127 protein-coding genes, 5 pseudogenes and 1 other annotated feature are annotated in these 114,583 nt (G+C 35.3%); of the genes and pseudogenes, 97 read left to right on the forward strand and 35 right to left on the reverse strand.

The features are described from left to right. Nucleotides 1–259: 259 nt before the first annotated feature. Nucleotides 260–745, forward strand: a pseudogene (locus tag ACQKNC_RS05920) (transposase); the annotation flags it as partial. Between the two features lie 169 nt (nt 746–914). On the opposite strand, the gene ACQKNC_RS05925 reads toward ACQKNC_RS05920, so the two are convergent. Further along, on the reverse strand, nt 915–1,673 hold the full coding sequence (locus ACQKNC_RS05925; RefSeq protein ID WP_427423937.1) for a class I SAM-dependent methyltransferase: 759 nt from the start codon (nt 1,671–1,673) through the stop codon (nt 915–917). A 434-nt stretch (nt 1,674–2,107) separates the two neighbouring features. Between ACQKNC_RS05925 and ACQKNC_RS05930 the strand changes: the two genes are divergently transcribed. From ACQKNC_RS05930 to ACQKNC_RS05995, 14 genes and pseudogenes are all read left to right on the forward strand, one after another. Continuing rightward, complete coding sequence (locus ACQKNC_RS05930; RefSeq protein ID WP_427423938.1) at nt 2,108–2,605, forward strand: LURP-one-related/scramblase family protein; 498 nt, start codon at nt 2,108–2,110, stop codon at nt 2,603–2,605. Between the two features lie 997 nt (nt 2,606–3,602). Next, entirely contained in the window at nt 3,603–4,091 is a 489-nt protein-coding gene (locus ACQKNC_RS05935) for a nitrous oxide reductase accessory protein NosL (protein WP_427423939.1), read from the forward strand. A 42-nt stretch (nt 4,092–4,133) separates the two neighbouring features. After that, nucleotides 4,134–5,540, forward strand: coding sequence for a nitrous oxide reductase accessory protein NosL (locus tag ACQKNC_RS05940; protein WP_427423940.1), 1,407 nt, complete (start codon nt 4,134–4,136; stop codon nt 5,538–5,540). Between the two features lie 104 nt (nt 5,541–5,644). Then, the gene (locus tag ACQKNC_RS05945; protein WP_427423941.1) at nt 5,645–6,295 is read left to right on the forward strand and encodes a peroxiredoxin family protein; all 651 of its coding nucleotides are present in this window, start codon (nt 5,645–5,647) and stop codon (nt 6,293–6,295) included. A 285-nt stretch (nt 6,296–6,580) separates the two neighbouring features. Then, nucleotides 6,581–7,819: an S-layer homology domain-containing protein gene (locus ACQKNC_RS05950; protein WP_427423942.1), complete on the forward strand. Its 1,239-nt coding sequence runs from the start codon at nt 6,581–6,583 to the stop codon at nt 7,817–7,819. A gap of 446 nt (nt 7,820–8,265) precedes the next feature. After that, complete coding sequence (locus tag ACQKNC_RS05955) at nt 8,266–10,425, forward strand: alkaline phosphatase PhoX (RefSeq protein WP_427423943.1); 2,160 nt, start codon at nt 8,266–8,268, stop codon at nt 10,423–10,425. Between the two features lie 200 nt (nt 10,426–10,625). After that, nucleotides 10,626–11,855, forward strand: a complete 1,230-nt coding sequence (locus tag ACQKNC_RS05960; RefSeq protein ID WP_427423944.1) for a hypothetical protein — start codon at nt 10,626–10,628, stop codon at nt 11,853–11,855. A 355-nt stretch (nt 11,856–12,210) separates the two neighbouring features. Continuing rightward, nucleotides 12,211–12,844, forward strand: a pseudogene (gene ytaF, locus ACQKNC_RS05965) (sporulation membrane protein YtaF). 216 nt (nt 12,845–13,060) lie between these two features. Beyond that, nucleotides 13,061–13,717 carry a DUF1232 domain-containing protein gene (locus ACQKNC_RS05970; protein WP_427423945.1) on the forward strand — a complete coding sequence of 219 codons (657 nt, stop codon included), beginning with the start codon at nt 13,061–13,063 and terminating at the stop codon, nt 13,715–13,717. Between the two features lie 232 nt (nt 13,718–13,949). Then, nucleotides 13,950–14,723 carry an LCP family protein gene (locus ACQKNC_RS05975; protein ID WP_427424327.1) on the forward strand — a complete coding sequence of 258 codons (774 nt, stop codon included), beginning with the start codon at nt 13,950–13,952 and terminating at the stop codon, nt 14,721–14,723. Nucleotides 14,724–15,486: 763 nt separating this feature from the next. Next, entirely contained in the window at nt 15,487–16,455 is a 969-nt protein-coding gene (locus ACQKNC_RS05980) for a 2-keto-3-deoxygluconate permease (RefSeq protein ID WP_427423946.1), read from the forward strand. Nucleotides 16,456–16,638: 183 nt separating this feature from the next. Beyond that, the gene (locus ACQKNC_RS05985) at nt 16,639–18,348 is read left to right on the forward strand and encodes an NAD-dependent malic enzyme (protein WP_427423947.1); all 1,710 of its coding nucleotides are present in this window, start codon (nt 16,639–16,641) and stop codon (nt 18,346–18,348) included. Between the two features lie 339 nt (nt 18,349–18,687). Then, nucleotides 18,688–20,289 (forward strand): DcuS/MalK family sensor histidine kinase, encoded by a 1,602-nt coding sequence (dcuS, locus tag ACQKNC_RS05990; protein WP_427423948.1) that lies wholly within the window; start codon nt 18,688–18,690, stop codon nt 20,287–20,289. After that, nucleotides 20,286–20,993, forward strand: coding sequence for a response regulator (locus ACQKNC_RS05995; protein WP_427423949.1), 708 nt, complete (start codon nt 20,286–20,288; stop codon nt 20,991–20,993). Before dcuS ends, ACQKNC_RS05995 begins: the two co-directional genes overlap by 4 nt. Before the next feature lie 95 nt (nt 20,994–21,088). Here the strand turns inward: ACQKNC_RS05995 and nhaC are convergent, their stop codons facing one another. Both nhaC and ACQKNC_RS06005 read right to left on the reverse strand, forming a co-directional pair. Then, the gene (gene nhaC, locus ACQKNC_RS06000) at nt 21,089–22,471 is read right to left on the reverse strand and encodes a Na+/H+ antiporter NhaC (RefSeq protein ID WP_427423950.1); all 1,383 of its coding nucleotides are present in this window, start codon (nt 22,469–22,471) and stop codon (nt 21,089–21,091) included. A gap of 408 nt (nt 22,472–22,879) precedes the next feature. Continuing rightward, complete coding sequence (locus tag ACQKNC_RS06005) at nt 22,880–23,146, reverse strand: sulfite exporter TauE/SafE family protein (protein WP_427424328.1); 267 nt, start codon at nt 23,144–23,146, stop codon at nt 22,880–22,882. A gap of 551 nt (nt 23,147–23,697) precedes the next feature. Here ACQKNC_RS06005 and ACQKNC_RS06010 point away from each other — a divergent pair. From ACQKNC_RS06010 to ACQKNC_RS06035, 6 genes are all read left to right on the forward strand, one after another. After that, nucleotides 23,698–24,318: a DUF47 domain-containing protein gene (locus ACQKNC_RS06010; protein ID WP_427423951.1), complete on the forward strand. Its 621-nt coding sequence runs from the start codon at nt 23,698–23,700 to the stop codon at nt 24,316–24,318. Nucleotides 24,319–24,333: 15 nt separating this feature from the next. Further along, nucleotides 24,334–25,350, forward strand: a complete 1,017-nt coding sequence (locus ACQKNC_RS06015; protein ID WP_427423952.1) for an inorganic phosphate transporter — start codon at nt 24,334–24,336, stop codon at nt 25,348–25,350. 327 nt (nt 25,351–25,677) lie between these two features. After that, nucleotides 25,678–26,376, forward strand: a complete 699-nt coding sequence (locus tag ACQKNC_RS06020; RefSeq protein ID WP_427423953.1) for a response regulator transcription factor — start codon at nt 25,678–25,680, stop codon at nt 26,374–26,376. Next, entirely contained in the window at nt 26,373–27,818 is a 1,446-nt protein-coding gene (locus ACQKNC_RS06025) for a HAMP domain-containing sensor histidine kinase (protein ID WP_427423954.1), read from the forward strand. The genes ACQKNC_RS06020 and ACQKNC_RS06025 overlap by 4 nt, the downstream gene beginning before the upstream one ends. Before the next feature lie 2 nt (nt 27,819–27,820). Next, on the forward strand, nt 27,821–28,888 hold the full coding sequence (locus ACQKNC_RS06030) for a LolA family protein (protein WP_427423955.1): 1,068 nt from the start codon (nt 27,821–27,823) through the stop codon (nt 28,886–28,888). A gap of 10 nt (nt 28,889–28,898) precedes the next feature. After that, nucleotides 28,899–29,120 (forward strand): hypothetical protein, encoded by a 222-nt coding sequence (locus ACQKNC_RS06035; protein WP_427423956.1) that lies wholly within the window; start codon nt 28,899–28,901, stop codon nt 29,118–29,120. A gap of 141 nt (nt 29,121–29,261) precedes the next feature. On the opposite strand, the gene fabF is transcribed toward ACQKNC_RS06035, so the two are convergent. Next, a complete protein-coding gene (gene fabF / locus ACQKNC_RS06040) occupies nt 29,262–30,497 on the reverse strand; it encodes a beta-ketoacyl-ACP synthase II (protein WP_427423957.1) in 1,236 nt (411 codons plus the stop codon). 122 nt (nt 30,498–30,619) lie between these two features. Between fabF and ACQKNC_RS06045 the strand changes: the two genes are divergently transcribed. Both ACQKNC_RS06045 and ACQKNC_RS06050 read left to right on the forward strand, forming a co-directional pair. Next, nucleotides 30,620–31,471, forward strand: coding sequence for a helix-turn-helix transcriptional regulator (locus ACQKNC_RS06045; protein ID WP_427423958.1), 852 nt, complete (start codon nt 30,620–30,622; stop codon nt 31,469–31,471). A gap of 98 nt (nt 31,472–31,569) precedes the next feature. Next, a complete protein-coding gene (locus ACQKNC_RS06050) occupies nt 31,570–32,517 on the forward strand; it encodes an MBL fold metallo-hydrolase (RefSeq protein WP_427423959.1) in 948 nt (315 codons plus the stop codon). Between the two features lie 26 nt (nt 32,518–32,543). On the opposite strand, the gene ACQKNC_RS06055 is transcribed toward ACQKNC_RS06050, so the two are convergent. From ACQKNC_RS06055 to ACQKNC_RS06070, 4 genes are all read right to left on the reverse strand, one after another. Then, a complete protein-coding gene (locus ACQKNC_RS06055) occupies nt 32,544–32,873 on the reverse strand; it encodes a YrdB family protein (RefSeq protein WP_427423960.1) in 330 nt (109 codons plus the stop codon). Nucleotide 32,874: 1 nt separating this feature from the next. After that, nucleotides 32,875–33,162 carry a hypothetical protein gene (locus ACQKNC_RS06060; RefSeq protein ID WP_427423961.1) on the reverse strand — a complete coding sequence of 96 codons (288 nt, stop codon included), beginning with the start codon at nt 33,160–33,162 and terminating at the stop codon, nt 32,875–32,877. A 117-nt stretch (nt 33,163–33,279) separates the two neighbouring features. After that, nucleotides 33,280–33,633 carry a DUF4260 domain-containing protein gene (locus ACQKNC_RS06065; protein ID WP_427423962.1) on the reverse strand — a complete coding sequence of 118 codons (354 nt, stop codon included), beginning with the start codon at nt 33,631–33,633 and terminating at the stop codon, nt 33,280–33,282. Continuing rightward, a complete protein-coding gene (locus ACQKNC_RS06070; protein WP_427423963.1) occupies nt 33,620–34,060 on the reverse strand; it encodes a MerR family transcriptional regulator in 441 nt (146 codons plus the stop codon). The genes ACQKNC_RS06065 and ACQKNC_RS06070 overlap by 14 nt, the downstream gene beginning before the upstream one ends. A 125-nt stretch (nt 34,061–34,185) precedes the next feature. On the opposite strand from ACQKNC_RS06070, the gene ACQKNC_RS06075 reads away from it, so the two are divergent. The 7 genes from ACQKNC_RS06075 (at nt 34,186) to ACQKNC_RS06105 (ending at nt 41,344) form a co-directional block, all read left to right on the forward strand. Beyond that, nucleotides 34,186–34,692 carry a sigma-70 family RNA polymerase sigma factor gene (locus ACQKNC_RS06075; protein WP_427423964.1) on the forward strand — a complete coding sequence of 169 codons (507 nt, stop codon included), beginning with the start codon at nt 34,186–34,188 and terminating at the stop codon, nt 34,690–34,692. Next, complete coding sequence (locus ACQKNC_RS06080; RefSeq protein WP_427423965.1) at nt 34,685–35,893, forward strand: hypothetical protein; 1,209 nt, start codon at nt 34,685–34,687, stop codon at nt 35,891–35,893. Before ACQKNC_RS06075 ends, ACQKNC_RS06080 begins: the two co-directional genes overlap by 8 nt. 347 nt (nt 35,894–36,240) lie before the next feature. Then, nucleotides 36,241–37,689 carry a tetratricopeptide repeat-containing diguanylate cyclase gene (locus ACQKNC_RS06085; protein WP_427423966.1) on the forward strand — a complete coding sequence of 483 codons (1,449 nt, stop codon included), beginning with the start codon at nt 36,241–36,243 and terminating at the stop codon, nt 37,687–37,689. A gap of 197 nt (nt 37,690–37,886) precedes the next feature. Next, nucleotides 37,887–38,402 carry a sigma-70 family RNA polymerase sigma factor gene (locus ACQKNC_RS06090; protein WP_049666144.1) on the forward strand — a complete coding sequence of 172 codons (516 nt, stop codon included), beginning with the start codon at nt 37,887–37,889 and terminating at the stop codon, nt 38,400–38,402. Next, nucleotides 38,389–39,051, forward strand: coding sequence for a TIGR04104 family putative zinc finger protein (locus tag ACQKNC_RS06095; RefSeq protein ID WP_427423967.1), 663 nt, complete (start codon nt 38,389–38,391; stop codon nt 39,049–39,051). Before ACQKNC_RS06090 ends, ACQKNC_RS06095 begins: the two co-directional genes overlap by 14 nt. Nucleotides 39,052–39,198: 147 nt before the next feature. Continuing rightward, on the forward strand, nt 39,199–39,756 hold the full coding sequence (locus tag ACQKNC_RS06100) for a biotin transporter BioY (protein WP_427423968.1): 558 nt from the start codon (nt 39,199–39,201) through the stop codon (nt 39,754–39,756). A 13-nt stretch (nt 39,757–39,769) separates the two neighbouring features. Then, entirely contained in the window at nt 39,770–41,344 is a 1,575-nt protein-coding gene (locus ACQKNC_RS06105; RefSeq protein ID WP_427423969.1) for an amidohydrolase, read from the forward strand. Nucleotides 41,345–41,982: 638 nt separating this feature from the next. Here the strand turns inward: ACQKNC_RS06105 and ACQKNC_RS06110 are convergent. Further along, nucleotides 41,983–42,201, reverse strand: a complete 219-nt coding sequence (locus ACQKNC_RS06110) for a hypothetical protein (protein WP_427423970.1) — start codon at nt 42,199–42,201, stop codon at nt 41,983–41,985. 257 nt (nt 42,202–42,458) lie between these two features. Between ACQKNC_RS06110 and ACQKNC_RS06115 the strand changes: the two genes are divergently transcribed. From ACQKNC_RS06115 to ACQKNC_RS06215, 21 genes are all read left to right on the forward strand, one after another. Further along, the gene (locus ACQKNC_RS06115; RefSeq protein WP_427423971.1) at nt 42,459–44,231 is read left to right on the forward strand and encodes a glycerophosphoryl diester phosphodiesterase membrane domain-containing protein; all 1,773 of its coding nucleotides are present in this window, start codon (nt 42,459–42,461) and stop codon (nt 44,229–44,231) included. Nucleotides 44,232–44,641: 410 nt separating this feature from the next. After that, nucleotides 44,642–45,574 (forward strand): stalk domain-containing protein, encoded by a 933-nt coding sequence (locus ACQKNC_RS06120; protein ID WP_427423972.1) that lies wholly within the window; start codon nt 44,642–44,644, stop codon nt 45,572–45,574. A gap of 313 nt (nt 45,575–45,887) precedes the next feature. Continuing rightward, entirely contained in the window at nt 45,888–46,679 is a 792-nt protein-coding gene (locus ACQKNC_RS06125) for a DeoR/GlpR family DNA-binding transcription regulator (protein WP_427423973.1), read from the forward strand. A gap of 13 nt (nt 46,680–46,692) precedes the next feature. Further along, entirely contained in the window at nt 46,693–47,958 is a 1,266-nt protein-coding gene (locus ACQKNC_RS06130; protein WP_427423974.1) for an aspartate aminotransferase family protein, read from the forward strand. 28 nt (nt 47,959–47,986) lie between these two features. Next, the gene (locus tag ACQKNC_RS06135) at nt 47,987–49,000 is read left to right on the forward strand and encodes a phosphotransferase enzyme family protein (RefSeq protein ID WP_427423975.1); all 1,014 of its coding nucleotides are present in this window, start codon (nt 47,987–47,989) and stop codon (nt 48,998–49,000) included. Between the two features lie 32 nt (nt 49,001–49,032). Then, nucleotides 49,033–50,439, forward strand: a complete 1,407-nt coding sequence (gene eat, locus ACQKNC_RS06140; protein ID WP_427423976.1) for an ethanolamine permease — start codon at nt 49,033–49,035, stop codon at nt 50,437–50,439. Between the two features lie 21 nt (nt 50,440–50,460). Continuing rightward, nucleotides 50,461–51,204: an HAD family hydrolase gene (locus tag ACQKNC_RS06145; RefSeq protein ID WP_427423977.1), complete on the forward strand. Its 744-nt coding sequence runs from the start codon at nt 50,461–50,463 to the stop codon at nt 51,202–51,204. Nucleotides 51,205–51,208: 4 nt separating this feature from the next. Further along, the gene (locus ACQKNC_RS06150) at nt 51,209–51,499 is read left to right on the forward strand and encodes a hypothetical protein (RefSeq protein ID WP_427423978.1); all 291 of its coding nucleotides are present in this window, start codon (nt 51,209–51,211) and stop codon (nt 51,497–51,499) included. A 15-nt stretch (nt 51,500–51,514) separates the two neighbouring features. Continuing rightward, complete coding sequence (locus ACQKNC_RS06155) at nt 51,515–53,002, forward strand: aldehyde dehydrogenase family protein (RefSeq protein ID WP_427423979.1); 1,488 nt, start codon at nt 51,515–51,517, stop codon at nt 53,000–53,002. Nucleotides 53,003–53,014: 12 nt separating this feature from the next. After that, the gene (locus ACQKNC_RS06160) at nt 53,015–53,296 is read left to right on the forward strand and encodes a BMC domain-containing protein (protein ID WP_427423980.1); all 282 of its coding nucleotides are present in this window, start codon (nt 53,015–53,017) and stop codon (nt 53,294–53,296) included. A 13-nt stretch (nt 53,297–53,309) separates the two neighbouring features. Continuing rightward, on the forward strand, nt 53,310–53,516 hold the full coding sequence (locus ACQKNC_RS06165; protein ID WP_427424329.1) for a PduL/EutD family phosphate acyltransferase: 207 nt from the start codon (nt 53,310–53,312) through the stop codon (nt 53,514–53,516). 32 nt (nt 53,517–53,548) lie between these two features. After that, nucleotides 53,549–54,172, forward strand: a complete 624-nt coding sequence (locus tag ACQKNC_RS06170; RefSeq protein ID WP_427423981.1) for a hypothetical protein — start codon at nt 53,549–53,551, stop codon at nt 54,170–54,172. Nucleotides 54,173–54,187: 15 nt separating this feature from the next. Beyond that, on the forward strand, nt 54,188–54,475 hold the full coding sequence (locus ACQKNC_RS06175) for a BMC domain-containing protein (RefSeq protein ID WP_427423982.1): 288 nt from the start codon (nt 54,188–54,190) through the stop codon (nt 54,473–54,475). 34 nt (nt 54,476–54,509) lie between these two features. Continuing rightward, complete coding sequence (fabG, locus tag ACQKNC_RS06180) at nt 54,510–55,280, forward strand: 3-oxoacyl-ACP reductase FabG (protein WP_427423983.1); 771 nt, start codon at nt 54,510–54,512, stop codon at nt 55,278–55,280. 20 nt (nt 55,281–55,300) lie between these two features. Further along, nucleotides 55,301–55,579: a BMC domain-containing protein gene (locus tag ACQKNC_RS06185; RefSeq protein WP_423491804.1), complete on the forward strand. Its 279-nt coding sequence runs from the start codon at nt 55,301–55,303 to the stop codon at nt 55,577–55,579. 15 nt (nt 55,580–55,594) lie between these two features. Then, nucleotides 55,595–56,440 (forward strand): phosphate propanoyltransferase, encoded by an 846-nt coding sequence (gene pduL, locus ACQKNC_RS06190; RefSeq protein WP_427423984.1) that lies wholly within the window; start codon nt 55,595–55,597, stop codon nt 56,438–56,440. Nucleotides 56,441–56,446: 6 nt separating this feature from the next. Next, nucleotides 56,447–56,716, forward strand: a complete 270-nt coding sequence (locus ACQKNC_RS06195; RefSeq protein WP_427423985.1) for a EutN/CcmL family microcompartment protein — start codon at nt 56,447–56,449, stop codon at nt 56,714–56,716. A 10-nt stretch (nt 56,717–56,726) separates the two neighbouring features. After that, nucleotides 56,727–57,104: a BMC domain-containing protein gene (locus tag ACQKNC_RS06200; protein ID WP_427423986.1), complete on the forward strand. Its 378-nt coding sequence runs from the start codon at nt 56,727–56,729 to the stop codon at nt 57,102–57,104. A 53-nt stretch (nt 57,105–57,157) separates the two neighbouring features. Further along, nucleotides 57,158–58,114, forward strand: coding sequence for a malate dehydrogenase (gene mdh, locus ACQKNC_RS06205; protein WP_427423987.1), 957 nt, complete (start codon nt 57,158–57,160; stop codon nt 58,112–58,114). A gap of 162 nt (nt 58,115–58,276) precedes the next feature. Next, nucleotides 58,277–58,807: a cysteine hydrolase family protein gene (locus ACQKNC_RS06210; protein ID WP_427423988.1), complete on the forward strand. Its 531-nt coding sequence runs from the start codon at nt 58,277–58,279 to the stop codon at nt 58,805–58,807. Nucleotides 58,808–58,826: 19 nt separating this feature from the next. After that, nucleotides 58,827–59,372, forward strand: a complete 546-nt coding sequence (locus ACQKNC_RS06215; protein ID WP_427423989.1) for an N-acetyltransferase family protein — start codon at nt 58,827–58,829, stop codon at nt 59,370–59,372. A 385-nt stretch (nt 59,373–59,757) separates the two neighbouring features. Here the strand turns inward: ACQKNC_RS06215 and ACQKNC_RS06220 are convergent, their stop codons facing one another. Beyond that, a complete protein-coding gene (locus ACQKNC_RS06220) occupies nt 59,758–60,966 on the reverse strand; it encodes an MFS transporter (protein WP_427423990.1) in 1,209 nt (402 codons plus the stop codon). 112 nt (nt 60,967–61,078) lie between these two features. Between ACQKNC_RS06220 and ACQKNC_RS06225 the strand changes: the two genes are divergently transcribed. The 4 genes and pseudogenes from ACQKNC_RS06225 to ACQKNC_RS06240 all read left to right on the forward strand — a co-directional run. Then, the gene (locus ACQKNC_RS06225) at nt 61,079–62,470 is read left to right on the forward strand and encodes a PLP-dependent aminotransferase family protein (RefSeq protein ID WP_427423991.1); all 1,392 of its coding nucleotides are present in this window, start codon (nt 61,079–61,081) and stop codon (nt 62,468–62,470) included. Nucleotides 62,471–62,928: 458 nt separating this feature from the next. After that, entirely contained in the window at nt 62,929–64,137 is a 1,209-nt protein-coding gene (locus tag ACQKNC_RS06230) for an MFS transporter (RefSeq protein WP_427423992.1), read from the forward strand. 261 nt (nt 64,138–64,398) lie between these two features. Beyond that, nucleotides 64,399–65,040 (forward strand): hypothetical protein, encoded by a 642-nt coding sequence (locus ACQKNC_RS06235; RefSeq protein WP_427423993.1) that lies wholly within the window; start codon nt 64,399–64,401, stop codon nt 65,038–65,040. A 79-nt stretch (nt 65,041–65,119) separates the two neighbouring features. Next, nucleotides 65,120–65,380, forward strand: a pseudogene (locus tag ACQKNC_RS06240) (DUF6262 family protein); the annotation flags it as partial. 201 nt (nt 65,381–65,581) lie between these two features. Here the strand turns inward: ACQKNC_RS06240 and ACQKNC_RS06245 are convergent. The 3 genes from ACQKNC_RS06245 to ACQKNC_RS06255 all read right to left on the reverse strand — a co-directional run bounded on the left by ACQKNC_RS06245 (nt 65,582) and on the right by ACQKNC_RS06255 (nt 66,957). After that, a complete protein-coding gene (locus ACQKNC_RS06245; RefSeq protein WP_427423994.1) occupies nt 65,582–65,959 on the reverse strand; it encodes an enoyl-CoA hydratase in 378 nt (125 codons plus the stop codon). 283 nt (nt 65,960–66,242) lie between these two features. Next, nucleotides 66,243–66,461 carry a helix-turn-helix transcriptional regulator gene (locus tag ACQKNC_RS06250; protein WP_347792200.1) on the reverse strand — a complete coding sequence of 73 codons (219 nt, stop codon included), beginning with the start codon at nt 66,459–66,461 and terminating at the stop codon, nt 66,243–66,245. Nucleotides 66,462–66,471: 10 nt separating this feature from the next. Next, on the reverse strand, nt 66,472–66,957 hold the full coding sequence (locus ACQKNC_RS06255; RefSeq protein WP_427423995.1) for a DUF2975 domain-containing protein: 486 nt from the start codon (nt 66,955–66,957) through the stop codon (nt 66,472–66,474). A 180-nt stretch (nt 66,958–67,137) separates the two neighbouring features. Here ACQKNC_RS06255 and ACQKNC_RS06260 point away from each other — a divergent pair. Further along, a pseudogene (locus ACQKNC_RS06260) lies at nt 67,138–67,453 on the forward strand (tyrosine-type recombinase/integrase); the annotation flags it as partial. 14 nt (nt 67,454–67,467) lie between these two features. On the opposite strand, the gene ACQKNC_RS06265 reads toward ACQKNC_RS06260, so the two are convergent. Continuing rightward, nucleotides 67,468–67,875, reverse strand: coding sequence for a GNAT family acetyltransferase (locus tag ACQKNC_RS06265; protein WP_427423996.1), 408 nt, complete (start codon nt 67,873–67,875; stop codon nt 67,468–67,470). 599 nt (nt 67,876–68,474) lie between these two features. On the opposite strand from ACQKNC_RS06265, the gene ACQKNC_RS06270 reads away from it, so the two are divergent. The 4 genes from ACQKNC_RS06270 to ACQKNC_RS06285 all read left to right on the forward strand — a co-directional run bounded on the left by ACQKNC_RS06270 (nt 68,475) and on the right by ACQKNC_RS06285 (nt 70,228). Continuing rightward, complete coding sequence (locus tag ACQKNC_RS06270; protein ID WP_427423997.1) at nt 68,475–68,615, forward strand: hypothetical protein; 141 nt, start codon at nt 68,475–68,477, stop codon at nt 68,613–68,615. 81 nt (nt 68,616–68,696) lie between these two features. Continuing rightward, nucleotides 68,697–69,290 carry a signal peptidase I gene (gene lepB / locus ACQKNC_RS06275; protein ID WP_427423998.1) on the forward strand — a complete coding sequence of 198 codons (594 nt, stop codon included), beginning with the start codon at nt 68,697–68,699 and terminating at the stop codon, nt 69,288–69,290. Between the two features lie 226 nt (nt 69,291–69,516). Next, nucleotides 69,517–70,068, forward strand: a complete 552-nt coding sequence (locus ACQKNC_RS06280; RefSeq protein WP_427424330.1) for a DUF6773 family protein — start codon at nt 69,517–69,519, stop codon at nt 70,066–70,068. Then, on the forward strand, nt 70,034–70,228 hold the full coding sequence (locus tag ACQKNC_RS06285; protein ID WP_053482180.1) for a helix-turn-helix transcriptional regulator: 195 nt from the start codon (nt 70,034–70,036) through the stop codon (nt 70,226–70,228). The genes ACQKNC_RS06280 and ACQKNC_RS06285 overlap by 35 nt, the downstream gene beginning before the upstream one ends. Before the next feature lie 206 nt (nt 70,229–70,434). Here the strand turns inward: ACQKNC_RS06285 and ACQKNC_RS06290 are convergent, their stop codons facing one another. After that, nucleotides 70,435–71,028, reverse strand: a complete 594-nt coding sequence (locus tag ACQKNC_RS06290; RefSeq protein ID WP_427423999.1) for a YdeI/OmpD-associated family protein — start codon at nt 71,026–71,028, stop codon at nt 70,435–70,437. 323 nt (nt 71,029–71,351) lie between these two features. On the opposite strand from ACQKNC_RS06290, the gene ACQKNC_RS06295 reads away from it, so the two are divergent. From ACQKNC_RS06295 to ACQKNC_RS06305, 3 genes are all read left to right on the forward strand, one after another. Continuing rightward, entirely contained in the window at nt 71,352–72,089 is a 738-nt protein-coding gene (locus tag ACQKNC_RS06295) for a hypothetical protein (RefSeq protein ID WP_427424000.1), read from the forward strand. A gap of 290 nt (nt 72,090–72,379) precedes the next feature. Further along, nucleotides 72,380–73,123, forward strand: coding sequence for a hypothetical protein (locus ACQKNC_RS06300; RefSeq protein ID WP_427424001.1), 744 nt, complete (start codon nt 72,380–72,382; stop codon nt 73,121–73,123). A 222-nt stretch (nt 73,124–73,345) separates the two neighbouring features. Next, entirely contained in the window at nt 73,346–73,783 is a 438-nt protein-coding gene (locus ACQKNC_RS06305) for a GNAT family N-acetyltransferase (RefSeq protein WP_427424002.1), read from the forward strand. Nucleotides 73,784–73,912: 129 nt separating this feature from the next. On the opposite strand, the gene ACQKNC_RS06310 is transcribed toward ACQKNC_RS06305, so the two are convergent. Then, nucleotides 73,913–75,133 (reverse strand): MFS transporter, encoded by a 1,221-nt coding sequence (locus ACQKNC_RS06310; protein ID WP_427424003.1) that lies wholly within the window; start codon nt 75,131–75,133, stop codon nt 73,913–73,915. Next, entirely contained in the window at nt 75,130–76,173 is a 1,044-nt protein-coding gene (locus ACQKNC_RS06315) for an ArsR/SmtB family transcription factor (RefSeq protein WP_427424004.1), read from the reverse strand. The genes ACQKNC_RS06310 and ACQKNC_RS06315 overlap by 4 nt, the downstream gene beginning before the upstream one ends. An 883-nt stretch (nt 76,174–77,056) precedes the next feature. Here ACQKNC_RS06315 and ACQKNC_RS06320 point away from each other — a divergent pair. Then, nucleotides 77,057–77,326 carry a hypothetical protein gene (locus ACQKNC_RS06320; RefSeq protein ID WP_427424005.1) on the forward strand — a complete coding sequence of 90 codons (270 nt, stop codon included), beginning with the start codon at nt 77,057–77,059 and terminating at the stop codon, nt 77,324–77,326. A gap of 137 nt (nt 77,327–77,463) precedes the next feature. Here ACQKNC_RS06320 and ACQKNC_RS06325 read toward each other — a convergent pair whose 3' ends face one another. The 3 genes from ACQKNC_RS06325 to ACQKNC_RS06335 all read right to left on the reverse strand — a co-directional run bounded on the left by ACQKNC_RS06325 (nt 77,464) and on the right by ACQKNC_RS06335 (nt 80,339). Further along, the gene (locus tag ACQKNC_RS06325) at nt 77,464–77,712 is read right to left on the reverse strand and encodes a hypothetical protein (protein ID WP_427424006.1); all 249 of its coding nucleotides are present in this window, start codon (nt 77,710–77,712) and stop codon (nt 77,464–77,466) included. Nucleotides 77,713–78,289: 577 nt separating this feature from the next. Further along, a complete protein-coding gene (gene fumC / locus ACQKNC_RS06330) occupies nt 78,290–79,681 on the reverse strand; it encodes a class II fumarate hydratase (protein WP_427424007.1) in 1,392 nt (463 codons plus the stop codon). 442 nt (nt 79,682–80,123) lie between these two features. Beyond that, a complete protein-coding gene (locus ACQKNC_RS06335; RefSeq protein ID WP_427424008.1) occupies nt 80,124–80,339 on the reverse strand; it encodes a hypothetical protein in 216 nt (71 codons plus the stop codon). Nucleotides 80,340–80,558: 219 nt separating this feature from the next. Next, nucleotides 80,559–80,758, forward strand: a binding site (T-box leader). Between the two features lie 142 nt (nt 80,759–80,900). Here ACQKNC_RS06335 and ACQKNC_RS06340 point away from each other — a divergent pair. The 4 genes from ACQKNC_RS06340 to ACQKNC_RS06355 all read left to right on the forward strand — a co-directional run bounded on the left by ACQKNC_RS06340 (nt 80,901) and on the right by ACQKNC_RS06355 (nt 84,420). Then, a complete protein-coding gene (locus ACQKNC_RS06340; protein WP_427424009.1) occupies nt 80,901–81,812 on the forward strand; it encodes an EamA family transporter in 912 nt (303 codons plus the stop codon). 38 nt (nt 81,813–81,850) lie between these two features. Continuing rightward, nucleotides 81,851–82,588, forward strand: a complete 738-nt coding sequence (locus tag ACQKNC_RS06345; RefSeq protein WP_427424010.1) for an AAA family ATPase — start codon at nt 81,851–81,853, stop codon at nt 82,586–82,588. Beyond that, on the forward strand, nt 82,585–83,808 hold the full coding sequence (locus tag ACQKNC_RS06350) for a GNAT family N-acetyltransferase (protein ID WP_427424011.1): 1,224 nt from the start codon (nt 82,585–82,587) through the stop codon (nt 83,806–83,808). Before ACQKNC_RS06345 ends, ACQKNC_RS06350 begins: the two co-directional genes overlap by 4 nt. A 213-nt stretch (nt 83,809–84,021) precedes the next feature. Further along, the gene (locus ACQKNC_RS06355; RefSeq protein WP_427424012.1) at nt 84,022–84,420 is read left to right on the forward strand and encodes a DUF5412 domain-containing protein; all 399 of its coding nucleotides are present in this window, start codon (nt 84,022–84,024) and stop codon (nt 84,418–84,420) included. Nucleotides 84,421–84,445: 25 nt separating this feature from the next. Here ACQKNC_RS06355 and ACQKNC_RS06360 read toward each other — a convergent pair whose 3' ends face one another. After that, complete coding sequence (locus ACQKNC_RS06360) at nt 84,446–85,834, reverse strand: PLP-dependent aminotransferase family protein (protein ID WP_427424013.1); 1,389 nt, start codon at nt 85,832–85,834, stop codon at nt 84,446–84,448. Nucleotides 85,835–85,946: 112 nt separating this feature from the next. Between ACQKNC_RS06360 and ACQKNC_RS06365 the strand changes: the two genes are divergently transcribed. From ACQKNC_RS06365 to ACQKNC_RS06385, 5 genes are all read left to right on the forward strand, one after another. Beyond that, the gene (locus ACQKNC_RS06365) at nt 85,947–86,387 is read left to right on the forward strand and encodes a GNAT family N-acetyltransferase (RefSeq protein ID WP_427424014.1); all 441 of its coding nucleotides are present in this window, start codon (nt 85,947–85,949) and stop codon (nt 86,385–86,387) included. Continuing rightward, nucleotides 86,353–86,832: a GNAT family N-acetyltransferase gene (locus ACQKNC_RS06370; RefSeq protein ID WP_427424015.1), complete on the forward strand. Its 480-nt coding sequence runs from the start codon at nt 86,353–86,355 to the stop codon at nt 86,830–86,832. Before ACQKNC_RS06365 ends, ACQKNC_RS06370 begins: the two co-directional genes overlap by 35 nt. A 55-nt stretch (nt 86,833–86,887) precedes the next feature. Next, on the forward strand, nt 86,888–87,289 hold the full coding sequence (locus ACQKNC_RS06375) for a hypothetical protein (protein ID WP_427424016.1): 402 nt from the start codon (nt 86,888–86,890) through the stop codon (nt 87,287–87,289). Between the two features lie 323 nt (nt 87,290–87,612). Beyond that, nucleotides 87,613–88,221 (forward strand): CPBP family intramembrane glutamic endopeptidase, encoded by a 609-nt coding sequence (locus ACQKNC_RS06380; protein ID WP_427424017.1) that lies wholly within the window; start codon nt 87,613–87,615, stop codon nt 88,219–88,221. Nucleotides 88,222–88,493: 272 nt separating this feature from the next. After that, complete coding sequence (locus ACQKNC_RS06385) at nt 88,494–88,679, forward strand: hypothetical protein (RefSeq protein WP_427424018.1); 186 nt, start codon at nt 88,494–88,496, stop codon at nt 88,677–88,679. Nucleotides 88,680–89,681: 1,002 nt separating this feature from the next. On the opposite strand, the gene ACQKNC_RS06390 is transcribed toward ACQKNC_RS06385, so the two are convergent. Further along, on the reverse strand, nt 89,682–91,214 hold the full coding sequence (locus ACQKNC_RS06390) for an MDR family MFS transporter (RefSeq protein ID WP_427424019.1): 1,533 nt from the start codon (nt 91,212–91,214) through the stop codon (nt 89,682–89,684). 439 nt (nt 91,215–91,653) lie between these two features. Here ACQKNC_RS06390 and ACQKNC_RS06395 point away from each other — a divergent pair, with 439 nt between their 5' ends. Then, complete coding sequence (locus ACQKNC_RS06395) at nt 91,654–91,824, forward strand: hypothetical protein (protein WP_427424020.1); 171 nt, start codon at nt 91,654–91,656, stop codon at nt 91,822–91,824. Between the two features lie 188 nt (nt 91,825–92,012). Here ACQKNC_RS06395 and ACQKNC_RS06400 read toward each other — a convergent pair whose 3' ends face one another. Together ACQKNC_RS06400 and ACQKNC_RS06405 are read right to left on the reverse strand one after the other, a co-directional pair. Beyond that, a complete protein-coding gene (locus ACQKNC_RS06400; RefSeq protein WP_427424021.1) occupies nt 92,013–92,732 on the reverse strand; it encodes a metallophosphoesterase family protein in 720 nt (239 codons plus the stop codon). Nucleotides 92,733–92,942: 210 nt separating this feature from the next. After that, nucleotides 92,943–93,437 (reverse strand): DUF1648 domain-containing protein, encoded by a 495-nt coding sequence (locus ACQKNC_RS06405; RefSeq protein ID WP_427424022.1) that lies wholly within the window; start codon nt 93,435–93,437, stop codon nt 92,943–92,945. An 82-nt stretch (nt 93,438–93,519) separates the two neighbouring features. On the opposite strand from ACQKNC_RS06405, the gene ACQKNC_RS06410 reads away from it, so the two are divergent. Together ACQKNC_RS06410 and ACQKNC_RS06415 are read left to right on the forward strand one after the other, a co-directional pair. Continuing rightward, nucleotides 93,520–94,260, forward strand: coding sequence for a sulfite exporter TauE/SafE family protein (locus ACQKNC_RS06410; protein WP_427424023.1), 741 nt, complete (start codon nt 93,520–93,522; stop codon nt 94,258–94,260). A 205-nt stretch (nt 94,261–94,465) separates the two neighbouring features. Next, nucleotides 94,466–95,401 carry a PD-(D/E)XK nuclease family protein gene (locus ACQKNC_RS06415; protein ID WP_427424024.1) on the forward strand — a complete coding sequence of 312 codons (936 nt, stop codon included), beginning with the start codon at nt 94,466–94,468 and terminating at the stop codon, nt 95,399–95,401. Between the two features lie 36 nt (nt 95,402–95,437). On the opposite strand, the gene ACQKNC_RS06420 is transcribed toward ACQKNC_RS06415, so the two are convergent. After that, nucleotides 95,438–95,665: a tyrosine-type recombinase/integrase gene (locus tag ACQKNC_RS06420; RefSeq protein ID WP_427424331.1), complete on the reverse strand. Its 228-nt coding sequence runs from the start codon at nt 95,663–95,665 to the stop codon at nt 95,438–95,440. Between the two features lie 312 nt (nt 95,666–95,977). Further along, complete coding sequence (locus ACQKNC_RS06425; protein ID WP_427424025.1) at nt 95,978–96,289, reverse strand: hypothetical protein; 312 nt, start codon at nt 96,287–96,289, stop codon at nt 95,978–95,980. A gap of 259 nt (nt 96,290–96,548) precedes the next feature. Here ACQKNC_RS06425 and ACQKNC_RS06430 point away from each other — a divergent pair, with 259 nt between their 5' ends. The 5 genes from ACQKNC_RS06430 (at nt 96,549) to ACQKNC_RS06450 (ending at nt 98,790) form a co-directional block, all read left to right on the forward strand. Further along, nucleotides 96,549–96,878, forward strand: a complete 330-nt coding sequence (locus ACQKNC_RS06430) for a P27 family phage terminase small subunit (protein ID WP_427424026.1) — start codon at nt 96,549–96,551, stop codon at nt 96,876–96,878. Nucleotides 96,879–97,169: 291 nt separating this feature from the next. Beyond that, entirely contained in the window at nt 97,170–97,397 is a 228-nt protein-coding gene (locus tag ACQKNC_RS06435; protein ID WP_427424027.1) for a hypothetical protein, read from the forward strand. A 263-nt stretch (nt 97,398–97,660) separates the two neighbouring features. Continuing rightward, complete coding sequence (locus ACQKNC_RS06440; RefSeq protein WP_427424028.1) at nt 97,661–97,804, forward strand: hypothetical protein; 144 nt, start codon at nt 97,661–97,663, stop codon at nt 97,802–97,804. Nucleotides 97,805–98,167: 363 nt separating this feature from the next. Beyond that, a complete protein-coding gene (locus tag ACQKNC_RS06445) occupies nt 98,168–98,479 on the forward strand; it encodes a YfzA family protein (protein ID WP_427424029.1) in 312 nt (103 codons plus the stop codon). Between the two features lie 29 nt (nt 98,480–98,508). Next, entirely contained in the window at nt 98,509–98,790 is a 282-nt protein-coding gene (locus ACQKNC_RS06450) for a hypothetical protein (protein ID WP_427424030.1), read from the forward strand. 259 nt (nt 98,791–99,049) lie between these two features. On the opposite strand, the gene ACQKNC_RS06455 is transcribed toward ACQKNC_RS06450, so the two are convergent. The 4 genes from ACQKNC_RS06455 to ACQKNC_RS06470 all read right to left on the reverse strand — a co-directional run bounded on the left by ACQKNC_RS06455 (nt 99,050) and on the right by ACQKNC_RS06470 (nt 102,789). Next, entirely contained in the window at nt 99,050–99,295 is a 246-nt protein-coding gene (locus ACQKNC_RS06455; RefSeq protein WP_049666066.1) for a YkuS family protein, read from the reverse strand. Nucleotides 99,296–99,498: 203 nt separating this feature from the next. After that, entirely contained in the window at nt 99,499–99,813 is a 315-nt protein-coding gene (locus ACQKNC_RS06460) for a hypothetical protein (RefSeq protein WP_427424031.1), read from the reverse strand. A 370-nt stretch (nt 99,814–100,183) separates the two neighbouring features. Beyond that, nucleotides 100,184–101,332, reverse strand: a complete 1,149-nt coding sequence (locus ACQKNC_RS06465; RefSeq protein WP_427424032.1) for a hypothetical protein — start codon at nt 101,330–101,332, stop codon at nt 100,184–100,186. Between the two features lie 299 nt (nt 101,333–101,631). Further along, on the reverse strand, nt 101,632–102,789 hold the full coding sequence (locus ACQKNC_RS06470; protein ID WP_427424033.1) for a hypothetical protein: 1,158 nt from the start codon (nt 102,787–102,789) through the stop codon (nt 101,632–101,634). A 241-nt stretch (nt 102,790–103,030) separates the two neighbouring features. On the opposite strand from ACQKNC_RS06470, the gene ACQKNC_RS06475 reads away from it, so the two are divergent. The 4 genes and pseudogenes from ACQKNC_RS06475 to ACQKNC_RS06490 all read left to right on the forward strand — a co-directional run bounded on the left by ACQKNC_RS06475 (nt 103,031) and on the right by ACQKNC_RS06490 (nt 105,304). After that, a complete protein-coding gene (locus tag ACQKNC_RS06475; RefSeq protein ID WP_427424034.1) occupies nt 103,031–103,216 on the forward strand; it encodes a transmembrane Fragile-X-F protein in 186 nt (61 codons plus the stop codon). 34 nt (nt 103,217–103,250) lie between these two features. Further along, nucleotides 103,251–103,915, forward strand: a pseudogene (locus ACQKNC_RS06480) (HAD family hydrolase). Between the two features lie 438 nt (nt 103,916–104,353). Next, nucleotides 104,354–104,566, forward strand: coding sequence for a hypothetical protein (locus ACQKNC_RS06485; RefSeq protein WP_427424035.1), 213 nt, complete (start codon nt 104,354–104,356; stop codon nt 104,564–104,566). Between the two features lie 42 nt (nt 104,567–104,608). Then, nucleotides 104,609–105,304: a potassium channel family protein gene (locus ACQKNC_RS06490; RefSeq protein ID WP_427424036.1), complete on the forward strand. Its 696-nt coding sequence runs from the start codon at nt 104,609–104,611 to the stop codon at nt 105,302–105,304. Between the two features lie 193 nt (nt 105,305–105,497). On the opposite strand, the gene ACQKNC_RS06495 is transcribed toward ACQKNC_RS06490, so the two are convergent. Further along, nucleotides 105,498–106,073 (reverse strand): TIGR00730 family Rossman fold protein, encoded by a 576-nt coding sequence (locus ACQKNC_RS06495; RefSeq protein WP_427424037.1) that lies wholly within the window; start codon nt 106,071–106,073, stop codon nt 105,498–105,500. Between the two features lie 143 nt (nt 106,074–106,216). On the opposite strand from ACQKNC_RS06495, the gene ACQKNC_RS06500 reads away from it, so the two are divergent. From ACQKNC_RS06500 to ACQKNC_RS06515, 4 genes are all read left to right on the forward strand, one after another. After that, entirely contained in the window at nt 106,217–106,534 is a 318-nt protein-coding gene (locus tag ACQKNC_RS06500) for a MazG nucleotide pyrophosphohydrolase domain-containing protein (RefSeq protein WP_427424038.1), read from the forward strand. Between the two features lie 25 nt (nt 106,535–106,559). Next, entirely contained in the window at nt 106,560–106,766 is a 207-nt protein-coding gene (locus tag ACQKNC_RS06505) for a hypothetical protein (protein ID WP_427424039.1), read from the forward strand. A gap of 6 nt (nt 106,767–106,772) precedes the next feature. Further along, nucleotides 106,773–107,003 carry a GNAT family N-acetyltransferase gene (locus ACQKNC_RS06510; protein WP_427424332.1) on the forward strand — a complete coding sequence of 77 codons (231 nt, stop codon included), beginning with the start codon at nt 106,773–106,775 and terminating at the stop codon, nt 107,001–107,003. Nucleotides 107,004–107,214: 211 nt separating this feature from the next. Then, nucleotides 107,215–107,721 (forward strand): hypothetical protein, encoded by a 507-nt coding sequence (locus ACQKNC_RS06515; protein ID WP_427424040.1) that lies wholly within the window; start codon nt 107,215–107,217, stop codon nt 107,719–107,721. A gap of 78 nt (nt 107,722–107,799) precedes the next feature. On the opposite strand, the gene ACQKNC_RS06520 is transcribed toward ACQKNC_RS06515, so the two are convergent. After that, nucleotides 107,800–108,048 carry a hypothetical protein gene (locus tag ACQKNC_RS06520; RefSeq protein WP_427424041.1) on the reverse strand — a complete coding sequence of 83 codons (249 nt, stop codon included), beginning with the start codon at nt 108,046–108,048 and terminating at the stop codon, nt 107,800–107,802. A gap of 245 nt (nt 108,049–108,293) precedes the next feature. On the opposite strand from ACQKNC_RS06520, the gene ACQKNC_RS06525 reads away from it, so the two are divergent. The 6 genes from ACQKNC_RS06525 to ACQKNC_RS06550 all read left to right on the forward strand — a co-directional run bounded on the left by ACQKNC_RS06525 (nt 108,294) and on the right by ACQKNC_RS06550 (nt 111,356). Next, entirely contained in the window at nt 108,294–109,160 is an 867-nt protein-coding gene (locus ACQKNC_RS06525) for a GNAT family N-acetyltransferase (protein WP_427424042.1), read from the forward strand. A 107-nt stretch (nt 109,161–109,267) separates the two neighbouring features. Further along, a complete protein-coding gene (locus ACQKNC_RS06530; RefSeq protein ID WP_427424043.1) occupies nt 109,268–109,798 on the forward strand; it encodes a GNAT family N-acetyltransferase in 531 nt (176 codons plus the stop codon). 160 nt (nt 109,799–109,958) lie between these two features. After that, nucleotides 109,959–110,174, forward strand: coding sequence for a hypothetical protein (locus ACQKNC_RS06535; RefSeq protein ID WP_427424044.1), 216 nt, complete (start codon nt 109,959–109,961; stop codon nt 110,172–110,174). Between the two features lie 352 nt (nt 110,175–110,526). After that, nucleotides 110,527–110,913 (forward strand): hypothetical protein, encoded by a 387-nt coding sequence (locus tag ACQKNC_RS06540; protein WP_427424045.1) that lies wholly within the window; start codon nt 110,527–110,529, stop codon nt 110,911–110,913. Between the two features lie 12 nt (nt 110,914–110,925). Further along, nucleotides 110,926–111,129, forward strand: a complete 204-nt coding sequence (locus ACQKNC_RS06545) for a helix-turn-helix transcriptional regulator (protein ID WP_427424046.1) — start codon at nt 110,926–110,928, stop codon at nt 111,127–111,129. 14 nt (nt 111,130–111,143) lie between these two features. Continuing rightward, complete coding sequence (locus ACQKNC_RS06550; protein WP_427424047.1) at nt 111,144–111,356, forward strand: hypothetical protein; 213 nt, start codon at nt 111,144–111,146, stop codon at nt 111,354–111,356. Between the two features lie 87 nt (nt 111,357–111,443). Here ACQKNC_RS06550 and ACQKNC_RS06555 read toward each other — a convergent pair whose 3' ends face one another. Next, on the reverse strand, nt 111,444–111,812 hold the full coding sequence (locus ACQKNC_RS06555) for a hypothetical protein (protein WP_427424048.1): 369 nt from the start codon (nt 111,810–111,812) through the stop codon (nt 111,444–111,446). A gap of 631 nt (nt 111,813–112,443) precedes the next feature. Beyond that, on the reverse strand, nt 112,444–112,959 hold the full coding sequence (locus tag ACQKNC_RS06560) for a hypothetical protein (protein WP_427424049.1): 516 nt from the start codon (nt 112,957–112,959) through the stop codon (nt 112,444–112,446). A 23-nt stretch (nt 112,960–112,982) separates the two neighbouring features. Here ACQKNC_RS06560 and ACQKNC_RS06565 point away from each other — a divergent pair, with 23 nt between their 5' ends. Beyond that, a complete protein-coding gene (locus tag ACQKNC_RS06565) occupies nt 112,983–113,126 on the forward strand; it encodes a TetR-like C-terminal domain-containing protein (protein ID WP_427424050.1) in 144 nt (47 codons plus the stop codon). A 177-nt stretch (nt 113,127–113,303) separates the two neighbouring features. Beyond that, nucleotides 113,304–114,080, forward strand: a complete 777-nt coding sequence (locus ACQKNC_RS06570; protein ID WP_427424051.1) for a class I SAM-dependent methyltransferase — start codon at nt 113,304–113,306, stop codon at nt 114,078–114,080. Between the two features lie 74 nt (nt 114,081–114,154). Here the strand turns inward: ACQKNC_RS06570 and ACQKNC_RS06575 are convergent, their stop codons facing one another. Further along, complete coding sequence (locus ACQKNC_RS06575; RefSeq protein ID WP_427424052.1) at nt 114,155–114,553, reverse strand: glucosamine 6-phosphate synthetase; 399 nt, start codon at nt 114,551–114,553, stop codon at nt 114,155–114,157. Between the last annotated feature and the right edge of the window lie 30 nt (nt 114,554–114,583).

Consider the following 114,583-nt stretch of genomic DNA (forward strand, 5'->3'; position numbering starts at 1 on the left):
TTTCATTTGGCACTGTGACTCTACTGTTGTTTTCCGAAGCATTCCGCTCGCTTTCCGCGGGCGAGCGCCGAGCCTCCTCCTACGCTTCGCTTCGTTCGGGGTCTCGTCTGTCTCGCTTTCCCGCAGGAGTCGAGCGGTGCTTCTCCAAACAACGCAATGTATCATACTATTATTTTAGTCATGCTTTCCTTTATAATATAAGAATTAATGTGCAGGTGGTGCCCCCGATGATTTTAAATCAAGAAACCTTTAATTCGCACTTGTGGCAAAGTTGAATCCTATTCTTACACAAGGACCACGAAAAGAAGAAGACAAGTTTGAGTTTAATAAAGATGCCGGAATGTTTATTTGTAAGGCTGGTCATCTCGCGACAAGAAAAGCACGTACGGGTAAAAAAGGAACGAGTAAGAGTCAAAGTCAGACATATTATTTTGATATTGAAAAATACAAAGTATGTCCAATAAGAGAGGGCTGTTATAAAGAAGGCGCAAAAAGTAAAACGTATTCTGTCACAATTAAGTCGGATACACATGCCGAACAAGAGGCATTTCAAAATACGGAAGCATTTAAGCAATTAGCCTTAAATCGCTACAAAGTAGAAGCGAAGAATAGTGAATTAAAAAACGGACACGGGTACGATACGGCATCGACTGCGGGTCTATTTGGCATGGGAATTCAAGGTGCTACAACGATATTCGCTGTCAATTTGAAACAGATATTAAAGCTACTAAACAAAAATGAATAAGGAATAGAGACGGAAATAAGGCACTTCCTGTTCAAAAATGAACAAGAAGTGCCTTATTTTTATCTGAAAAAGGTTCGCTATTATAAAAGCGTAAGTTTTTCAGTGCCCTCCATATTTTCCAAGCGTTATTTATATGCCACGTTATTTGATTTCATGTGTAATATGACTGTTATTTTTTTATAGCAACAAAGCGTAATCGGCAATAATCAGCAACCCATTGATGATCCTGATAAAGCTTTGGCTTTAATAGTTCTTCACATTTTGCATAAATTTGTTCTTTTTCAGATTCAGATAAATGCTGGAGCATATTATTACTGAACATTACTAGCCAATTACGTAGCCCAGCATCGCCTTCAAGTGGTGTTGGGCGCTCATATAGCGTAATCATTTCAACTGTAAAACCTGCATCTTCTAATTTCGACTGATATTCTTCTAAAGTTGGAAAATACCACGGGAAATATTCCTCTATATAAGATAGTTTTAATTCATCCATGCTTTTTTGAAGAGCCCAAACAATAGAAGCGATATTACCATGTCCGCCCATTTCAGCGACGAAACGACCACCTTGATTAAGTGCGCTATAAATGTTTTTTATGACTTCATCTTGTTGTTTCATCCAATGTAGGGCAGCATTTGAAAAGACTGCATCGAATTGATTTGTCATGTGAAGTGCTGTTGCATCCATTGTTTGAAATGTAATGTCTGGGTATTTTTGCTGTGCAGCGATAATCATGTCATGGGAGGCATCTATCCCTTGAACATTAGCACCAAGAGCTGTAATTTCATGGGCTAAATCACCTGTACCACATCCGACATCTAAAATTCCTTCATTTTTCTGTGGTGCAAGCAAATCCACTAAACTTCCTCCAAATTTTGAAACAAAGTCATGCTTTTGATCATATAAATTGGCATTCCATATTGTTGTCATTGTCCCTCATCTCCTTTGTTTGAGCATAGCAGAGGGTTTAATGGAACAGAAATGCGTAAAATGATTAGTTTTGATTCCATATTGGAATATAGGGAAGGGCGTCAGTTTAGCATTAGCTTCGATGAACCGTATCATAAGTAAGTGCGTTTTCTCTGTAAAAAAACAATAAGCCTATTTAAGATATAGCAGTCTTGAATAGGCTTTATTTCCATTGTTACAAGTAAGAGAGTTATTTATATGGTGAATAGACTAGGAATGTATTCAAATTTCTTTTGTTGAAGGTTTTTTGACATAATATGGTGAATATAATAAAGAAAATATTTTTTTCTACTAGGCAAATTTCATTAAGTATTATACATATAAAACCCACTTCTGTAATTATTATCTATGATAAAAACGGTTTTAGTAATATCCTATTAATAAGGAGGCGTAGTATGAAGCAACTTTTTATAAAGCAGAAGGTATTCAGTTTAAGTGGAAAATTTACGGTAAAGGATCAGCAGGAGAAGGATGTTTATTACGTAGAGGGCAGTTTTATGCAAATTCCAAAAACGTTCTCAATTATGAATGCAGCAAGAGATGAGGTCGCGCTTATTACGAAAAAGGTGTTCAGCTTTTTACCGAAGTTTTTTGTTGAAGTAAACGGTCAAGAGGTGTTAACGATTAAGAAGGAGTTTTCTTTCTTTAAAGCACGCTATACAATTGATTCGGCAGGCATTGAGGTAAAAGGTAACTGGTGGGATATGGATTTTCAAATCTTACAGCATGGCGAAGTCGTCGGTAAAGTGAACAAGGAGTGGTTCACTTGGGGCGATAGCTACAAGGTACAAATATTGAATGAAGAGATGGAAGCTATCATTATAGCGCTCGTTGTCGCAATTGATTGTGTAAAGGCTGACCACGCTGCTGCTTCCTCAGCAGCGGCGACTTAACGTAGGGACGTACTATATAAAATGCTTAGAGGTTTTCTTTAGAAATTAAAATTTTGGAATAATATTAAAAAAGTGGGGAAATCTCAAAAGAATTCCCTGCTTTTTTTTAATGGAATTCTTATGTGAAGACCTCAAAGTATAAATAGATAAACTATAATAGGCTAAATCGATTAATATTTGGTCTGTTTTTTTGTTTATACTCACTACTTTTGTAAAAAAGAGCAATTTAAGAAGGTATAAAACAAGAGGAGAGCCTTGGATAACAATTGTTATTCAAGGTTTTTTTATAAGAAATGGAGAGTTATGATGAAGAAAAAGCTAATATTAAGTGATATGATAAAATTCTAACCTGCACCAAAAAAGGCAAAAGATAATGTTCAGGAAAATATATTTATCGGTTTGATAGCTCTCAATAAAGAAGAAATTGTTATTTCTCTAAAGAAAATTTATACATACTACCACGTATAACTACACCATAAGTATGTGATGTTTTAATGATGATGATCGTAAAATGGAGAGCCTTCAATCGAATAAATAATGAGTTCCGAAAATTATAGTCCCCACAAATAACTTGTGTCTTTTCTTTTACAAGTTGTTCCCGTGCATATTCGAGTAACCAACGTTCACCATTGTTTAAGTAGGTTTATATTTTCGTATTGAATTCCATTTGAAATATATTTGGTTCCTTTTCTGATGAAAATTTTTAAAAAGGGTAATTTTAAAACAAATTTAATAAACTGATAACGCAAAGCGAAAACTCCTAACGTATTTGTCCCTACAACAATTACGATAAGTGAGTTTTCGCTTTTATACTATAGCAAACTGTAAAATTGTTGAATTTCTATAATGCCGACCCTAAATTACGATAATGTGCCATATTTAATAATTTATCATGAAGAATTCTATTTTGATGAAATTTTTCTATTATTTCACATTTTCTTTCATCTTATTTCACATTTATTCTGTATTATTGGAAATTGAAAGGGGATTGTAAACATTGAAAAAACTATTCGCATTAGGAATTATATTGTTAAGTATCATCTCTGTAGGTTTTTTAGACAATAAGCACAAAATGAGTGCTGAGGCAGCTAAGTCTAGTTTAGAACAAGATGTACCTGATAAAACAAATTGCGCATTTTGTAACATGGTTGTTTACCAAAAAAAAGATAAAATGGGCGTTTTTGCGGCGCAGGCAATTAAAAAGAAAGGGAAAGTGGTTTATTACGATGACATTGGTTGTCTTTTATACGATGAAGAAAAAAATAAAGAAAAAAATAAAAAGTATGTTCGTGATTACAAAACATTGAAGTGGGTTCAAGCTGAAAAGGCAACTTATGTTAAAACATCACTAGCTTCACCAATGGACGATGGCTATATATATTTTGATAAAGAAGCTGATGCGAAGAAATATATAGCCAAACATTCAGGTACAAAGATTGTCCCGTTTAAAACTGTTCGAAAAGAGAGTATTGAGAAATATCAATAAGTATATTTAAAAACACAATAAATTTAGGAAGGAAAATATAGAATGAGAAAATATTTAAGATTTGGATTGCTTGTATGTGTAATTTTAGTAGCATTTTTAAGTGGTAATCAAAATTCGACTGCATTTGCAGGAACTACAGATGTCCAAGCTATTAAAAAAGGAGAAGTAGTTTATTATAAGAATGTACTTTCATTGTTATATGATGAATTAAATGAAGGAGCTACACTAACAAAAAAAGTTCAGGATTATAATACAAAAAAGTGGGTTGCGTTAGATTCGGTAACAATTGTTAAAACTAATACTTCAAAAAATATTTATTTCTCAAAAGAAGCAGATGCAGATCAATATATTAACGCTTCTAAAACAAAGAAAAATGTAACATTAAAAAAGGTTGAACTAAATACAATTAAAACTAGTGCCAAGGAAAAATATGATAAAGAAGCACCAAGTATTGTATTAAATGTGAGCACAACAAAGCCAACGAAAACAGATGTTACAGTGAATGTAGATGTTACAGATAACGAGGAAGTGACCTTGATAAAATGGGCAATTGGTACAAAGCCAGCAAATAAATTTTCAAATGTAGGCACAACATTGACAGATAACTCATTTACAGTAAGTAAAAATGGAACATATACAGTTTATGCTTTAGACAATGATGGTAATAAAAGAACAAAATCAATCACAATATCAAATATCGATACAACAACACCAGTAATAACACTTTCAATACCTGAAAGTGATGTAACAGCAGTAAGTAAAAAAATACAAGTTTCAACTACTGATGATACTGGGATTCAAGATCAAAAATGGGCATATGGAAATAAAGATGTAGAATACTTCGTTGATAAGGGTTCAAGAATAGCACCATTACAAAATGCGAATCAAAAGGATAAAATTATCGCACTAAAAAATGGCGTTTATACAGTGTATGCTGAAGATAAAATGGGAAATAAAGCAGTAAAAACAATTACAATCGATGGAATTTCTGAATTTACAGAAGTAACACAAACGGGTGTACATTGTGAAGTATGTCGTATGGATCTTCATAACACTGACCCGAATAAAGTGTATTCTGCCAAAGCGATTGACCAAGAAGGTACTACACATTATTTTTGTAGAATTGGATGTATGTATCATCAAGAAAATGCAAATGGTATAGCATTTACTAATAAATATGTTCGTGATTATAGTGCAACTGCACCACGCTCAAATAACTGGATTGCAGTTGAAAATGCAGTAACTGTAAAATTTAATAAGAGTGAAACAGCCAAAGGAATCATGGGTTGGAATCTTTTCCACTTCACAGATTTATCAAGTGCAGCAAACTACCTAGGTGTGGGCAAAGAAAATGTAGTAGCTGAAAAATTAGAAAATATCATTGAATATACGAAAACGAATAATAAGGGAATGAATTATCAATACGAGGTTGATAAAGTAGCGCAGTAATTTTAAATAACAAAAATTTAAATACCATTTGCGACGGATAGAAAAGCGAAAACTCATGTATCGTATTTGTTGTTGAGACAAATCACGTTAGGAGTTTTCGCTTTGTGTCATTAGTTGAAACAATCTGTTTTATCATTTATTCCTTATTAATTTACAAAATTGGAGGTATTACATTCGTGGTTAAGAATCTGATTTCCATTATTATTATCATGGGTTTAATAACGATAGTTGCAATAAATGTTCTTGGTAATGAGAAAGAAACTGTGAAAACAGCTGAAACAGCTAAAAAAACCGAATCAGCATCTACTAATGAAAAAGAGGATACTACATATCAAGTAGAGTATGTAGCACCCGATTTTGAGTTGAAAACGTTAAAAGGTGAAACAGTACGTTTATCGGATTATGTAGGAAAAAAGGTAATTTTAAATTTTTGGGCAACATGGTGTCCACCTTGTAAAGAAGAAGTGCCGCATATGCAAAAGATTTATGAAGAGTATAAAAATCAAGGTATTGAAATTTTAGCGGTTAACGTAACAAATAAGGATAAAGGGGAAGAAGCGGTTGCTCAATTTGTGAAAGAACATGGACTAACTTTTGAAGTATTGTTAGATGAAGAAGGGTTTGTAGCTAGTAAATATCAAGTATTTACGCTGCCAACGACCTATATGATTGATACCAAAGGCAACATGATTGACATCATCGAAGGTCCAATGAATGAGGCATTGCTGAAAGAATTAATTAACAAGGCTGAATAATAAAAATTATAAAGGACAAAATAACTTTTTGAATATAAACATAACTAAAATCCAAAATTAAGATATATACATAAGTAGAGTATTGATATTGTGAAAAAATGTAATAAGTGCAATATACAGGATTCTCAAGTTCAACTTATATTGTCGTGAAGCACGTGTAGATAAAGTGATTGTTAACTTTCTTCACACGTGTTTTTTATTTCCGTAATATAATACACCAAATATTGTATTAAATTAGGTCGTTTGGTATAATACTAAATATCTAAAAGAGTTTCTGGAGGGTTTATGCTGAACATAAAAGTTAAGCTATGTTTATCACTGTTTTTATGTTTCCTTGTACTAAGCGTGATGCCATTGAAAGATGTACACGCTTTTGAATGGGAAGACGGGAAAATTGTTTTGGAAAAAGGAGAGGTAAAGCTAACGCTGCAACCTGGTGAAAGTGTATACATACCTATCATCTATCATTTCATAGTAGATGGTGATCACACATCCATTTGGAAAAACTTGAAGACTGGAAAAGAAACAGTCGATCAAGGAAGTTCTGAATATGCAAACTGGGACGGTGAAGTGTCAAGTACGCTAGCGGTAACGATTAAAAACACATCATCGAAATCTATACTTATTCAAGGGAATTTAGGGAACTATCAATTAACAACAAAAAAAAGTTCGTTTTCAGATGTAACGACAGATCACTATGCGTATGAAGCTATTGAGTGGGCAAAAGATAAAAAAATTATCGGAGGCTACGAAAATGGGAGATTTGGTCCGAATGATAACGTAACAGAAGCACAATTTACGAAAATGATTGTAAGTTATTTTGGATTAGAAAACACAACGAAACAATTGCCCAAATATACGGCGAACACATCATGGTCAGATGATTTTTACAATCGTTTAGCTACTTATTCGGTGCCGATGAATGGTTATTTTGATGATTCAATCCGAAATACAGCTGTAAAACGTGGTGTCGTAGCGCAAGCATTAGCGTATTTATCGGAAGGCATGTCTATGTATAGTTTAAATAATTCCGTTAATTTTTTACTTGAGTCAGGTATATCAACAGGACAAGGCACTGTAGATATGAAAGATGTATTAAGCATGTTCGGTTATAAAAATAACTTAACACGTGCGCAGATCGTTACGTTTTTATATCGTATGGAAAACAAAAAATATAATCGATTAAGCACTGATGTTAAAAACGTTTATAGTCAATCAGCTTCTCTTTCAATCACAGAAGTAGCAAACACAGGAAAAGATCGAATTGATGCTAGGTTACGACTTGGCAAAAATGGTGTGGAAAAAGCGGGCAATCCCCAAGGCGTGACAGTAGAGCAAGCAGAAAAAATCCTTCGCGAAGCACTTTCATTATCACCTACTTTAAGAGTGGTGCATGACCGGACAGAAGGACCAGATTACATTTTCCAAGTGTACGAGTATAATGGTACTCATAATGCTACACTAGGTTGGTATGGAGTGAATATGCAAACTGGAAAATGGTATGATTGGTTAATGGCACAATGATTAAATTAATTTGTACTAATTTTTTCTAACGATGAAAAGGCAGCTCATGTTATCGCTAGTAACAATGAAATTGTTTGAGAAATATTGTTGTTTGGTTAAAAGAGGGACTAACGAATAATAGTAATTTAGTTTGCAATCAAAACATCACTTAGATTAATAGCGGTGAACAGTATCACAAGAAAATGTGGTTTTTAAACAGAGAAAGCACCATTCCATTACGTGTGGATGGTGCTGTTTTTGGTAAAAGATATTATAAATTTGAACGATAATCAGCTTCAATCTAGCTTTTTAATTCATTATCTTGCCTTTCTCTTCATGAAATGTTAAAAAAAGAGCCCCTAGTAACTTCAAATGTTAATAAATTATAAAAATGAAATCAACAGTAAATTAACATTCATATAGTTTAATAGAATTGTACAAAAGAAATTTACTAGGGGGATTATTAGATGATTAATAACAAACTTGTGAAAAAAGGTGCTACCTTAGCACTTGCTCTAGCTATTGCAGTTCCTGCATTATCACCTTCTGCAGTGAAGGCTCAGGAAAATATAACAATCGAATCTGTTAAATTTAATGGGATGAAAGCACCGTCTACTATTGAAGAAATGGTAAAAACGTATACAACCGCAACAGTTGATGTGAAATATAGCAATGGAAAAGTAAAAACATTTCCGTTGTCCTACAACTACCTATTTAAATCGGAAGATAAGGTAGCAACTGTTAAAGGGGAAAAAATCCCTGCAGGTACACCAATTGATGTAAATGGAAATCCAATTAAGGATCCAAGCAGCACAGACGGAAAATACTTTGTTTCCGATTCTCCGGATTCAAACAGCTTAATGCTGCCTATTAATGGAAAACTTTATATGGTTACACATTATGAATATCAAACCATTGATGCTGCTGGTAAATCAGCATACGGTTTAGTTCCTGCATCTATGTCTTTAACTGAGTTGGAACAGGACAATAAAACAGGTGAATTGAAACCTGTAAAAGTAGAAAAAATTGATTTTTCAGCAGTAAATGGACTTTGGATTCCATGTAATGGATCATTATCTCCTTGGAATACACATTTAGGTTCTGAAGAGTACGAACCAGATGCACGACTTTTCTTAGATCCAACTTCGAAAGTAAGAAGTCAAGTTGAAACATTCTCTCAATTCTATTTTGGAGATAAAGCAAAGGCTAATCCTTATTTCTATGGGTACACTCCTGAAATTACAATAGAAAAGAACGGGAAAACATCAGTTGTAAAGCATTATGGTACAGGACGCTTCTCCCATGAGTTAGCGAAAGTCATGCCTGATAACAAAACAGTTTTTTACGGTGATGATGGCGGTAATACAGGAATGTTTATGTATGTGGCTGATCAAGCAAAAGATTTATCATCAGGTACATTATATGCAGCCAAATTTAAACAAATTGGTACTGAAAACGGTGGTTCAGGAGATTTACAATGGATTAATTTAGGACATGCAACCGATAAAGAAGTGAAAGCTATTATAGATAGCGGCATTACATTTAATGATATTTTTGAAACTTCTGATGCGCCTAAAGAAGGTTTTACAGCTATTAAAACATACTCAAATGAAGGAAAAGTTGAGTATTTGAAACTTAAACCTGGCAAAGAAAAAGCAGCAGCCTTCCTAGAAACTCGCCGTTACGCTGCCATGCTTGGTGCAACTACAGAATTTAACAAAATGGAAGGTGTAGCACTAAACGAAAAGGATAAAAAAGTATATATCGCAATTTCCGATCAAAGTAAGGCTATGGAAAAAGATTCAACAGGAAAAGACCCAGCAGACCATATTCAATTACCAAAAATTAAAGCTGGTGTAACTTATCAATTAGATTTGCAAGATGGTCAAAAGGATAGCGAAGGAAAGTCTATTAATAGCTCTTATGTAGCACGATCAATGTCTGGATTAGTTGTTGGTGAAGATTTAAAAGAAGCTGATTCATTTGGAAACACTGCAAATGTAGATAAAGTAGCAAATCCAGATAACTTAAGTTACTCTGAATCAATGAGAACACTCTTTATTGGTGAAGATAGTGGAGCTCACACAAATAACTACGTTTGGGCATATAATGTGGATACGAAAAAATTAGATCGTGTCTTATCTGTTCCAGCAGGAGCGGAAGCAACTGGATTATTTGCTGCTGATGACCGCAATGGATTCCCATACATTTTCAATAATTTCCAGCATCCTGGTGATGAATTAGAGGCTAAGTCAATTACAGCTGTTAATAAAGATGAATTACTTAAAGCTGTTGACAAACAAATTGGTATTAATAAAACTGGTGGTATTGGTTATATCTCTGGTCTGCCTTCTTTAACAAACATGCCAGATTTCACTGCAACTAATGCTCCTAAAGTAGATAAAGTAACAGCAAAATCTAAATCAGTTAAAGGTACAACTGAAGAAGATGCTACTGTACAAGTTTATAACGGGAAAACATTATTAGGGGAAGCAAAAGCAAATTCAAAAGGGAAATTCACTGTGAAGATTAAAGCCCAAAAAGCAGGCACAAGCCTAACTGTTGTGGCTAAAGACAAAGCTGGAAACGAAATTGAACCAACAGTCATAATAGTTGCTTCTAAATAACAAACACTTACATTTATTGTGTATGTAAAAAATGAAAAGGGCTGTCATAAAAGTGACTTTTGTGACAGCCCTTTTTCTCATTCCATAAATCAGATAAAACTGTATTGATAAAACAAAAGAAGGAAATATGTTTATTTAGTAGAAGTTGTTCATATCAATACGTTTTACATAGAAAAATATAGTTAGAAGGAATGAAAATAATGATTCTTACTGAATATGTGATTGAAAGAGAATTTGTTAATAAATTTATTCAATTCACTTTTGATAATCCACTTGTAATTAATGGGATAGAGAGGAGACTTTTTTTATGGGGGCATGAGATTTTGCTTCCAGATGGAAAAGGTAATTATAATTCAGGAATTCTTGATTTAATAGGTACGGATGAAAGAGGAGAAGTATGGTTAATAGAGGCAAAGCTAAACAGCAACAAAGAATGGAATTCGAACATTTGGGAAAATCAGCTAGGATTATATGCAAAGTCATTACGAAAGAGGTCGGAGCAAGAAATAGTTTTAGGGGCTAGGAGATATATAGTAAAGGAAAGTGCAGGAACATTATTCCCGCCATTTATTCTTGATGGTACCAATAGTCTGTCAGAGGCATTTTGTCAATGGGCTTCATCTTTAACAAAGGATAAGAAGGAAGGACTTACACTGTATGAAACAACTATGAGGAAAATAATGGATGGTGAAATTATACAGTGTGTATTATCGAATGAACCAAGTCAGGGAATTTGGGAGAATCGACATAAAGGTGACTCTACTGCAAGAGCCTATATAACTTTTCAAAAAATGATTGCAGATGTAGTGTTGGAACAGAATAAAGTAGTATCAACAAGTTTTGAAGAGGGACATTGGAGCCATGGAACATGGATTTCCTTTATTCAGAAGAAAAATGAAGTAAAGCCTACTCCAGATAAAATCCCTCTACTACTTGCTGATGGTGTCATCCCCACATATGAACGGATACTTTCATTTATATTGGAGATTGGATGGAATGGGAAATATGTTGCAAACCAAAAAGCATTTCGATTTGATTTACAAACGGTCTATGAAGTGCCTTTACGGATTCATATTGGCTGGATCGATGCAGATGGACAGCAGGATATTCAATATAGAACACCTTATCAATTTGGTTTGAAATTTAATATTGATTTTCGGCATTTTAAAAGACATGTAGATACGGAGATTTGGGAAACAGGTTATAAGCTTGCCAAAGAACTTGCGGAAAAGGGACGTTACAATATTAGAGGAGGAGAATTTTCAATTTTTGATCCATATTGGACTGCTGAGAAAGTAAAAGATTTAAGATGGGATGGGGAAATGTATAGGTTTATCTCACAAAGAAACAGAGATTATATTGGGCTAGAGGAAGAGCAGCATGATCTGAATGGGGTTTTTCTATTTTTGAGAAAAGTAATCAAACATTGAAATAGGGCGAAGCTTATCACACTATTAAAAGTAGTACAAACCAAGACCATGGTTTGTGCTACTTTTTTTATAGTAGAAGTGAAGTTAACTGGAAGGGCTACCCCTCCCAGCTACACAAATTCTATTCTCCTCATAAAAATTATCTGTAATCACTTGACTGGAGGTAAGAAAGTACCCAGTCGGAACGGGAAACAACCAGCGTTACGATTATAAGGCAATTTTTTTCTAAGTTTATGTTTATTAATTCACACACTATTACCAAAATATTGTTGTTTTTTTGTCAACATTTTTCAGATAAATAGGCAACATTTGTCAACATAAATAATAAGATATAAAAAATAAGGGGTGTGGTTGAGTGAATTGGTTAATGATTATTGCTTTTACTTTTTCATCCAGTATCGAAAATTTTGGGTGTAGGACTTTCTTATGGGATTCGGAAGATAAATGTTAGATTTGATAAAAATATATTAATCTCGATCATTTGTTTTCTAATGAGTATGGGAGGCATTTCATTTGGTGTTTGGCTCTCTAAAATTCTTCCAGGTATGCTTCCTGTGATTATTGGAGCGTTATTATTATTTATCATCGGAATTCGGATTATTCTTTTGGCTAAACCGCGGAAACAAGAGACCCTAATAGTGGATAGTAACAATGAAATGCAGTCCAATAATGTTCAAGATATTTTAAGAAATCCTGAGGAAGCACATTTCAATAAGTCTGGAGAAATTGGATGGGGAGAAGCTGTACTTCTCGGCATAGCCTTATCGGCGAATGCACTTACGAATGGGGTAGGTGCAGGTTTACTCGGTCTTTCACCGTTTGTCATCTCGTTAACTGCTGCAATTGGGAGTTTTATTACTGTTTGGTTAGGGGTTAAGTTAGGAAGTAAAGTAGCGGATGTTCGAATCGGTTCATTCACTTTAGGGCAATTTGGAACAATAATTAGTGGAGTAATTTTATTAATAGTCGCTGTTGCAGCTTTCTTTTAACTTCTTTCTGACCTCTATAGGTGGTGAGATGAATGCGGGTTTTAAGTTATTTTTTAGTGTGTGACCAGCATCGTGATGACCTTAAGCCTCCGGACGATTAGGCTGTTGACAAAATGTCAATGGATTAATATACTTTGTGAGAATGATAATTTCATTATTTCATTTTAGACAACGGCGTTAAGTCACGTTAGTCACTGTAAGAAGGGAGAATCGAAATTGGCTGAACAGCGAAACAGTAATACTCTTGGTTTATTGCTGAGACGGTTATTGAAAGAACGTTCATTATCTATGCGGAAGTTTAGTGAACAAACTGGAATCGATACAGCTACGATCTCACGGATAATAAATGATAAGAGAAAAGCGACACCACAACATTTAGAAAAATTTGCTGACTGTCTTGAAGTTCCTTTTATCAATCTTTTTGAAGCAGCAGGATATCCAATTGAACAGAGACAAGAAGAGTCAGAAACAGATTCCGATATCCATACTTCTGTTGACGCAATACAAGCTTTTCTTAAGTCTTCAAATGTTTATGATGATGAATTTTCGGTGGCAAATGTTGAACAGAAATTAGAAAGCTATGGACTCTATGCGCAAACAGAAGAAGGTAAAAATTCGATACTTAAGGATTTTGATGAAAAAATTAAGAGTGTAGGAAGCATAGGCCCGTTTATAAGCAAATTAAAAGAGTTGTATGAGAAATTCGCATCTGAGAAAGGGACACTTTTTGAACTAACCTTAATCGGAAGTACATTATTATATTTTATTATCCCAGTAGATGTTATACCGGATTATCTATTTCCTATTGGTTATTTAGACGATGCAATAGCTGTACAACTTACTACAAAGACATTACTAAAAAAAATAACTTAGACTTAAGTGATAGGTGGATATATTTATGAGAAGAAGCAAAAAGAGCCGTAAATGGCTAAGAAATTTGTTCTTAGCATTCGCATTAGTACTCGTAGCGGGGATTATTTATTCGGTTTATCAATACAATAGTGGATTGGCTATGGCTGAAGATAATCATTTAAAAGATAACGAAAAGGCGTATGACCCATTTGAAGGTGCGGATGTACAATTTGGTCAGATTAATGTGCTATTAATGGGAAGCGATGCTAGAGACGAGGATGGTAGATCGGATACTTTAATGATTGCACATTATGATCAAACGACCAATGATGTAAAATTGATTTCTATTATGAGGGATTCGTATGTCGACATCCCAGGTCACGGAATGAATAAAATAAATGCTGCATTTGCTTTGGGAGGTCCCGAACTTGTAAGGAAAACAATTAAGCAAAATTTTGATATTGATGTTAATTACTACGCTCTCGTGGATTTTAAAGGATTCCCTAAAATTGTTGATCTTTTAGCACCGGATGGGATTGAGGTTGATATTCCATATGAAATGTCCCATGGAATTGGTATGACATTACATCCAGGAAAACAAGTTTTACATGGTAACGAGTTATTAGGATATGTACGATTCCGTCACGATCGTTTAAGTGATTTTGGGCGAGTAGAACGTCAGCAAGAGGTTTTGGGTAAGGTTAAAGAGCAAATCGGTGTTTCAAGCTTAATGAATATACCAAAAATACTTGGCGTTGCTGATTCCTACATCGATACAAATGTTGATAATAAAACAATCCTTACAATTGCAAAAGGAATAGTAAATGGAAAATCTAAAGGTATGGACACTTTACGAATTCCTGTTGCAGGTTCTTTTGAAGACAAACGTGAAAATGTAGGGGACGTCTTGGATATTGACTTTGATAAGAACAAACAGGCATTAGAAGAGTTTTTATCATCAAAGGACCATAAAAAAAATGCTAAGACAGATGACGTTTCATCCCAGGGAACGAAGGTATCAAACTAAATAAGGGCAAAAAATTAGAGTATGTTTTGAACAATTATTTCAAAATATACTCTTTTATTATTTTATGGGTTCCTTTTCGAGAAAAGTGCAACATCATTCCAATCTTATATTGGAGATATTTATATATGTACTTTTAGTTCGTGAAAATTCTCATATTAATGCTAAATCACTTTTGCTACATCAAACATCTAAAATTCTTTCATTTTTTTGTGCAAGCAACTCTACTAAACTTCCTCCAATTTCGAACCTAAGTCATGTTTTTGGTCATATAGAAAGGAAGACGGCAATTTTCCAATCTTAAATACTAAACATAATTTGACAATTCTCCTTACACAATTATAGGGGAATTGTCTTTTTTGGTATCGAAAAGACACTTTTAAAATTCCAGATACAAAGAAATCTGTTTAACACATCTATTAACTCTTCCAACAATAAAAAGCTAAGGTTCTGGGGGGGATTTGAACCGGGGATGTTCAATTGTCAATTATAAAAAATGCAGTGGTTCTTACCTTGATTACGGGATGTGCCATTTTGCTATTTCGATGATTAATGATAATGGCTGCTTACTTTTTTTATTTACAAAAAGGATTATTTAACTTTCATAAACTATGAAAACGGTTTCCACCCGAATATGATAGACAGGTACAAAACAAAGGGAGATTAAAAAATAGTACAACATGCAAGAAAGTTGGAACCGCTTTCTGCAATTAATGGAGCAATTAATAAAATAATGGATTCGTTCGTGATTATAGGAGGGGTAAAAATGCAAATTCCAATTAAGAAAACGCTTGATAAAATTCCAGGTGGAATGATGGTTGTCCCACTTTTTTTAGGAGTATTAACGAACACATTTTTTCCGGAAATTTTAAAAATAGGAAGTTTTACAACTGCATTATTCAGTAAAGAAGCATCATCAACTATTTTGGCATGTTTTATGTTTTTAATTGGTTCACAAATTAATTTCAAATTAGCACCAAAGGCAATAAAAAAAGGTGCAATATTAATAACAGGAAAATTTATAGTGGGTGCAGGAATAGGTATAACTGTAGCAATGATTTTTGGGCCTGCCGGAATACTAGGATTATCACCATTAGCCATCCTTGCAGCGTTATTAAATGCTAATGGTGGATTATATGCATCTCTTGCTTCATCGTATGGTGACGAAACTGATGTAGGCGCATATGCTGTATTTTCTTTAAAAGATGGTCCATTTTTCACATTAGTTGCATTAGGTGCATCCGGTCTTGCTACAATTCCTTTTCAAACACTTATAGGAGTATTAATTCCAATAGTAATAGGAATGATTTTAGGGAATATTGATCCTGATATGAGAAAGTTCCTTGGAAGCAGTAAATTATTATTAATCCCATTCTTCTCATTCCCATTAGGTGCAGGGATGGATCTTTCGACTATTATAAAAGCGGGAGGTCCTGGCATACTACTAGGATTAATAGCTGCATTCACTGGAATTGGAGCTTACCTACTTTTGAAGTTATTTAAAGAAAATCCTATAGTTGGACTAGCAACAGGATCAACTGCAGGAAATGCTGTAGCTACACCGGCTGTTGTTGCAGCAGCAGATCCAACCTTTGCTCACATAGCACCAGCAGCTACCGCACAAGTTGCAGCAGCATGTGTAATATCTGCAATACTCTGTCCGATTATTGTTAATTATGTATATAAAAGATCCGAAAAGAAAAAAGCTAAAGAATCAATTGCAAGGGCAACCTGACAATAAAGTAAAAATCTACGGTTATCCCGGCCATTAAAATGAAACAAAGATAAAGCAGTCAGCGGTTTCACTGTCTGCTTTGTTTAGTTACAACAAAGGGTCATTAAGTTAAAAAAACTAATGGGATAAGAAAAATTTTATTAGCATGGTTGCTCTATTTTAAAATAGAAGGAAGGAAACACCATGAATATACCTAATAATGTCATTATAACTACAATAAAAGGAAAAGAAGTTCTCTCTAATCCTTTTTTGAATAAAGGAACAGCTTTTACGAAAGAAGAAAGAGAAGACCTTGGACTTGAAGGTCTGTTACCGCCACAAGTACTAACCCTTGATGAGCAGGTTAATAGGGTCTATGAACAATATTCGATGCGGACGACGAATCTGTTCAAAAACGGGCTGCTTTTTGATTTATATAACCGCAATGTTGTCTTGTTTTACCGTCTTTTGAAAGAACACCTGGCAGAAATGCTCCCTATCATCTACACTCCTACTGTCGGTGATGCAATCCAGTCATACTCTCAAAGCTACAATCGACCAGGTGGCTTATATCTTTCCATTGATGATCCTGAGGGCATTGAAAAGGCATTTTTTAACCTAGGAAAGCAAAAAAATGGTATTGACTTAATCGTCGTTACCGACTCTGAAAGCATTCTTGGTATTGGAGATCAAGGGATAGGTGGTATTAATATTGCGATTGGTAAACTTGCCGTGTACACGGCTGCAGCTGGTATTGATCCAAGCCGTGTTCTGCCAATCGTGATGGATGTTGGCACGAACAATCAGGCTTTGATTGAAGATCCTATGTATATCGGAAACAAAATCGCGCGTGTCCGCGGTCATCGTTATGATCAATTCATTGATTTATTCGTTCAGACTGCAAGAAAGTACTTTCCAGAGGTACTCATACACTGGGAGGACCTTGGCAACGTCAATGCACGAAAAATCTTGGACAAATATGGTGACAAAATCCTTACCTTCAACGATGACATCCAGGGGACAGGTGCTGTTACTCTTGCTGCTATTATGTCTTCTTTGAAAGTAACAGGAGAATTCATGAAGGACCAGCGCATTGTTGTCTTTGGACCAGGAGCCGCCGGCATTGGTATCGCAGACCAAATGGTAGATGCTATGGTTCTAGAAGGGTCTACCAGAGAAGAAGCATGTGATCGTTTCTGGGCTGTAGACGATCGGGGACTAGTAACAGATGAAACACCAGATGTTCTTTACTTCCAGGAGCCTTATACAAGAAAGATGGATGAAGTTAAGGACTGGGATAAGAATGAAGAAGGGATCATTTCATTAACGGAAGTAGTGCAAAGGGTGAAGCCAACCATCCTGATTGGTACTTCAGGACAAGCCGGCGCGTTCACTGAGGAAATTGTTAAAGAAATGGCCAAGCACGTTGAGCGTCCCATCATCTTGCCTATGTCCAACCCTACGGCACTGACTGAAGCAGTGCCAGAAAACCTAATTAAGTGGTCCGATGGCAAGGCTCTAATTGCAACCGGTAGCCCGTTTGCCAATGTAGAATACAAAGGTGTCTCCTATGAAATAGGGCAGTCAAATAACGCATTTGTATTCCCAGGACTAGGCCTGGGAGCTATTGCTGCAAAAGCTGAAGTGATCTCAAAAGGAATGTTTGCAGCTGCTGCTTCTGCGGTTGCAAGAATGTCAGACACAAGTAAACCTGGAGCATCCCTGCTGCCATCTATTGAAAAGCTTCATGAAGTCTCAAAATACGTTGCCATTGAAGTAGCCCGTGCTGCAATACACGAAGGAATTGCAAGAATAGATATTCAAGATGTTGAAAAAGCAATTGAAGATTCTATGTGGAAACCTGAGTATAAAGAAATTAAGAGTGTAGGTATTTGGACAAAGATTAATTCCTAATCATATTAAATAGTTAAATAAAATGCCTGTACTCCTGGTATTAATCGAACTTTCGGTATTCCAGGTAGTGACAGGCATTTTTGTAATAAACTAGATTAAAGGGGAAAGCTAAAAACAGGTAGTCCTGCATGATAAAACAGAGCCTAAATATTGAATAAAAAATAAAGATGGAGCAATATTTTTACGTTGACTCCATCTTTATTTCTTTACCATACCTTGCTTACTCCATTCATGGCGGGTGCAATTTAGAAACTGCAAAGTTCTTTCTTCACGGTCTCTATGAATGTAATAGATAAAACTTATTCATACTGTAATTAAGTAGATAACCTGGAGGAGATTATGAAAAAGGGCAGATTTAGTTTACAAGTTATCATTATTATTTTTGTATGCCTTGTCGTCGCTTTGTCACTCGGTATAACCGATTTGCTAATTAGTAAGAGAATTACCTCCAGTGTGGAAGAGACACAGAAAGAAAAGGCACTCAATATTGCAAAGATGGTTTCCGTTAGCCCGCAAGTGATTGGGTCTCTTGAGGGAGAAACAAATCCGAAAGAAGTACAAGCTTTTGCCAATCAAATAAAAGATTTAACGCATGTTAACTTCGTTGTCGTCATGGATATGAAAGGAATCCGACTTTCCCACCCGGATCCAGGTGAAGTGGGAAGGAAGTTCAGGGGAGGAGATGAAGGGCCAGTCCTTCAAGGGAAAGAGTATATATCCATCTCAAAGGGTATTCTCAGCCCCTCCATGCGGGCATTTACCCCAATAAAGAATACACAGGGAAAACAAGTCGGCGCAGTTGCTGTAGGGATTTCTTTGGAAAACGTAACGGAGGCTGTACATAAAGGTCGGATGGGCATGGTGATTGGGACATTAATCGGAATACTTATCGGGGTAACTGGTGCAGTGGGTTTAGCCAGGGTTATCAAAAAAATCCTGTTGGGACTCGAGCCGTTCGCTATTGCCAGGCTGCTTGAAGAGCGGAGTTCCATGCTCCAGTCTGTCCGTGAGGGCATTATAGCCATTGACCAAGAAGGAAAAATTACCCTTGTAAACAGGGCAGCCCGAAAGCTTTTTAAAAAAGCCGGTCTAGAAGGGAATCCAATGGGACTCAAAATAGAAGATTATTTACCTAGTAGCCGTTTAACCCATATTTTGAAGTCTGGAGGAACTGAGTTTGACCAGGAACAGGATCTGCATGGGGTTACTATTTTAGTAAACAGGGTACCGGTAGTAGTGGATAATCAACCTGTTGGAGCAATCGCTACATTCCGTGATAAAACAGAAGTTCAGTTATTGGCCGAACAGCTCACAGGTGTACGCAATTATGCTGATGCCCTACGTGCCCATGCCCATGAATTTATGAATAAGCTGCATGTCATTCTTGGACTTGTCCGTACTGAGCAATATAATACACTTGCGAACTATGTGAGTGAAACGGTTAACCACCGGGAAACGGAAATAGGTTTTGTAACCGAGAATGTCCAAGATCCAGTTCTAGCCGGATTTTTGATTGGCAAGCAAAGCTTTGCAAGAGAATCAGGTGCATCACTATCATTTGATTGCTCCAATAAGCTTCCCAAGCCTGTGAACCAAGAAATCACCAATGACCTGATAACGATTATTGGAAATCTCGTCAATAATGCAATGGAAGCGATAGCGGATAGTCCTATCAAAAAAGTTGACTTAAAACTCGATTACGCAGAGGATATTTTAACAATCGAGGTTAAGGATACAGGGATGGGAATGACGAAAGCAATGCAAAATAAAATATTAGATAAAGGCTTCTCCACAAAAGGTGATAACCGTGGGCTCGGGCTATATCTTTTAGCTCAGGCTATTGAAAGACTAGAAGGGGACCTTATCATTTCTTCCAAGCCGGGAAAGGGAACAAATTTTGCGGTATATATACCTTATAAAGCAGAGGATGAAGAGGCATGATCAATGTAATGATTGTCGAAGACGACCCTATGGTGGCGGAAATCAATAAACGATACCTTTCAAAGATTGGTGGCTTCCGTATGGCTGCAATAGCCAATTCAGTCGATGAGGCTATCCGTTTGCTCGGAAAGGAGGAAATACAGCTTATACTTCTGGATATTTTTATGCCGGGTAGGCATGGCCTAGAGCTATTGGCGTATCTCCGGCAAAATGAACTTGAAATCGATGTAATCATTATTTCAGCTGCATCGGATCTGGAACGAATCAGGAAGGCAATAAGGTACGGCGTTGTCGATTATTTAATAAAGCCTTTTAAATTTGAAAGGTTCAACGCTGCTCTTGTCAGTTATCAGCAAAAGACCCGGCTTACAGGTAAACTGGAAGCGGTCAGCCAGCAGGAGCTCGATAATTATTTTTTGCACAGGGATGAGACTGCAATAGTTGAAGAGCTCCCAAAAGGGTTGACTAAAGATACTTTAAAGCAAGTCTGGGAAGCGGTTCAGGAATTGAAAGAAGGGCCGTTTTCCACCGAAGAAGTGGCAAATGTTGTGGGCATTTCAAGGGTCTCTGCGAGAAAGTATCTGAACTTCTTAAAGGATTTAGGAATCCTTGATGTCAAGGTTATATATGGGACCATCGGAAGGCCTGTTTACCAACATGAATATAACCAAATTAAAGAGTACTTAATAAAAACCTTTCTGTGAAAATAAGGGAAACGCTTTATGAATTTAAAGGCATAAATATGGTGGGAGAAAGAAAAAAGTAGCTGATGAATTCATCAGCTACCAATCTTATTATCTTATTTTTCAAGTTTCGTTAATGTTTTACCGCTCCAACCAAAGATGATCGTCAAAATTGGTCCGAGTAGACAGAAGAAAGTAAATGGTAGGTAAGTTGTTGTTGGTATATCTAGTACACTAGCAATGAACATACCACAAACACTCCATGGAACAAGAGGATTGACTACAGTTCCTGCGTCCTCCATAACACGGGATAAATTTTTAGGGGCAAGTCCTACCTTCTCAAATTGTGCTTTAAATGCTTCACCAGTTAGTAGGATTGATAAATATTGCTCACCAATTAATGTGTTGACACCAATTCCTGTAATGGCAGCTCCCGTAATAACAGAGCCAGCACTTTTAAAGAAGCCTTCCACCTTCGCTAAAATACTTTGTATAATGCCGAGCGTAAATAATAGACCACCCATTGTTAATGCTAAGAGGACTAAGGCAATTGTAAATAGCATACTATTCATACCACCACGAGACAGTAGTGCATCCACATCTTTATATCCCGTAGTAGATTTATAGCCTTCAAAAAGGATTTTAAAGACATTCGATAGTGCAATCGGTTCTTGTATGTAGGCAAGCCCAACGCCAATAATTGAGACTACTGCAAGTGTGATAAGTGCAGGTGCTTTATAAAAAGTCATAATAACGAGCACAACAATTGGCAATAATGTATACCAATGAATAAGCCCAGTTGACAGTAATCCCTCTTTAAATTGCTCAACTGTTTCAAACGAAGTATTTCCACCTGTTGGCGATAAAATTGCATAAAGGACGAATGAGATCACGAAAGCTGGAATCGTTGTCCAACCCATATTTTTAATATGCTCGAAAAGATCGACACCAACCGTACCAGATGCAAGATTTGTTGTATCCGATAGCGGAGACATTTTATCACCAAAGAAAGCTCCTGAAACGATTGCACCGGCTGTTATCGCTAAAGAGATGTCCATTGCACCGGCAATTCCCATAAAGGCAACGCCAACTGTTGCTACAGTAGTTAAAGAACTACCAACTGAAACACCAACGATACTACAAATCAAAAATACGATTGCAAAGAAAAAGTTTGGTGAAACTGTTAAAAAACCGTAGTAGATGAGCGTTGGAATTGTGCCACCCATAATCCAGCTTGAAATTAAAATACCTATAAAGAAGAAGATAAAAACTGCCCCAAGTCCAGCACTTGCACCAGCAATCATTCCAGATTCAAGCTCACGGAAAGGAACTTTTTTAAGTAATCCATAAGCAAGTAAAAGTGAAATGACAAGAAAAATAGGTATATGGGGTGTTGCTTGTAAATACCCAATACTGTATGCCATCGTGGCAATTATTACTATTATTATAAAGCTTGCCTCAATAAATCGAGGGTTACTCTTTGCTTCAATTCGGAACATGCTAATCCTCCTAATAATTACTTCTTCGCTTCAATGCGGTGAAGCCCAAAAGTATTATAGCACGCAAATAAATTTTGTCAATTGACTGATAAATAACGTCAATGAAATCGGTAGTATTTTTCCTTGGTGATTTTTTAAACTGGACCTTAATGAATACTGAAATAATCCCATGCATTTTTAACAATTAATGTACAAGTCATTATGAAAATAATACGCATCATTTTTGTCCCACGTTTCAGCGCAAATTTTGAACCCATTATTGCACCGAAAATCATGACAACCCCATTGGTAGTTCGTATAAAAAATTAACTTTTCCTAATAGTAAAAACATAGCAAGCACCGCTAAGTTCGATGCGAAAATTAAAAACTTTTGCATTACCGCAGCATGTAAGAAATCATTTCCCATCATTAATAAAATGAAAATAAAAAAGAACCAGTGCCAGGTCCGAAGAAACCATCATAAAAGCCAACAGTAGCAAAAGCGCCAATAAAGGCTATTTTCTTAACAGTACTTAATGTTCGCTCTTCAGGTCGCTGTCCCCAATTTTTCTCGAAAACCGTATAAGTGGTAACGAGGACGAGCATAACAAGCATTAGAGGTTTTAATATAGCTGGTGATACGAGATGTACGGCGTATGCTCCAATGAACGAACCAATAAAAATAAAAGGTATTATTTTCTTTTATATCAACCTTGCCCGCTCGTAAAAAAATTAACATGCTAGTCCCATTGCTAATTGTATTGGCTAGTTTGTTTGTGGCAATAGCTGTACTTGGGGGTAAACCAACAGCCATAAGTGCAGGTATATAGTATATCGATGTTCATATGTATGATATTCACAATCTTCTTTAACGCATAATGTGTTAGTTACACTTAGTACTGCGAATTGTAATAAATGACAATGGAGTATTCCTCTTTTAATGTAAATATCGTTTACAATTCCTTAACATTTATAACGATCAAAAAACAGAAGAGAAAAAAGTTTTTTCAAGTATTTTTATAAAAATCAAAGAAAAAACGGTAATATTTAAAGAAAAATCGATAATTTTTGTTATCGAGTTTCCAACGTTTTCAACTTGGAAATGCACCTTAAAATAATTGTGGCAAATTTTATATTACATTTTTGTAAATTCAACTCGTTTATGTTTAAAAATCTGTAGATTTATGTGAAATTTTTGTTATGATGATTGCAGAAATCGACAATATTTATTCAACAGGAGGAACACTATGTTCAACTCAAACAAGCAAGATCCATTTTTCAAAGCATTATTAAACATTTCTAAAAATGTCAAAGAAGGAATTTACTATGCACATAATGCACGTATTCAAGATATAGATGCTCTAAAAGAAATCGCAGGCACAATGAAGCAATATGAAACAAGTGGAGATAAATTGATTCACGAGCTTATCGTCATGCTAAATAAATCATTCATGACACCTATTGAGCGTGAGGATATTTTATCACTTGCAAATAAATTAGATGATGTCATTGATGGTATGGAAGGCTGTATTGCTCATTTTGACATGTATAATTTAACAGAGGTTACAGAGCCAATGCGCCAATTCTTAACATTTATTGCAAAAAGCACAGACGAAATGGTCCAAGCAATGGAGCTATTAAATAGTAAAAAGCTTGTTGAAATGCGTAAACATGCTATTCAAATTAAGGACTATGAGCGTGAATGCGATGAAATTTTCCGCTCGTCTATGAAGCAATTATTTATTCAAGAAAAAGATCCAATGCGTATCATCGTGTTCAAGAGTATATACGAACAATTTGAAGATATTGCAGATAGCTGCCAAACAGTAGCAAACACAATTGAAACAATAATTATGCGTAACGCGTAAGATGGAGTGTACGAAATGGATACGATTTTACTAATAACAATATTAATCGTTATATTCGCACTTGTGTTCGATTTTATTAACGGTTTCCATGATACAGCCAACGCAATAGCAACTTCTGTATCAACAAGAGCTTTGAAGCCTCGAACAGCAGTATATTTGGCTGCGGGTATGAACTTCATCGGAGCTATTACATTTGTTGGGGTAGCGAAAGCATTGACAAAGGATATAGTTGACCCATACAGCTTGAATGCTTTTAATGGTGATACTACAGGATCTGTCGTTATTTTAGCGGCATTATTTTCAGCGATCACATGGAATTTAGTAACGTGGTACTTTGGAATTCCGTCTAGTTCATCGCATACATTAATTGGTTCTGTGGCAGGGGCTGCAATTGCAGCGGCAGGCTTTGATGCTTTGAACTACAGCGGCTTTATAAAAATCCTTCAAGCGCTTATTTTCTCACCATTACTTGCGTTTGCAGCTGGTTTCTTAATGATGTCTTTATTTAAAGTACTATTTAAGGATATGAATTTATATCGAACAAATAAAGGCTTCCGGACGATGCAAATAGGTACTGCAGCCTTGCAATCATTCACTCACGGTACAAACGATGCACAAAAAGCGATGGGGATTATTACGCTAGCTTTAATTGCAGGAGGTTTACATCACACAGACGATATTCCTTTCTGGGTTCGTTTTGCAGCAGCATGTGCGATGGGTCTTGGTACTTCTGTAGGTGGTTATAAAATCATCAAAACAGTTGGCGGCAAGATTATGAAAATTCGTCCAGTAAATGGTGTAGCAGCAGACCTTGCTTCTGCATCCATCATCTTCGGTGCGACATTAATTCACCTACCGGTATCTACAACACATGTTATTTCTTCATCCATCATGGGTGTAGGAACAGCACATCGTGTAAAAGGTGTTAAATGGGGTATGGCACGAAAAATTGTAACGACATGGGTTATCACTATGCCAATTTCCGCAGTCATGGCTGCAACTATATACTATATATTAAATTTATTTTTCTAACATAATGGGAGGAATGCACAACTTGCGTGCATTCTTTTTTTTATTTTGATTAATCATATAGGATCGGCGGAAAGGCAGGGTAGAACGACGGAAGGAAAAGGCAAAGCGACGGAAGGGCCGGACAGAACGACGGATAGGAAAGGCGAAGCGACGGAAGGGCCGAGTAGAACGACGGAAGGAAAAGGATAAGCGACGGAAAGTTCGCCCCGCTCGACGGATAAAAAACGAGAAGTGACGGATAGCTAGATCTATGGTAATTATAAAGAAAGTGTAAAGTTCAGAAAAAACGTCTTTTTACATAGTAAGGTTAGTACAGGAGGAAAACATATGAAAGAAAAGCTATTACTGATTGAGGATGATACGGCGATTGGACGAATTGTGAAGGATACGCTTGAGCAAGAGGGTTACCAAATTACTTGGGCAACAACAGGTCTTGAGGGGCTAGCTGATTTTCAAGCAGATACGTTCGATTTAGTGATAGTCGATTGGATGTTACCAGAGATGGATGGTCTTACTGTTTGCCAAAATATTCGTTGGGAAAGTGATGTACCTATTATAATGATGAGTGCGCGTAAGGAAGAGGCAGATAAGGTTGAGGGCTTGCAGGGCGCTGATGATTATATAGCGAAACCATTTAGCTTAGAGGAGTTAAAGGCACGTATAGCCTCACACTTACGTCGCTGGAAACGTTATACCAAAAAAGAAGTCACTGAAGATGTAACATCCTTTGCACACAGCTTACAAATTAATTGGCAAAAGGAAACAGCGCGCCTTGATGATAAAGAGCTTACCTTAACACAGAAGGAATTTGCTCTGTTAAAACTGCTTGCGAAAAATCCAAGCCAAACCTTTTCAAAAGAAGAGCTATATCAGCATATTTGGCAACAAGCGAGTGTTGATGAAACACATACAGTTACAGTACATATAAAGGCGCTACGAGAAAAGCTAAAAGACCCAGTTAAAACTCCATATTATATACAGACGGTATGGGGCAAGGGCTACCGCTTTATTGGTGAACCGCTATGAGAATTAAAACATGGCTACTCATCACTTTTTTCATCGTGATGGTTTTACCGATAACAGGTGCTTATGGCCTTTATGTGTGGATTAATGCCTATTATCAAGATAAAAACTTTGCTGAGTATTTCGAGAAATGGACAGAGCTAAATCAGGTAAAATCTGTTCTCGAAAGTCCTGTACATTATAAAAAAAATGCGGATACAAAAGAGATTGAAGCATTAACGAATGATCAGCTCGCAATTACACTTTACTCGAAATCAGGCTTACTTTTGTATTCCTCAATTCCGTTGAGATTGGAATATGAATCTAGAGATAGTGTTTTTAAAGGTTTATATGAATTAAAGCAAAACTACAATGCCTTTACTTATAAAGAACCTGTTTATCAGGATGGGGATTTGCTTGGGGTTTATAAAATTCAATTAGTTAGGACGGATTGGATAAAAGGCGTAGAAAGTCGTTCTTTGCTTGTAATAGCTAGCTCTATACTATTATTTCTCCTAATTTATTTTGCAGCTATGATGCTGCTTAACCGTAAATTAAATCGACCGTTACATGAACTGATGCGACAAATGCGTGCTTTTGCAAAAGGAGAGCATGTGGAATCGAATTTAGTGGCAAGAAAAGATGAAATTGGTGAACTTGCTCAAACCTTTCTTGCTATGCAGGATGAAATTGAAACAGCGCGTGCGCACTTAAAAGTGGAACAACAGCAAAAGGAGCTAATGATTGCAAGTATTTCCCATGATTTAAAAACACCTCTTACAGCAATACAAGCGTATGCTGAGTCTTTACAAGGCAAGTCGTTGTCGGAAGAACTTCAAGACGAGTACCGACAGATTATTTTAACAAAGTCTGAAACGATGAAGCATATGTTAGAGGATCTACTCATGTACACTTTACTGCAATCTACAAGTTATAATTTAGAACTTGTAGCAGTAGATGGAGCTGAGTATTTTGAAATGGCACTGTCTGATTATGATCAGCTTTGCGCGGATCAAGGATTTATGCTTGAAGTTACTTGCGACATAGAAGGGATGTATGCTGTTCATCCGAAGCAGCTTCAACGGGTGATTGACAATTTAATGAGTAATGCTTGGCGCTATGGAGCAGAAGGTACAACGATAGGTTTAGCAGCCTTAAATACTGGGAAGTGTCCTACAGGGTTCTTTGATTTTGTAAAGCCTGCACTGACAAAACAAGAAGGTATGTATATTATTGTGCAAAATAGCGGTCAGGGTATAAATAAAGAAGATATCGACAAGTTATTCGAGCCCATGTATCAAGCAGATACAGCACGAACAAAGGCTGGGGAGCGAGGCACTGGACTAGGATTAAATATTGCAAAACAAATCATAGAAAAGCATGGTGGGACAGTAGAACTTGTATCGAGAGAAGGCAATGGAACAGCTGTACTTTGCTGGTTGCCACCATTTAAAGGAGAGATTTAATAATGAATTGGAAAAAATCATTACGTGCAGCAGGCTTAGTTACCGCACTAACATTTAGCTTAGTAGGTTGTAATACGGAGGGATCATATTCACCACAGGAAATTATTGATCATGCATTACAGGAAACGAAAGAACCACTTACTTATTACGGTGAATACACAATGGATATGGGCGAGGCTGGTGGAAAAGCTCAAGTCAAAGAGTGGTCTAAAGATGGTAAACGACGTATTGAGACAATATCTGAAAATGGTGAGCATAACATAGCAGTCAACAATGGCTCACAGATTATTATGTATGATGTTGTGAAAAACACTGTTCATAAAATAGATATTAGCAAAGATGGGTTAGATGACTTCCCATCGCAAAGAGATCAGTTAGAAATACTATTTAACACAGTGAAAGATACACATGATGTGAAAATTGCTGGAGAGGAGAAGATTGCTGGAAGAGATACGTATAAAATTGTAGCGAAAGCTAAAAAAAATGATACTTTAATTGGTGATATAGAAGTATGGGTTGATAAAAAAACATGGGTAACATTAAAAACAATAACGAATAGCGCTGGAAATAAAATGACAACAGAGTATACGAAACTGGATGACAGTGCAAAAATTGATGATGCACAATTCACAATTGATATTCCAAAGGATGCAAAAGTGGAAGAAATAAGTGTACCTGAATCTGAGTCAGTAAAACTGGATACAGTGAAAGAACAGCTAGGCGAATTTTTAATGGTGCCAGAAGAAAATGGGCTTACTTTGGATGGTATTTCATTAGATAAAGGGATTGAAGACCGTTCAGAATACACATTTAATTATTCAAAGAATGGTCAGCAAAATATTTCAGTAACTGTTTTTAAAGCAAATAGTAATGCTAATAAGGTAGAGCCTGTTTTTGGTGAAAAAGAAATGGACATCCGAGGTCAAAAAGGTAGTGTAATGGATGAGAATAAATTCCGTAGTATTAGCTGGCAGGAAAACGGCTATCAATATAGCATTTTTATTGGAAATTCTGAGTTAACAATCGAAGACCTTGTAACATACGCAAAACAAATGACCATCGTTAAGTGAGGTGAATTGTATGAATAGAAATGAATTTATAAAATGTCTAGCGTTGTTTTTATTTAGCACAGTTTTTTTATACGGTGTAGGTGAAACATATGGCGTTCCATGGCTGCAATTTCATTTCTTAGGACAATACAATGATGGGGGTTTTTATTTCAGTTTTAGCTCTTTAACCCCTATACTTGGTGGCTTACTAATTGTTATGTTATATGAAAAGATGATTAAGCGACTTATTTAATATGATGAGAAAATCCACTCTGAAAAAAGAGTGGATTTTTTTGTCTTGATCATATTGTAACTAAAATTTGCTTTTGCAGAGGTTTATAATAAAATCATTTTCTACTTGTTTAAAAAACTGTAGATTTGCGAGAAAGTTTATTCACTCGTATTTCCTTATAACAATAGCCGCATTATGACCTCCGAAACCGAATGAGTTAGACAGACCCGTATTTATTTTCACTTGGCGAGCAATAGATGGTACATAATCGAGATCACATAATGGATCAGGATTTTCTAAGTTAATTGTTGGAGGAATTATCCCTTCCTTTAAACTTAGTGCTAAAGCAATTGCTTCAACACCGCCTGCTGCCCCTAACATATGACCGAGCATAGATTTATTAGCTGTTACAGGAATCTGATAAGCTTGTTTACCAAACAGCTGCTTAATAGCCATCGTTTCGGAGATGTCTCCCACTTTTGTACTTGTTGCATGGGCACTAATTACATCAATTTCTTCAGGCGATAAATTTGCATTTTTTAAAGCTGATCTCATTGCAAGATAAGCCCCTTTACCTTCTGGATGTGTAGCTACGATATGGTGTGCGTCTGAACTTGCACCATATCCAATGACTTCTGCATAAATCTTTGCCTCTCTACGTAAAGCATGGGATAAAGATTCTAAGATTAAAATTCCAGCTCCTTCTGACATGACAAATCCATCTCGATTTTCATCAAATGGACGACTGGCTTTAGTGGGATCATCGTTTCTTGTTGATAATGCTGTAGCATTACCAAAGCTTGCTATAGATAAGTCTGTTATAGCTGCCTCTGTTCCACCTGCGAACATAACGTCAACTTCTCCAGAACGAATTAGTCTAAAGGCTTCACCAATAGCTGTATTTCCAATTGCACAAGCAGAAACAGGCGACAAAGAAGGTCCCATTGCGTTCCACTTTATACTAATTTGTGCTGCAGCAGCATTAGAAATCATAGCAGGTACTAGGGTCGGGCTAACTCTTCTAGGACCCTTCTGTCTTAGCGCATCAATATTTTCAATCAAGGTTTCAAGTCCCCCTATACCTGAACCTACATATACGCCTAACCGTTCTACATCTATATAATCGAGGTCTAACTTAGAATCTATCCAAGCTTGTTCAGCTGCAGCCAAAGCAAATTGTGAAAAACGATCCAAACGTTTAGCTTCGCTCCTTCCTAAAACTTCATCTGCATCAAATTCTTGGACGATACCTGCAATTTTTGTCTTATGATTAGTAACATCAAATGTATCAATAGTGGATATACCAGATTCTCCATTAATCAAATTGTTCCAAAATGTTTGGATGTTGTTTCCTAAAGGAGACACTATCCCCATACCGGTAATCACAACTCTTTCCATTTTGCATCCCTCCAAATATATAATTTACTTGTATTTTACATCTGTTTTATCCTATTACAAGTGATTGTTTATCCTGGTATAATTACTAATAGGTTAAATGGATAAGATGAGGAGTTTTAAAAATGAATGATAAAACTAGGCTTGAAGCTTTGTCGACATTCTTAAAAGCTAAGCGTGCCCAAATTAAGCCAGAGTCTGTTGGTTTGCCTGCTGGAAATCGGAGAAGGACACCTGGATTACGAAGAGAAGAGGTTGCACAATTAGCAGGTGTAAGTACCACTTGGTATACATGGCTAGAGCAAGGAAGAGATATTAAAGTTTCTTCAATCGTACTAGATTGTATTTCTACAGCTCTACAATTAAATAATGATGAAAGAGACTACTTGTATGACCTGGCATTAGAGACAAAATCAGAAATTACAAACCAAAAAAAGAATCAATCCGAGCTTAGCCCTTCTTTAAAGCGAATACTAACTGAATTAACATATTGTCCTACTATCATTACAGATCGACATTGCCATATAGTGGGCTGGAATCCTGCAGCTGCTCATGTTTTTTTAGATTTTGAACAACTACCGGATGATCAAAGAAATTTGATTCGTTTAGTGTTCACCAGAAAAGAATTTAAAGCATTGGCCGTCAATTGGGAACATTTTGCGAAAGGTTTTCTTGCTATTTTCCGTACCTATTATGGACACTATTTAGGCGATGAATGGTACAACCAATTTATTAAAGAAATGAGTCATTCACATTCAGAATTTCAGGATTTATGGCAAGAAAGTCAAGTAAGTAAGGCTCCAGAAATGATAATTGAATTCAGACATGCTAAAGCAGGCAAAATGTTGTTTAATTTAACTTCTCTTCAGGTTCAAGGTGATATGGATTTACGGTGCAGTATCTATACACCAGTAGAGGAAACGGATACAGAAAATAAATTAAAGCGATTAATGAAAAGGATTTCGGTTAAAGATTAGCCTTGATAATAAAATAACCAACTTTATTTTCGTGAAACATTGATTTATCTTCAAGTATGAATGCTATAATATGTAAAAACTTCAAAGGGGAGCTGTGAATGGAGCGGGAGATTGTAGAAACAAAATATTTTACTTTGCATACTCTAAGTGACGGTGTGTTTGCTGCTATTGCTAAACCAGGTCAAGGTGCTTGGAGTAATGCTGGAATAATTGATTTGGGTGACGAGCTTCTAGTTTTTGATTCACTAAGTACTCCTAGTGCGGGAGAAGAGTTAAGACGCCAAGCTGAAAGTTTAACTGGTAAAAAAGTTAAATATTTGATTAACAGTCACTATCACGGGGATCACGTCTTTGGAAATCAAGTATTTTCAGATACAACGATTATTTCTACATATGTAACTGAGAAATTGTGTAAAGAAAAAAATAAGATTGAAGATTATGAGAAAGAAAAGCAGGACATGAATCATTACCTGCGGCAGCTAAAAAATCAAATCGATTCAACAGAAGACACCATTTTAAAAGAGAGTTTAATCAACCAATATCAAGAAATGTCGAAGGTATTAGATGACTTATCTCAATTACAAATTGTGCTACCATCCCTATTGTTTGAAGAAAAATTGACCATCACTGGTTCCGCTAAAACTGTGGAATTATATTGTTTAGGCGGAGGCCATTCACCGAGTGATACATTTATGTACCTACCTAAAGAAAAAATAGCCTTTATGGGTGATTTAGCGACAGAAGATTTACATGTACCGATATATAATCCTGTAGAATTTTTGAGCATATTAAAGCGAGTTAAACAAATCGATATTAATATAATTGTACCTGGTCATGGTAATGTTGCTGATATGACATTATGCGATACATTAATTGATTATTTATCTTTAATGACTGAACGCGCAAAAGAAGCTCATCAACGAAAATTATCGCTGGAAGATTTTATTTCTGAATTTGATATACCTAAAGAGTATAGGGAATGGAAGGGAGTAAACGGTATAAAAGCTAACCTTACAACGATATACACTTACCTCCAAAAAAGCTAAAAATCCACTTTTAAAAACGTGGATTTTTAGCGTTGATTAAATACGGACAATAAAATCTGATTGATAATGATTAGTATTGCAAATATAGTCGCTAATTGTGTTCGCCCTGCAGCATACAGAGCTATGACGGCTAAAGAGAATACCACAAATTCAAGCATAAAATGCAAAGCCCCACTCAATGGAAATGTTGCTTTAGGTGAACCAAACAAACTCCAAATAACTACGAACAAAACAGGTGCTCCAATGCCAAGTAAAAGCTTGAAGAACATACCTTTTCCATTTTGTATACCCCAATATCCAAAAGACAATAACACACAAATTTCTAATAGAAAGCGAAGAGCTAAATTCAACAGCATATTATCCCTCCGAAAAATTGGTTTTTAAAAGGTTGAAAATCGCTGATAAAAGCGTACATCGCTGATAAAACGTCAAACATCGCTGATAAAAGTGAAAGAATCGCTGATAAAACGTCAAACATTGCTGATAAAGTGAAAGAATCGCTGATAAAACGTCAAACATCGCTGATAAAAGTGAAAGAATCGCTGATAAAACGTCAAACATCGCTGATAAAAGTGAAAGAATAGCTGATAAAACGTCAAACATCGCTGATAAAAGTGAAAGAATCGCTGATAAGACATCAAACATCGCTGATAAAGTTCCAGAATCGCTGATAAAACCACAAACATCGCTGATAAAGGTGAAAGAATCGCTGATAAAACATCGAACATCGCTGATAAAACTTCGCTTACCTCCGAAACGATCTTAAGCTATTTGTTGTAAATGAGTTCTAGTAAAGGCTTCATCATATTTTAATCCATAGCCTAGTGCACGATCTAAAAATATATGGGCTAGCCAAATAATAGAGGCCATTAGAAGCGGTGTCGATACAATGACAAAGCCTATAATTAAGAGAATTACTGGCACAACTAAACTATGGCCAATATTGTAAAATAAAGCGCCGACTTTCGTGTTTACAATGTAACCTATCATGCTTACATCAGGTAGTAATAAAAATAATACAAAATATAAGAACGAAAATTCAAAATGCCAGTAGAAAAATACACTTCCTAAAAATGCGATTAAATATTCTAATGAGATAATTTTACGTAGTTTCATGATAACCACGACCTTCCTGTAGTTTTTTATACATATCCTCGATAAGTGAGCCGATGACTAACTTATTTTCCGCGTATTTTCCTTCAGCCATTAATGTTTGAGTGAGCTGTAAGGATTGGAGTGCTTGCTGATAAAAAAATAGCTGCTGTTCAATGTGGGTGATCTTTGTAGAGAATAGCTGAACTGTTTCTTGATTGCAGGAATCTGAAATAGGCTTTTGCTCTAATGTCAGAAGCAGTTTGATTTCTTGTAATGTAAAGCCAAGCTGTCTTAATACTAAAATAAATTTTATTGTATGTTCACAAGTGACATCATACACTCGATAACCATTGTCCTGTTTATTTGGATGTAGTAATCCTTCTTTTTCATAGTAACGCACGGTATCAGTAGATAAATTATACTTAGCTGCAAACTGTTTGATATGCATGTAAGCACCTCCTGAATTTATCCTAACATTGGAGTATGCTCCAAGGTCAATACGATAATTGAAATTTTTTGAAATTAAGTGAAACGGTCATTTATTGGCAATCGTTTATAGTGTAAGAGGGGGAGGTGGACGGCATACTTGAAGAAATTATGGATGATCATGCAGAGCATTTATTACGTCTCGCCTATTTTTACGTAAAAAATAGTCACGCGGCTGAGGATATCGTGCAGGAGGTTTTTATAAAATTTTCTCAGCATGATTACGAGGAACGTGGACAGCTACGTGCTTATTTATCTAGATTAACGATTAATAAAAGCAAAGACTATTTAAGAAGCTGGCATTATAAAAAACTAATTTTACAAGAAAAAATATTTCCAGTGAAAGCCAACATACAGCGCGATGCATTGATTGAAGCAGAGGAAAGATCGCATATTGGGGCAGCTATTTTAAAGCTTCCACTAACATATAGAGAGCCAATCATCCTTTACTATTATGAAGAAATGAAGATTGCCGAAATTGCACAAGTTCTAGGAATAGTAGAAAACACTGTTAAAACAAGGCTAAGAAGGGCAAGAGAAGCCTTGAAGTCTCTGTTAAAGCAGGGTGAATGGGAGGTGCTTGGACATGAATGAATGGCAGAAGGAATTGGTGAAAGTAGCAGGGGATATGGAAGAAAGTAAAGAGCGTGTCAAAAAACGTGTCTTACAGCAGCATGATGTCAAATCTAAAAAGCCCATTCGTTTCGCGCTTTTTACGGCAATTGTGACATTTTGCTTAATTGGATTTGTCATGGTGCAGCTATTAAATAAGGACATGAAACAATCAGCAAACTTGTTCAACGATACACAGCTTGCCCATTTTGAAAATATTATGCGCATCATTTGGTTCGAAAAAGACGAAGAATCTTATAGAAGAGAGGCTTATGGACGGTACGAGAAGCTAGTTGCCACCTATTATTATGCGAAGTCACTTGGGCTTCAATATTCTGAGGCTGAGCTAAAGGATGAGAGGAAGGTGCGTTATGACGAGCTTGATATGCTACAACAAGTACCTGAATATGCTGAGCTTTTTAAAGAAGAAGGAGTCGATAAATATTTTAAAAAATATTTGGAGCCATTGTTACCGATGTATACAACTAAAAAAAAGCTTGAAGCCATATATCTAGAAAAATACCCCACTTTCCCGAAAGGTATAGTAGAACGATTAGTCACTCAAGATGCTCTCCGTTATTTTGATAAACATTTTGCAGAGCAGGCAAAAACGTTTCAAGAGCAAAATGGAATCAAGAATTATTCAAGTAGCTCATCTGGAACTACGTATTTAGGAACAGTGATAAAAGTAGAATCTAATGCCTTTCTATTTGTTGAAGGAATTCTTCCAAAGGACTTAGAAAACCTTTCTCAAGAGCAAATTATGAAAAAGTACCCAAAAGCTACTTGGTATCCGGTGATGGATGATTTCCAAGTAAAACAAGAAGATTATGTTAGAATAGAATCAAATAGTAATCAGTCAATTGATGAAAATGGAATTGTCACACACTACGGCCTATTAAACAATGTGGAAATTTGTGAACCAACAGTGACTACTAAGCTCAGCATCCAAAATGAACAGGAAGCTATACAATTCTTTCAACAAACAGAGTGGCAGTCTGCTGAAAATATGGGAAGCCCTCCAGATTATTCATTTATGCTGGAGGGAGCTCGTATAGATGTCTGGGTTAGTTACGGCCAATCACTTTATTTGTATAAAGTGGGTTCCGGTACTGTTCATCTTAGTCAAAAAAGATCAGCAGTGCTAAAGAAGATATTAGGTATTGAAGAATCTTTACATTAAGCTGTATGGTACATCGTGTTACCCCGACGCACCAGGAAAGCGCCTAACTGGAACGAAATCAACCACACGTTATATTCATTCCAACATTCTTCAAGTCTCTTTAAAGTAGAGGCTTGTTTTTTATTTGTCAGGAAATTATAGTTTTTGTACTGTCGTGAATATTTTCATATAAAAAGAGTCGTTTTTACAGGGGTCTAAATCATTACTTTAGGAGAAATGAATCATTAATGCTCGCTTTAAGGTTAAATTTACTCATTTATTTGAAAATAAATGAGTCTGAGGAATTGTAATATTTCACACATAAAGATAGTATTAAAGGAGTAGGGGATATTATAAGGAGGGGCGGTATGAACACACAAGAATTTGAAGAATTATGGATTACGCTAAATGAATTGTATAATGCGAATCGCTTTTTAGAATATATAGATTTAAGTAGCGCCGCAATTGAAAGTGCTATTGCGCTTGGTATGCACAAAAAGGCAATCCTGTTATTACGATATCGCTGTGCAAGCTATTTTCAAACAGGTGATTTACAAGTTTCCATTAGTGTGCTTGAACAATATCGTGAATTAACCTTTCAATATGGCGATGATATTGATTTAATCCATCATTATATTTTAGCGGCCGTCTATTGGGGGACATTAGGCCATTTAAAGAAATCTGAAGAATTTATGATCAAGGGACTCAAGATTGCCGAACGTGTTCAACATATAGAAAGTATAGGGAAAATTTATAATAATTTAAGCGACTTAGAAAACTCATTAGGAAACTATCAAAAAGCGAAGGATTTTGCATTAAAAAGCTTATACTATGCCAATTATTTTGAGACAAAGCATGAAAATCCTTATACAGGGATAATTTATTCAAAAATAAACTTAGCTGTCGCACAAATTTGGTTGGAGGAATTTGATGAAGCAGATGAACTATTGCAAGAGTTACTGGTGACGATTCAGAAACCTCCTTATTCCAAGGTACAATTAGAGGTTATGAATGCCTATGCTTTGCTTTGTGAAAAACAGGGACGCATTGGCGAGGCTATTGATTTGTACCAAAAGTCGAAGCACTATGCCTTACAAAATAATGATTTATCGATGCTTCAAACTATCTATAATTCTTTGGTAAAGCTAATAGAAGAGCAAGGAAATAAACTTGTATTGTGCTCGATACAAAAGGAGTATATTAATATTTTGCTAGAAATACAAAGGGAAAATTATACTCATTTGTTATTTGAGATGGAGTACAATGACCAGAAGAAACATTTTGAAAAAACGTCTTACATTGATCCATTAACGAATATTTATAATCGACGTTATTTCGATGTAAATGCAAAGAAAATGGTAGATAAAGCCTCCTTAGAAAATCAGCAATTAGCATTAATGATGATTGATTTAGACCATTTTAAAGAAATCAATGATACAAATGGTCATTTATTTGGTGATGATGCTCTAACGAATACTGCTACTACATTAAAGAACTATTTTCAACCATTTGAGTCGATAGTTGCTCGTTTTGGCGGGGATGAGTTTATTGTTCTTTATCTATTACAGGAAGGTGAATCTGTGCAATTGATGGCTGAAGATCTCTATCAAACATTAAACTCTCTGTCCTTATCAATCAATGATGAGACCGTTCAATTGGAATTTAGTATTGGTGTAAGTACAAATAAACAAGGCAAGATTACCGAGGTCGAAGAGCTAATCCATAATGCGGACACAGCACTTTATACGTCAAAGCGCAATGGTCGTAGCCAAATCACTGTCTTTAATCAATATAGTGATGCGGGAAATAGTAAATAAGCGGTACAGGTGGATTTTAAATTGTGAGCGTTCTATTTAGAGAAATATTTATAATCAATCATAAAGGATCTGCTTCATTTCAACGTAAGTCGTTGGAGTTTGCAGATTCTTTTTTCATTTTAAAAAATTTTTTAAAAAAAATGAATCGAAAATGAAGTGGCGTCCGTCAGTAGTTTAGAGAGAAGGTGAGGACAACGATGGATATCGAAAAAATTATTGCAGAGCACGGTGACTATTTACTAAAGGTTGCTTATTTATATGTGAAAAATGAAGCAACAGCTGAGGACATTGTGCAGGATGTGTTTATCGCCTTTTATCAAAAGCAGGAGCAATTTCGTCAAGAATCATCATTACGTACATATTTAGTGAAAATGACGGTCAATCGAAGCCATGATTATTTGCGTAGCTGGAAAAGTAAACGACTGACACTCTTTGAAAAAATAACAGGTCGTACGACAGCAGTTACACCTGAAAAAGAATTTCTTGCTAAGTCTACAAAACGAGAGCTAGTAGAAGCTTTGTTTACATTATCTGTGGCATATAGAGAAGTACTGATTCTCTATTATTTTGAGGATATGACGACAGTGGAAATTGCACAGCTCGTATGTTGTCCAGAAGCAACAATACGTACAAGATTACAGCGTGCTAGAAAGCAGCTTGCAACAGCAATCGGTGATTATGATTGGGAGGTGTTACGCCATGAATCAATTTAAAGAAGATGTGCTAAATGAACTTCGAGATGTGAAGCTTACAGATGAAAAAAAACAGGCAATTGCCCAAAAAGCTCGTAGTAAGGGCAAACGAAGAAGTAGTAGTCCATGGCAATATCGTGTGGTGCTAGCAACATTTACGATTTTTGTCATTGGTTTTAGTTATTTAATATCACAAAATAAAGCTCAACGTACGGGAAATCATCAGGCAGCTAGTGTACAAACGGATACATGGAGCTTATGGACATTTTTACAATACGATTTAGTACGAGGTATATTGCTTTTTAGTCTTATGATTGGGGTTGCTTTTATTGTTAAACGTGTGTTAATCAAAAAAGGATATGGCCTACCGGTGTGCATTGAGTGTGGGGAAACCTGGTCAGAGAAGCAAGCTCGAAAAATGTACAGGAAAAATGGACAACTTGAATGTCCTTATTGTGGGAAAAAACAATATCGCACAAAAAAATCTATGCAAATGGGTGGTATTTTAACATTTCCGATTCCTCTGATGATTTTTATGCAACATTTTTTTGATAATATTTCCATCGGGATTATTTTTTATTTAGCTGGTGTTTTCATTTATTATCGTTTATTAGCACCATATGTATTTGATTTGCAAGAAGATGATCCTATCAACACTCCGCTTTGGTAATTTTGTAAGAGAAATTGCTAGTTCACTATAGTAATTTCTTTTTTTATAGCAATTTTTCAAAATAGATTGACAACAGTTTTCATTTGCTTTATCTTTGTGTTAACTTATTTATTCTGTGAGTTAACGCACAAAGGGAGGCAATTTAGTTTGAAGAAGAGTAGTACATATAATTATGTGTTGGCAGCATTTGGTGCAGCGATTATCGCCGTGTTAGCACAAGTAAGCATTCCATTACCATTTTCACCTGTACCGATTACAGGACAAACATTAGCAGTAGGCTTAATCGTAACGATTTTAGGGACAAGACTTGGTACGTTCTCAGTACTGATTTATATATTACTTGGCGCAGTAGGTCTTCCGGTATTTAGTAGTATGTCGGGAGGATTTGCAATTTTGGTTGGCCCAACAGGTGGCTATATTGTAGGCTTCCTAGTTACGGCAGTTATTATGGGCTTATACTTAGATAAATTTGGCATTACAATCTTCCACGCTATTATTGCTAATCTGATTGGGATGGTTGTGACATTAGCATTTGGAACTGTTTGGTTAAAAGTTGCAGCAGACTTAAGTTGGAATGCAGCATTTATGGGCGGTGTGGCACCATTTATCATTGTCGGTATTTTAAAAGCTGTTCTGGCAGCATGGGTTGGCGTAATTGTTCGTCGACGTTTAGAAAGTGCACGTTTAATAGAAGCGATTGCATAGGAGGCGAATTGTTTTGGCAACGTTATGGACAGGTGGAAAGATTTACACGATGGCACAAGTTGGCGAAACAGTTGAAGCAGTCCTTGTAAAAGAAGGAAAAATTGTGGCGACAGGCTCAGTAGATAGCTTGTCGCCACATGCTACTTCTATTCAAGATTTACAAGGGAATGTGATGTATCCAGGCTTTGTCGATAGTCATTTACATATTATTGGCTACGGGGAGAAATTAAAGCATATTGATGTCTCGAACGTCAGAAATAAGAATGAGCTTCTGGCAATTATTCGTGAACGAATGCTAGAGGTTGCCGCAGATGATTGGGTAATAGCGATCGGGCTGAATGAGACACAATTTGAAGTTCCTATTTTCCCAACATTAACGGAGCTTGATGCTCTAGGGAAAGCACATTTAATTATTAAGCGAAGCTGTCATCATTTAATTTTGGCTAATTCTAAGGCGCTGGCATTTGCAGGAATAACAAAGGACACACCTTCACCAGATGGTGGTGTTATTGATAAAGTGAATGGACAGCTAACAGGAGTCTTAAAGGATGCAGCTTTGTATATGATTGTTAACCATATGCCCCATATAACGCCCGAGTATATTGAGGATGCTCTTGAAAAGGCGATAATATCGCTGCAATCATATGGCTTAGTAGGTGGCCATTCTGAAGATTTAAGCTATTACGGCCCACCGCTTCAGCCAATCAATGCTTTTCGAAAGATTGTCGAGGCAAAGCAATCGTTTAAAGCTCATTTATTACAACACCACACGGTATTTGAGGAAGTTGCCAAAATGGAGGAACTATCTTCTCCATATCTAGAGTTTGGTGCAATGAAGATCTTCATCGATGGTGCCTTTGGTGGACGTACTGCTGCCCTCCGTGAACCGTACTGTGATGAGCCAGGCAATTGCGGTATGCTTGTACATTCAACAGAACAATTAGAGGAATGTGTTCAACTTGCACGTCAGCATGGACAAACCGTGGCAGTGCATGCCATTGGAGATTTAGCCATTGAAACAATTTTAAAAGTATTTGCCGCCCATCCGCCTCGAGAAGGTCAATTAGATCGTGTTATTCATTGCAGTTTGGTGGATGAAGGTATTTTAGATAAACTTGCTGAGTTGCCTGTCGCAGTAGATATGCAGCCACAATTTGTGCAAGGAGAGTATGTGGCAGAACTAGCAAGGTTAGGGGAGGAACGAGCAAAAGGCTTGCACCCGTTAAAATCTCTCCTTGATCGTAGAGTAGTTGTTGCAGGTGGCAGTGATGCCCCGATTGAAGTGCCAAACCCCTTATATGGCATATATGCTGCAGTAACAAGACGGAATTTTGGGGAATCTCATAATGGCTACGGTCCAGAAGAGAAAATTTCACGTTTTGAGGCAGTACGACTCTATACTGTAGGAGCTGCACAAATAATAGCCCAAGATCATGTTCGAGGTAAGATTGAAAAGGGCTATACTGCAGACTTCACTGTTCTAGAAGAGGATATTTTTACGATTGCTATTGAAAATATACCAGAAGTAAAAGTTGCATATACGGTTATTGATGGCCGTATCGTTTATGAAAAACGCTGTAGAGAATAAACTTTACAGCGTTTTAACTTGTTAGCCGCATGGGCCAGATGTGAAAAGGATATTGGCAGGACAGATGTTTTATGCCCCTTTTTCAATCTCGCCATTAAGTATTTTGTGAGGAGCATCGAAACTGTTGCGTTTTCCGTCACTGTGTGAGGATAGTTTATAGTAAGTAATTTTTATTATTGCTTTAAAATCTAATTTGGTTTCAGCTTGTCGACTCACCCTGTGATGAGGAACCGTTGATTTTTCACGGAGAGTGGCACTCCTGCTGGATGAGCTTGCGCTGAAAGCCCCGCATGAACGTAGTGACGAGGAAAATAATCAATTATGCCTTGGCATAAAATTGCCGCTGTCGCTAAGAACCCCTTTCCGATTCTGTAACATCCGCCGGAGGCTTTAATTTCTTTCAGCAATTTTTTTCTGTACCGAAAGCGTTGCGACAGGTACAGGTGTTTGGGCACCCGCTGAAAGAAGTTAGAGCCAAGCCCGCGGAAAGCGCCAACTCGAAGTGAAAATCAACCTTTGTTTATTGATACAAATTATTTTTTGTCTTCATTTACATAATATTTTTATAAGAACGTGAAAAACGCTGTAAAGAATAAACCTTTACAGCGTTTTTTCATTCAACAATATTTTTTTAGGAGCTATCGTCTTTCTGATAAATCATTCACTTGATGCTCTAGCATTATCACTCGTGTTGTTAAATCATCTACTTTTTGTTCAAGTGTGTCTTCAGGTGGCAGAGGAGCTGTGGATTTCATTTTTTTAATCATATTAATCATGACGAAAAAAATGGCGAAGAAAAATACAAGAAGAACGATTGAACTAATAATATCTCCGAAGTTAAACGTTGTTTCTCTCATAATTATGGCCCCTTCAAAATGTATCGATCATATTATTTACCGAGTTGCATACAAAAAAGTTTCAAGAAAATATTTATAGACACCATAATTACTGAAATCTTATCATTTTTCCGCGCATATTATATGGGACAAATTGAATTTTAAGAGCAGAAAGTAATTTGAAATAAATGGCTTTACATATCATATAGGAAAGAGCTAATAAAAATCGTAAAGTTGCTTAAGATAGGGGATACGATAGGTAGAACTGGGGTGAGTAAATGCACAAAGCGGGACAAGTAATGCGACATGCCATCTACAATATTTATATATATCGCATCGATTATTTACGGATTTTCGCACTAACTAGGTTATTTCAGTTTTTATTAATTGTTCCGGTGACAGCTATCGTATTTAAGCTAATGCTGCGTGCAACGGGCTACACACATATAACGGAGCAAAATATTGAAAGTTTTATGGTGCATCCTTTTGTAATTTCGATGATCATTCTTTTGATCATGCTCATATTGCTATTTATTTATTATGAAATGGGCTTTCTTTTTTTAATGGCCTTTTATCAACAACGGGGAATTCGCTATCGATTTCGACACATATGGCAGCAGCTTAATCGTAAGGTTATTTCTTTTTTTAGTATCCAAGCCATTTTTTTATTTATATATATTGCATTTTTATTGCCATTAGCTTCATTTATATTTCCACTAACGTTAACTCAAGCAATGTCCATTCCGCATTTTTTGACAGATGAAATAATGAGCAGACTTTCGGGCCGTTTACTTTATGTTACTGTTGTAATTTTGTTAATAATAATGTGGGTACGTAGCATTTTTGCATTGCCGATCTTTACAATCCAGCCCAGAATATCATTATTTCGTTCATTAATACAGAGTTGGCGTTTATCAAATAGGAAGTTGTTTGAACTTATTGGAATATTAGCTTTGCTTGTTGCGATTCATTTACTTGTAATGATTGGAATTACGCTTATAAGCACCTTGCCATTATATATTTTGGAGCGTTTGATACCGAGTACTGCACTTGTCACAGCGGGGATTACACTCGCTTTTTTAGAACTGGTCTTCATTATGTTATTTAGTTTACTGCAAGCAATGTTTTCACAAGTAATGGTGGCTACTACATATAATATGCCAATTTTAAGCAAGCTAAGGTTCACACCGAAATTTAAGAAAAGGCACTATAAGCCATTGTCTTTCATCGTTTTAGTTGTTTTCATCGTATTAAGTGTGATGAATATTATTTCGTTAGAGAAAAGTGTCTATGCACCAGAAACAAAAATTATTGCTCATCGTGGCTACACGACTGGTAATGTAGAGAATACGATCAGTGGCCTTGCCAGCGCAGCTAGTGCAGGTGCAGATCTAATCGAAATCGATATTCAGCAAACGGTAGATGGACAATTCGTTGTATTTCATGATCGAACATTAAGAAGACTTACAGGAAAAAATGGTGTTATCGCTAATATGACGCTTGGTGAATTAAAGACATTAACGATTCATGCTAATGGCTTTAACGACAAAATTTCATCTTTAGATGATTTTATCGAAATAGCAAAAACTCTAAATGTTTCCTTACTAATTGAATTGAAAATTCATGGTAAAGAAACGGAAGATGTATTGCCCAAGTTAGTAGAAAAGCTAAAGGCTTATAAAGTGCTTGATACGTATTATGTGCAATCATCAGAGCCACAAATGATGACACAGTTGAAAAAATTGGCGCCTAACTTACGTGTTGGGATTGTCTATGCATTAAATATCGGGCCAATGGATGAAACAGTTGATTTTATTGCACTTGAGGAAGCATGGGTAACAGATCAATTAATCGCAGAGCTGAAACAACAAAAAATTGATTTGTTTGTATGGACATTAAATAAAGATCGATCATTACACGAATTCATTAGGAAAAATGTTAATGGAGTCATAACCGATCTCCCAGATATGGCTTTAGATATAAGAAAAAAGCAAAATGAGCGCGAATATTTTTTACAGCGTATACTAAATTTACTGCAATTCATGTTTTAATTCTAAATGATTAAATATAATACCTGTTTTTATGCAATACTCGCGCAAAGCAGGGAATTACCCGCGGAATGAGAGCCAATACCCGCGCAAAGCAAGGAAATACCCGCGGAAGGTAAGTGAATACCCGCGCAAAGCAGGGAAATACCCGCGGAAGATGCAATACCAGCGCGAAGCAGGGAAATACCCGCGGAATGATAGCGAATACCCGCGCGAAGCAAGGAAACACCCGCGGAATGAGAGCCAATACCCGCGAACCGATTCAAACAGTATAAGTGACAGCCGTGATTCTTAATCGTAAAAGAATCGCGGCTTTTATATTGGAATATTAAAAAATGTTGGCAATGTTGTAACCTTTTTCTTTTTTAACCGACTACTACTTTGAATTCGTGAAATGAAGGAGATGCTTTTTTATGAAAATGACGAAAGTCGTACCATTTGCCATGTCAGCATTATTAATCGGGGGCGCTGTAGTAGCTCCAACTGCATCAGCAAAAGAAGGAGAAGCGGTTGTGACGAACGCTACTGATAATAAGGAGCAAAATCCAGATGTTCAGCCGGTTTTTATTAAAATAGCTGGAACAATTGACAATGTTGAAAAACGTGAGGATTCAACAAATTACACTGTTAAAGAGGACGAAAATACAAATGTTTTTGTCGTAAATGGCGATACACTAGTTTTCGATAATACTGGTAAAGAAGTTAAACTACAAAAAGGTGATAAAGTAACGGCTTACACGTATGCAAATAAACCTATGCTAACGATTTATCCACCACAATATAATCCAGAGGTAATTATTGTTGAAACAAAAGAAATGGGAACTGTTGAAGTTGACTTTTTCAATAAAGAATTAGTGAATACTGATAACACGCTAAAATTAAATGTTGGTAAAGATACGGAATTACTCAGCCTATCTGGTAAAAAGGTAACTGCTGAGGATTTAGCTGAGCAGCATTTACTTGTATTCTATACAATCGCAACAATGAGTATCCCAGCTCAAACACCACCTTCAAAAGTTGTCGTATTAGATACGATTGCACAAAAGCCAGGTGAAGTGGATCCATCTAAAGCTGCAGTACAAGAAATTATTAACAATGACTTTTATGAGGTTGAAGGTACTAAAATGGTACCACTACGATTAATAGCCGAAGAGTTAGGCTTTAAAGTAGAATCAACAGGAAAAGGCGCTATTATTTCTAAAGGCGCATTATCTTATACAATTACACGTGGTCAAAAAGAATATGACTATAATAAAGCACTTCGTCATTTTGAAGTAGCACCAGCTTTATTAGAACCAACAAAAACATATGTACCAGTTGAATTTGTTGAAGAATTAATGAAATAAAATGTTGTTTCCCCTCTTGATAGCATTTATTATCAAGGGGGTTTTTTGTGCATATTTGGTTGTATTGATTTGGAATTATGAGTATTTGGAGAACATCCTAGTTATCCTAAAATAACTAGGATGTTCTGTTTTGTAGCAATATTTAGTTTGAAGTAGAAATAATTATTATAAAATTAGATAAATTTGATATTTTCAGTATTGACTTTTGTTGAATGGTTATTTAAAATTCAAAACAAATCCACAAAAAAACAGGAATATTTAGTTGAGTTTGTGGATTTTGTTGGATTCTACTTTAGGTTTGGAGTGATTGTGTATGTCCCTTTCGTTTGAGGAACGCAAAAATGTAATTTTAGATATTTTAGATTTAGAAGGAAAAGTAAAAGTAAGTGATGCGGAACAAATATTAAACGTTTCAGGTGAGACGATACGTAGAGATATGGACCGATTGGAGAAGGAAGGGCTCCTACACAAAGTCTATGGGGGTGCCGTGAAGGCTAAAGAAAAGTATGAGCGGACATTCGAGCAGAAAACTTCACTAAACAACTTAGAAAAAAGAATGATATGTAAGGCTGCTGCTAGTATTGTGGAGGATGGCGAAGTTATTTTTATTGGTCATGGTACTACAGCCTATGAAATTGTTCGTTTTTTAAGTGATAAACCAAATGTAATAGTGGTGACGAACTCTCTCCCGGTTCTATCTTTGTCAGCAGAATGTTTTCAGGGCAAGGTGCTTTTTGCGGGAGGTGAGTATGAGCATCAACAAAAATTTATGGGTGGTCCGTTAGCTGATTTATTTTTCAATCAATTAAAGGCAAATAAAGCATTTGTAGCTGCAGGGGGGATATCATTAAATGATGGAATTACAGATTATGATATTACCGGTGCAGCAATTTCTAAGAAATTAATAGAACGGGCTGAAAATACAATTATTTTAGCGGATCACACAAAATTTGGAGTCTCCACATTTGCACATATTTGTCATTTAGAAGACATCTCAATGATCATAACAGATGAAAAAAGTTCTACACAATGGCAGGAAAGATTAGCCCAAAAAAAAGTTGAGTTATTAATAGCAGGTGAAATTTTGGAAGACGTCAACGTATAGGAAGGTGGAAAACATGGATTATTTTGCAAATAAACGAGAAACCTTACAAAAATCAATTGACTGGTGGAATCCAGGGAAAACGAAGCAATGGCAAGTGGATGGCGTAGATGTAGTCATCGGAAAAAGAGAAGGCTATTATTTTTACGATGTTGATGGCAAAAAGTTAATGAATGCTCATTTAAATGGCGGTACTTATAATCTAGGTCATCGAAATCCTGAAGTGATTGCAGCACTTATTGAAGGAACAAATTATTTTGATATCGGTAATCATCATTTTCCATCAACGGCTAGAGCGCAATTAGCAGAAAAACTGGCAGCCTGTACACCGGATGGTTTAAAATATACTATCTTTTCAAGTGGTGGTAGTGAAGCGATTGATGTAGCTTTAAAATGTGCTCGTTATGCAACAAAACGGAAGAAAACGATTTCTATTAAAAATGGTTACCATGGGCATTCAGGTTTAGCAGTTTCACTTGGCAATGAACGTTATTCCAAGCCATTTTTAAGTGAAGGTGACCCAAATGAATTTGTCCATGTTCCGTTTAATGATCTAGAGGCAATGGAGCGAGAACTTTCAAAAGGTGATGTTGCAAGCGTTATTATCGAAACAATACCAGCTACTTACGGATTCCCATTACCGAATGCCAATTACTTATCAGCTGTAAAGGCATTATGTGAGCGCTATGGATCACTATATATAGCTGATGAAGTGCAGACAGGATTAATGAGAACTGGAAAGCTTTGGGGAATTGATCATTATGGTGTGAAGCCAGATATTTTAGTAACTGCTAAAGGTCTCAGTGGAGGTATTTATCCAATTGCAGCAACGGTTGTCAATGAGCGAGCTGGTGGTTGGATGATAGAAGATGGACTTGCACATATTTCTACTTTTGGTGGTGCAGAACTAGGCTGTGTTGTAGCAATGAAGGTATTGGAAATTTCACAGAGACCAGAAGTTGTGAAAAATGTAGAATATGTAGCACGTTATTTGCGTGTAGGCTTAGAGCGTATTCAGAAACAGTATCCTGATTTCTTTGTTGGAATTCGTCAATTGGGAGTTGTCATGGGGCTAGAGTTTAATCATCCCGAAGGAGCAAAATATGTGATGAGCTCATTATACAAACATGGGGTGTGGGCAATTTATTCAATGCTCGATACGCGTGTCCTTCAATTTAAGCCGGGCTTATTATGCGATAAAGAGTATTGTGATGAATTACTTGAGAAATGTGAAGCGGGTATTAAAGAGGCTTCTCAGCTTGTAAAGTTTGCACGCTATTAAATACATTTTGTAAAAGGGGGGGGTTCTGATGGGACAAATGGATTTCTTAGATTTAGAGACTGTTCTTTCAAACTTCCATCAAGCAGCGAATGATGCATTGAAGGAATATAGCTGTTTGGTAGAGGCATCTTGTAAAATGATTGACTATTCCGAAAATTCTACGTATTTAGTAGAAGATTTACATGGCAAAAAATATATTCTGAGAATAAGTCGACCTAATTACCATAAGAAAGAGGAAATAGAGGCGGAGATTGCTTGGCTAAACTCGCTACATGAGCAATCTCCAATTGATGTATCATTACCAATCCGAGCAGATGACGGTGACTACGTACATGCTCATAGATATAATGACACAGTTTATTATAGCACGTTATTTACATTTTTGGAGGGGAATGCCCCTAATGAAAACAATGAGGAAGATTTAATTCATCAATTTGAAACGTTAGGAACAATTACAGCAATGTTCCATCAGCATACAATTGAGCAGCATGAGCATTATAAAGAATTTAAACGCATGACGTGGGATTATGACACGATATTAGATGAGTCTGCAAAATGGGGGAGGTGGCAGGATGGGCTTGGCATGATACCATCACGTTTAGCTTTATACGAAGATGCCTCTCTTATCATTAAAAATAAATTAGAGGAGTTTGGAAAGAGCAAAACAAGATTTGGGCTGATTCATTCAGATTTACGCTTAGCCAATTTATTAATTTGCGGTGAAGAAATAAAGGTTATTGACTTTGACGATTGTGGCTTTGGGTGGTTTTTATATGATTTAGCGACATCCGTAAGCTTTATTGAACATATGCCCTACCTAGATGATCTTATAACATCTTGGATAAAAGGCTATAGCAAAATAAGAACATTAACAGATGAAGAGATTGATATGATTCCAACATTTATATTAATGAGAAGGCTGCAGCTTATTTCTTGGATAGGTAGTCGTGATAATGAAACAACACGATTACTTGGCGAAAATTATACCGTGCAGAGTGATGCCTTAGTGAAGGAGTACTTGGAGATAAATAAAGTGATTTAAAATCCAAATAATGCTAAAAGGTGGGGTATGATATGTCTTCTAAAAAGGATGAAGTAATTGTATTAAAGAAAGCCCTTACACCAATCCATTTATGGACAATTGGCGTTGGTATTGTTATATCAGGTAATTATTTTGGTTGGAATTTTGGTTTAAGTCAATCTGGCTATTTAGGGATGCTCATTGCTACATTATTTATGGCCATAATGTATTTAACAATGACCTTAGGAATCTCAGAATTATCTACAATGTTACCATATGCAGGTGGACCTTATTCTTTTGCTAGACGTGCAATGGGAAGATATATCGGATTTATTACCGGGGTTGGTGTTGTATTACAGTACGTCATTGCTGCACCTATTATTGCCATCGGTATTGGTGGCTATATTAGCTTTTTATTCCCAGCTGTACCGACAGTAGTTGCGGCAGCATTTATGTATGCATTATTCATGGGTGTTCATATTATCGGTATTAAGGAATACGCAACGATTGAAATGGTACTCGTCTTTATAGCATTGGGGTTATTAGTTTTAATGTATTTCGTAGGTCTACCACAAATTAATGTGAAGCATTTATTCCCTGATGAAGGTGCATTAATACCTGGTGGATTTAAAGGAGTTTGGTCTGCACTCCCTTATGCCATGTGGCTATTTTTAGCGATTGAAATGTTACCAATGCTATCTGAGGAGACTAGAGATGTTCAAAAGGACATGCCAAAGGGTTTAATCTCAGGAATGGTGACATTGTTAGTATTGTCAATATTAACAACGACGGTGGCGATTGGACTAGCTGGTATTGACGTAATGACGGTAGCTGCGGATCCACTCCCAGCAGCCATTGCATCAGCATTTGGTAAAACATATTGGCTAGCACAAATTTTAGCATCAGTCGGATTAGTTGGTTTAATTGCAAGCTTCTCAGGTGTCATTTTAGCATATTCTCGTCAGGTGTATGCGCTATCTCGTGCAGGCTATTTACCGACCATTTTATCGAAGATGCATAAAAAGCGTCAGACTCCATATATGGCTATAATTTTACCTGGCTTTATTGGCTTAATACTCGTGATATTATTCAATCCAGATGATTTAATTTTAATTTCTACCTTTGGGGCATTAGTTTCCTATATCACGATGAATTTATCGGTGCTCATTTTACGCAAAAAAGAGCCAAATCTTCCAAGAGCATTCAAGACACCATTATATCCGCTTACACCTATTGTGTCGTTAATGTTAGCCGTTGTTGCAATCTTTGCTAGTTTCTTTGCGAATTTTACATTTTTCATCGTTTCCCTAGCTGTTTTTGCAGCTGCAAGTATTTATTATTGGGTTTGGGCACGTCATCAAATTAATGAGGATGCGCCAGAGGAACGTTTTGCAAAACAAGAAATGATTAACCTTGAAAACCAAGTCTCTGCTACACCTATGGAAGCCATAAGAGAATAGAACAAAAGGATGGGTACTTCAATGAGTCAAGTTGAATGGATTATTTTTGATAAAGATGGAACTCTTATTGAAATGGATTCTTTATGGATATCATGGGCAATAAATTTATATCTAAATGTAACTGAAAATTCTGATTTCGAAATCAAATTTACGTTGCAGGAGTTTTTAAAAAGTATAGGTGTAAAAAATAATGGTACCTCTATTGATCCAACAAGTCCATTAGCTATTGGAAGTATACAAGAAGCTGAAACAATTTTAGCGTATTTACTCTATCAGCAAGATATTGCTTGGAGTAAGGGCGTGACATTAGCGAGAGCTGCGGCAAGTTTAGCTAATACTCAGCAAGAACATGTAACTGTAAAAGAAATACCGGGTATTCGACAGTTATTAATGGCCATAAAAGATAACGGTATAAAAATGGGTGTTATCACTGCGGATCTGACTGCTCGCGCTGAAGCACATTTAAGGCAACTAGACATTTTATCACTATTTGAATTTGTAATTGGGAGTGATCAAGCCACTTATAGCAAGCCTTCTCCAGATTTGGCTTACGTGGCGAAGGAACGATATCATGTGCCACTTGAAGGGACTGTAATGATTGGTGATTCCAATGCCGATATGCTCTTTGCGAAAAATGCAGGTATGCAATTTTCCATCGGCATTATACCAAAGGAAATCTACCCGAAAGATTATTTACCGGATGCTACGAAAATTATTGAATCCTATGATGAATCATTAGTAGCGATGTTTGTAAAAAAGGAGTGAACATATGGACAATCAACTAATTGCCAAAATTACTGAATTAGTATTGGAGAAAATTTCTCAAGCTTCTCAATCAGATACGAGCTATCAAGGGTTGACACAAGAAGAGCTCCAAGAATGGCAGACCTTTCATCTTATGAATCAAGAAAGGGACCACACTCAACGCACTGCGGTTACTTCTAGTGACAAGGCTTTATCTGCTCAGGAACTGGAAAATTGGGATAGCCTTCAACAAACATTTTCTAAAACATCACCATCTCAAACGAACGACTTAATCACCCTAAAAAAATTTTCTTGATGGGAGGGCAGTCGTATGATAAAGGATCAAGATTTACTATCAATTCAAGAGGCAAGGGATGCTGTCACAGCAGCTTCTATTGCTCAAAAAAAGTTTTCTAGCTTTTCTCAAGAGCAGGTTAATAGGATTATTGAAGCGATTGCGAAGGATGCATATGAACAAGCAGAGAACCTTGCTATTTTAGCGGTCACAGAAACTCAAATGGGCGTTATTGAACATAAGAAAATAAAAAATGAGCTCGCTTCTAAAGGTGTATATGAATCGATTCGTCATGAAAGGACAGTTGGAACTATTTATGAGGATGCTGCTGCTCAGCAAGTAGAAATTGCCTATCCATTTGGGGTCATTGCGGCCGTGTCGCCAGTTACAAATCCAACTGCTACAGCGATTTATAAAACACTAATTGCCTTGAAGGCACAAAATGCAATTGTTTTTAGTCCTCATCCAACAGCAGTTAACTGTACGGTTGAAGCGTTAAAAATATGTAATCAGGCTGCTATTCGTGCAGGTGCACCTGAAGGACTTATCCAATGGATTGCCCATCCAACGTTAAAGGGAACTGAGGCTTTGATGCAGCATAAAGATGTACAGCTTATTTTAGCTACGGGAGGGTCAGGACTAGTAAAGGCAGCCTACAGCTCAGGCAAGCCAGCATACGGTGTTGGACCTGGGAATGTCCCTGTTTATATTGATCGTACAGCTAAAGTAGCACGCGCTGTTCAGCAAATAATCGATAGTAAATCATTTGATAATAGCACAATTTGTGCAACTGAACAGGCTATTGTTGTTCATCGGGGTGTGAAAGATCAAGTATTGGCAGCTTTAGCTGAAAACGGGGCCGTGTTACTGAGAGGAGAAGACAAGGGAAAATTAGCGAAAGTTATTTCCCTTGTACCACGCACACTCAATAGCAAAATTGTGGGTAAGCCTGCTACGTTTATTGCCGAAATGGCAAATGTTGAAGTGCCTTCTCATACGAGAGTACTTGTAGCAGAGGAGTATCAAATCGGTAAAGAATTTCCGTTTTCGATAGAAAAGCTGTCACCTATTTTAGGCTTATATACTGCAAATTCTCATGAGGAAGCAGTAACGATTTGTAGGAATTTATTAGATGTCGGTGGAAGAGGACATAGCCTAGCCATTCATGCTCAGGACGAGCAATTTGTCAAAGAGTTTGCGGCACAAATGCCCGTATCAAGAATTATAGTGAATACGTTAGCATCTGTTGGTGCTGCAGGTGGTACAACAAGCTTAACGCCGTCCTTTACCCTAGGCTGCGGTGCCTATGGAGGAAATATTACAAGTGATAATATTTCAGCACGGCATTTGATCAATAAAAAACGTGTTGCTTATGGAATCAAGGATATGAACATTCCTAAGCCACAAAATCCTAAAAATATACAAGTAACATCTGCTTCAAATCATGCGATAAAAGAAGCGCAAGTTGATACAGTAATGATTCAAAAAATAATAGAAGAGATTGTCACTAAATTAAGTGTCTAGGAGGAATTTCAGATGAACGTAGAAATTAATGGAGCTTTAGGTATGATCGAGACAAGAGGGTTAATTGGATCCATTGAAGCAGCAGATGCCATGGTAAAAGCCGCGAACGTTAATATTGTAGGAAAAGTACATGTTGGTGGTGGAATTGTCACAGTTTTAGTAACGGGAGATGTTGGAGCTGTAAAGGCTGCTACAGATGCAGGCTCTGAAGCCGCGCGTCGAGTAGGTGAATTATTATCCGTCCATGTTATCCCACGTCCGCATTCAGAATTATTAGCGATTTTACCTAAATAAAAATTATGGGTTTATCATTGCACAGGCACATATTCATATGTCCGAAACAGAAGCAGTTTTATTAAATGTGAGGGATCAAGAAATCGTAAAAGTTGAAATTATTAGTGAGATACGCCAAATACAAATGAAAATTGTAGTCGTACATGTATCACCAAATTTCATCCTAGAGATGCATATTGACACAGATGAGGCAAATGCAGCAACTATCGCTACTCTATAACACGGAAAGCTTATCAAAATGGGGTGACACGAATGGAAGTACAAGCATTACGACGACTCATTCAAGAAGTGGTGTCTACCATTGTGAGTACGAAGAAAAAGAGAATTTTGATTGTTCATCCTCATACGACAATCTCGAATAAACAAGTGGAAACATTAAAAAGCTATTTCCAATTAGAGGAGTGGCAAGAGGGGGCACTTGCGACGAATTCATTCCAAATGTTTTACGATGCTAAAGTATTTCTTGAAGTGGATCAGACTTTCATTGTCAGCAGTGCGCAAGGATTACCCAATTCCCCAGAATCCTTATTCCTGACTGAATTATTGTTGAAGGATGAGCCAGTTCTATTAGTCCCCGATGAGAAAATGTCATTAATCATGACGACGAAAGAACCAAATGCATACATGAAAATGCTTAGGCAGCATATGGCAAGCTTAAAAAACTATGGCTGTAATTTTCAGTTATTCTCACAGCTTATGCCTTATTTAAATGATAGAGAAAACTCATCTAATTTCGATATACAAGAAGGATTTATTACAGAAGACATGATTAGGTCGTATCAAGGGCAACAGCTAAAAATACCGATGCATTCTAAACTTACACCACTTGCACAAGATGTGATCCAAGAAAAAGGCATTATTATTCAACGAAAATAGTAGGGGTGTTGTTTCATGACAAAATCGATTGGCATCGTGGAAACAAGAGGTCTTGCCATTTCTATTCAAATTGCAGACGCCATGTTAAAAGCAGCAGATATTAGATTGCTCCGACAAGAAACAATCGATTTAGCACTTGTCACAATTGCAATTGAAGGTGATACAGAGGCAATTAGGGAAGCTATTAAGATCGGTACAAAATTGGCTAAAGATGCTAACCAATGGATTGCCTCTACTACTATTTTACGTCCAGATGTTACTGTCAACGGTCTAGTAATTGAGATTGCTAAAAAGCCAACGTAAGAACAATAAAAAATCTTAAAGGGTGGTGATTTATTTGAAAGTAGATTTAGCTGGAAAGGTTGTTATTGTTACTGGTGGAAGCAAAGGAATTGGGAAAGGAATTGCAACAGTTTTTGCAAAACAAGGTGCTCATGTTGTTATAGCTGCAAGAGGCCAAGAACTCGCATCGAAATTAGCTACAGAGCTGCAAGCGCTAGACTACTCTGCTTCTGCAATCGCTGTAGATGTTGAAAGCTATGAATCTGTTGAAAATATGGTACGAGAGGTTGCTATAACATATGGAGCAATCGATATATTATGCTCTAATGCTGGGATTTTCCCATCTGTTAAGTTGGAGGATATGACGACAGAAAACTGGGATCAAGTGTTAAATATCAATGCAAGGGGAACGATGTTTGCTCTGAAGGCGTGTGTTCCATATTTAAAGCAGGCAGATTTCGGTAGAATCATTATTACTTCTTCAATTACAGGTCCTGTTACAGGCTATGCTGGATGGACTCATTATGCAGCAAGCAAGGCAGCCCAGCTAGGATTTATGCGTACCGCAGCACTTGAATTAGCACAATATAACATTACAGTAAATGCTGTGATGCCTGGAAATATTGCTACAGAAGGCTTAGATGGACTGGGTGAAGAGTATTTACTAAAGATGGCGAAGGCTATACCGTTGGGTGGTCTTGGAAGTGTGGAAGATATTGCGTATGCGGCCTTATTTCTAAGTAGTAAGGAAGCAGGCTTCATCACAGGACAATCCATTATCATTGATGGCGGACAAACATTACCAGAAGATGCTGAAGCATTTTAATGACGTAGGAGGACAATGAAATGAATAATTTAGGCGCATTAGGAATGATTGAAACAAAAGGATTGGTTGGTTCCATTGAAGCAGCAGATGCAATGGTGAAAGCTGCAAATGTCAATATCGTAGGGAAGGTGCATGTTGGTGGCGGTATTGTCACTGTGCTTGTTCGTGGTGATGTTGGTGCGGTTAAAGCCGCTACTGACGCCGGTGCTGCTGCTGCACAGCGTGTGGGAGAGCTTTTATCTGTCCATGTTATTCCACGTCCTCATGCAGAATTAGAAGCTATTTTACCGCTACCATAAAAATGAGGTGGATTTATGAATCAGCATGCAATAGAGCAAATCGTCGATGAAGTTATTGCCGAAATACTTCAAACAAAACAGGCAGCTCCGCATTTGCAAAATGAAATTCCTATTGGGATATCGGCAAGACATATTCACTTGAGACAGGAGCATATGGAGCATCTCTTTGGCAAAGGGGCACAATTGACCGTTCATAAAATGCTTTCACAGCCAGATCAATTTGCAGCAAATGAAACACTCACTGTTGTTGGCCCGAAAGGTAGTATTGCGAATGTACGTGTTTTAGGCCCTGCTCGAACTTTAACACAAGTTGAGGTAAGCAATACTGATGCCGTAGCATTAGGCGTTCATCCACCGATACGAGAATCAGGAAATATTGCAGGTTCAGCTAGTTGTACACTTGTTGGTCCAAATGGAAGCTTGTTTTTAAAAGAAGGAGTCATTATTGCCCAAGCTCATATTCATATGTCGCTAGTAGATGCGGAAAACTTCCATGTTCGTGATGGACAATACGTAGCCGTCAAAATTCACGGTATCCGACCAGTGACTTTTGATCACGTTAAAGTACGTGTTGCAGATCGTTATCGATTAGAGATGCATATTGATACGGATGAGGCGAATGCGGGCTTTATCCAAACGGGTGCAACAGGAACGATATTAAAGGAAGATTTAAGTGACATTCCTAAAAGTCCCTCCTCAACCAACAGTTTCGAAATCAACGAAAAGATTATTACTGAAAAGGACCTTATAGGGTGTGAAGGGCAAACTATAATTGTTCCGCAATTTGCGAGATTTACCGCACTTGCCATGGATACGGTAGCGAATTTAAGAATTGAGATACAGTATAGAAATGAAGGATGATGATGCATGCGTATAGGTAAAGTTGTAGGGAATATATGGGCAACCCGTAAAGAGGAAGGGCTACAGGGTCTGAAATTACTCATCATTCAACCGAAAAAAATAGATGGGCAATTAGCAGACGAGCAAATCGTCGCGGCAGATCGAATTGGTGCAGGTGTCGGAGATGATGTTATTTTAACTACGGGTAGTGCTGCTGTTCGAAGCTTTTCAAAGGAAATAGTTTGTCCAATTGATGCCATTATTGTTGGTATTATTGATGCAACTGAGGAATCGTGAGGTGAGAACTATGAAAGAAGCCATTGGCATGATTGAAACTTACGGCATGGTGGGCTCTGTTGAAGCGGCAGATGCTATGCTCAAAGCTTCAAATGTCCAATTAGTCAAACATGAATTCATAGATGGAGGCATTGTCACAGTTATTGTTGAAGGAGATGTTGGGGCAGTGCAGGCTGCTGTTGATTCTGGCAAAGAAGCAGCGGCACGCGTAGGTAAGGTATTAAGTGCACATGTAATCCCACGAGCTGCAGATGAGGTTTTCACAACTATTATTCGCCAAAAACAAAAAGTGACAAAAGGAAGACCAACCAAATCTACTGCCCGCAATAAAACACAAGTAAAAGAAACGAACATTAACCCTTTAAACGATGCCCAAACTGAAATATAGCTTAGTTCCTATATCTATATAGCACAGAGTCATTTTCGTTAGGAGTGATGAAAATGAAATTTAAAAGGCCAAAGATTGCGATTATTGGAGCCGGCAATACTGGAGCCACCATAGCTTTAATGGTCGCTCAAAAAGAAATAGGAGATATTGTGCTAGTCGATATTCCAGAATTAGAAATGCCAGCTAAGGGGAAAGCGCTAGATATTTTGCAAACAAGTCCTATTGAAAAATTTAATGTTCACATTATTGGAACAGCCAACTATCAAGAAATTGAGCATGCAGATATTGTTGTCATTACAGCAGGTATTGCTAGAAAACCTGGAATGACGAGAGAGGATCTTATTCAAACAAATGCCTCCATTATTCGCTCTGTCAGCGAGCATGTGAAGTGTTATGCACCAAACAGCTATGTAATCGTATTAAGTAATCCTGTAGATGCCATGACCTATGTTTGTCTAGAAACGACGGGATTTTCAAAAAATCGTGTAATGGGTCAATCAGGAATTTTAGATACAGCTCGTTTTAATACATTTATTGCAGATGCTCTACATTTATCTGTTAAAGATGTTTCTAGCTTCGTTTTAGGTGGTCATGGCGATGAAATGGTGCCACTTGTGCGCTATACGTATATCAGTGGAATCCCAATAGAAAAAATGCTGCCTAAAGCTCAAATTGAACAATTAGTGGAACGAACGCGCAAAGGTGGAGGCGAGATTGTTGGGCTTCTTGGTAATGGCAGCGCTTATTATGCCCCAGCAGCATCAATTGTCAAGATGATAGAAGCCATTGTGAAAGATCAACGAAGAGTTATGCCAGTCATTGCTTATTTGCAGGGGGAATATCATGTTCATAACGCTTGTATTGGTGTACCTGTAGTTCTTGGTGGTAATGGTATTGAAAGTGTGATTGAATTACACTTAAACAAAGAAGAGCAAAAAGCATTTGCCAATTCGGTTCATACTGTTTATCGTACATTAGAAAATATTAAACGATGGATTACTGCCATCTAATCTAAAATAAGTATTAGATGGTTGATACATATAAAGTTTCTTAGACTTCGGAAAATATCAACTACGAAATATACATAGTTCTCCAAATTCTCTTTAAATGGAAAATATATTTTTGTACAATAAGAGAATTAAAGTCAGATTCTTAAAGGAGAAGAGAACTATATGAAGCAGGCATTAATTATTGTGGATATGCAAGAAGCGTTCTTTTTGGATAGTGAAAACTACTTATTTGATTATGAAAGAGTATTAGATAATATTAATATGTTAATAACTTCGGCACGAAATTGCGATGTTCCGATTGTTTTTATCCAGCATACGGATTCAAATAAAGACGACGATTTTGCGTTTGGCAAGCCAGGCTGGGATCTATATCACGGACTTCTACGGCAACCAGAGGATAAAGTGATTCAAAAAACATCGTGGGATGCATTTTTCCAAACGGAATTAGCGGAGTACCTACAGGAACAACATATTGAGCAGCTTATTTTCGCTGGTGCTCAAACAGAATTTTGTCTTGATACGACTATCCGAAATGCCTATAGTCGTGGATACCATCATAATATTTTAGTTGAAGGGGCGCATACCACACTAGATAGTCACGTATTAAATGCGCAGCAAATTATTAAGCACCACGAGTCCGTTTGGCATAATCGATTCGTGAACATTCAGCCACGTACTTTTTTCAAAAAATAAGTAAAAAGGGGTAACAATAATGCTCATAAACAGCCAAGAATATAATGTCAACGAACTTCATTATACAATTAGACCCGCCAATGTCGAAGATGCCCAAGCATTATCTGATTTAAGGTTACAACTTGATGGCGAAACGGAAAACTTCGATAGGGAACAAGGAGAAGGCTTCATCGATACGAAAGGATTTGAACAGATCATTCAGGAAGACACAAAAAGTCCAGGGAATTTGTGTTTAGTAGCAGTGGTCGATAATCGTATCGTCGGATTTTCTAGATGTGAGGGATCACCATTAAAAAGATTTGCTCATAAAGTAGATTTCGGTGTAGGTGTATTAAAGGAGTTTTGGCGTTATGGGATAGGTAAAAACTTCTTAAAAACATCGGTAGAATGGGCTGACGCTAATGACATTAAAAAAATGGCCTTGCATGTTATAGAGACAAATGACAAAGCAATTTTACTCTATAAAAAGCTTGGCTTTGAAGTTGAAGGCGTCTTAAAAAATGATAAACTCCTTTCAGATGGCAACTATTATAATACGATTGTCATGGGAAGAATTATGGCATAATTTTAAAATAAACCCAGTTAAGTAAATAGGTTTTATTAAAAGTCAAGTTATAAGCTGAAACCATTTTAAATAGTGAATTCCTATTTAATTTCACACATTATATATATAGAAATTTAAAGGATAGAAGAGCTAAAATGAATTCGCTCTATCTATCCTCTTTTTTTACCCCAGATGATCCTAATTACTACAACAATTATATCAATCTAATGTTGCAGTAATTTAAAAGGAGCTTATTTCAATTAGTAATTGTATATTAAAGCCTATTTCTTAAGCTTCTGTATACTCGGCAATAAAGTGAAAATAATCATATTTTTTTATACTGCTTTTTTCTGCATAACAACAAATGCAACATATTCACGAATTTTTGCGTTTGGCCAAAAATACCCTAAGTAATCTCTTTCTTTAACTCTTTCATAATAGAATGTGAAGGTGTTCTACCATGCAGTAAATAATAAACCCCTATTCCGATTATTATAAGGAAAGAACAATAAAAATATAATGATCCATGATCAATTTTAGCTGCGGCAATACCAAAGATAAATGATCCAATGCCGAACCCAAAATCATATATAGAAAGGAATGTGGCCGTAGCCAATGCCCTCTTTTTAGGAGGTGCTACTTGAATGGCGATGGTTTGAAAACTGGGAAACATGGTTCCCCACCCCAATCCAATAAGGGCTGCTGATGTAAGAAATAACAAGGACGTATTCGATATACTCAATAAGAATGTACCGACTCCAAAGCATAAAATAGCAGGATAAATTATAATATTTGCACCTAATAAATCATACCATTTTCCAGTAAACGGTCGGGAAATTAAAAGGACCACTGCGTACACAACAAAAAAATAACCAGCAGCTTCCACTAAACTTTGCTCTTTAGCATATATGGATACAAAAGAGATAATCCCAGAGTAAATCAGTCCAAAGAAAGCTGAGACCAATGATACAGGAATAGCGGAAATTTCCAAATAATATCCAATTTCCATACTTTTTTTTCGTTTAATTACCCGTTCTGGCATAAAAGCTACCTTAGGTAATTTTACAAATAATCCTGCAACGAGTGCAAAGAGGGCACAAAATACATTTATGATAAACATTACATTTGCCTCTGTTTGTTGCATAACAGTCAAACCCAAAAAGGGACCAATAGCCATGGCAAGATTTAGCGTTAGTCCATAGTACCCCATACCTTCTCCTTTACGGGATTCCGGGATGAGATCGGCCACAATTGCTCCAGTGGACGTTGTGGCCATTCCAAAACCAATTCCATGAAAAAAGCGAAGAATTAGTAAGCCAATCAGAGATTCTGGAATAAAATACAAAATTGAAGCTGCGAAAAGAACAATGAGGGAACTTATAAAAGCGGTATACTTTCCTACCTTTTCGATCCATTTACCTGCAAATAGGCGTGTTAGGATGGATGCAATCAAAAAAACTGTAGTAATAAGTCCGGCTTCAGATTCGGCACCATGCAATTCTTTTAAAGCATATATCGGTAGTGTAACCAATAAATAAAAAAATGCTGTAAACACGAGAAAATTAGTAATGGCAATACTGATAAAATCCCTTGTCCATAATTGGGGTTTATCCAATATTTCCACCTCCCAGATCAAAATTTTTTCTAAATTCATTATTTATATATACTGACATTTCTAAAAGGTACAGTTTACAATAAATATTAATGACAGATGAGGTATTTCAATAATGAATGAACTAATATTTAATATCAATAGAGAAAGTAACACGCCTATGTACCAACAAGTTTATCAATACATACGAACACAGATTTTATCTGGTAAATTAGAAAGGAATACAAAGTTACCATCGATTAGACAACTTGCTCTCCAATTAGAGGTTAGCAGAAACACAACTCAGGTAGCCTATGAACAATTGCAATCGGAAGGATATATTCGAAGTGAGAACAAAAAGGGGTTTTTTGTAGATGCAACTATATCGGATGAGACGCTTACATATGAACCCATTAGAGAACAGCATCATGAAAAAAAACAAACTGACATAAAAACTATTGACTTTAAGATTGGGACAGTGGATCAAGAGAACTTCCCTTTGAAAAAATGGAGAATGCTTACAAACAAAAGCATTAATGACTCTAGCATGTTTTCATACGGAGAAAAACAAGGCGATATTCAATTAAGAAAGGAACTAGCAGATTACTTGTTTCAATCAAGAGGAGTTAATACTTCCGCTGAACAGATTATTATTGGCAGTAGCACACAACACTTGTTATTACTTTTATCGCTGTTGCTAAAGCAAGACTATCATTATCTGGCAGTAGAAGACCCTGGATATAATGTGGCAAGGGAACTATTTGCTCTTCAGTCATTTATCATTGATCCGATCCCGGTAACAGAACAAGGCATTCAAGTCGATCGCCTTTTACAGTCACCTTCTAGACTTTTATATGTCACTCCTACTCACCACTTTCCATACGGAGTAACAATCCCCGTCAATGAAAGATTAAAGTTAATTCAATGGGCAAAAAGGGTGGAAGGTTACATTATTGAGGATGATTACGATAGTGAATTTCGATACATACATCAACCTATACCGTCTCTTCAAAGTTTAGATTCAAATGATAGGGTGGTTTATTTAGGAACTTTTTCAAAAGCATTGCTACCTTCTATCCGTGTCAGTTATATGGTTTTGCCTAGGAGGCTAGTAAGTGAATATAAAAAGATACTCCCTTTGTTTGAGCAAACATCCTCATCTATACATCAAAGAACGTTGGCGACCTTTATGAATGAAGGATATTGGTACCCACACTTAAGGAAGATGAAAGCTTTGTATAAACGTAAAATGAATCTATTGAATAGGGAATTACTAAAACACTTTAAGAATTATGTTGAAATAAAAGGTGGTAGTTCCGGGATTTTCGTTATTATTGAAGTTAAAACAAAAATGAGTGAAAAAATGCTAATTGAAAGGGCATATGAACATGGAATTGTAGTTTATCCTTGCTCAAAATATTTCTCGAAAGATATACCACAATATCCACATATTCAACTTGGGTTGGGTAATTTATGTGAAGAAAAGATAATAAAAGGAGTATCTCAACTAGCAAAAATTTGGTTGTAATCTTATTAGAGGTAGCACCACATCGCTATTAAGTTAAGATTTTAAGCTTGTTACTACTATTGAACAATTGAATTTCTACAAAGATTGGTTGAAGCGTTTTTGAGGAATTTGCTTCAAGTAATGGAGGCTTACTTGGAGAAAATTGAGTAGCACTTTTTTCTTGTTGAACTAACCGCGCAGTTTAGCGGAAGGAGGATTTTTTACATTTATGGAGAATATACCGAATAAAAAATAAAAGAATCGTAAGGAAAATATGGATAATAATTACTGTTGAAGTGTAATATTTTGAAAAACAACGCTATAATCCATATAAATATTTATTGATGATACAAAACTTGTGATAAATCTAAGTCCCCCAGATTTGTCCGATATATGAAAGGAGTCAAATTTTAATGAATAGTCCAATCTGATATTCCCCTATTAAGCCAAAATTCGAATGAAATATTGGGGGATATATAATGAAATTGAATAGAAATTTTTCTTTATTACTATTGGGTCAGTCACTCGCTAATATAGGCGATGTATTATATATAGTCAGTGTTATAAGTACAATTTTTGTATTAACAGGTACTGCAATTGCAGCATCGTTTGTGCCATTTACAATTGCTTCTTCTATGTTTATATCCAGTCTGCTGACACCTCTTTTGGTTGAAAAATTAAATCTTAAATGGTTACTCGCTGGGTCACAAATTGTAAAGACGATTTTACTCTTTATTCTAGGGTTTATGTTAATTGGTTTAACAGCAGCTAATTATTATTTTATCTTTTTAATAATAGGATTGATTGCTTTTTTTGACGGATGTGCAAATCCAATAAGACAGACATTGACTCCATACTATGTTAAACCTGAACATCTAATTCAAGCTAATGGAATTTCGGAAACTATTACACAGATCATACAAGCAGGTATGTGGTTCGTAGGAAGTTCATTGCTAATTATTATGAGTTCTCAACAACTTATTTGGTTAGTTGGATGTCTATTTGTAATTGCAAGTATATTACTTTGCCTTTTAGAAAGTGTAAACCATGAAACAACCGAGCTGAAAGGGAAACTAGAAAAGATTAAAGAGGGTTGGAAAACTTTATCTAACACTCCAGTATTAAGAAGGATTGCTTGGATAGAATTTTTGGAAACAATTGCAGCAACGGTTTGGATAGCTGCTATTTTATATGTGTTTGTCAACGATGCTTTGAACGTTGATGAAAAATGGTGGGGATTTATCAATGGAGCTAACTTTTTAGGTCTGATTTTAGGAAGTGCTTATTGTATTAAATTTTCTTCTTTTGTTGAAAAGAAAATTGGAACCTTTATTTTTGTCGGTTCATTCGCAAGTTTCTTATTCACAATATTATTTAGCCTAAACAGTATTCCTATGATTTCCTTACTTTTATCGCTCTGTGCAGGGCTTTTTGGACAAATAAAAAAAATTCCTCAACAAACGGTTATACAAACTAGTGTGTCAAAAGAACAGTTGTCAACTGTTTATACCTCATTAGGTGCTATCGGAACTGGGATTTTTGGCGTTGGCTCTCTTGTTATGGGACTAATAGCAGATTTGTTAGGAATTAGAATTGTATTCGTTATTTCGGGGCTATTACTTGCGATAGTAAGTACAATTGCTCATAAAAATAAGCAATTGTTTGTTAGAAATATTCTGGAACAATAAAATTAAAGATGAAGGATTTTATTAGCTATAATGTCCTTTGTTTTTTAATGATAGTTTGTGAAGTGGGACCATCATTTTTGATGGTCTTTTTTATTGAACTTATTGAACTATCAGGGGCTTTTCTTGAAGATCATTGAGTTGCATAGGCAGCTCTTTTTTTCTTTATTGAACTAACGAATCAAGTTACTTCAATAAGAGGACATTGTGTTTAATGACATTTTTAAGAGATACAGGACATACCCTCTTAACGGGAGGTATTGTATGTTAAAAAAGCTAGTGATTATTACTGGAATACTTATAGTGGCAATAGCATTATATATCCTGTTAATTAAATTCTCAGTAGCTGATACTGCTGTTGCAAATAAAGAGAAACAAGTAACTTTAATTACTAAAGAAGAAGAACAAGAGATATCAATATTGAACAGGGTAACTGAAAAAATTCACGAGAAATATGTGGGGGTTGATGTGAAAACAACTTCAAAGAAAGAATTGATGATAAGGGTTGTAGGGGATGAAGAATATTATAATTCCGTAAAAAAGGATATGGAGTCCATTGCAAAAAGTGTAATCAAATCCTCTCCTTTAAAAAACCATAAAGTTGTGTTTGAGAGATGGGATTTATTTAGGATTCCCGAAGAATTTAATAAAGCCGACAAAGAAAATCATCATTTAAGGCTTTTAATGGAAGTTTTTAAAGATTATGAGGTAGTTATAAATATCAGCGCTAACGACCAAAAATCCATTATCATTCATACATCAATAAAAAGTTCTGATAAAGATGCGCATAAGTTATCATTAAAAATCGAAGAGACTGTAAGTAAAATTTTACACTCTAAAGAACTAAATTCCAATGACTCTTATGAAATTAAAATATTAGATGCCAACGGTCAAATAATAAAATAGTCAACTCGGCATCTATTAAAAGGGGAATTACTTCTTTTATATGCCTAAAAATATTAATAAAAAATTTAAAATACTACGTGCTAAAGAAGCTGGCGTAACGAAAGCGACCTTATATAATCATTCTGACATTCGAGAACGCATCGAATTCTTAAGAGATCAACAAGAAAAAGCAAATAGTAATGCAAGAATTAAGCGAGACGAAACAAATCAAGACGCTATGATTGCTTCTCTTAGACGGAGAATTAAGAAATAGGTAGAAAGAATTGAAGAGTTGGAAGATGAAAAAAAATTACGCAAAACAGAAAGTACAGAACTAGCAGATTATATGAAAAATTTATAACAAAGGCTAGGGTAATGAACATTATTACATAGGCCATAATAAAGAGACAGCAATCGCTGTCTCTTACTAAACTAACGCACCCTGTTAGTTTAAGTACATTTCTTCACAAACTATCTGGTTTTACATATATTAACTCTGTTTAGTTATTACAGGAATGCTGCCCCGTAGATGTCGATATTGCTCCCGATATTATAATAAAGTTTAAAGAATTACGCCTGATACATCTCCTGTCAAGACTTCTTTTTCATTCTGATTTTTACATAAAAAAGATGCAACAAACGCTGTTCTATTATTTTCTTGCCTTTCGTATTTCTCAATTTTAACTATACAAAATATTGTATCTCCTGTAAAAACAGGTCTTAAAAACTCAAAACTCGTATTACGAGCCAGTACGTTATGGTCTCCAGCTATTTTTGTTGGCAAAGTTGCCGTTAGTAACCCTTGAATAACAAGTCTTCCTTGTTCATCTGGGGTTATATGATGAATCCCTTCATCCCCTGAAATCTCCGTAAATAATTCAACATCCCTTACTGTAAAAGTTCGTTCAAACGTAATTATATCTCCTGCTTTTAATGACATTATAAACTCCTCCCACTGTCTGGTTAATCACAATGTGAATATTACATCAATACCAGACTATTTAAGGTAATATATTCCACGAAAATCTGAAAAAACCTTCTTCAACTAATCTGCACCGTTAGCCATCCATGAAATGCAAAATCAACACTTCACCACAGAAAATGAAGATAATTAAGTGTTCTTTCATTGGAGTACAATAAGAAAAAAGAGTTGTCGAGGTCTTACTTGGACCTTCCTCTTAAGGGCAAGGCCCAAAGAGGTTAATTAGATTTGTTGTCTGTTTTTATTGAGTGTCTTCGTCATCTTTGTACTCCAAAATATCACCTGGCTGACAATCCAAAGTCTTACATATCGCTTCTAATGTTGAAAAACGAACCGCTTTTGCTTTCCCATTTTTCAGAATAGAAAGATTCGCCATAGTAATTCCAACCCTTTCCGAAAGCTCCGTTACGCTCATTTTTCGTTTTGCTAACATCACATCAATATTAATAATAATTGCCATACCATCCACCTCAGACCGTCAAATCATTTTCTGATTTTATATTAATCGCTTCTTGTAGAAGCCGTTGGAGGATAGCAGCAAAAACGGCAATAATCAACGAAGCAAAAATGATGATGAGTCCCATTATTCCAATAGGAGGGTCAACTTTCTTTGCTATAAAATGGAAGAGTGGCAAACCTAATACATACAAACCACTGATTATAATCGCACAGCACTTTATGTTCTTTAACGACTTTACAGATAATTCCGAAAAAGCTGCATTCTCGTCAATGTACCGTAAAAGATTAACAGCCTGATAAAGAGCAAAGTAAAAAGGCACAGCTGATCCATACATCACGATGAAAATGAGATATTTCATTAAGGAAATATTTGGATACAATTTTGATGCGAAATTCGCCATATGGGGAACTAAAAATATACATAAAGCAAGAACTGCAATTCCAACCAGAAAAATAATTACCTTTAAGAAAGTTGTTGAACCTCGTTTAACATTCATATTAAGCACCTCACTTATTTAATAACATTATAAACTTAACACACAGTTTATCGTTTTGCGATAAATAAGTATTGTTTTTAATTGTATTATTATTGTTATTTATATATCTTTTTAATTTTGACATTCATTAAAATATTCACAATAAAAAAACTCAACCCATAATTAATGGATCGAGTTATAAATAAAGAAAGAGAAGTTTACTTTAATACCCGCTGTGATATTTGGTTTAAAAGCTACATTGAAAGTCGTCTAGATAGAGATCCAGCAATTTTTGTTACTGAAAGAAATCCACATCGTATGAGTATTGCGCAAATGAGGTATATCAGTAAACGAATCTCCAGTCGTGCTGGAATTAAGAAAGATATACACCCCAATCAATAAAGACATAGTTACGACTACATACCTATTAAACAATGGTGCACCCATTGAAGTAATTCAAAGTTTAATGGGCCATGAAAAAAGTGAAACTACTCGGATTTATGCACCCGTTACTTGAAGTAAGTTTTTAAGTTAAATCCACTTTTCCATAAATATTAATTCATCTTTTTTAAAACCTTGTTTTTCATAAAATCCTTGAACCTTCTCATTACTTAACTCAATTAAAAGGTTAATTTTTTCACATCCAATTTTTTTAAAACGACATTCCAATTCCTCGATAATTTGATGCCCAATATTTCTTCCTTGGTACTCAGGGTCAACAGCTAAATGGTTAATCCATCCTCTTCTTCCATCAAAACGACCCATCACTACGCCAATAATTCGAGAATCTTCCTCTAATACAAAAAATAACTCTGAGTCTCTTTTTAATTTTCCCTTCATTCCATCATAGGTATCTGAATGGGAAAGAATTAGTCCAGCTTTTTCCCACAAATCAATCACAGAATCAAAATCTAATAAAGTAAATTCTCGAAAAGCCATATGTTATCCCCCTTTATCTTTGTATAAAAATACCAAAAACATATAATTATTCAATATAAATTTTTATATTTTATTGAACTAACCTGCGCCGTTAGTCGAGTAAGACAAGATAAAACAACAATCATTACGAACAGAATATTTATATACTTACATTTGAAGGTTTTCACCCTAAGATAATATAAGAGTTGTTTTTTATTTATTCATGAACAATATACTTTCTTCCAGAAAAAACATAGCAGTTGATTTTTGGCATTTTATGATATTGCATATTATCGGTATTAAAGAGTATGTCACCATAGAAATGGTTCTATGTTCTGTGGCTATTGGATTATTAGCTCCAAAACACCCCCCCATATTTGGCGATGAACAAAACAAATAACATTACATAATATAGAAACATGAAATATTTATCTTCATTCAGTCAAACAACTACTGAATGAAGATAAAGCCTCCGGCGGATGTCATGGATTTTGAAAGGAATGAATTGTGCCGGCACAATTCAAAATCCAGACTCAATTACGCCAAGGCGAAATTGATAAAAAAAGGATGATGTATTATTTCTATAGTAAGAACTGGTACCCTTCCTAGCGGAGAAATACATGACGGATTCGAAGATATTGATGTTGTTTGGGACATCGATCGTTGGGAGAATGACGGCGGTAGAAGTCTTGGAACGAGTTCGAGGACGTGAAAAGGCTGCCTGTATTAGATGGAGAGGGAGACAACTTGTCTCCCTTTAAAAATGTTATGTTTGATTGTTTTATTGAAACTATTTTCCTTTTTTTTCGTATTAAATAAGAGAAACAATGGGAGGTGAGATTTTGGAGGAAAAAATACAGGGAAAACAAAAAAATGAGTTTTTTGAATGGGTAAAGGCAATTGCATTCGGTTTATTGGTGGCATTTTTAATCAAGCAGTTTTTATTTACGCCAGTACTCGTAAAAGGTGCTTCTATGATGCCGACACTGGAAGACAAAGACCGTGTTATTATTAACAAAATCGGTCCAAAATTTAAGTCGATTGATCGGTTTGACATTGTTGTTATTGAAAATGTTCTTCTTCAAAAGAATGAAGAAGAAAATATTATTAAACGTATCATTGGTCTACCAGGGGATAAAATCGAGTATAAGGATGATCAATTATACATAAACGGAGAGAAATTCAGTGAACCTTATTTAGACCAAAAAAAGAAAGAATTAAAAGATTCTGGGTCACTTACTTATGATTTTACGCTAGAACAAGATTTAGGTGAAATTACCGTACCTGAAGGACATTACTTTGTATTAGGTGATAATCGTCGTGTAAGTAATGATAGTAGAAATCCTGAGATAGGGTTCATACCTAAAGAAAAAATAATGGGTACAACAAGTATCGTTTGTTGGCCGTTCGAGCATATTGACTTCAGGCTTAAATAAATTGAGCCTCAAAACTTTATAGCTTGATAAAGATAATATACATGACCACTCCACAATGAGTGGTTTTTTGTTTTGTCATTTTTTAAATCGACATCTAGGTAGCGAACGCACAAAGGGTATCATTGCATTAATGAAAGATATAATTAACTTAATGCAATATATACATTGCAAAAAGACAAATATTCTGTATAATTAAAATCATAAAATAAGAGGAGGGAAAATATTGATGTTTTGGAAAAGTAAACACTTAGATGAACGAGTTAAAAATCAGCAAAATAAAATTTACAAAGAGATTTTTTTCTTTGTCCTATTAATATGTTTAATATCGATCCTAATAAAATTCATAACAGTGGGAGTATCCTCACAAAATGTATTAACAGAGCGGTTGATTTTAATATTCTCAGCTGTTTATTATTGTGGCAGGGCAGCCTATCTCGGGATATTTACTGATGAAGTAGAGATTCACGATAGTGCAAGTAAATTTAAATTAAGTACTAAATTTATTATTTTCGGTGTGACTATTGGCATGGTTATTGCAATTATTATGGGTGTTAACAGTGCATTCAACTATGCAGAAAGCACTTCACAAGCAATATATTTTTTCTTTATGGTATTTTTTGTATCACTGTTCATGTATTCATCATTTATTGCCGGAATTTTAATCATATTTTATGGGCTTGCTAAAAAGAAAAGTGATCGAGTTATTCAAAGAATGTTAGAAGATGAAGATAGTGGTGATCAATGTGAAAAACATACGCTTAAAAATGGCTCGAATTGAACACGATTTATCACAAGGTGAATTGGCTGAAAAAGTGGGGGTCACTAGACAAACAATTGGTTTAATTGAATTAGGTAAATACAACCCGACTTTAAATTTATGTATTGCTATATGTAAAACGTTAAATAAAACCCTAGATGAATTGTTCTGGGAGGAGTAAAATTTAGGATTAAAAAGCTGGAAAAGATTCAGTGATATCCGAGGATTGGCAGAACAGAAGTATAAACGTGTTATTATTTTATTAAAGAGGCTATCGACTAAGGTGCTGCACCCCAAAAGTTAGATTTATTACTCTAATTTTTGGGGTGCAGCACCTTTCTTAATTTTGAAATTGGACTTTATATTTAAAGGCGTGACTCAATAAACCTAATCATTTAATCCTTTTCCATCGAGAATTTGCTGCGTGCATTTTTCAATTCTTGACACGCGCGTTTTGGATTGTTTAGGTTGAGAAAAATGTAGAATATATGCTCTTTGTCGCCCTGGTGTTAATTCTTCAAAAGCAGTTTTCAAGGTAGGCATTTCATCGAATTTATTGTGAAGTTCTTCAGGAATTATGTATTCCTTATGCTCTTTCATTGGCACTTCTAAACCTGATTTTTCAACTTCAATGGCTTCATGAATATAGTCTTTTATGATGGTTTCCATTCCAACTATTTCTTGAACATTGGTGAAACGAATTTGGCGCGCCGCCTGTACATTTTCCGTTTGTTGAATTAAAATCCCTTGTGCATCCTTTAACAAGGCGCCTTTGTGAAACAGAAGCGCACAATAATCTTTAAATCCATGTATTAACACGATGTTCTTGTTCTCAAGAGTGTAACAAGGATGCATCCATTTATATTCTTCAGTCAGCTCACAGTCAAGAACGATATTTCTCAATACTGCATACTCTTCCTGCCACTTTTTAGCTTTACTTAAAAATTCATCAACCTTCGGATTCACTTTACTATTTATCATCTAGGAACACCCCTCTACAATTTATTAATCAGCTAATAATAATTTCTCTAATCGATTTATAATAAAACATTAAATAGTGTCATGTCTAGCTAAAAATAGGGAACTAAAATCGCTAATCTACAAAGAATTAACGATGAGTTTTATTTTTGCTAGTAGAGCGATGAAGTGTGGAGGTAAATGATTACAATATGGAATAGAGAAACTGACAATGAAAATATATTGAGATTTTTTACATCGTTTAATTGGGATTGGTAGAACATCGTATTATTGGTATATAATACTAAGAGAAAATGTTTTCTAAAATAAAGCTGAGGGGGAGAATAATGAAAAAATTTTTTATTGTGTTATTAGCAGCGTTTGCATTTGCAGTAGTAAATCCTACAAAATCAGAAGCGAAAGTGATGTATGATGGAGCAGAAGTTGTAAAAGATCAAACGGGAAAAATGACCTTTAAAAAAGACATTAAAGTATACAAGAAAAATCCAGATGGTTCGTTTGATTCGTTAGTGGTTAAGCGAAATAACTTCTTTAGAACGTATGATATCGAGAAATATGATGGCAAAACATTTTACCAAATGGGGCAATATCGCGTACAAGCAACGGATTTGGTAGTTTTCAAAGAAGTACCATTAAAAATTCGTTCATCTTTCTATAACAATCCAACTTATATCATTATTAATCGTGATGGTAATTATGGAGCCGGATCTTACGGAATGTGGTTCAAAGGAAAAAACCCAGGTATTTCTATTACAAATAATGGACAACTACTTTCTTATTGTTCTGGCGGTGAGTGTGTTCAGTATCCTGGTACAGATCTTAAAATCGCTGAGACAATATCGAGAGAAAGAGAAGTACGGTTCGAGTTAATAAAAGATGCAGGTGGGAAAAGCACTCCTTTAAATGGAGCTAAAATTGAAACAATCCATAAAAAGGGAAGTATTGTTCTTTCATGGGGTGAGGAAATTAGTGGTTATCTATTTGTCAGCGTGGATGAAAATGACGCTCACGCTCTGAATGTTTGGATTCCGGTGAATGCATTAAAGCCAGTTGGAGATAAGTGATAGATTAGGAATTATATATAGCTCTCTTAAATTTTGTTAAGGGAGCTTTTTTATATGGGTTATTGATATTGGGATAGGATGTTTTGCTTAATGAACGAGATCGTCTTCCACAATTAATAAGTAGTAGACCTAAATTAAAAATTGACTTGGATGAAATCATGTTATGGAAAAACACTCTATTTTTGTTGTTTTTTTGACATCCTTAATTTCGATTGATAAAATATTACGTTATTAGTATTTAATACTATAATCTTATGTTTTCTATAATAAAGCTTAGTAGGGGGAGAATAATGAAAAAATTATTTATTATGCTACTAGCAGCATTTGTATTAGCAGTAGTAAGTCCAGCAAAATCAGAAGCGAAAGTGATGTATGATGGAGCAGAAGTTGTAAAAGAGCAAACAGGAAAAATGACCTTTAAAAAAGACATCAAAGTATACAAGAGAAATCCAAATGGAACATTTGATTCGTTAGTGGTCAAACAAAATAACTTCTTTAAAACGTATGATATTGAAAAATATGAAGGCAAAACATTCTATCATATGGGGCAATATCGAGTACAAGCAACGGATTTGGTAGTTTTTAAAGAAGTACCAATAAAGATTCGTGCTTCTTTCTATAACAATCCAACTTATGTTGTTATTAATCGTGATGGTAATTATAATTACGGATATTACGGAAAATATTTCAATGAAACGGGTGATTCTTCATACGTGGATTTAAATAATGAACAATTTAAGTATTGCGTGAGCAATGGAGTAGATTGGTTATGTGAGAAGTATCCTGGTACAGATCTTAAAATCTTCGAGACAACAATGAGACAAATTGACGTGCGTTATGAGCTAACAGAAAATGCAGAAGCAAAACACACTCCATTAAAAGAAGCTAAACCTGAAATAATGTTTGAAAAGGGAAGCATTTTTTCATCAGATAGTATTGAAGTTAATGGTTATCTATTGGTAAGATTTGAGGGAGAAGTCAGATATCTTGGTTGGCTTCCTGTAAATTTATTAAAGCCAGTTGGAGATAAGTGATAGATTATGAATTATATATAGCTCTCTTAATAAATATTTATTAAGGGGGCTATTTTTGGGTTTGTTAATATGCAAATAGAATGTTTGTTAAGCTTAGAGTGAATTTTTTATGAATGAGCAAAAGATGAAGAATCCAGGAGGGTTAATTTACCAGGGTAGGTGTTTCTTTTGTTACTAAAATTTTTTATATAATATTTGTAAGTGGATAGGAAGGTATTATAAATGGAAATTAGAAAGCCTAGCAACTCAGAACTAGAAGAAATTATAGCTCTTTCACCACAGGCTTTATTTGATGGTACACTTGGCGGAGTAAGAGCAACAAACGAAAAAGTTAGAAACCTTATAGAACCTCTTCTTAAAAAAGGGTGCTATTATTTGATAGCAACAGAGAATAATGAGTTAATGGGATGGATCTTGATTGGGGAAAACAAAGACCAATTTACGGAACAATTAAACGGGTTTATTTATGAGCTATTTGTAAAAGAGTCATTTAGAGGTAAAGGAATTTCCAAAGAATTAATGAATGTTGCCATTGAACAATTAAGTCAGGAAGGGTATTCCGAAGTCAGACTTAGTGCTTACGTAGGGAATAATGCTATTAAACTATATGAAAAAATGGGATTTAGTTTAAGAACAGTAAGTATGAAATTACAGTTATAAAAGTAGTTTCGCTTATTTAAAACTAAAAAGACAATGACCAGGCGCTCATAAAATTTGAATTTGAGTACCTGGTCTTTTAGTATTGAATTATTACATTGTACATAAAAATTATCCTATAAAAAATATTTATTAGTTTGCCTGTGTTTTTTCCTCCCAAGGATTTTCTTTTCTAGAGAGTGAAACAAAGAAGTAAAACAATCCAGGAATAAGAATCAACAAACCTATAATAATATATGTTTGTCGTGTACTTAAATTCAAAAATGTTGAAGAAGCAAATATAATTCCTAATGGCATTGTGATTCGAAGAAATAGTAAGCGAACTGAACTTAATTGTGTTAAGCGATCTCTCGGAGCTTCCCGTTGAAAAACTGCTGCACTTTGAGAATTAAAAAGAGGGAATAAAATCCCGCCAGTAAGTTCACAAACCCAAGCCAAAGGAATTGTATGAACAAAAAACAGAAGTACAAACGATAGTCCTCCTCCAATTAAACCTAGGTACATCGTTTTGTTTGTTTTTGGTAATTTCGATAGCATTAACGTTCCAATGACATAACCGACTGGAAAAGAACCAGAAAAAATGGCATATTCCCAATAATCCCCTCCTAGGTTTTCCAGTATAAAAGGAATATTAATAACCAACGTAGCCCCGACAGCGAATTGGACGGTTGAAGAAAGAATCGTGAGGTGTAATAGGTTTCGATAATTAAAAAATGTCCTATAACCTTCTTTCATTTCTGACCACCAAATTTTTTTTGTCCAAGTTGCTACTCTCTCTTTACTTGATTGAGGTATACGTGAGAGTGCTAGAAAACTAACTAAGAACATAGCAGAGGAAAAAATATAAATGAAATGCAGAGGGCTGACTAATAAAAGTAAGGATGTAGCCCCAGGAGCGATAAAACTCATAAGTCGTATAGTTCCATCTAATAAGCCATTAGCTTCGACAAGTTCTTCTTTTTTACAAATTTCAGGTAGTAATGAAAAAGATAGACTTGCGTAAATAGGCTGCATTAATCCTAGAAGACATTGCAAAATAATCAATCCCAAGATTGTTCCCACATGTGTACTAATTAAATAGCCAACTAAGGGAAGAATGTAGGCCCCTGCACGGATTAACTGTATGTTTTTAAGCATTTTTTCTTTTACCACATGGTTTAGAAAGGGAGCACTAATCCCTTGTAAAATTAACGAAGGAATAAAATAAACAAGCCACAGTACTCCCATCCATTCTTTAGAGCCTGTTACCTCATACAGTAACAAACCATTAATAATTCCACCAGCTGCTCCCCCAAATTCTGAAACAATTTCACCTATCCACAGTGATTTAAATGACTTAGAGTATTTTTTCATATATGAACTCCAAGATATTGAGTAAGGCGTCCAGAAAAAGCGTTTATCTGTGTTAGATTTACTGAATAGGTACCTTTATCAACTCGTACAAATCTTGCTGCTTTTAATATAGAAAGCTGATGATGTAATGTTGTTTTAGAAATATTAAATTGCATACTCAACTCTTGAAGGGATAAAGGTCCTTTTAGAAGTTGATAAAGTAATTTTAATCGGAGCTCATCTCCTAATGCCTTGTGACCACGAATTAATTCATTGGGTGGGACCCCTGTCTTTAATAAATATTCTTCATTTAAAGGATAAAAGAAGAGTTTAGTATCAGGTGTTCGTTTTTCTAAAATCCAAGGACGATAGGATACATGCGGAATTAATTTGACAGTCCAAACAGAAGGCTCAGGTATATACTTAATTCCACCAGTAATTCGTTCTATTTCCTCAATAGGTCTTGTTACATCAAGTGAACCATGCTGTTTCTGTTCAAATGTAAGTGCCTGAGTCCACTTTTCCCATGCTTCTTGTTGGCTTATCCATTTGTGCCACTCATTCAGAATAGAATTAAATAATTCACAAATCTCTTGATGTGAATAGTTAGCAAGATTTTGAACATATCTACATAAGTAGTCGTGGTCTTCAAAATATGTAGCATATTTTATAAATCCTTCAGCATGATTATGCTCAATTGCTGTCTCTTTTCTTATATGCTCAGTATGACGATCCTTGTAAGGTAAAAGAGTTTCATAAAAACAATCAATCGAAATTTCCGAAAGGCATTTCGAAAATTCTTGAACCGAGGATGCAGATATTTTGTTTTGAAGCATAATTAGTCCATACCAGAAATCAGTCTCTTCTATCACTCTCAATTGATTTAATAATGAAATTGGCATTGAATCTTGTTCTATTAACCATTTTTCATCTAACTCAAATGTATGACGAAGTTTTGCATGTGTATAGCCTGCAATCCCAAGAATTACCTCCCAAACAGGGGAGGATTCAACTTGTAAAGAAATGGTTTCAATTTGCTGTGGTGAATAAAGATGTTTCATAAAGTAGCCTCCTTATTATCATTAAATAAATTCTAATATATTCGAATTGTATATTCATTAATTTTTGGATATTATAGATATCTTTTCTCATCTTTGTATTCATAGTGTAATGTAATATTTATATATGAAATAAAATAGCCACTCATTTGAGTGACCTAATTTTTGGCTAAACTATCCTCATAGCAATATTTATATAGTTCCGCAGTGACATAACAATCATGTAAAGCATCATGAGATTTTAATTCATTTAACTTTAAAAAGATCTAAACAAAGCACTGTGCCGAGCAGTGCTATTTTTAATAATGATGTAAGCTATTCTTATAATTGACCAACAAAAAAGATTGAAGCATATTAGCCTCAATCTTTCTTACTCACACATTCCTGTATACACGCTCGCCGTATTTTAATAGCCTCTATCTAGCCCCAAAATCATGCTGTAATATACATTAATTTGCTAGGTGTACAGGGGAGCTCATTATCTAAAACATTAATATACCAACGTTTTGTCAGCTTTATGTGTGCAACTTACATTAGTTTTATTTTACATTTGGTAAAATAATTGAACACTTTTTCTATAACTCTTTAACTGCTGTAAAACAATGTCATCAATTTTATGGCGCGCTCACTGTTTTGTGTCTTAGTGGTTCCAACACCGTTATTTCCTCTGTGACGCTCAATAGTAATTGTTCGATTATTAAAGTCAAAAAAGTTTCAGTGATTTGTTGGGGGTTAATAATAATTATTTATCAGCTATCTTAAAAAAGAAGACATCCATCTCCAATGTTGGCTAAGAAAATCTCCAATGAATAGATTCTAAAATTGAAGATTTTTTTATACAGATATTGTTCACAAAAGTTAACCAAAAATAAAAGAGGAGAAAAAAATGTTACCAGCACATATTGAAGTAAATCTTGATAAAGTAGCTATTCGACAATATATCAAGCAAAATTTGAATGAAGTGGTAAGAGAGGTTCTTTGGTTAGTCGATATAGACAAAATGGCTGATTTAAAGTGTATGTCTCCTCGATGGTTAGAAGAAGTAATTATTTGTGATGTGCGAATGAAAACAATTGAAATAAAGAAGAATTGTAAGCGATGGTGGCCATATCGAAAAGCCTTTGGAATTATAAGTGAAATTACAAGTGAGTGGTGAAATTACACAGTTTGGCGGCGTGTGTACAGGGAGTAGGTGATTCTACGAGAGAATTAGTTGGAGACTGCAGAAGCGTTATTATAGATTATCTCTAACAAAGAGTACTATTAATTAGTACTCTTTGAATAAAATACAACTTATATTTTGTTTTGAGCTACAATCTTAATATTTTCTGGAGGTATAATACTTTGAATGTTTTCCTTTAAATCTTCGATAATCATTTCTTCAATATGTTCTAAGGAAACTTCAAAATGTAAACATTCAACTGTTTCAATATTTAATAACGAGTAGTTGTCAATTTTTTTGAAAACTAAATACTGTGATTTTTCCGTTATTAATATACATCCTGATCGTATGCCTATATTACGTTGATCTTCAAATTTCATAAAATAATCTCCTTGTTAATTTTGGTAATTATTTTACTATAGGACGATACTAGTGTCTACCTAATTTACAAGAATATGCAAATTGATAAAATTTGATTTTCAAATGTAAAGTTTACAAAATCGTAATTTGAGAGAAAGAGGTGAAAACTAATAATCAATTATATAAAATTTTTTTAGGTGGTACTTCAATGAGTATATGGGGTGATTCTTATAAAAACACAATAAGAGAATTTTATGACTTATATAGAAGATTGGAATGTTTTATCGAAAAAGTTGAATTAGGCAAATACAATGAATTCTAAATGCACTGTACTGAGCAGTGCTATTTTTTTATGATGTAAGCTATTCTTATAATCGACCTTTAAAAAAAGATTGAAGCAGTTAGCTCCAATCCGTAATAACTCACACATTCCTGTACACACGCTCGCCTATTTTGTTAGCACTAAACTAGCCCCAATTAGCCCCAAAAACTTGCTGTAATATACAATAACTTGCCTTGGTCAAAAGAGAGCCCATTACCTCAAAATGTTGATATATCAATGTTTTGTCAGCTTGATGCGTTCAACTTACATTCTTATCATTTTACATTTGGATAAATCATCGTCGCAGGGTCCACATATTCATCGAATTGTTCCTCTGTTAGTAAACCAGATGCTATCGCAGCTTCTTTTAATGTTGAGCCTTCTTTATGGGCTTTCTTCGCAATTTTTGCCGCATTTTCATAGCCGATATAAGGGTTTAGGGCAGTTACAAGCATTAATGAGTTTCGTAAATTATGGTCAAGTACTTCTTTATTTGGCTCAATTCCAACAGCGCAATTATCATTAAATGATTTCATTGTGTCTGCTAGTAGGCGAGTTGATTGTAAGAAGTTATAGATAATTACTGGCTTGAAGACATTCAGCTCAAAATTACCTTGGGAAGCGGCAAAGGCAATTGTTGAATCATTGCCTACGACTTGTGTAACAACCATCGTCATCGCTTCACTTTGAGTTGGATTTACTTTACCAGGCATAATGGATGAGCCTGGCTCGTTTTCTGGAATTGTAATTTCACCGATACCTGAACGAGGCCCACTTGCTAACCAGCGAACATCATTGGCAATTTTCATCAAGTCAGCTGCAAGAGCCTTTAATGCACCGTGTGCAACAACGGCTTCATCATGACTCGTTAGAGCATGGAATTTATTTGCTGCAGAAGTAAAATGTTTTCCTGTCAATTCACTAATTTCCGCTGCAACACGCTCCCCAAATTCGGGATGTGCGTTAATACCCGTACCAACTGCTGTTCCACCAATTGCTAGTTCCTTCATATATTCAATATTTTGGACAATCATTTGGTCAGATTTAGCAAGCATTGCTACCCAGCCACTAATTTCTTGACCTAAAGTTAAAGGTGTAGCGTCTTGTAAATGTGTACGACCAATTTTAATAATATCTTTAAATTTCTCTGCTTTGTCATCAAGTGTTGCTTTTAGTAAGCGTAGTCGAGGCAGTAAAAAATCTTCAACTTTTAACACTGCAGCAATATGCAAAGCTGTAGGGAAAGTATCGTTTGAACTTTGAGACTTATTGACATCATCGTTTGGATGAATGCGTTCAGCCTCTCCAGCATTTTGTAAAAGTTGGTTTGCACGGTGCGCAATTACTTCATTGACGTTCATATTTGACTGTGTACCACTACCAGTTTGCCAAACTACAAGAGGGAATTGATCGTCCCATTGACCTTTTAAAATTTCATCAGCTGCTTGCACAATCGCATTTGTTTTTATATCTGATAGCTTACCTAATTTATTATTAGCGATCGCAGCACTTTTCTTTAAAATTGCCATAGCTTGAATTAGTTCAATAGGCATTTGCTCTGTTCCAATTTGGAAATTTTCTTTACTGCGCTGCGTTTGAGCACCCCAAATTTTATCTGCAGGTACTTTAATTTCACCCATAGTGTCTTTTTCAATACGATAATCCATGTAAAACAGCTCCTTTATTTATGTAAATCTCTCCAATTAGTAAAGATCAATTATGCCTTGACCTAGTTGTAGCTGACGCTTTGCTTTCGCTACAGAAAACATTGCGCTTTCGCGCAGATAAACAATGCGTCCGGATTCGGCATTGTGCTTACACAAAGAATTACTTTCCGCTAAATGAAGTTAAAAAAACGGATATTCTTAGTCTGATGTAAGAATATCCGTTTGATACATGCTTATTTCAAAAAAGAGGGGGATTCTGAAGTAAGCAATTCGGAGATAAGAAATAATCTATTGATAATGATAATTGTTATCAATTAAAAAGTCAACTTCTTTGCTTTATGTGATTTGCAGTGATTTTTTTTCTTAAAGTTCGAATCCCGCTTTTTTTTAAGAGTAAAAACGCTATCGATAAACGATAGCGTTGGTAGATAAAGGGAAAGAGCTATCTCTTTTTCTTCCCAATTTCTTTTAATGGTTGTTTTTTAGGCACTTTTTCAAAAATGATACTTACGTGATAACTGTTGTCTTCTATTTGAAGAATCTGAACAACTTTTGCTTTACGTCCTTTAATTTTAATGTTCTCTTCGATTGTAGGTAGACTTACTAGTAGTTGGCTTAAAACGGAAGTCTTGTTTTCATAAAAATGAGTTACAAACATATCTTTTTCTCCTTATAACTTTTTTATTTAAAAGCCTGAGTTTTACCTTCCTTAGTCGTTCGTATGTGATGTAAAAGAGACAGAGTTGTTAATTAGCGGGGGAAGGTTTTACTCAATGTATGATAAGGGCTTATAATATAGAACATTTGATATACTGCAGGGAACTCTATTTTGGAACCTTGACGAAATAGTAAAAATCAATTATGATGTATCGAAAATAAATTAACAATGATTGGAAGTAGTAATGAATGTAGTTTGCTTTAGAGAGATGATGGCTGGTGGAAATCATTGCAAACCATTTATGAACTCGACCAGGAGTTTTTATGCTGAATGTAGTAGGCATAAACGGCTGCTACCGTTATAGTAAAGTGAGCTTATTAGCTAATCAGAGTGGTACCGCGGATAACTTCGTCTCTATGTTTTTTTGAGACGAGGTTTTTTTATTTTGGGAAATTGTGAGACACTCCAATGCTGAATCGCTTAAATCACTAACAAATGTCTTTGCTTATTCGACAAAATACTTGCTGTATGTGTTTACAAAAATAAAAGGGGGAAAATGGGATGGAAATCACGAAAAAGCAGGCAACGACAGTGGGGTTAGTAGCTCTTGTATTATCAGCACTTTTAACATCGATGAGCCAGGTTTTCTACGCTAAGCAGGTGCAAGAAGTACCGACATTTTTATTTACTGGTATTAGTTTTTTCATTACAGCTATTTATTTCTCTTTCTTTGCACGCCAACATAAACAAGCTAATCGCTGGAAGGGAAATATTAATAATGTAGTGAAGTTGAATGTCGCGTCTGTGTTAGCATTTATGGGCTTTTATTTCGCTTTAAAATATGTAGAGTCAGCGATTGTAAGTGCACTTGAAATGGGCATTGGACCGCTGTTTGTCTTGATGTTGGCTGTTTTTGCTAAGGAGTCAATTCCTAAAGCACAATGGGTAATTGCCACGGGGACATTTATCGCTTGTATTATATTAATATTAGCGGTTGTTAGTGGGAAATCAGCTGTTCAAATGGATATAACATTGCCCGTAATAGTAGCATTGATAGCGAGTGTTGGCTGTGGAATTGGAGCTGTACTTTGTACGTTATATTCTAAGAGATTAAGTGAAGCTGGTTGGACTACTTCAATGATTTTAGCAAATCGCTATTATGGCATAATTTTATTATCTTTTATCGCGACTTTCGACATATTTTTTAAATATTTCTCGGGAAATATTTCATGGATAATTGCAGTAACAGCAGTGGGTGTCATGCTTCCAATGTATTTATTGCAGATAGGCATTCAGTATTGTTCATCTTTAATAGTTATGATGAGTTTATGCTTTGTTCCAATATTCGCTTTTTTCTTTCAGATGTTTGATTCCAGACTATCATGGTCGCCAGTTTCACTTTTAGGAATAAGTCTATTGTTTATTTTAGGGGTGTTTAGTTTGTATTTGGAAAAAAGGGCAGTTTCAGAGTAACGTAAACGCGTTATAATAGTAGTAAGGGAGGACACGAAATGTATTTGAAATCATGTAAGGTATTACATGGAGATATTGAAGGTAAAGACCAGTATCCCTTTAATATACCAAGTTTGCTGGATTTGCAGGAGCTAGAGTTTCCTACGAATGTGACCTTCTTTGTTGGGGAAAATGGCTCTGGGAAATCAACACTATTGGAGGCTATAGCTGATCGCTGTGATTTTAATACAGCGGGGGGCGGTCGCCAAAATTTATTTGAGGTACATAAAGCGGAATCAGCACTCGGGGAATTCATCCGTTTATCCTGGTGGCCAAAGGTTTCAAATGGCTTTTTCCTACGTTCGGAAACGTTTTATCAATTTGCGAGTCATATTGATTTGTTAGAGGAGCCTGACATTAGGAAAAAGTATGCCGCTTTTGGTGGTAAGTCGTTACATCAACAATCACATGGCGAGTCCTTTTTATCGCTATTTCTGCATCGCTTCAAAGGTAAGGCAATTTATTTATTGGATGAGCCTGAAGCGGCGTTGTCACCAACGAGACAGCTCAGCCTACTCAAAATTATTAAAGATTTAGAGTATGAGGCACAATTTATTATCGCCACACATTCACCTATTTTGCTTGGTTATCCAAATGCTACAATTTATAGTTTTGATAATGGGGCGATTGAGTCTATTCGTTATGAGGATACTATACATTACATTGTTACGAAGCGCTTTTTAAATGCACCGGAAACCATTTTTTCGGAGTTATTTGATGAGGAGAGGGAATCATGAATCAACGTAAAGGCTTAGTCATGCGAGAAATTCGATTAGATGAAATGGCACAGTTTATAGATTTGCTTAATTATGTTTTCCAAATGTCCATGTCCATTCATAAGGATCGTCGCTTTGTGAATGCTAAAAGTAAGCAATTTAATGAGGGACATGCGATTGGTTGGTTCGATGGTTCACATCTTGTATCTCAAATTTTAAGCTTACCTTTTGAGGTGAATGTTCATGGAAAGATCTATGAAATGGGAGGCATCACTGCTGTCGGAACGTACCCTGAATATTCTGGGCATGGTTTGATGGAGAGCCTCATTATTGAGAGCCTGGAGCGAATGCGCAATGAAGGACAATGTATATCCTATTTATTTCCATATTCTATCCCTTATTACCGGAAAAAAGGCTGGGAAATTATGTGTGATATTGTGGAATTTCAGATCAAGGATACGCAGCTTCCTCACTACAAAGGCTTAAACGGTAAAATCCGTCGTGTCGATCCGAAACATGAAGATGTTGTGACCATTTATGCGCGCTATGCCAAGAAGACACACGGTGTCATGGTACGAAATAGTATTGCTTGGAATGAAAAATTTCAGGAAGATTTTTGGGAGGAAAAATTTATTGATAGTGATGTGAACCTCCAGGCTGCAGTGTATTATGATGAGGATGATGTTCCGCAAGGTTATATGTTTTATCGGATAATGGAGGAGAATTATTACATCGATGAAATTGTCTATTTGCAGGAAGAGGCGCGTAAAGGCCTATGGAATTTTGTCTCAGCACATAGCTCAATGATTTACAATGTCTATGGTAAAACAACTGGCAATGAAGCCGTTGCCTTTTTATTAGAGGATAGTGAGATTATTCAAAAGGTATCTCCTTATTTTATGGCACGAATTGTAGACGTAAAAGAATTTCTGTTACGCTACCCATTCGCGGGGAATGATTTTCAGCTTAGACTCGCTGTTAGTGATCGCATTGTGGCATGGAATAATGGCACATTTGTTGTAACGAAGCAGAATGGAAAAGTTGCTGTCGAAAAGGTAAGTGAAACACAGTCTGAAAATGCTATTCAGCTAACGGTACAAACACTTGCCACGATGTTATTAGGCTATAAACGACCGAGCTATTTAGAAAAAATCGAACGTCTACAAGGCAATGCCATTGAAATTGCATTACTAGAGACAGTGCTACCAGTAGGCATCCCAACGTTTATTGATTATTTTTAAAAAATTTATTGGGGAATATGTACAGAGATAGCTGTGCATATTCCTTTTTTATTGGGTAAAGGGAAAACTGAGCAAGTCATCGCCAGAAATGCTCGGGTTGAATGGAAAACTGATCGGGTCCCCGAAAGAACTTCTCTAACGAATTCATTTCCTAAATCAGGAAACATATATTCCGCTGAAATCGTCTCTAATTAAACAAATTGGAGGATGCAGATGAACGATGCCGAAAAGTTAGAAATCAAGAAAGTATACAAAAAAACTATTCTAGTGCTACTTATTTGGATTTTGTTTTTTGCAGGTATTTTAGGTTACGGTATTTATTGGCTGTTTTTTGATTGGACTAGGTTTAAACAAGAGTTGATTGCTGAATCTACATCTCCACAAGGAACCTATACAGTGAAAGCTTATGTTTCAGACGCTGGTGCGACTACTTCTTTTTCAGTGTTGGGAGAATTAGTATTCAATCATGAAAAGAGAAAGTCCAAGAAAATATATTGGCAATATCGAGAAAATAGTGCAAACATTAATTGGAGCGACGATGATACAGTGAGTATTAACGGTGTGACATTGAATGTGCCTGATGAAACATATGATTTTCGAGATAATGAGTAGCCATAACCACTTCAGTTATGGCTTATTATTCTGTGATCCAAGCTTTTTTTAGCAGTTGAACGCCGAGTATGATTTCCTCCATTTTTAACTTACTAAAGCCTAATTGAATAATAGGCACAGAGTTCGAAGGTTGTAGAAAATATGGGCTTGTAGGGTAGACCTTAACTCCGTATTGTTGTGCATTTTGAATGAGCTGTTTTTCTGAAAATTGTGTATGAACTTTGATCAATATATATAGTCCAGATTGCTCTCCAAGTATTGTAATTTTTTCTCCGAATTGCTTTTTTAATTCCTCTACAAGCGTATTTATTTTATGTTTATAGGTGATACGCATTCTTTTAATATGTCGTGTCCATTCACCTTGTTCCATGAATTTCGCCATTGTTAATTGATGTAGGGACGAAGCGTTATGTTCAAAATGAGCAAAACGTTCTTTATATGGACGAACAAGTGCTTTCGGTAGCACCATATAGCTTAAACGAATAGCTGGTAAAAATGATTTTGAAAATGTTCCCATATAAATAACACGTGACTTGTCGAGTGAGGCGAGAGCAGGAAATGGCTGTTGAGCATAACGAAATTCACCATCATAATCATCCTCAAGTATATAACCATCAACATTTTTGGCCCATTGAATTAAAGCTTGCCTCTGTTGAATACTCATGGAAACACCATATGGGAAATGATGAGAAGGTGTGACATAGAGTAGGCGTGAATGAAAATGTGCTAAATGCTCAAGCTGCGCACCGTTTTCTAACACAGGTAATGACTCTAGAAGAAAGCCATGCAACTTGAATGCTTCTCGTGCACCGTTGTAGCCAGGGTCTTCTAAAATAACACTTGGGAAATCTTGCTTTAATAGAAAGCCTAGATAAATTAACATTTGCTGCGTACTACTACCGATAATAATGTCCTCTGCATTTACATGAACTCCACGAGCTTGAAGCAAATAATTCACAAGCTGTTCCTTTAAAAGTGGCTCACCGAAAGGATCACCATATTCATAGCACTTTTTTAAAGGTAATACTTGATTGGCCATTTGACGCCATACTTTTAAAGGAAAATGTTGTTGATCGACAGCGCCTGCGCGAAAGTCGATGATGATATCTCCACCGTTAGTATTTATTTTTGGTGTAGGGTTTGGCCGTTCTTCTTCTTGTAGAAAAACTTGTTCAATTTCATTAACGAAATAACCCTTTCGTCCTTCACCACGTATGTATCCTTCCGCTACGAGCTGCTCATAGGCAGTTAATGTTGTATTCCGACTGACATGTAAAGTTTCGGCTAGCTTTCGAATAGAAGGTAGAGAATCATTTGTTTTTATTTTTCCTTGTTTGATTAACCATTTGATTTGCTGATAAATTTGTTTATATTTTGCCTCTTCATCTTTAAATAAGAAAATAAAATCCTCCATAAAGTCCCTCCTTGACATGTTGAAATGTCTAGAACTGTTTCTTTTTAAATGTCAGTTTGTTTTTTATCATAATACAAGAATTACATATTAAAAGAAATGGGGAGAACAGTTTATGGAGATTTGTACTGTAACTTTAGCAACAGTTGGAGACGTAGTGCCATTATTTAATGCATATCGAGAATTTTATGGTCAACAATCAGACTTAAAGGGGGCTGAGTATTTTCTAATGGAGCGTTTAAATAAGCAGGAGTCGGTTATTTTTCTAGCTTATTTGGATGAGCAGCCAGTTAGTTTTATCCAGCTATTCCCGATTTTTTCATCTGTTGCAATGAAAAAGGCTTTTATTTTAAACGATTTATTTGTAGTAGAGCATGCCAGGAAACAAGGTGTAGCACAGAGCCTAATTGAACAGTGTTATTCATACTGTTTACAAAATGATGCACGCTATATAGGTTTAGAAACAGCGATAGATAACGTTCGTGCTCAAAAACTATATGAGAAGCTCGGGATGAAAAAAGATGATGGAGTATTTCATTACATTAAATATTGGTGAAATGAGGTTTGAAAAAATGACCGTATCAATCAAGAAATTAACGTCTCGGCAGGAGTGGATTGAAGCGTATGCCATTTTGGTGCAGCTTCGTACGGAACTAACAGTAGAGAAGTATCTTCGATTATTAAAGGAAATGATCCAAGATGGCTATATGTTATTTGCTTTATATGAGAACATGAAAATTGTGGCAGTCGCTGGATTAAGTTGGAGAGTCAACTTTTACAGTGAGCGTCATATGTTTGTCTATGATTTAGTAACGGATGAGGCCTATCGTTCAAGAGGCTATGGTGAGAAATTATTGCATTATCTTCACCAATGGGGCAAAGAAAACGGGGCGCACTATATTGCTTTAGAGTCTGGCATTCAAAGAATTTGTGCACATCGGTTTTATGAAGATCGGTTAGGGTATGAAAAATGGTGCTATTCTTTTCGAAAAGAATTATAAAGGAATATGATTTTTAAAACCTCACACACTATTGGAAACACGAAGGAGGTTTGACATGAAAGCACCATTCAAAAAATTATTCCTCACAAGCATACTAATGATGAGCTTTACACCAATTGGTTATGCAAATAATGTAATTCAACAACATGCAAATGGTGAGGAAGGACAGCTTGTATACCATATAAAATACGATTATGATGCTATTTGTAAAGTACTTGGGATTACACGAGAAGTGTATGATCAATACTGGAAAGAAGGACTTTCGATTGTCGATATGGCAAAAAAGAAAGAGATAGACCGTCGTGAGATTGAAAGTTATTTTATCACTTTTCATTACCAAGAAATGCAAAAATGGCGAAAGAAGGGTGCAATGAACGAACATCATTATTTCAATTTAGTTTATGAATTAAAAGATGAAATTACAGACTTTATAGAGCGGAATCCGAATAAAGAATGAAAGCGACTAGTACTTTTCTAGTCGTATTTTTTTATGTGTATTACTGATTAACGTTTAATAATTAGTAATAAAAGATAATTATTTAATGATTATCATTAAAAATATCTTGATTTCAACTCCGCTGTTTAATATGCTTAACATGAAAAAGGGCAGCAATATGAAGTACCTGCTAGTTTTCTACATAAAGCGGCGGAAAAGCGATTGTTAGCGGCGAACTTCGAACATCAACCGGCGATAAGATCCTACCGGCCATTTCCGGAAAACACCTTTCACCATCGCACGTCATTCTTCATGTAAAACATTTTGAACAGGGGGAGAAAATCATGGTTTTGGAAAGTGCAATAAGTGCAATTATTCAGGTCATTATATTTTCAGTGATACCGTTTATTTGGTGGTTTTTCTCAGCAAAAAAGAAACAATCATTTTTATCATGGCTCGGCCTACAAAAGCCTGTCATTGAAAATAAAGGTAATTATTTTCTATGGTCATTATTCATTTTTGTTTTATTTGTCGTACCGCTTTTTACGATTACTTATTTCTACCTAGATAGCTCAATATTAGCATCAAATCGTTTTACAGGACTTGGTTTTTCAGCGTTCATTCCAGCACTTTTCTATGCTTTTGTACAAACAGGATTGTCAGAGGAGCTGTTTTTCAGAGGCTTCTTACTGAAAAGATTCATGCATAAGTTTAGTTTTCAAATGGGAAATATCATGCAAAGTTTACTTTTTGGCATTTTACATGGATTGTTGCTTTTTTCTTTTATTCCTTTTGGAAGTGTGATGCTAATAGTTATGGCAACTGGGTTCACAGGTTATTTGATGGGGTGGATCAATGAACGGAAATCCAATGGTTCCATAATCACAAGCTGGGGCATACATGGCATTGCCAACCTGATTGCCTCCTTCGTGGCAATGTTTAATATGCTCTAAAGACCTAGCTCATTTGCATTTCATCATGTTCGATTGCATAATAAAGCAGAGAGGTGATAGAAATGCAATTCTTCGAGCAAGTAATACAGGGATGCTTGATAGTTGGTTTAATATTGCTGGGAGGGCGTATTATCACCGCAATATGCCATTATTATAATATAGCATTTACGACTTTTTTCGTTGATTATCATGTCGCCTCACTAGCTATACTATTAATAGGTATTATAGGAACAGAGATACTTAATAGACGAAAAAGGAAGGGACGAGCATAAATGACGGAATGGCCTAAGGGAGTGGCTAAGCCTGCTATACGTGCATTAAATGCGGCAGGGTATATACAATTAGAGCAATTGGAAAAGGTTGATTTATCAACGTTAAAAAATTTACATGGGATGGGGCCGAAAGCGCTAGCGGCCATTGAAGCAGCACTGAATGAAAGTAGGAAACACAGTGAATAAACTGACTTTATTTTTACTGACAATGGTCGTCTATTATATCCTTGTAGTTTTCGTGATTAGCAAGTTATTTATTATTCCTCTCATGAAGTTTATGGCGCTTGTATTCTTCCTTGGAGCAGGCTTTATTTTTTCTCGAAAAATGCGAAGGAAAATACAGTAGGTGGAATTATGAAAATTACAAAACTGGCCATTTTCATTTTGGTGTTTCACTAGCGGGGTTCACTTTTCCATTTTATTTCAGGATTTTTTTGCCATTATTGCAATCGCATTGATTTATAGACTTATACATATTTTATTCTGGATAATAATATGAAATTAGAGGATCAGTTAGTAAAAGATCAGGTACCACCGCACACCTTACTATAGCTACACATTTAGCACAAAAGGGAATGCCAATCGAGTGTATTCAGACCTTGTTGGACATGAAAAGTATCAAACTGCCCGAAAATAGGCCAAGTTGTTCAATCGTGCTCGTGAAGAATGTATGATGAATGGATGTAAAATAAACTCTTTATTTATGAAGAGGAAGAATTGTTAAAAAGGCTGTTTTCTCAAAGATTGTTGCAGTTGAAACTAAAAGACAGATTTAACCTACCACGTGTAGAATAAATCTGTCTTTTTCTTTTGATTTTCGTGAATTGAAAATTTAACTTAAGCTCCAGTAAATATAATATGATTTAAACTTATTCCTGATATATTTTTGATTTTATTGACTTTAAATTCAACGGTAATTTAAATTAATAATTCACTAAAATAGCTTTTTACTAATTAATATGACGTGATTAAACCAGGAGAAATTTTCAAAAAAAATGCCTCCCATTTGGGTAAGCACTTTTTATGATGTCGGTACAATTTCTCAATTAAGAAACATACTTTTGGATTTCCGCAATCTCAATTGCTTTTTCATACGATTACCTCAATCTTTATTGCTGTTTCGAATTATAACAGTTTTAATTGAGGAGAGGCCGCTTTTTGTTAATTTGTGAAATACAGGCTCATATATTAATGTGATGATTCTTGATTGTACGTTTCCATTTCAGAAGCAGGGTCGAATTGCTCTCTACCCATAGCAAATGCCATAATTAGCGCAATAACAGCTGGGATTATCGCCCAAGCAAAAGTATGAGCAACTGAAATAGTAAGTGCTTCTTGCATTTTATCAAGAACCTCTACAGGAATGAAGCTTCGAGTTTCAGATGTTAGGATTACACTCGGATCACTTAAATCCATACCAGTAGGTGCTTGACCACTAAACGCGGACGCTAATTTATTTGAGAAAATATGGTTTTGGATAATCCCAAACACTGTAATTCCTAATGTCATTCCGAGTTCTCGATTGAAGCTTAGCGTGGAGTTAGCCGAGCCTCGTTGTCTCATACTAAGACCATGAATAACGGCATTGCTCAACACAGAGAAAGACGAGCCAATGCCAAGACCAACAAGTATCATAAATATTGTTACCATAAGGTGCGACGTTTCAGTTGTCAATGTTGTAAGTAAGGTAATACCAACAACAAATAGAGTTAAAGTCGGTAACATAATCGTTCGATATTTAAATTTCGTGAGGAGAGCTCCACCCACAGATGCTGTTACAACCGAACCGACCATCATCGGAAGTAAAATAAGACCTGAGTTCGTTGCAGAGCCTCCAAGTACACCTTGAACAAAAATTGGAATGTAGATGGCAGCAGTAATGTAAGCAGCACCAGCAAATATTGAAATGAGATTACTCGTTGCATAGAGACGATTTTTGAACATTTTAAAGGAAATAATAGGCTCTTCTACACGTAATTCAATTAATATAAAGCTAATAAGAAACACTGTAAATAGAGCGAATAATCCAAGAATCATTGCGGAATCCCAAGCATATTCTTTGCCGCCTAGTTCAAGAGCAAACATTAAACTTACTACTGAACTAACTAAAGTAGCTGCGCCAAAGTAGTCGATTTTTTGCTTGGTATGGGCAATAGATTCATTGTAAAATTTTGCAACTAACACAAAGGCAATTAGCCCAAGTGGTAAATTAATATAGAAAATCCAAGACCAGTGAACATAATCTGTTAAATAGGCTCCAAGAAGCGGACCAAAGATACTTGAGAGACCAAATACTGCCCCGAATAAGCCACCCATTTTCCCGCGTTTATCTGGAGATACTACATCAAACATAATTGTGAATGCGATTGGCATTAATGCACCACCACCAATACCTTGAATTGCACGGTAAATGCTAAGCTGAATGATTGAGTTTGCTGTACCGGCTAGCGCCGAACCGATTAAAAATACAACTAAACCGAAAATAAAGAATCTTTTACGACCATACATATCGGATAATTTACCGAAAATCGGCATACCTGCAATCGACGCGATCATATAAGCTGATGTCACCCAGACAAGTTTGTCATATCCACCAAGATCTCCGACAATTGTACTGATTGCAGTTGCTACAATTGTATTATCCATTGCAGCCATTAAAATCGCTAACAATAGCCCAGCGATTACTACACCTATTTTATTTGTATTCTTTGCCACTTTCATACCTCCGTTTTTGTGAATCCCTACTATTTTTAACTATCAATATGTATCTTGATAGGGGATGTTTAAATAACCATTTGCTATTATATCAGTATTGTCAAGTTAATATATGCATTTAGGATCCAGCATTTTCTTTTGGAGAGAAGTGGGTCAATTGAAATTGAAGTAGATATTGCGGATTAGGAGGAAAATGATCTTCGAAAGAAAGTTATACATAACGAAAAAAATAAATGAATATAAATAAAGCCGGTGAAATTTTACGACGAATAAAATTCCACCGGCTTTTTGGTATCAGAAAAGGGTTTTGTCCAGGTCTCTATTCATGTTGTATAAAACCTATTTTCTCAATAAATTCAAGGTGTCATAATATATAAAATATGGCTTTTCTGCACAACGAGGAGTTGAATTCCGTTTCGACCGGTCGATTTCATGGGGGCGTCCGATGAGCCGCTTGGGGAAACAGATGTTTTTTGCGCGAAAGCGTAGTGATAACGTAACTGCAGGATGTTGGTCACAAAAAGGTCTTGAGTACCAACTAGGTAGCTTAAAGTTAGATGGAGTAGCAGTAACTGATGAACAAGAAACAGACAAAATCCATTTTGTAGATGGGTAGTTACCGGACAATTTGGTATATAACAAATACAAGGCATGAACTTACATTTGAAGTAAAAGTACAAGAAGTCCAAGCTAGATTGGATATTTAAAATGTAGCGACAGGTACATGTGAGAATATTTCAACACCAGTTAAACCAGAGGTAGTAGTAAATGTGTATCCACAATCGCCCCCGATTAAAAATTGCTCTAAGCATTTCGATAATTTGCGAACATAATTTCATCATAATATTTATCTAATTGAGGTAATCCCAACTCTTGTGCAATTATAAGCTCAGCCTGCCTGTCATAATCTACTCTAATAAATTGAATGGCATTGTTTGAATGTGTTCCATCTAGGATTGCATATGAAGCTGAAGTTAAGTCAAGTGAATTTCCAACGCTACCAACGTTACACAGAATGCCCTTTTTATATGTATGTAAAAAGGTTGTATGTATATCGCCGTAGAATACAATGTCAGGAAGTTTAGTGTAATTGATTGAATTTGTTATTTCGTTATTCTCAAACATAGATAAACGCCGTTCAATTGAATGATTAACTGAGATACGTTCAAATTCACTTCTTGGAGATGCATGGAAAAACCTTATTAATTGTCCATTTAATTCTAGATCAATATTAAATGGTAACGAAGCTAGATACTGATAATCTTTTCCTGTTAATCTATCTTTATACCACTGTAAAAAAACATCGTCTGTAGGTGATTGAATAAATACGTCCCAGTTGCCTCGAACTACTCGTTCGCAATTTTTTTGGATGAGTTCTATACATTCAGATCCACGGGGACCTTTGCCGATTAAATCACCTAAACAAAAAATTCTTTCAATCTTTCTTATTCGAATGTCTTTTAAAACAGCTTCCAATGCCGTTTTATTACCGTGGATATCTGAAATAATTGCAATTTTTGTCACTAAACTTCCCCCTCATAAAATCCATCTATTCACGATAGTTGTTTCTCCATGTTATTCGACAAACTCCATTTTAATCCTTTAAAAAATAATTGAATCGATAAAAAGACGTACATATTTCTGAACAAAATGAAAGAGCACAGAAACCCCTTTAGACAAAACATATCTAAAGGGGTAAAACGATGCCGTACATAAGTACTAGGACAGGCTCTATTACTTTTTGTTCAATAATATCCCACGTACGATCCCCATTATAAATATAGTACTTAGTGCAAATAGAAATAAATAAGCATGCCACTGTTGTAAAATACGATGATGGCCTAAACCAACTGTTAAGTCATTGAAAAGTGAAAACGTAAAGTACAATAGTATACTATTTTTGATGAGACAAAATGTAATGATCCCATTTTGTCGCTCGGGATGAGATAAGGTAGGCTTATTTTTACGTAGGATAGGATAAGCGGCTTTAATCTCTAAGTAGTGCAAAAGTAAAAATAGCATTAGAGCAACAAAAGGTAAATAAAAAATGGCTATTTTTGGGCCAAATTGCGCATGTTCACTCGTAAAACTTTGCAAAACCGGTATAGAAGCGGGGAGCTTATTGTATTGGATAAGCGTTGCCGTAATGCCAGCTAAAAAAATGGTCGCGACAATAAGCGTTAGCGGCTTACAAAAACGTGGTGTAGGTGTTTTTTGTTGTTCAAGCATTCGTTCACCTCATATGTGATCTTAAAAAATAGCAGTCTGTTATACTGTATCATATGAATTGTGTCACAGAAAGAAGGATTAGATGGAATACTTGTTGTTTTTACTAATAGGAATCGCTGGCAACGTAATCGGAACGTTAGTTGGAGGAGGCGGGTTAATTACATTACCGACGATGATGTTAATGGGAGTGCCAGTCCATTCAGCGATAGGCGCGAATAAGGTTTCTAATATGGTCAGTGCCTTTTCAAGCTTCTATACGATTTTTAAAAGAAAAGAATTGTTATGGTCTGAAATGCGTTCAGTATTACTTGTTTCCCTAGTAGGTGGTACACTTGGAGGCCTGTTTGCATCGTTTATGAGCAGTCAAACATTGACGCTCATCGCCATAGTATTATTAGGCTTTGCCCTTGTTATGTCCTTTATAGGTGGGGCTGAATTTGGAGAAAAAGAAAACTTTACAATGAATCGCAAAAACGGTCCAATACTTCTCGGAGTTGGTTTTTATGATGGGATGTTCGGTCCAGGGAGCAGTACGCTGGCACTTTATACATATGCACATGAGAAAATTTCTTATATGAAAGCTGTAGGTCTGTCGCGTGTAGGTGTTTTTGCAATGTGCTCAGGAGCTGCTGTTACGTATATTGCCACAGGTAAAATTGATTGGCCGTTAACAATCGTTTTAATGATTGGTTCTGTAATTGGTGCGCAAATAGGAATTATCCTTGCAAGGAAGGTTAAGGCAAATCAAGTTAAGCTATTGCTACGTATTGTGACGATTGTGCTGATCTTACAACTCGGCTATGATTTTATCTTCATTCAGTAGAGGACACCCACCTATGAAGATGATGTGATCAATGGAGATGAAATTCCTTTTCAGTGGATATCCAAACATCTACTGAATGAAGATAAAGCCTCCGGCGGATGTCACAGATTTTGAAAGGAATGAATTGTGCGAGCACAATTCAAAATCCGGACGCAATTACGCCAAGGCGAAATTGATAAAATACAGATTTAGGGAGGCGATATCCATGTTTGAAATCACACCGTATCCATCTTTTTCGTGGTCACAGTCACGTCATAAAATGTTAACAAGCTGTGCGCGAAAATATGGCTATGAATATTATTTTTCTCATAATGGCTGGCTAAGTTACAATGTGGAACCATATCATCAACATGTCTATCGCTTAAAAAAGCTTCAATCCATGCCAATTTTATTTGGGCAAATTGTCCATCATTTAATAGAACAATCCATCAATGATTATTTGCAAACCGGCAAGGCGCCGACTGTTGCTGAACTAGTAAATCGTGCACGAGGTCAGCTCAATGCCGCTTTTATCGATTCTACACGTCATGTAGATTTATGGAGACATAAGCCTAATAAATATTATATGATGCAGGAAATTTATTACGAAGGGAAGTTAACTCCTGAACTTGTCCAGGATTATAAGGAGCGAATGACGGCTGTCTTTGACAACTTTCTTAACAGTGCAACATTCCAGCAGATTACCTCACAAAAAGGCACACTACGAATCGGTGAACCCGAACAATTTCGTTCTATGAAAATTGAGGGAATACAAGTTTTCGTCGTAATGGATTTTCATTATTATGATGAGATGGCAGACAAATGGATTATTATCGACTGGAAAACAGGTGGAGAGTCCGATGATGATCGCCAGCAATTAGCGCTTTATGCTTATTATATTCAGCAGAAATATCGTGTATCTCTCGACCAGATTGATGTCTACAATGAATATTTATTGACTGGCAAACGAAAAAAATACGCCTTTACATCATTTGATATGGACAATATTTTACATACGTTTCAGCGAAGTGTGCTGGAAATGAAAAAATATCAGGCTGATATTTTCTCCAATGAACCAGTGGACTTCGAGGAATTTGAGCAAACCCTTGAAAAATGGCACTGTAAAGGGTGTAATTTTAAAGAATTATGTGTGCAGAATTAAGTAGAAAAATGAAGCGAGTGACCAAAAAGTGACCAACTAAATTAAATCATCAAAAAAGTCACTAGCTTTATTTTTATCTTTACTAGTTAAATGACTATAAATGTTAATCGTCATTTTTATATCAGAGTGACCTAGTTGTTCTTGAATAATCTTAAAGTTGACATTTTTACTAACCATATAAGAAGCATAGGAATGACGTAAAGAATGAAAATTTAATTTAGGAAGATTGTATTTCTCATAAATTCTTCTCCAAGCCGTATCTATCGCAGCAGGCTTTGATGGATAGCCGTCAGAATACGTCCCACTTGCATTACTTGGCTCGTTGAATACTTTCGAGGCTCGTTACGGCTTTGAAATTGTTTACTTAGATAATAAGTTTAGTGGGAATTTTATTTACTATCATTTCTAATACCAAATGAAAAACTACCTAAAGAGAGGGGGGGGTGATCATCGTGAACATGTGCAATATGAAGGTAGGACAAGCGGAAAGTTAAATTAAATTCTTTCACACAAAAGACCAGGTTCATAAAAATATGGTCCTGGTCTAAAAGTGAAAAATATTAGACGTATTTATTATTAATTTTTGCTAATAAGTTCGTATTCTTCTATTGGTTTTTTATTAGCTTCTCTATGCGACGACTCTATAGTGTCTTGCAAATGTAATGCGATTTTAATTAATACAAATGCAATAAAAAAAGCAGCAAATAATACAAAATATGCAGTCGCTTGAGTACCGTTAATTATGTAATTATAAGCATCTCCACCTACCCAAGCATTGCGTGATTCACGTAACGTGGATTCAGGATTCGAATAGAAAAATAATCTATAAAATCCCATGAAGAAAAAAATAATACTAAGTATAAGTGATGTAATTGAGAGACCTTTCATTACAACTTCTCCTTTCTTTATATGTAATTAATATACCATAATACCTATTGTTGTAACTAAGTATTAATTTGTATGTTATTGACATTTAGAATAAATTTATTAGATTTTAATAAAAATAAACACTTTAAAACACTCATCATTATTGGTGGTGAGCCAATGATGAGTAAAAAGTCTGCCCAAAATAAACAAACAAGGTAGGTGCTGCACATGCCTACGTTATCGCGTAGTGAAATACAGAACATCGAGAAATATTGGAGCAATGGACAGAGGATTTAAAAAAATCGAAAAGGATTTATTAGCACGTGACGCCGACGATCCGATTAAATTGTCGAAAGTACATCGTTATATAAGATTTTTAAAAATCGATTTAAAATGTGATGATGATATAGATAAAGATGGTACGACTATAAAAATTGAAAATGGTACACAGAATTTTTTAAAGCAGCATCCAGCGATTGCAACGAAGTTATCGATTTCAAAAGAGATTGAAAAGTTAGAGGATGCGCTTGGGATAAAAAATGAAGGTACACAACCTTCCTCTGCAGCTCCCTCAACTGTGGATGACAAAGGTAGGAAGAGCTTTTATTAAGCTGTGGCGTGACGGCAAAATAACCTTAAATAAAAGGCGTATAAAAATAATCAAGTTGATTGAGCGTACTGCTGATGATATGTATTTCGATGAAGAACAAATCGAAAATTATATAAACGGCTAACTGACCTGCGTCGTGCAGGCCTGAGCTCACAAATTCAAAATCCTGACGCATTGTTTATCTGTGCGAAAGCGTAGCGACAGCAACAATTACGCCAAGGCGAAATTGATTTTGTCTCATATTTCTTGTCATTACAACCCATTATATATGTAGATGGGAGGTGTTGATTTATGGAGTATGAATATACAGTGAAGTTTTACTTTGACGAAGGTCGTGAAGAAGAACATAAAATTAAGACTAATATTGAACAAGAAACATTTACAGAAGAAATTTCTAATGAGTTCAATGAGAAGTCTTGGTATTCATTTACTGAAACAGAACATTATAAGACGATTTTAATTAGTACTTGGGATGTTTACAAGGTAGAAGTAGAAAAAAACATTTTAGAATCTGATTAATTTGAAGTATTAAGTCACATCTTCTAACAAGGTGTGGCTTTTTACTTGTTCCTATTATTTTGTGCTTTAGTTAATAAAACATAAAAGGCCTCTGTAAGTGATAGTTCTTTATGAGCCAGTAAATAACTGTCTTTTAAGTGAAATAGAAAATTTATCCAAATAAATCTGATTTGAGGTATTATTAAATTAACAATGCAGATTTGTTAAATTAATGATTTCTTTTTTATTGTGGAACATAAATTGCTGAATAGGGAGGGATTTTTTTGAATGATAAAAAAATTGGAATAGTGTTCTCATTAATATTTGGTAGTTTAGCCATTTTACTCGTATCGATTCTATTGTTTTTTGCGTTTTTTGGCCAAGAAATAATAGAATTCTTTAGAGAAGGGTTTTCAGAGAAATACTAGTAATGTGAAGGAAGTGTATATTTACATACGAAATGTTCTTATTTGTAGAAGTATAAAATGAAAGAGGAATAATTAAGGTTAAAGCGAAATCAATTGGTGAGGATGGTGTATGTATTTAATCGTGAGAAATAACAAAAAAATCATTAAAATTGTTGGTGATTCATTATAAGCATTTTGTTTCACAAAAAAGTTGGATGGGTATGGGATGGAAATGGTTATTCAAACTGTCCAGAATAGCTCAATAAGAAAATAATCAAAAATAGTTTTAGAGTTTATTAAACAGAAAGCTTTGTTTCATTATGGAATTAATAACTTGAATTTACAAATAATTACTGATAGTATTTAATGGAGGGGGTATATTACTTGGCTAATAAACAAAATCAGATTCCATTTTTGAAAAGACCTTGGGTATCTTCTATTGGTGTATTTGTATTGTCACAGATAATCTTTATTACATGTGAAACAACAGGGTGGATACCTAATTATCGGGATATTAGTGGAACATTATTTGGAAGAATTACTGACTCTTCAATTTTCAGAGAGTGGTTTACTTTTTATGAAACACAACATTTCAATTTACTTACCCTCTTTTTTGGCATCGTATTTTTCGTGCCTGGAATAATAGGTGCGATAAAAAGTGTAGTTTTACCAAAGTCAATAAACACGGGCCATTAAATACGCGTTAATCAGAGGAGGTTCTTCAGTTGAAGAAGATTCCAAAAGCAGGATTTATATTCGGAGGTTTATCCGTGTTAACTCCTATACTCAGTTACATATTCTTTTTAAAAACAAGAGGGCCTAATGCTGATATTTATTTTATGATTACTGTTTTTGGCATTCTTTCGGTTGTAGGTATCTTACTAGCCGTGCTCTCCTATGGGGTGTCTAAACGACTTGTGCTTCCTATAATCGGGCTCCTAGGTAATGGAGTCGTTTTGGTCTTTACTTACTTTTTATTATTGGCAATGGGAATTAGTGAACCTTAACAGTTAGTTTGTTCAACAATCAGGCGCGATTGTTGAACAAATTTTTTTTTTGAAATTTCTTTGGCCAAAAGTGCTGATGTAATGAAGATTGGAGAACATTCACACATAAAGTAGTATGTTTGGTTAGAACTTTAAATCATCAACCAATGAAGTTTCAAAATAATAATTTTTATGTAGGAAAATAAGGATTATAGCAAAGAAAATATTAAAAGGTGCTGCTCCATAGTCAAAAAACTACAGCGCAGCACCAAGTCATTTATTAGTGGAAATATTTATCGACACGTTGAAGCACTTCGTCAGCAGAAAGACCATCAGCGTCAATAACAGGTCCTGCCATGATAGGATCGCTTATTCCCATGATATCTCTATCTTGCCCAGTGATTACACAAGCATCACATTTTTTTGCATCTTCTTCAGTACGAAGCTGAATAACTTCATAACCTTTTGCCTTTAAAGCATCTTCAACGTTCGTTAATGATTGTTCCACACCAATTATTCTAGACATTATTCTTCCACCTCCTATATGTAATGTGTCATATAGGATTGCTATTTATTCACTTAATTCGCATTTTGTTATACACCTATGGATTTTAACAATAACCAAAAGTGATCAACCGTAATAACTGATAAGATAAATCGCTTAAATCAAAATCAAATTAGAGGACAAAGAAAGCTTAATTGCCATCTTGGTCATTTTTTAATTCATGATTAAAATTTCACATAACCCTCATCGCTGTCTATGTCAAGAAAGTAAAATTCCTGAACCCCATGTTCTTCCTGAAAATATTTCTTAACGGTTTCTAAATCTTTTCCAAAAAAAGGGTAAGGACTAGAAAAAAAAGAGATTTTATATTTTGATTCTTCATATATTTTTCCATCAAAAATTTCATCGTTAAACTGAATATCAATATAGTGACCACTGTAGGCTATGTCATATGTTCCATCTTCATTCAGCCCACATTTGTCTTCAAATGGAATAAATTTAATTTTGTAAGTTCTTTCATTTGTAATTAGTGTTTCCATGTTCCGTTAACTCCTTATTTCTGTTCCAATTATCCAACGAAATTGAGGTTATAAACTTGTTGGAGATTAATGATATTTTTACCATGAATTTATAACAATGGATCTAGTTATTGATGGATTAACAGTAATAACTGAAGGTAATGTGTTCTCTATACCAAAAGAGAAGGGGATTTATATTTATTGTAATTCCGGAAGTTGGGCTAAAGAAAGTTCTTCTTATATTTTTGCTATAGAAGTAAAATAATTAGATTGAATTAATTCAAAAAAAATATTGTGAATCAACGGTCATTTTTATTATCTTCTTTAAGTTAAAAAAGAGGAATCCCAACAATCATCCTAAATGATTGTTGAGACACCCCGATTCTTTTATTTATTGTGGAAGATATTCTTTGCCGTTAATTATTACTTTAGAAGCAGCAATTAGAATTTCTTTATTTGCTTTATAATATGGCTCTAAAATATTGTGGAATGCATCCCATTTCTCTTCAATTTTTGCTTGCTCTTCTTTTTTATCTAGCTTTAAGATTTCTTCGTAAAGCTGTTTTAATTGTTTGCTATCCGCTTCACTAACTTTGAAATCAAAATCAGCCATGTATTCTTCAAATGTTTGAGGTTTTATGAACTGATCAAGAATTTCATAGAATTCACCCCATAGTTTTTCAGATAACTCTGCCTTTTCATCTTTGTCTGCTTTTTGGGCATCCTTATAAATATTTTTTAGTTTTGCTAAAGTTTCAGCAGGGATATCTAACTTCATGTCTTCCATGTATTCTTCAAATGTTTGAGGTGGATAAAGTTCATCAAGATATGGTTGAAGTATTTTATAAAACTCATCCATTTTTTCATTAGACTTTTCCTCTTGATCAGCTTTTTCAAGTTTTACCCATTCTTCATAAATAGCTTTAAGATCTTTTTTATCTTTTTCTGCAATAACTATATTTTTTTCACTAAATCCAAAATCTTTTAAATACTCTTCAAATGTTTGAGGCTCCCAAATAGCTAAAAAATATGGCTTAGTAATTTTACTCATGTCTGTATAAACTACATTCATTTTTTCAAAAATCTTTTCTAACATTTCTTCATTATCCGTCACTTTTGAAGCTTCTTTTTCCAGCTTCTTCAGTTCATTAAACATTTTTTCTAATTTTGTTAGGTCTTCAACAGTTACCTCTTTAGGCAAGTTCCTTTTATAAACTTCAAATGTGTTGAAGTCTGAATAATCCTCTGCAACGCTACCTTCAACTGTGATTTCCTGTCCTTCTACTAAGTTCATTTTTTCTAGTTGTTCTTCAGAGAATTTATAGAAACTGATATAGTAGTTTTTACCGTCTCTACCTTTGAGATCCATCCCGTCTCCGTAGATGTTTTTAATTGTTCCTGTAATTTGTTGTTCGATTTGAACAGTAGCCCCATTTGTGGGCTCTATTGAAGTAGCTCCTGCTTGAAGTGGCGTCAGAACAGCCATTCCTATTGTTAGTGCAGAAGCAATCATCCAAGTTTTTTTAATCGGTTTTTTCATTATCATTTCCCCTTTTATTTACTCTGGAACACAATGTTTCCATTATTTAGACGGATTACCAATGAAAAAGGTTCATTGTTTTTTTAAAAATTTAAAACATTCCATGTTAAGAACTTGAAGTCGAAACGGAGATAAATAGCGAGGAGAGTGAACGAATAAAAAAGGAAAGTAATGTTTTTTCTACTCCAAAAGAGAAGGGGATTTATATTTATAGTATTTCTGGAAGGTAGCTTTAGGTATAAAAAGGGGAGTCCCAACAATCATCTCCAAATGATTGTCGAGACTCCCCGAATCTGTACTTATTGTAGAAGGTATTCTTGGCCGTTAACTATTACTTTGGAAGGAGAAATTAGAACTTCTTTATTTGCTTTGAAATAAGTGTCTAAAATATTGTGAAATGCTTCCCAATTTTCTCTAATTTTTTCTTGTTCTTCTTTTTTATCAAGCTTTAAAGCTTCTTCATAAAGCTGTTTTAATTGTTTTTTATCGGTAGCGCTTATTTCGAAATCGTCGTAGTTAGCAATGTATTCTTCAAATGGTTCAGGCTTAATGAACTGATCAATGATGTCAGAGAATTCACTCCATAATTTTTCAGATAGCTCATAATTTTCAACTTTTTCGGCTTTTTGAGCATCTTCATAAATAGGTTTTAGTTTTGCTAAAGTTTCAGTAGGGATATCTAGGTCCAGACGTTCCATGAAATCTTCAAATGGTTGAGGTGGATAAAGTTCATCAAAATATGGTTGAAGGATTTTACTAAATTCATCATATTTATTGTTAGCCTTTTCTTCTTGGCCGTCTTTTTCAAGCTTTACCCATTCTTCATAAATAACTTTAAGCTGTTTTTTATCACTTTCTGCTATAACTATATTTTTTTCACTAAAACCGTAATTTTCTATATACTCTTCAAATGGTTGAGGTTGCCAATTAGCTAAATAATACGGGTTAGTAATTTTATTCATGTCTGAATAAATTTTTCTAATTTCTTCATATTTCTTTTCGGCCTCTTCAAACGCTTTATTTTCCTCCGCCTTTGAAGCTTCTTTTTCCAACTTCTTCACTTCATTAAACATTTTTTCTAATTTTGTTAGCTCTTCATTAGTTACCCCTTTAGGCAATTCTTTTTTATAAACTTCGAATGTATAGAAGTCTGAATAATCCTCTACTACATTGCCTTCAACTGTGATTTCCTGTCCTTCTACTAAGTTCATTTTTACATGTTGTTCTTCAGAAAATTTATAGAAGCTGATATAGTAGTTTTTACCGTCCCTACCTTTTAGATACATCCCATCATCGCTGATGCTTTTAATCGTTCCTGTAATTTGTTGTTCGATTTGAACAGTAACACCATTTGTTGGTTCTACTGAAGTAGCTCCTGCTTGAAGTGGCGTCAGAACAGCCATTCCTATTGTTAGTGCTGAAGCAATCACCCAAGTTTTCTTAATCGGTTTTTTCATTATCATTTCTCCTTTTTTTCTATCTGGAAATCATTTCTTCCAATATTTAGACGAATTACCAGTTGAAAAAGTTCGTCATTTTCAAAAAAAGTTAAAAAGTTTTAAACATTTCGTGTAAAGTGCTTAAATAGTTATATAACAATAAAGTTTGAGGGGGTAAATGTAGGTAAAGTCATCAGGGGAATTAGCGACAAGAATCTAAATTCTGAATGACGAAAATCAGTTATCTGGTGGTGTGAATATGGGAATCGCTGAAGTATTAACAATTGTCTTTGTAGTATTTAAGCTAACGGATGTTATCGCATGGTCTTGGTGGTTAGTGCTTTTGCCAGCAATCATATCCTTTAGCATTTACGCATTAATTTTGCTGATGAAGTTAGTAATGGTAATGATAGCGGTAGTGGCAGTGAAAAAACGTAAAGAATAGTAAAATGAAGATTTAAATTAGGGGATGCATACTAATGATTCAAGCGGTGATTTTTGATTTAGATGGAACATTGTTAGATCGTGATAGTTCAGTTCGATCATTTATTGAACAGCAATACGAGCGATTAAAGCCGAATCTATCACATATTTTAAAAGAAAACTATGTTCAACGCTTTATTGAGCTGGATAATCGTGGCTATGTATGGAAAGATAAAGTCTATCAGCAATTAAGCGAAGAATTTTCTATTGAGTTATCTCCAAAAGTAATGTTAGAGGATTACATACGAGAATTTAAGTATTATTGTGTTCCATTTGTAAATTTGCATAGCATGTGCACAATTTGAAAAAGCAAGGCTTAAAACTTGGCTTGATTACAAATGGTTATGGGCAATTTCAATTAGATAATATACGGGCATTAAGGGTTGAAGATAATTTTGACGTGATTCTTATTTCTGAATGGGAAGGTATCAAAAAGCCGAATGCTGAAATATTTCATCGAGCACTATCCAAACTAGGGGTGTCAGCAAACGTAAGTATGTACATAGGGGATCATCCTTTCAATGATGTGGAAGCTGCTAAAAATATAGGGATGATGGCTATTTGGAAAAGAAATGATGGATGGCAAAATGTTGAAGCAGATTACATCATTGATAATTTAATTGAAATTCATGACATTTTAAAAGTTTTGCAGGCAACCTAGGAGATTATCCTGGTGGCAAAGTACATTGAGTGCTAGAAAAATTGATTTATGACCTTACATACAACGGCATTATCAAAGAAGCAGAGAGCATTTGATAAACAGTATGAGGAAATGACTATTGAAGAATTGAAAGCAGTGATCTTTAAAATGCAAAAAGGGTTTGAAACCAATAAAATATCCAACAGGAGCAGACTGCACCTTCGTGCTTCGGCGGACGCAGACATAGCCTTGCAGAGCCCGTGCCAAATGCAATTTGGATTTAGAAGTATAATATGAAATCAGGCGTGTTGATTAGGAAAAAAATAGGTTTATTATTGAGAAATAAAAGGTTTTTTTGTTGCCATTTTGCTAATATATTTCCATTTTTAACTGATTGTAGCGTAGGGCTACTCGACTCCCGCGGGAAAGCGAGACAGACGAGACCCTGAGGCCAACACGATGTTGGTCACGAAGGCATTGTCACAGGACGTGACGCACTTAGCCTTCGTTCCTTTAGCGAAGGAAGCGGCTCGACGCTCGCCCGCAGGAAGCCTTGCTCTGTGCGAAAGCGAAGCGACAGCAACAAAGCGAGTAGCCCGTAGCGGAAATCAGAGCCTTCAAATTAATAAGAGTGGATTAAAATGGTTAATCAACACACCTGGTATAATATGAAATATATGACTATTAAACTATTTGATATAGGCGGTCGATTTAGTGAAAAAGCTTGTAATTACATATGAAATTTTTATGATTGTTTTAATCCTTATCTCAGTAGCCCTTGCTCTTATGTTTGATAAACGATTTGTGATTTTTCAACAAACTATTTGGCTCATATTCGTAGTGGATTACTGTGTTCGTTTTATACGAGCAGAAAACAAGTGGCACTATGTAAAGAAACATCCCTTAGAGTTAGTAGCTATAATCCCTTTCGATTCCCTTTTAAGAGCAGCTAGACTCGTCCGTATATTTAAAGTTCTTCAATTACTTGGCATCAGTTCTCGTTATTTAAAACCTTATTATGCGGTGTTAAAAACGAATGGATTAGACAAAGCTTTCAAGTTTGCTGTCGCAATGTTATTTGTCATACCAATACCGATTGCTATAGTTGAACCGGCGATTGAAACTTACGCTGAAGCGTTGTGGTGGGGATTGATTACAATAACTACAGTTGGATATGGAGATATTGCGCCTGTTACCGCATTAGGTCGATTAATGGCTGCTCTATTACTAATGGTAGGGATTGGGATTATCGCTATATTCACATCTGCAGTTACTAATTATTTTAGTAATATACCTAAAGATTCTCGAGATAAACAAGTCATGAAAATAATTCAGTCGATTGATGAGATTGAAGACATAACAAAAGAGGATATTGAGTTTATCCAGTTATTCTTGAAAAGGAAATTATAAATATACGCTAAAGGGTTACCCATTGGAAGCGTCCATAGAGTCATACTTTTATATAATATGACACCCCAATTCAACATGAAAAAACAGCTGAATTCATATATTTCAGCTGTTTTTTGAGTATGTAAGATAGTAAAGAATTTTTATTAAATCCATTACAATATCCTATAATTGCAAGTTACTTTAATCAATATATTCATTTATTTGCTTGATATGTTTTAACCGCAGGAGGGACATACGCTGCACATTTATCCAAAAGCGCTGCAACATCTTCTTCTACAAGTAGTGCATTTCGAGATGGAGCTTGTAAAAATTGTTCGTTTTGCATATGGTTAAATAACCCAATGAGTAAATCGTAATAATGATTAATATTTAAAATACCGCAAGGCTTTTGAAGAAGGCCGATTTGATTCCAAGTGAATACTTCAAAAAATTCTTCTAACGTACCAGGTCCTCCAGGTAAAGCAATAAAGCCATCAGCTAGTTCCATCATTTTGCTTTTGCGTTCATGCATAGAATTGACGACAATTAGCTCTGTTAAATGCTTATGAGAAATTTCACGTTCCTCTAGTAACTTTGGAATAACCCCAATTACCTTGCCACCTTCACGAAGAACCGTGTCAGCAACTGTTCCCATCACGCCTACACTCGCTCCACCATAAATTAAGGTAATATTACGTTTTGCTAATTCTTTTCCTAGAAGAATAGCTCCTTCTCTATATGCCTCAGAAGCACCGATGCTTGATCCGCAAAATACTGCAATACTATCCATAATTGTTCCTCCATATCTGATAAGTTTTCTTTCCGCATTAACGGTAGTGAACCTTAAGCGGGGGATGAAAAAACCCCACTGATTCACGTTTCACTTTTATAGTATAATTTAATTTTGATAGGAAAGAAATGGAGGAAGTAGAAATGGAATTAAACGAGTTTCAAAAATGGGTAAAGGACTACTATGATACACGTGGTTGGTCTGATTTAAGTATTTTTACGCGTATTGGCTTTCTAGCAGAAGAAACTGGGGAAGTAGCAAGAGCGATAAGAGCGTTGGAAATTGGTAGGGATAGACCAGATGAAAAGATTCAAACATATGAGGAAAATAAGCAAGAATTAGTAGAGGAGCTTGGAGATGTTTTAGGGAATATTATTGTAATAGCAAATAAATATGATATTTCACTTGAAGAAATTTTTTCAACTCATCAGGAAAAGCTAATGGAGCGTTATAAAGCATAGAAATACATATGGAAAGAGGATTCATATGGATTATCAAGTTGAGATATTAATAGAAAATCACGATGACTTTACTACGTTTTTAAATACAAAGATTAGAGAGTACAACGACGAACATTCACCGTACCATAAAGAAAGTAGACAAAAGGGTTCTGTTCGTCCGTTGAACTTAATCGTAACCGATCATCAACAGCAATGGATAGGAGGCATCACTGCTGAGGTATATTGGGGATGAGTAGAAATCAACAAGTTTTGGTTTAGCAAAGAATACCGTGGAAAAGGCATTGGTGGAAAGTTACTGGCGAAAGCTGAAGAAACAGCTAAGCAAATGGGAGCAACGAAGGCATTGCTAACTACATATGACTTTCAAGCACGCACATTTTATGAGGCGAGAGGCTATGAAGTTGTAGGCGAGATAAAAGATTATCCGCCTGGAAGTAGCTATTATACAATGGTAAAACAACTACTTTAAGTTTTAAAAGGCTGTCTGATTATCTCATTGTGACAGCCTTTTGCTATGTATTAACTTCCATTCAATTTATTCCCTTGGTAAATTGAATGGAAGTTTCTTCAGCACATACACCCTTTTATCCTACAGGCACGTATTTTTCAAAAAATATATAGCTGAAAAATGACTAAAAAAACGCTCTAATGTCAAACTTATAATAAAGGGGAGATTTAGTGTGTACTCGATATCAAACTTTAAATTACTTGTTGATAAGCAGGCAGAAATTGATACCATTCATCAAAATTGTGATAATTTAATACAAACAACTGTAACGCCTAAAATGGATGCGGAAGTCAATAAATTGTTAGATGCCATTAATAAAAAACTAACCGAACAATGCTTTACGATTACAGTGACATCTACTGGACTGATTGCAAAATATAGTGAAGCAGTTATTAATATTGACAAGCATTCGAAAGATCTGGAGGAGTGTTTTTTCATTAATTTAAATAGTTATGCGGAAGATCAAGTTTCCATTGTTTTAGACATTTCGGATACAATGATGCCGAAAATTTCCAATAATATTGACGGCTACGCTGAGATTATTGAGCAAATGACCGATACATTAAAGTACGCAAAAAGTCTTGAAAAAGCTTGTACTTCACCAAAGTTTATTTATAAAACTCAAAGCAATATTATATTTCATTCGGCTGAAGAAGTAGTTAATTATTATTTTCAGTAAAGAACCAGCCACCCAAATAGATAAATAGGGTGGCCGATAAAGGAAGTGCTATTGATTAGAAATTCCAGCTACAATCAATTAAACAATAAACTTTCTTACGAATATTAACAGTATCATCGATAGGAAGAAGAAATAAAGTGGCATTATCATCAATGAACCATTATGCAGTAAACTCATTCCAGACGTTATTAAGCTAACGAGTAAGTAATAACCTAAACTGAAAATCGCGCCAGTTGTTCCGATAACGTCCTGAAAGTTGACAAGCGCAAGGCTTAAACAAATAGGTAGAGCGATTCCTGATTCTAATAACGTAATAAAAATCGACAATAAAATGCCTTTAGTAAGACGATTAAAGGCAATGATAAAGCACTGACGATTAGAAACAATAAAGCTCCGACAGTCAATACAAAACAACCGAGATGAATTACTTTTCAGGCTGATATTTGTCACAGTCGGAACGGAAATCAACCCCACGTTATAGTGATAAATCTAAATTTTTTAAAAATTTCTCTTGTACATAATAGAGTATGCATATAAAATAGAAACAAATGTTCTTAGTGGAGGGAGAATAAATGACTACAATTCATAATCAATTACAATTAGTATCATTCGATGCAAATGATATTCCTGGATTAATTGCCCTTTCTGACTCAGTCGGGTGGGATTATGATGAATTCGAAATTAGAACGGTGATGATGTCAGGCAAAATATTTGGGCACAAAAATGCTGTAGGGAAAATTGTTTCAAGTGCTGCCATTATCACATATGATACAAATTTAGCTTCGATTGGTATGGTCATCGTACATGAAAATTACAGAGGGCTCGGCTTAGGGAAATTAGCTACTCAAAAATGTATTGAAAGTGTTTCAGAACAGACAGAAATTATGCTCGTCGCAACAAAAGACGGTGAACCGTTATATAAGAAAATGGGCTTTGCCACTGTAGATTATGTACATAAATATCTCGCTGACCATTATGGCGGTGCCCTTAACATAACTTCTAATGAGCATAAAATTGAAGATTTTAATGAGTATGATTTTGCTGATGTTGTTAGTTTAGATGCTGCAGCCTTCGGAGATAAAAGAAGTAAATTTCTAGCGAATAGAATAAAACAATCCAAGCATTGTATTGTTGTGAAAGATCATCATGGAAATATTATAGGCTTTGGGTTGTCCATTTTAGGTCCAATCAATCTTATTTTAGGTCCAATCATAGCAACTGATTCTAAAACAGCCAGTCTCATAATTAATATTTTAGCGAACGATCATAATGGAAAATTAAGAATTGATGTTCCATCTGGTCATGGTGAATTTATTAAATGGTTAGAACAAAGTGGTTTTACAGAGGCAAATACACCTCCCGTTATGATTCTTCATACTGAAAAAATGCCGACTAGAAATAATACGCTATTTGCCATAGCTGCACAAATTTTTGGATAAAATCACTTAAACAAAGTGAGCACACTTTTTATTGGGTGTGTTTTTTTGTTTTTAAAGGATTTTAATGGAAATGTGGAGAATAGATGATATTAAAGGGGGAGAATCAAATGTTTCCGAATTTAGAGACAGAAAGACTTATGTTAAGAGAGCTGACGGAGGATGATGCGCAAAGCATTTTTAATTGCTTTTCGAATGAAGAAGTCACACGCTACTATGGACAAGAGCCATTTATAGAGATACAGCAAGCAGAAAATTTAGTGAAATTATTTTCAAAGAACTTTGCTTCAAAAAGAGGAATAAGATGGGGGATTGAAAGAAAGGAAACAAAGGAGATAATCGGGACAATTGGTTATAACGTTTGGTCGCCTATACATAGACGAGCAGAAATCGGTTATGAAATTCATCCTGATTATTGGAGAAAGGGATACACTCAAGAGGCGGTCACTGAAATTGTGTCATATGGCTTTGAGCAAATGGGGTTAACTCGTATAGGTGCTGTTGTATTTATTGAAAATGAAGCCTCGAATAAGCTGCTTACCAAAATTGGTTTTCAACAGGAAGGAATTCTTAGAGATTATATGTATCAAAATGGACAGGCACACGATACATTTGTCTATTCCATTTTAAAGAATAGATAAAGAATTACTTTCTCTTAAGAGTAATTTCCCTTAACCAACGGTAATGGATAATAAATGATAACTAAGACCTGGTTTTGTGTTTGCTTTTTTCGGTTATAGTGCTAGTGAAGACATCGATTTTTATTAGTAGTGAAAAAGTAACAGTAAGGAGCTTTGTGAAATGGGAATACAATGTAGCACAGCTTATTTTGAGAAGCTGGATTTACTTGAAAATCTATATGCAGGAAAGGCAGCGTTAAAAGAAGCGATGCCCACGCACAATGTCAGTAAAAGTCATTTGGAATGCTTTGAACAAATAGAAGTAGCAATTGCTAAGCTAAATAAGGAAATTCGGATAATTGAGCTAAATATTATCCAGTCAGTAGATTCAAAATAAATTAAATAAGATAAACTCATGCATAAAATAATTAATTGCATGAGTTTTTTTGTTGAGCTTCATGTAATATGATTGACCTTAAATTTTTTCCACATCCATAAAATTTCTAATAATGAACCGTCTTTTTAGGTTTATGTTCGTGCTTTAATTTACATTCAAAAACGATGAAAACTTAACTCTATTTTCTTCGCATTGTTAAACATGGTGTGTTGATAATTTGGTGATTTTTTTAGAGTTTTTAATAAAAATTTCATTATTTAGCAAATATTTAACTTGATTTTATTCAAAAAAGAAGTTAATATGAACTAAACTTCACATGAAGTAAACTTCATATTTTGGGGGGAGTATTGTTTTGAAACGAAAGTTATTTCAAAGATTATTAACATCATTCATTGCAATAATATTAGGTGTTACTAGTCTTTTGATGAATCCAACAGATAAGATGTCAGCAATCTATCTTTTCATTGCTGGTACTATTATTTTGATTGCATCGATAACGATTTATTTAAGAAAATCAGAAAAAGAGGATGATTTATCGAAAGAGTATGATGAAAGAGATGCTCTTATTGAAGGACAAGCTGCCAATATAGCTATGCAATGCATAAGTTCATTAATAATAATTTTACTGTTTTTGAGTAATTTTATTGTATTATCTGTAAAAGCAGTTCTTTTACTATTAATACTCGCTCTTTTCATCCTCAATATTGTAACGAAATTTTTCTATGAACGAGTCCTTTAAAGGAGGACGAAAATGGAGAATAGAGTACGAGATTTAAGAAAACAGCATAATTTAACTCAGCAAGAATTGGCTGATCGTGTAAGTGTATCATCAAGAACGATTATTTCACTCGAGAATCAGAAGTATAATCCTTCTGTATTACTTGCATATAAAATTGCATCGATTTTTAATCAGTCGATAGAGGAAGTTTTTATTTTTGATGAAAGTGACAAATAAGGAGATTATTTAATATGTTAGTAGCAAGTATCTTTACCATTTTCGGGATTATTTTAACTGCTTGGGGAGTTTATCGAATGAAAACAGATGATGCTCTTTTTGGAAAGAGTCAAAAAAGCAAAAATATTTTTAATCTTTTGCTATTTTGGCAGGCATCAGGAATTGGTCAATTTTTAAGTGGAATTGTTTGTGTAATTATTGGGGTAGCTATTTTATTGTTCGGGTAACCCATTCAATTTAATACATTTAAACAAAAAACCAGGACTCACTTTATTAATGAGTACCTGGTTATTTTGTGCTTATTAAGGTCTATATTAAAGTGCCTTTTCTTTTTGGTTGAATAGGGAAACTGCTGCTAAAAATACCATAGTTACGTTAATGACAAGTGCAACAATATTTAAAAAGTCATTTGTTGGCATAAATACAATAATCAATGATGTTACTGCAACAAATAATGGTATTACCTTATTGATATTTGTGACTAATTGTAACTTGTGATAATTTCTTAGGATGAAATAAATACCTATTAAAATTGGCGCTGTAAGGAATACTCCTAAATATCCCCATGCATCTTCAATAAACCAAGGGAAAAAGCGCATACGTGAAGTGAAAATAAAAAGATTTAAAATGATAGATCCTACTAATATGCTGTTTATTATAATAACTTTCTTGTTTTTCTCCATTTTAATTACTCCTTAAAAAATGAATTATTTACTAATTAATTCATGAAAATGATTCATGAATTTTTCCTCTTAAATGTCTATAACAACGATAATGCTGACTAACCATATTTTGTTGTACTAAAACTATTATTCATACCTCCGTGAGCTAGTATTATATGCGTCCAATCAAAGGATTTTTATAGAAATCAATTTATAATTTCTTAATTCAAATAACATCATCCTTACGATTTTTGGTTACTTATAGTGTAATTTTACACTGAAAGTAACCTTTTTGCAAACGGATTTTTTATCGGTAAATAATTACATTTAATAACGTTCTTTAATTTCTGGAAGAGGGTGCAGGCACTGGGTGTCGTTTTGAGACAGTAAGATAACACCTTGCAACTTTTATGTATACGAAAAATGAAAACCATTTGGTAAAAGGGGATGATTGCCATATAAGAGGCTATTTCCTTGAGTATGAGATGATTAAAAAGGGGCTTTATTAAATGTTGAGATGGGTCGATTCGATAAAAAGAAGCTCTCGATAGATTTTTTAACGAGAGCTATTTAACAAAAATGCTAGATTTCTTATTGAGGACTTATTAGACAACACTTTTTTGAGTTAGTATGTGATCTTTTTCAATCAGCATTACGATTGAACTGAAACTTCTTCTCCGTCCCCGGAAGTTCTCTCTTTTGATGAAGTATCCTCTTTATAAGAACTCCGTTTTACTACAGATAGAAGTAATACTAAAATACTTACAACAGCAATCCAGCATAATGTAATTGCTGCAGTGCCCCAAAGTTCTCCACTAAAGAAAGGAATTTCCTTTAATCCTTCGAACATAAAGCGGAATGGTAACCATGGATAGATCCAATCAGCGTAAAACCTAGGCAACATTTCTGGAGCAATTTGTAGAAGAGGTAGACCAAAGAACATTAAAAGAATGAAGATTGGTAAACTTGCAAATTGAATCCATACAGTTATAGCTAGTATTAATAAAATAAATGTTGCGCAAGTTAGTGATAAAAATAGAGCAACATGGTTAAAATCTGCAAATTTATAATCCAGCATCCAAGTGGAATACCAAGTTAATAAATAGCCTCCAAATAAACCAATAATAATGGCAATCAGAGCCTGGAATCCTCGGAATTGAATTAACATTAGCGTATAACTCAAATGCAATTTTGGGAGTTATTACGTACTGGCTACAACACGATACGCAACAATCACCAGAGGAAATCGCCACGATGTTGATAGAAACAATCTTAAAAGGAACTTTTGAAGCTAGTGGATTACGTTCAATTTTTGAAAAAGATAGTGAGAGGTAGATTTTAATCATTAAAAACTCAATTCTATTTTCAGTAGCTCTACTAATTTTCAATAACAAAAACTTATGGAAATTAATAATTAACATTGATTTTACTTATGTATAAAATGGTTGTAAAATAATGTTGGTAAGGATATCCATAAAGATTGGTATATAAAAACAGAAAAGAGTGATGAAGATGGGCATTGATTTTCACAATAAGGACAATCAAACTACTTATACAACTCGACAGGCTGACCACTCGTGGATGGAAGCAATGAAAGAACTTGTCCCTAGCATGAATACTTCTAAGGCTACAGATATTGGCTGCGGCGGAGGAATTTATGCTAAAGCATTAGCAGATATGGGCGTACCTTCTGTGATAGGTGTGGATTTTTCACAGGCAATGCTCGTTGGGGCAAAAGAAAATTGTAAAGAATATCATAATATAACTTTCAAGCAAGGAAATGCATTGGATACAGGGTTAGACAATGACAGCTATCAGTTAGTATTGGAACGAGCATTAATTCATCATATTCAAGATTTAAAGGCTTGTTTTCAAGAAGCATATAGAATTTTGGAGGATAAAGGGATCTATATTATCCAGGACCGTACACCTGAAGATTGTCTACTAAAAGGTGATAACTGCCATATTCGAGGCTATTTCTTTGAGCGTTTTCCAAAGTTAAAGAAACAAGAAATTAAACGTAGACATAGTAATGAGTTAGTAGTTGAGACACTTAAGGAAATTGGCTTTAGCGAGATTAATGAAGTAAAGCTATGGGAAACAAGGAATGTGTATGAGCAGAAAGAGCAATTAATAAAAGATTTACAGGAAAGAACAGGAAGAAGTATTTTACACGAGTTAGACGATGAAGAATTAAATGAATTAGTAAATTATATTGATAAGTCCATTTCAACTGAGAGTCCTATTGTGGAAAAAGACAGATGGACTATTTGGAAAGCTGTGAAATGATTTTAAAAAAGGGTTCCTCCGTCGATTCGATAAAAAAAGCTCTCGTTCGCTTGTCAAACGAGAGCTTTTACTATTTATTTACCTACTAATGCGAGAAGGTACTTGTCTCGATCCGCTTCCTCCAGCATTTTATTATCTATCAGCATTGCACCGTATCTCACATTTGTCATATTACGATCAACTAAAAATTGAACATTCACTTTTGCGGCTTTATTATTAACGGGACAATCTCCTTTAAATTCTACAACGTCCTGTCCTTTTTGTGTTTCAAAATAAACCCAATATGGATTTTTACAAGTGTTTGCAAAGCCCGATTCTAAAGTTTTACTACTATTTTCGAATGAATAGTTTTTAACATATGTAATATATTCATTATCTGTAATGTCCTTTTGTGGACCGTAAAAATACCAAAACACCCCTAAAATACCTATTGGTACAATCCACAGTATGTTCCTTTTAGTTAATTTCCCCATATTTGAAACCCCCTTTATTAAAATATTTTA

This window comes from Lysinibacillus sp. NPDC094177, assembly GCF_050279145.1.
GTDB lineage: Bacteria > Bacillota > Bacilli > Bacillales_A > Planococcaceae > Lysinibacillus.

What these genes read in the sequence shown, in the direction of transcription:
- ACQKNC_RS06365 (WP_427424014.1), top strand. Translation starts at nt 85,947, where the DNA reads ATGGAGATTTGTACTGTAACTTTAGCAACAGTTGGAGACGTAGTGCCA.
- ACQKNC_RS05975 (WP_427424327.1), top strand. Translation starts at nt 13,950, where the DNA reads ATGGGAAGCGATGCTAGAGACGAGGATGGTAGATCGGATACTTTAATG.
- ACQKNC_RS06250 (WP_347792200.1), bottom strand. Translation starts at nt 66,461, where the DNA reads ATGGCAATTATTATTAATATTGATGTGATGTTAGCAAAACGAAAAATG.
- ACQKNC_RS06230 (WP_427423992.1), top strand. Translation starts at nt 62,929, where the DNA reads ATGAAATTGAATAGAAATTTTTCTTTATTACTATTGGGTCAGTCACTC.
- ACQKNC_RS06380 (WP_427424017.1), top strand. Translation starts at nt 87,613, where the DNA reads ATGGTTTTGGAAAGTGCAATAAGTGCAATTATTCAGGTCATTATATTT.
- ACQKNC_RS05980 (WP_427423946.1), top strand. Translation starts at nt 15,487, where the DNA reads ATGCAAATTCCAATTAAGAAAACGCTTGATAAAATTCCAGGTGGAATG.
- ACQKNC_RS06435 (WP_427424027.1), top strand. Translation starts at nt 97,170, where the DNA reads ATGGAGTATGAATATACAGTGAAGTTTTACTTTGACGAAGGTCGTGAA.
- ACQKNC_RS06430 (WP_427424026.1), top strand. Translation starts at nt 96,549, where the DNA reads ATGGACAGAGGATTTAAAAAAATCGAAAAGGATTTATTAGCACGTGAC.
- ACQKNC_RS06085 (WP_427423966.1), top strand. Translation starts at nt 36,241, where the DNA reads ATGAACACACAAGAATTTGAAGAATTATGGATTACGCTAAATGAATTG.
- ACQKNC_RS06025 (WP_427423954.1), top strand. Translation starts at nt 26,373, where the DNA reads ATGAGAATTAAAACATGGCTACTCATCACTTTTTTCATCGTGATGGTT.
- ACQKNC_RS05995 (WP_427423949.1), top strand. Translation starts at nt 20,286, where the DNA reads ATGATCAATGTAATGATTGTCGAAGACGACCCTATGGTGGCGGAAATC.
- ACQKNC_RS06555 (WP_427424048.1), bottom strand. Translation starts at nt 111,812, where the DNA reads ATGGAGAAAAACAAGAAAGTTATTATAATAAACAGCATATTAGTAGGA.
- ACQKNC_RS05930 (WP_427423938.1), top strand. Translation starts at nt 2,108, where the DNA reads ATGAAGCAACTTTTTATAAAGCAGAAGGTATTCAGTTTAAGTGGAAAA.
- ACQKNC_RS06185 (WP_423491804.1), top strand. Translation starts at nt 55,301, where the DNA reads ATGAATAATTTAGGCGCATTAGGAATGATTGAAACAAAAGGATTGGTT.
- ACQKNC_RS05950 (WP_427423942.1), top strand. Translation starts at nt 6,581, where the DNA reads ATGCTGAACATAAAAGTTAAGCTATGTTTATCACTGTTTTTATGTTTC.
- ACQKNC_RS06245 (WP_427423994.1), bottom strand. Translation starts at nt 65,959, where the DNA reads ATGTCATTAAAAGCAGGAGATATAATTACGTTTGAACGAACTTTTACA.
- ACQKNC_RS06065 (WP_427423962.1), bottom strand. Translation starts at nt 33,633, where the DNA reads ATGAAACTACGTAAAATTATCTCATTAGAATATTTAATCGCATTTTTA.
- ACQKNC_RS06340 (WP_427424009.1), top strand. Translation starts at nt 80,901, where the DNA reads ATGGAAATCACGAAAAAGCAGGCAACGACAGTGGGGTTAGTAGCTCTT.
- ACQKNC_RS06575 (WP_427424052.1), bottom strand. Translation starts at nt 114,553, where the DNA reads ATGGGGAAATTAACTAAAAGGAACATACTGTGGATTGTACCAATAGGT.
- ACQKNC_RS06060 (WP_427423961.1), bottom strand. Translation starts at nt 33,162, where the DNA reads ATGTTTGATGTCTTATCAGCGATTCTTTCACTTTTATCAGCGATGTTT.
- ACQKNC_RS06315 (WP_427424004.1), bottom strand. Translation starts at nt 76,173, where the DNA reads ATGAAACATCTTTATTCACCACAGCAAATTGAAACCATTTCTTTACAA.
- ACQKNC_RS06195 (WP_427423985.1), top strand. Translation starts at nt 56,447, where the DNA reads ATGCGTATAGGTAAAGTTGTAGGGAATATATGGGCAACCCGTAAAGAG.
- ACQKNC_RS06385 (WP_427424018.1), top strand. Translation starts at nt 88,494, where the DNA reads ATGACGGAATGGCCTAAGGGAGTGGCTAAGCCTGCTATACGTGCATTA.
- ACQKNC_RS06010 (WP_427423951.1), top strand. Translation starts at nt 23,698, where the DNA reads ATGTTCAACTCAAACAAGCAAGATCCATTTTTCAAAGCATTATTAAAC.
- ACQKNC_RS06525 (WP_427424042.1), top strand. Translation starts at nt 108,294, where the DNA reads ATGACTACAATTCATAATCAATTACAATTAGTATCATTCGATGCAAAT.
- ACQKNC_RS06210 (WP_427423988.1), top strand. Translation starts at nt 58,277, where the DNA reads ATGAAGCAGGCATTAATTATTGTGGATATGCAAGAAGCGTTCTTTTTG.
- fumC (WP_427424007.1), bottom strand. Translation starts at nt 79,681, where the DNA reads ATGGATTATCGTATTGAAAAAGACACTATGGGTGAAATTAAAGTACCT.
- ACQKNC_RS06020 (WP_427423953.1), top strand. Translation starts at nt 25,678, where the DNA reads ATGAAAGAAAAGCTATTACTGATTGAGGATGATACGGCGATTGGACGA.
- ACQKNC_RS06115 (WP_427423971.1), top strand. Translation starts at nt 42,459, where the DNA reads ATGCACAAAGCGGGACAAGTAATGCGACATGCCATCTACAATATTTAT.
- ACQKNC_RS06135 (WP_427423975.1), top strand. Translation starts at nt 47,987, where the DNA reads ATGGGACAAATGGATTTCTTAGATTTAGAGACTGTTCTTTCAAACTTC.
- ACQKNC_RS06295 (WP_427424000.1), top strand. Translation starts at nt 71,352, where the DNA reads ATGAAAAAATTTTTTATTGTGTTATTAGCAGCGTTTGCATTTGCAGTA.
- ACQKNC_RS06475 (WP_427424034.1), top strand. Translation starts at nt 103,031, where the DNA reads ATGGGAATCGCTGAAGTATTAACAATTGTCTTTGTAGTATTTAAGCTA.
- ACQKNC_RS06145 (WP_427423977.1), top strand. Translation starts at nt 50,461, where the DNA reads ATGAGTCAAGTTGAATGGATTATTTTTGATAAAGATGGAACTCTTATT.
- ACQKNC_RS06560 (WP_427424049.1), bottom strand. Translation starts at nt 112,959, where the DNA reads ATGTTAATTCAATTCCGAGGATTCCAGGCTCTGATTGCCATTATTATT.
- ACQKNC_RS06375 (WP_427424016.1), top strand. Translation starts at nt 86,888, where the DNA reads ATGAAAGCACCATTCAAAAAATTATTCCTCACAAGCATACTAATGATG.
- ACQKNC_RS06360 (WP_427424013.1), bottom strand. Translation starts at nt 85,834, where the DNA reads ATGGAGGATTTTATTTTCTTATTTAAAGATGAAGAGGCAAAATATAAA.
- ACQKNC_RS06030 (WP_427423955.1), top strand. Translation starts at nt 27,821, where the DNA reads ATGAATTGGAAAAAATCATTACGTGCAGCAGGCTTAGTTACCGCACTA.
- ACQKNC_RS06045 (WP_427423958.1), top strand. Translation starts at nt 30,620, where the DNA reads ATGAATGATAAAACTAGGCTTGAAGCTTTGTCGACATTCTTAAAAGCT.
- ACQKNC_RS06320 (WP_427424005.1), top strand. Translation starts at nt 77,057, where the DNA reads ATGTTACCAGCACATATTGAAGTAAATCTTGATAAAGTAGCTATTCGA.
- dcuS (WP_427423948.1), top strand. Translation starts at nt 18,688, where the DNA reads ATGAAAAAGGGCAGATTTAGTTTACAAGTTATCATTATTATTTTTGTA.
- nhaC (WP_427423950.1), bottom strand. Translation starts at nt 22,471, where the DNA reads ATGTTCCGAATTGAAGCAAAGAGTAACCCTCGATTTATTGAGGCAAGC.
- ACQKNC_RS06130 (WP_427423974.1), top strand. Translation starts at nt 46,693, where the DNA reads ATGGATTATTTTGCAAATAAACGAGAAACCTTACAAAAATCAATTGAC.
- ACQKNC_RS05940 (WP_427423940.1), top strand. Translation starts at nt 4,134, where the DNA reads ATGAGAAAATATTTAAGATTTGGATTGCTTGTATGTGTAATTTTAGTA.
- ACQKNC_RS06455 (WP_049666066.1), bottom strand. Translation starts at nt 99,295, where the DNA reads ATGTCTAGAATAATTGGTGTGGAACAATCATTAACGAACGTTGAAGAT.
- ACQKNC_RS06530 (WP_427424043.1), top strand. Translation starts at nt 109,268, where the DNA reads ATGTTTCCGAATTTAGAGACAGAAAGACTTATGTTAAGAGAGCTGACG.
- ACQKNC_RS06350 (WP_427424011.1), top strand. Translation starts at nt 82,585, where the DNA reads ATGAATCAACGTAAAGGCTTAGTCATGCGAGAAATTCGATTAGATGAA.
- ACQKNC_RS06255 (WP_427423995.1), bottom strand. Translation starts at nt 66,957, where the DNA reads ATGAATGTTAAACGAGGTTCAACAACTTTCTTAAAGGTAATTATTTTT.
- ACQKNC_RS06095 (WP_427423967.1), top strand. Translation starts at nt 38,389, where the DNA reads ATGAATCAATTTAAAGAAGATGTGCTAAATGAACTTCGAGATGTGAAG.
- ACQKNC_RS06175 (WP_427423982.1), top strand. Translation starts at nt 54,188, where the DNA reads ATGACAAAATCGATTGGCATCGTGGAAACAAGAGGTCTTGCCATTTCT.
- ACQKNC_RS06300 (WP_427424001.1), top strand. Translation starts at nt 72,380, where the DNA reads ATGAAAAAATTATTTATTATGCTACTAGCAGCATTTGTATTAGCAGTA.
- ACQKNC_RS06345 (WP_427424010.1), top strand. Translation starts at nt 81,851, where the DNA reads ATGTATTTGAAATCATGTAAGGTATTACATGGAGATATTGAAGGTAAA.
- ACQKNC_RS06485 (WP_427424035.1), top strand. Translation starts at nt 104,354, where the DNA reads ATGTTGGTCACGAAGGCATTGTCACAGGACGTGACGCACTTAGCCTTC.
- ACQKNC_RS06125 (WP_427423973.1), top strand. Translation starts at nt 45,888, where the DNA reads ATGTCCCTTTCGTTTGAGGAACGCAAAAATGTAATTTTAGATATTTTA.
- ACQKNC_RS06080 (WP_427423965.1), top strand. Translation starts at nt 34,685, where the DNA reads ATGAATGAATGGCAGAAGGAATTGGTGAAAGTAGCAGGGGATATGGAA.
- fabF (WP_427423957.1), bottom strand. Translation starts at nt 30,497, where the DNA reads ATGGAAAGAGTTGTGATTACCGGTATGGGGATAGTGTCTCCTTTAGGA.
- mdh (WP_427423987.1), top strand. Translation starts at nt 57,158, where the DNA reads ATGAAATTTAAAAGGCCAAAGATTGCGATTATTGGAGCCGGCAATACT.
- ACQKNC_RS06265 (WP_427423996.1), bottom strand. Translation starts at nt 67,875, where the DNA reads ATGGCTTTTCGAGAATTTACTTTATTAGATTTTGATTCTGTGATTGAT.
- ACQKNC_RS06150 (WP_427423978.1), top strand. Translation starts at nt 51,209, where the DNA reads ATGGACAATCAACTAATTGCCAAAATTACTGAATTAGTATTGGAGAAA.
- eat (WP_427423976.1), top strand. Translation starts at nt 49,033, where the DNA reads ATGTCTTCTAAAAAGGATGAAGTAATTGTATTAAAGAAAGCCCTTACA.
- ACQKNC_RS06055 (WP_427423960.1), bottom strand. Translation starts at nt 32,873, where the DNA reads ATGCTGTTGAATTTAGCTCTTCGCTTTCTATTAGAAATTTGTGTGTTA.
- ACQKNC_RS06550 (WP_427424047.1), top strand. Translation starts at nt 111,144, where the DNA reads ATGTTAGTAGCAAGTATCTTTACCATTTTCGGGATTATTTTAACTGCT.
- ACQKNC_RS06545 (WP_427424046.1), top strand. Translation starts at nt 110,926, where the DNA reads ATGGAGAATAGAGTACGAGATTTAAGAAAACAGCATAATTTAACTCAG.
- ACQKNC_RS06335 (WP_427424008.1), bottom strand. Translation starts at nt 80,339, where the DNA reads ATGTTTGTAACTCATTTTTATGAAAACAAGACTTCCGTTTTAAGCCAA.
- ACQKNC_RS06460 (WP_427424031.1), bottom strand. Translation starts at nt 99,813, where the DNA reads ATGGAAACACTAATTACAAATGAAAGAACTTACAAAATTAAATTTATT.
- ACQKNC_RS06410 (WP_427424023.1), top strand. Translation starts at nt 93,520, where the DNA reads ATGGAATACTTGTTGTTTTTACTAATAGGAATCGCTGGCAACGTAATC.
- ACQKNC_RS06405 (WP_427424022.1), bottom strand. Translation starts at nt 93,437, where the DNA reads ATGCTTGAACAACAAAAAACACCTACACCACGTTTTTGTAAGCCGCTA.
- ACQKNC_RS06465 (WP_427424032.1), bottom strand. Translation starts at nt 101,332, where the DNA reads ATGAAAAAACCGATTAAAAAAACTTGGATGATTGCTTCTGCACTAACA.
- ACQKNC_RS06225 (WP_427423991.1), top strand. Translation starts at nt 61,079, where the DNA reads ATGAATGAACTAATATTTAATATCAATAGAGAAAGTAACACGCCTATG.
- ACQKNC_RS06215 (WP_427423989.1), top strand. Translation starts at nt 58,827, where the DNA reads ATGCTCATAAACAGCCAAGAATATAATGTCAACGAACTTCATTATACA.
- ACQKNC_RS06235 (WP_427423993.1), top strand. Translation starts at nt 64,399, where the DNA reads ATGTTAAAAAAGCTAGTGATTATTACTGGAATACTTATAGTGGCAATA.
- pduL (WP_427423984.1), top strand. Translation starts at nt 55,595, where the DNA reads ATGAATCAGCATGCAATAGAGCAAATCGTCGATGAAGTTATTGCCGAA.
- ACQKNC_RS06355 (WP_427424012.1), top strand. Translation starts at nt 84,022, where the DNA reads ATGAACGATGCCGAAAAGTTAGAAATCAAGAAAGTATACAAAAAAACT.
- ACQKNC_RS06395 (WP_427424020.1), top strand. Translation starts at nt 91,654, where the DNA reads ATGAGCCGCTTGGGGAAACAGATGTTTTTTGCGCGAAAGCGTAGTGAT.
- ACQKNC_RS06305 (WP_427424002.1), top strand. Translation starts at nt 73,346, where the DNA reads ATGGAAATTAGAAAGCCTAGCAACTCAGAACTAGAAGAAATTATAGCT.
- ACQKNC_RS06270 (WP_427423997.1), top strand. Translation starts at nt 68,475, where the DNA reads ATGACGGATTCGAAGATATTGATGTTGTTTGGGACATCGATCGTTGGG.
- ACQKNC_RS06535 (WP_427424044.1), top strand. Translation starts at nt 109,959, where the DNA reads ATGGGAATACAATGTAGCACAGCTTATTTTGAGAAGCTGGATTTACTT.
- ACQKNC_RS06425 (WP_427424025.1), bottom strand. Translation starts at nt 96,289, where the DNA reads ATGAAAGGTCTCTCAATTACATCACTTATACTTAGTATTATTTTTTTC.
- ACQKNC_RS06290 (WP_427423999.1), bottom strand. Translation starts at nt 71,028, where the DNA reads ATGATAAATAGTAAAGTGAATCCGAAGGTTGATGAATTTTTAAGTAAA.
- ACQKNC_RS06155 (WP_427423979.1), top strand. Translation starts at nt 51,515, where the DNA reads ATGATAAAGGATCAAGATTTACTATCAATTCAAGAGGCAAGGGATGCT.
- ACQKNC_RS05955 (WP_427423943.1), top strand. Translation starts at nt 8,266, where the DNA reads ATGATTAATAACAAACTTGTGAAAAAAGGTGCTACCTTAGCACTTGCT.
- ACQKNC_RS06015 (WP_427423952.1), top strand. Translation starts at nt 24,334, where the DNA reads ATGGATACGATTTTACTAATAACAATATTAATCGTTATATTCGCACTT.
- ACQKNC_RS06370 (WP_427424015.1), top strand. Translation starts at nt 86,353, where the DNA reads ATGATGGAGTATTTCATTACATTAAATATTGGTGAAATGAGGTTTGAA.
- ACQKNC_RS06500 (WP_427424038.1), top strand. Translation starts at nt 106,217, where the DNA reads ATGGAATTAAACGAGTTTCAAAAATGGGTAAAGGACTACTATGATACA.
- ACQKNC_RS06170 (WP_427423981.1), top strand. Translation starts at nt 53,549, where the DNA reads ATGGAAGTACAAGCATTACGACGACTCATTCAAGAAGTGGTGTCTACC.
- ACQKNC_RS06390 (WP_427424019.1), bottom strand. Translation starts at nt 91,214, where the DNA reads ATGAAAGTGGCAAAGAATACAAATAAAATAGGTGTAGTAATCGCTGGG.
- ACQKNC_RS06415 (WP_427424024.1), top strand. Translation starts at nt 94,466, where the DNA reads ATGTTTGAAATCACACCGTATCCATCTTTTTCGTGGTCACAGTCACGT.
- ACQKNC_RS06325 (WP_427424006.1), bottom strand. Translation starts at nt 77,712, where the DNA reads ATGAAATTTGAAGATCAACGTAATATAGGCATACGATCAGGATGTATA.
- ACQKNC_RS05925 (WP_427423937.1), bottom strand. Translation starts at nt 1,673, where the DNA reads ATGACAACAATATGGAATGCCAATTTATATGATCAAAAGCATGACTTT.
- ACQKNC_RS06110 (WP_427423970.1), bottom strand. Translation starts at nt 42,201, where the DNA reads ATGAGAGAAACAACGTTTAACTTCGGAGATATTATTAGTTCAATCGTT.
- ACQKNC_RS06070 (WP_427423963.1), bottom strand. Translation starts at nt 34,060, where the DNA reads ATGCATATCAAACAGTTTGCAGCTAAGTATAATTTATCTACTGATACC.
- ACQKNC_RS06160 (WP_427423980.1), top strand. Translation starts at nt 53,015, where the DNA reads ATGAACGTAGAAATTAATGGAGCTTTAGGTATGATCGAGACAAGAGGG.
- ACQKNC_RS06470 (WP_427424033.1), bottom strand. Translation starts at nt 102,789, where the DNA reads ATGAAAAAACCGATTAAGAAAACTTGGGTGATTGCTTCAGCACTAACA.
- ACQKNC_RS06120 (WP_427423972.1), top strand. Translation starts at nt 44,642, where the DNA reads ATGAAAATGACGAAAGTCGTACCATTTGCCATGTCAGCATTATTAATC.
- ACQKNC_RS06200 (WP_427423986.1), top strand. Translation starts at nt 56,727, where the DNA reads ATGAAAGAAGCCATTGGCATGATTGAAACTTACGGCATGGTGGGCTCT.
- ACQKNC_RS05960 (WP_427423944.1), top strand. Translation starts at nt 10,626, where the DNA reads ATGATTCTTACTGAATATGTGATTGAAAGAGAATTTGTTAATAAATTT.
- ACQKNC_RS06505 (WP_427424039.1), top strand. Translation starts at nt 106,560, where the DNA reads ATGGATTATCAAGTTGAGATATTAATAGAAAATCACGATGACTTTACT.
- ACQKNC_RS06310 (WP_427424003.1), bottom strand. Translation starts at nt 75,133, where the DNA reads ATGAAAAAATACTCTAAGTCATTTAAATCACTGTGGATAGGTGAAATT.
- ACQKNC_RS06090 (WP_049666144.1), top strand. Translation starts at nt 37,887, where the DNA reads ATGGATATCGAAAAAATTATTGCAGAGCACGGTGACTATTTACTAAAG.
- ACQKNC_RS06050 (WP_427423959.1), top strand. Translation starts at nt 31,570, where the DNA reads ATGGAGCGGGAGATTGTAGAAACAAAATATTTTACTTTGCATACTCTA.
- ACQKNC_RS06495 (WP_427424037.1), bottom strand. Translation starts at nt 106,073, where the DNA reads ATGGATAGTATTGCAGTATTTTGCGGATCAAGCATCGGTGCTTCTGAG.
- ACQKNC_RS05985 (WP_427423947.1), top strand. Translation starts at nt 16,639, where the DNA reads ATGAATATACCTAATAATGTCATTATAACTACAATAAAAGGAAAAGAA.
- ACQKNC_RS06280 (WP_427424330.1), top strand. Translation starts at nt 69,517, where the DNA reads ATGTTTTGGAAAAGTAAACACTTAGATGAACGAGTTAAAAATCAGCAA.
- ACQKNC_RS06570 (WP_427424051.1), top strand. Translation starts at nt 113,304, where the DNA reads ATGGGCATTGATTTTCACAATAAGGACAATCAAACTACTTATACAACT.
- ACQKNC_RS06035 (WP_427423956.1), top strand. Translation starts at nt 28,899, where the DNA reads ATGAATAGAAATGAATTTATAAAATGTCTAGCGTTGTTTTTATTTAGC.